108 protein-coding genes (2 of these 108 only partly in view) are annotated in these 114,276 nt (G+C 73.7%); 36 read left to right on the top strand and 72 right to left on the bottom strand.

Annotated features, from left to right (window positions below):
* The 5 genes from ABD993_RS03540 to ABD993_RS03520 all read left to right on the top strand — a co-directional run.
* Positions 1-126: the 3' end of a glycosyltransferase family 2 protein gene (locus ABD993_RS03540; protein WP_345412578.1), read on the top strand. It extends 777 nt beyond the left edge of the window; 126 of the gene's 903 nt are visible here — the last part of the coding sequence; its start codon lies beyond the left edge, outside the window; its stop codon occupies positions 124-126.
* A gap of 167 nt (positions 127-293) precedes the next feature.
* Positions 294-968, top strand: coding sequence for an energy-coupling factor ABC transporter permease (locus ABD993_RS03535; RefSeq protein ID WP_345412576.1), 675 nt, complete (start codon positions 294-296; stop codon positions 966-968).
* Complete coding sequence (locus ABD993_RS03530) at positions 965-1,309, top strand: PDGLE domain-containing protein (protein ID WP_345412574.1); 345 nt, start codon at positions 965-967, stop codon at positions 1,307-1,309. Before ABD993_RS03535 ends, ABD993_RS03530 begins: the two co-directional genes overlap by 4 nt.
* A complete protein-coding gene (gene cbiQ / locus ABD993_RS03525; protein ID WP_345412572.1) occupies positions 1,310-2,074 on the top strand; it encodes a cobalt ECF transporter T component CbiQ in 765 nt (254 codons plus the stop codon).
* Positions 2,071-2,841 (top strand): energy-coupling factor ABC transporter ATP-binding protein, encoded by a 771-nt coding sequence (locus ABD993_RS03520; RefSeq protein WP_425568884.1) that lies wholly within the window; start codon positions 2,071-2,073, stop codon positions 2,839-2,841. Before cbiQ ends, ABD993_RS03520 begins: the two co-directional genes overlap by 4 nt.
* A 6-nt stretch (positions 2,842-2,847) precedes the next feature.
* Here ABD993_RS03520 and ABD993_RS03515 read toward each other — a convergent pair whose 3' ends face one another.
* Genes ABD993_RS03515 through ABD993_RS03505 form a run of 3 tightly spaced genes read right to left on the bottom strand, consistent with a single transcriptional unit; the run spans position 2,848 to position 5,405 of the window.
* Positions 2,848-4,074: an SPFH domain-containing protein gene (locus ABD993_RS03515; RefSeq protein ID WP_345412567.1), complete on the bottom strand. Its 1,227-nt coding sequence runs from the start codon at positions 4,072-4,074 to the stop codon at positions 2,848-2,850.
* Positions 4,075-4,084: 10 nt separating this feature from the next.
* Positions 4,085-4,516 carry an NfeD family protein gene (locus tag ABD993_RS03510; RefSeq protein ID WP_345412565.1) on the bottom strand — a complete coding sequence of 144 codons (432 nt, stop codon included), beginning with the start codon at positions 4,514-4,516 and terminating at the stop codon, positions 4,085-4,087.
* 58 nt (positions 4,517-4,574) lie between these two features.
* A complete protein-coding gene (locus ABD993_RS03505) occupies positions 4,575-5,405 on the bottom strand; it encodes a DUF3097 domain-containing protein (RefSeq protein WP_345412563.1) in 831 nt (276 codons plus the stop codon).
* Between the two features lie 147 nt (positions 5,406-5,552).
* Between ABD993_RS03505 and ABD993_RS03500 the strand changes: the two genes are divergently transcribed.
* A complete protein-coding gene (locus ABD993_RS03500) occupies positions 5,553-6,338 on the top strand; it encodes a hypothetical protein (RefSeq protein WP_345412561.1) in 786 nt (261 codons plus the stop codon).
* A 97-nt stretch (positions 6,339-6,435) separates the two neighbouring features.
* On the opposite strand, the gene ABD993_RS03495 is transcribed toward ABD993_RS03500, so the two are convergent.
* On the bottom strand, positions 6,436-7,359 hold the full coding sequence (locus tag ABD993_RS03495) for a LysR family transcriptional regulator (RefSeq protein ID WP_345412559.1): 924 nt from the start codon (positions 7,357-7,359) through the stop codon (positions 6,436-6,438).
* A 70-nt stretch (positions 7,360-7,429) separates the two neighbouring features.
* Here ABD993_RS03495 and ABD993_RS03490 point away from each other — a divergent pair, with 70 nt between their 5' ends.
* Positions 7,430-8,560, top strand: coding sequence for an FAD-binding oxidoreductase (locus tag ABD993_RS03490; protein ID WP_345412558.1), 1,131 nt, complete (start codon positions 7,430-7,432; stop codon positions 8,558-8,560).
* Here the strand turns inward: ABD993_RS03490 and ABD993_RS03485 are convergent.
* From ABD993_RS03485 to ABD993_RS03450, 8 genes are all read right to left on the bottom strand, one after another.
* The gene (locus tag ABD993_RS03485; protein WP_345412556.1) at positions 8,548-9,573 is read right to left on the bottom strand and encodes a ferrochelatase; all 1,026 of its coding nucleotides are present in this window, start codon (positions 9,571-9,573) and stop codon (positions 8,548-8,550) included. The two genes, ABD993_RS03490 and ABD993_RS03485, sit on opposite strands and share 13 nt — an antisense overlap.
* A 35-nt stretch (positions 9,574-9,608) precedes the next feature.
* Positions 9,609-10,385: an enoyl-ACP reductase FabI gene (gene fabI / locus ABD993_RS03480; protein WP_345412554.1), complete on the bottom strand. Its 777-nt coding sequence runs from the start codon at positions 10,383-10,385 to the stop codon at positions 9,609-9,611.
* A 34-nt stretch (positions 10,386-10,419) separates the two neighbouring features.
* A complete protein-coding gene (gene fabG, locus ABD993_RS03475; protein WP_345412552.1) occupies positions 10,420-11,130 on the bottom strand; it encodes a 3-oxoacyl-ACP reductase FabG in 711 nt (236 codons plus the stop codon).
* A gap of 78 nt (positions 11,131-11,208) precedes the next feature.
* A complete protein-coding gene (locus tag ABD993_RS03470; protein ID WP_345412550.1) occupies positions 11,209-11,922 on the bottom strand; it encodes an SGNH/GDSL hydrolase family protein in 714 nt (237 codons plus the stop codon).
* Between the two features lie 211 nt (positions 11,923-12,133).
* A complete protein-coding gene (locus ABD993_RS03465) occupies positions 12,134-13,123 on the bottom strand; it encodes a VWA domain-containing protein (protein WP_345412549.1) in 990 nt (329 codons plus the stop codon).
* Positions 13,124-13,148: 25 nt separating this feature from the next.
* Positions 13,149-14,054 (bottom strand): DUF58 domain-containing protein, encoded by a 906-nt coding sequence (locus tag ABD993_RS03460; protein WP_345412547.1) that lies wholly within the window; start codon positions 14,052-14,054, stop codon positions 13,149-13,151.
* Complete coding sequence (locus ABD993_RS03455) at positions 14,051-15,082, bottom strand: AAA family ATPase (RefSeq protein WP_345412545.1); 1,032 nt, start codon at positions 15,080-15,082, stop codon at positions 14,051-14,053. The genes ABD993_RS03460 and ABD993_RS03455 overlap by 4 nt, the downstream gene beginning before the upstream one ends.
* A gap of 34 nt (positions 15,083-15,116) precedes the next feature.
* On the bottom strand, positions 15,117-16,427 hold the full coding sequence (locus ABD993_RS03450; RefSeq protein WP_345412544.1) for an NlpC/P60 family protein: 1,311 nt from the start codon (positions 16,425-16,427) through the stop codon (positions 15,117-15,119).
* A gap of 267 nt (positions 16,428-16,694) precedes the next feature.
* Between ABD993_RS03450 and ABD993_RS03445 the strand changes: the two genes are divergently transcribed.
* The 4 genes from ABD993_RS03445 (at position 16,695) to ABD993_RS03430 (ending at position 23,419) form a co-directional block, all read left to right on the top strand.
* Positions 16,695-18,212 carry a flagellar basal body protein FliL gene (locus ABD993_RS03445; protein ID WP_345412542.1) on the top strand — a complete coding sequence of 506 codons (1,518 nt, stop codon included), beginning with the start codon at positions 16,695-16,697 and terminating at the stop codon, positions 18,210-18,212.
* Positions 18,213-18,376: 164 nt separating this feature from the next.
* Positions 18,377-21,205 carry an aconitate hydratase AcnA gene (gene acnA / locus ABD993_RS03440; RefSeq protein WP_345412540.1) on the top strand — a complete coding sequence of 943 codons (2,829 nt, stop codon included), beginning with the start codon at positions 18,377-18,379 and terminating at the stop codon, positions 21,203-21,205.
* Between the two features lie 632 nt (positions 21,206-21,837).
* Positions 21,838-22,224: a VOC family protein gene (locus ABD993_RS03435; protein ID WP_345412538.1), complete on the top strand. Its 387-nt coding sequence runs from the start codon at positions 21,838-21,840 to the stop codon at positions 22,222-22,224.
* Between the two features lie 310 nt (positions 22,225-22,534).
* A complete protein-coding gene (locus ABD993_RS03430) occupies positions 22,535-23,419 on the top strand; it encodes a DUF559 domain-containing protein (RefSeq protein ID WP_345412536.1) in 885 nt (294 codons plus the stop codon).
* 377 nt (positions 23,420-23,796) lie between these two features.
* Here the strand turns inward: ABD993_RS03430 and ggh are convergent, their stop codons facing one another.
* The 10 genes from ggh to egtA all read right to left on the bottom strand — a co-directional run bounded on the left by ggh (position 23,797) and on the right by egtA (position 34,640).
* Complete coding sequence (gene ggh, locus ABD993_RS03425; RefSeq protein WP_345412535.1) at positions 23,797-25,176, bottom strand: glucosylglycerate hydrolase; 1,380 nt, start codon at positions 25,174-25,176, stop codon at positions 23,797-23,799.
* A gap of 300 nt (positions 25,177-25,476) precedes the next feature.
* Positions 25,477-26,529, bottom strand: a complete 1,053-nt coding sequence (locus ABD993_RS03420) for an ABC transporter ATP-binding protein (protein WP_345412533.1) — start codon at positions 26,527-26,529, stop codon at positions 25,477-25,479.
* A gap of 9 nt (positions 26,530-26,538) precedes the next feature.
* Positions 26,539-27,333: a carbohydrate ABC transporter permease gene (locus tag ABD993_RS03415; protein ID WP_345412530.1), complete on the bottom strand. Its 795-nt coding sequence runs from the start codon at positions 27,331-27,333 to the stop codon at positions 26,539-26,541.
* Entirely contained in the window at positions 27,330-28,187 is an 858-nt protein-coding gene (locus ABD993_RS03410) for a carbohydrate ABC transporter permease (RefSeq protein ID WP_345412527.1), read from the bottom strand. Before ABD993_RS03410 ends, ABD993_RS03415 begins: the two co-directional genes overlap by 4 nt.
* A 19-nt stretch (positions 28,188-28,206) precedes the next feature.
* The gene (locus ABD993_RS03405; protein WP_345412526.1) at positions 28,207-29,532 is read right to left on the bottom strand and encodes an ABC transporter substrate-binding protein; all 1,326 of its coding nucleotides are present in this window, start codon (positions 29,530-29,532) and stop codon (positions 28,207-28,209) included.
* Positions 29,533-29,581: 49 nt separating this feature from the next.
* Positions 29,582-30,148, bottom strand: a complete 567-nt coding sequence (locus ABD993_RS03400) for a class I SAM-dependent methyltransferase (RefSeq protein ID WP_345412524.1) — start codon at positions 30,146-30,148, stop codon at positions 29,582-29,584.
* Positions 30,149-30,212: 64 nt separating this feature from the next.
* Positions 30,213-31,187, bottom strand: a complete 975-nt coding sequence (gene egtD, locus ABD993_RS03395) for an L-histidine N(alpha)-methyltransferase (RefSeq protein ID WP_345412522.1) — start codon at positions 31,185-31,187, stop codon at positions 30,213-30,215.
* A 70-nt stretch (positions 31,188-31,257) separates the two neighbouring features.
* Positions 31,258-31,998 (bottom strand): ergothioneine biosynthesis protein EgtC, encoded by a 741-nt coding sequence (gene egtC, locus ABD993_RS03390; RefSeq protein ID WP_345412520.1) that lies wholly within the window; start codon positions 31,996-31,998, stop codon positions 31,258-31,260.
* Positions 31,999-33,312, bottom strand: coding sequence for an ergothioneine biosynthesis protein EgtB (gene egtB / locus ABD993_RS03385; RefSeq protein WP_345412518.1), 1,314 nt, complete (start codon positions 33,310-33,312; stop codon positions 31,999-32,001). It lies immediately after the preceding gene.
* Complete coding sequence (gene egtA / locus ABD993_RS03380; RefSeq protein ID WP_345412516.1) at positions 33,309-34,640, bottom strand: ergothioneine biosynthesis glutamate--cysteine ligase EgtA; 1,332 nt, start codon at positions 34,638-34,640, stop codon at positions 33,309-33,311. Before egtA ends, egtB begins: the two co-directional genes overlap by 4 nt.
* 140 nt (positions 34,641-34,780) lie before the next feature.
* On the opposite strand from egtA, the gene ABD993_RS03375 reads away from it, so the two are divergent.
* Positions 34,781-35,368, top strand: a complete 588-nt coding sequence (locus ABD993_RS03375; protein ID WP_345412514.1) for a TetR/AcrR family transcriptional regulator — start codon at positions 34,781-34,783, stop codon at positions 35,366-35,368.
* Positions 35,369-35,376: 8 nt separating this feature from the next.
* Here ABD993_RS03375 and ABD993_RS03370 read toward each other — a convergent pair whose 3' ends face one another.
* The 3 genes from ABD993_RS03370 to ABD993_RS03360 form a co-directional block, all read right to left on the bottom strand.
* On the bottom strand, positions 35,377-37,293 hold the full coding sequence (locus ABD993_RS03370; RefSeq protein ID WP_345412512.1) for an ABC transporter ATP-binding protein: 1,917 nt from the start codon (positions 37,291-37,293) through the stop codon (positions 35,377-35,379).
* An 88-nt stretch (positions 37,294-37,381) separates the two neighbouring features.
* The gene (locus ABD993_RS03365; RefSeq protein ID WP_028932228.1) at positions 37,382-37,591 is read right to left on the bottom strand and encodes a helix-turn-helix domain-containing protein; all 210 of its coding nucleotides are present in this window, start codon (positions 37,589-37,591) and stop codon (positions 37,382-37,384) included.
* Between the two features lie 198 nt (positions 37,592-37,789).
* Positions 37,790-39,412, bottom strand: coding sequence for an ABC-F family ATP-binding cassette domain-containing protein (locus ABD993_RS03360; RefSeq protein WP_345412510.1), 1,623 nt, complete (start codon positions 39,410-39,412; stop codon positions 37,790-37,792).
* Positions 39,413-39,616: 204 nt separating this feature from the next.
* Between ABD993_RS03360 and ABD993_RS03355 the strand changes: the two genes are divergently transcribed.
* From ABD993_RS03355 to ABD993_RS03340, 4 genes are all read left to right on the top strand, one after another.
* Positions 39,617-40,780: a lycopene cyclase family protein gene (locus ABD993_RS03355; RefSeq protein ID WP_345412507.1), complete on the top strand. Its 1,164-nt coding sequence runs from the start codon at positions 39,617-39,619 to the stop codon at positions 40,778-40,780.
* A gap of 69 nt (positions 40,781-40,849) precedes the next feature.
* The gene (locus ABD993_RS03350; RefSeq protein ID WP_345412504.1) at positions 40,850-41,299 is read left to right on the top strand and encodes a universal stress protein; all 450 of its coding nucleotides are present in this window, start codon (positions 40,850-40,852) and stop codon (positions 41,297-41,299) included.
* 1 nt (position 41,300) lies between these two features.
* Entirely contained in the window at positions 41,301-42,344 is a 1,044-nt protein-coding gene (locus tag ABD993_RS03345) for an adenylate/guanylate cyclase domain-containing protein (RefSeq protein ID WP_345412502.1), read from the top strand.
* Between the two features lie 39 nt (positions 42,345-42,383).
* Positions 42,384-43,460 carry an epoxide hydrolase family protein gene (locus ABD993_RS03340; RefSeq protein WP_345412500.1) on the top strand — a complete coding sequence of 359 codons (1,077 nt, stop codon included), beginning with the start codon at positions 42,384-42,386 and terminating at the stop codon, positions 43,458-43,460.
* A gap of 51 nt (positions 43,461-43,511) precedes the next feature.
* Here the strand turns inward: ABD993_RS03340 and ABD993_RS03335 are convergent, their stop codons facing one another.
* The 7 genes from ABD993_RS03335 to ABD993_RS03305 are packed head-to-tail and all read right to left on the bottom strand — an operon-like array spanning position 43,512 to position 49,844.
* Positions 43,512-43,859, bottom strand: coding sequence for a metal-sulfur cluster assembly factor (locus ABD993_RS03335; RefSeq protein ID WP_425568890.1), 348 nt, complete (start codon positions 43,857-43,859; stop codon positions 43,512-43,514).
* Positions 43,860-43,909: 50 nt separating this feature from the next.
* A complete protein-coding gene (sufU, locus tag ABD993_RS03330; protein WP_345412497.1) occupies positions 43,910-44,353 on the bottom strand; it encodes a Fe-S cluster assembly sulfur transfer protein SufU in 444 nt (147 codons plus the stop codon).
* Positions 44,350-45,636: a cysteine desulfurase gene (locus ABD993_RS03325; protein WP_345412495.1), complete on the bottom strand. Its 1,287-nt coding sequence runs from the start codon at positions 45,634-45,636 to the stop codon at positions 44,350-44,352. Before ABD993_RS03325 ends, sufU begins: the two co-directional genes overlap by 4 nt.
* Positions 45,633-46,388 (bottom strand): Fe-S cluster assembly ATPase SufC, encoded by a 756-nt coding sequence (gene sufC / locus ABD993_RS03320; RefSeq protein WP_345412494.1) that lies wholly within the window; start codon positions 46,386-46,388, stop codon positions 45,633-45,635. The genes ABD993_RS03325 and sufC overlap by 4 nt, the downstream gene beginning before the upstream one ends.
* Before the next feature lie 25 nt (positions 46,389-46,413).
* Positions 46,414-47,601 (bottom strand): Fe-S cluster assembly protein SufD, encoded by a 1,188-nt coding sequence (gene sufD, locus ABD993_RS03315; protein WP_345412493.1) that lies wholly within the window; start codon positions 47,599-47,601, stop codon positions 46,414-46,416.
* A 40-nt stretch (positions 47,602-47,641) separates the two neighbouring features.
* Entirely contained in the window at positions 47,642-49,078 is a 1,437-nt protein-coding gene (gene sufB / locus ABD993_RS03310; protein ID WP_345412491.1) for a Fe-S cluster assembly protein SufB, read from the bottom strand.
* Positions 49,062-49,844: a helix-turn-helix transcriptional regulator gene (locus ABD993_RS03305; RefSeq protein ID WP_425568889.1), complete on the bottom strand. Its 783-nt coding sequence runs from the start codon at positions 49,842-49,844 to the stop codon at positions 49,062-49,064. The genes sufB and ABD993_RS03305 overlap by 17 nt, the downstream gene beginning before the upstream one ends.
* A gap of 100 nt (positions 49,845-49,944) precedes the next feature.
* Here ABD993_RS03305 and mptB point away from each other — a divergent pair, with 100 nt between their 5' ends.
* The 4 genes from mptB to ABD993_RS03285 all read left to right on the top strand — a co-directional run bounded on the left by mptB (position 49,945) and on the right by ABD993_RS03285 (position 54,310).
* A complete protein-coding gene (gene mptB / locus ABD993_RS03300) occupies positions 49,945-51,519 on the top strand; it encodes a polyprenol phosphomannose-dependent alpha 1,6 mannosyltransferase MptB (RefSeq protein ID WP_345412487.1) in 1,575 nt (524 codons plus the stop codon).
* Positions 51,520-51,536: 17 nt separating this feature from the next.
* Positions 51,537-52,469: an ABC transporter ATP-binding protein gene (locus ABD993_RS03295; protein WP_425568888.1), complete on the top strand. Its 933-nt coding sequence runs from the start codon at positions 51,537-51,539 to the stop codon at positions 52,467-52,469.
* 89 nt (positions 52,470-52,558) lie between these two features.
* Positions 52,559-53,275, top strand: coding sequence for an ABC transporter permease (locus ABD993_RS03290; RefSeq protein ID WP_345412821.1), 717 nt, complete (start codon positions 52,559-52,561; stop codon positions 53,273-53,275).
* Between the two features lie 84 nt (positions 53,276-53,359).
* A complete protein-coding gene (locus ABD993_RS03285; RefSeq protein ID WP_345412484.1) occupies positions 53,360-54,310 on the top strand; it encodes a COX15/CtaA family protein in 951 nt (316 codons plus the stop codon).
* Positions 54,311-54,505: 195 nt separating this feature from the next.
* Here the strand turns inward: ABD993_RS03285 and ABD993_RS03280 are convergent, their stop codons facing one another.
* Positions 54,506-55,681 carry an MFS transporter gene (locus tag ABD993_RS03280; RefSeq protein ID WP_345412482.1) on the bottom strand — a complete coding sequence of 392 codons (1,176 nt, stop codon included), beginning with the start codon at positions 55,679-55,681 and terminating at the stop codon, positions 54,506-54,508.
* Positions 55,682-55,782: 101 nt separating this feature from the next.
* Here ABD993_RS03280 and ABD993_RS03275 point away from each other — a divergent pair, with 101 nt between their 5' ends.
* Complete coding sequence (locus ABD993_RS03275) at positions 55,783-57,786, top strand: S9 family peptidase (RefSeq protein WP_345412481.1); 2,004 nt, start codon at positions 55,783-55,785, stop codon at positions 57,784-57,786.
* Here ABD993_RS03275 and ABD993_RS03270 read toward each other — a convergent pair.
* Positions 57,779-58,702 (bottom strand): heme o synthase, encoded by a 924-nt coding sequence (locus tag ABD993_RS03270; RefSeq protein WP_345412819.1) that lies wholly within the window; start codon positions 58,700-58,702, stop codon positions 57,779-57,781. The genes ABD993_RS03275 and ABD993_RS03270 overlap by 8 nt on opposite strands.
* A 312-nt stretch (positions 58,703-59,014) precedes the next feature.
* On the opposite strand from ABD993_RS03270, the gene tkt reads away from it, so the two are divergent.
* The 7 genes from tkt to ABD993_RS03235 are packed head-to-tail and all read left to right on the top strand — an operon-like array spanning position 59,015 to position 67,682.
* Positions 59,015-61,108: a transketolase gene (gene tkt, locus ABD993_RS03265; protein ID WP_345412480.1), complete on the top strand. Its 2,094-nt coding sequence runs from the start codon at positions 59,015-59,017 to the stop codon at positions 61,106-61,108.
* Between the two features lie 9 nt (positions 61,109-61,117).
* A complete protein-coding gene (gene tal / locus ABD993_RS03260) occupies positions 61,118-62,233 on the top strand; it encodes a transaldolase (protein ID WP_345412479.1) in 1,116 nt (371 codons plus the stop codon).
* Positions 62,234-62,244: 11 nt separating this feature from the next.
* Positions 62,245-63,948, top strand: a complete 1,704-nt coding sequence (locus ABD993_RS03255; protein WP_345412478.1) for a hypothetical protein — start codon at positions 62,245-62,247, stop codon at positions 63,946-63,948.
* 33 nt (positions 63,949-63,981) lie between these two features.
* A complete protein-coding gene (gene zwf, locus ABD993_RS03250; RefSeq protein WP_345412476.1) occupies positions 63,982-65,544 on the top strand; it encodes a glucose-6-phosphate dehydrogenase in 1,563 nt (520 codons plus the stop codon).
* Between the two features lie 43 nt (positions 65,545-65,587).
* Positions 65,588-66,532 carry a glucose-6-phosphate dehydrogenase assembly protein OpcA gene (gene opcA, locus ABD993_RS03245; RefSeq protein ID WP_345412474.1) on the top strand — a complete coding sequence of 315 codons (945 nt, stop codon included), beginning with the start codon at positions 65,588-65,590 and terminating at the stop codon, positions 66,530-66,532.
* On the top strand, positions 66,529-67,302 hold the full coding sequence (gene pgl, locus ABD993_RS03240) for a 6-phosphogluconolactonase (RefSeq protein WP_345412472.1): 774 nt from the start codon (positions 66,529-66,531) through the stop codon (positions 67,300-67,302). The genes opcA and pgl overlap by 4 nt, the downstream gene beginning before the upstream one ends.
* The gene (locus tag ABD993_RS03235; RefSeq protein WP_345412470.1) at positions 67,302-67,682 is read left to right on the top strand and encodes a hypothetical protein; all 381 of its coding nucleotides are present in this window, start codon (positions 67,302-67,304) and stop codon (positions 67,680-67,682) included. Before pgl ends, ABD993_RS03235 begins: the two co-directional genes overlap by 1 nt.
* Before the next feature lie 32 nt (positions 67,683-67,714).
* Here the strand turns inward: ABD993_RS03235 and ABD993_RS03230 are convergent, their stop codons facing one another.
* Complete coding sequence (locus tag ABD993_RS03230; protein ID WP_425568883.1) at positions 67,715-68,209, bottom strand: Lrp/AsnC family transcriptional regulator; 495 nt, start codon at positions 68,207-68,209, stop codon at positions 67,715-67,717.
* 68 nt (positions 68,210-68,277) lie between these two features.
* On the opposite strand from ABD993_RS03230, the gene ABD993_RS03225 reads away from it, so the two are divergent.
* From ABD993_RS03225 to ABD993_RS03215, 3 genes are all read left to right on the top strand, one after another.
* On the top strand, positions 68,278-68,751 hold the full coding sequence (locus ABD993_RS03225) for a VOC family protein (protein ID WP_345412468.1): 474 nt from the start codon (positions 68,278-68,280) through the stop codon (positions 68,749-68,751).
* A gap of 18 nt (positions 68,752-68,769) precedes the next feature.
* A complete protein-coding gene (gene purT, locus ABD993_RS03220) occupies positions 68,770-69,951 on the top strand; it encodes a formate-dependent phosphoribosylglycinamide formyltransferase (RefSeq protein ID WP_345412467.1) in 1,182 nt (393 codons plus the stop codon).
* Between the two features lie 90 nt (positions 69,952-70,041).
* Positions 70,042-70,464 carry a rhodanese-like domain-containing protein gene (locus ABD993_RS03215; RefSeq protein WP_345412465.1) on the top strand — a complete coding sequence of 141 codons (423 nt, stop codon included), beginning with the start codon at positions 70,042-70,044 and terminating at the stop codon, positions 70,462-70,464.
* 73 nt (positions 70,465-70,537) lie between these two features.
* Here the strand turns inward: ABD993_RS03215 and ABD993_RS03210 are convergent, their stop codons facing one another.
* Positions 70,538-71,650, bottom strand: a complete 1,113-nt coding sequence (locus ABD993_RS03210; protein WP_345412463.1) for a lysylphosphatidylglycerol synthase transmembrane domain-containing protein — start codon at positions 71,648-71,650, stop codon at positions 70,538-70,540.
* 236 nt (positions 71,651-71,886) lie between these two features.
* On the opposite strand from ABD993_RS03210, the gene ABD993_RS03205 reads away from it, so the two are divergent.
* Both ABD993_RS03205 and ABD993_RS03200 read left to right on the top strand, forming a co-directional pair.
* Positions 71,887-72,570 (top strand): hypothetical protein, encoded by a 684-nt coding sequence (locus ABD993_RS03205; RefSeq protein ID WP_345412462.1) that lies wholly within the window; start codon positions 71,887-71,889, stop codon positions 72,568-72,570.
* Positions 72,567-75,707, top strand: a complete 3,141-nt coding sequence (locus ABD993_RS03200) for a bifunctional cytochrome P450/NADPH--P450 reductase (RefSeq protein ID WP_345412460.1) — start codon at positions 72,567-72,569, stop codon at positions 75,705-75,707. Before ABD993_RS03205 ends, ABD993_RS03200 begins: the two co-directional genes overlap by 4 nt.
* A 57-nt stretch (positions 75,708-75,764) precedes the next feature.
* On the opposite strand, the gene ABD993_RS03195 is transcribed toward ABD993_RS03200, so the two are convergent.
* From ABD993_RS03195 to uvrC, 9 genes are all read right to left on the bottom strand, one after another.
* Positions 75,765-76,106: an RNA polymerase-binding protein RbpA gene (locus ABD993_RS03195; RefSeq protein ID WP_345412459.1), complete on the bottom strand. Its 342-nt coding sequence runs from the start codon at positions 76,104-76,106 to the stop codon at positions 75,765-75,767.
* Between the two features lie 33 nt (positions 76,107-76,139).
* Complete coding sequence (gene secG, locus ABD993_RS03190) at positions 76,140-76,376, bottom strand: preprotein translocase subunit SecG (RefSeq protein ID WP_345412457.1); 237 nt, start codon at positions 76,374-76,376, stop codon at positions 76,140-76,142.
* A 236-nt stretch (positions 76,377-76,612) separates the two neighbouring features.
* Positions 76,613-77,398, bottom strand: coding sequence for a triose-phosphate isomerase (gene tpiA / locus ABD993_RS03185; protein ID WP_345412455.1), 786 nt, complete (start codon positions 77,396-77,398; stop codon positions 76,613-76,615).
* Positions 77,388-78,569, bottom strand: coding sequence for a phosphoglycerate kinase (locus ABD993_RS03180; RefSeq protein ID WP_345412453.1), 1,182 nt, complete (start codon positions 78,567-78,569; stop codon positions 77,388-77,390). The genes tpiA and ABD993_RS03180 overlap by 11 nt, the downstream gene beginning before the upstream one ends.
* Positions 78,566-79,585 carry a type I glyceraldehyde-3-phosphate dehydrogenase gene (gene gap / locus ABD993_RS03175; protein WP_345412451.1) on the bottom strand — a complete coding sequence of 340 codons (1,020 nt, stop codon included), beginning with the start codon at positions 79,583-79,585 and terminating at the stop codon, positions 78,566-78,568. Before gap ends, ABD993_RS03180 begins: the two co-directional genes overlap by 4 nt.
* A gap of 102 nt (positions 79,586-79,687) precedes the next feature.
* Positions 79,688-80,671, bottom strand: coding sequence for a DNA-binding protein WhiA (gene whiA, locus ABD993_RS03170; RefSeq protein ID WP_345412449.1), 984 nt, complete (start codon positions 80,669-80,671; stop codon positions 79,688-79,690).
* 46 nt (positions 80,672-80,717) lie between these two features.
* On the bottom strand, positions 80,718-81,674 hold the full coding sequence (locus ABD993_RS03165; RefSeq protein ID WP_345412447.1) for a gluconeogenesis factor YvcK family protein: 957 nt from the start codon (positions 81,672-81,674) through the stop codon (positions 80,718-80,720).
* 10 nt (positions 81,675-81,684) lie between these two features.
* Entirely contained in the window at positions 81,685-82,557 is an 873-nt protein-coding gene (rapZ, locus tag ABD993_RS03160) for an RNase adapter RapZ (RefSeq protein WP_345412446.1), read from the bottom strand.
* Positions 82,554-84,524, bottom strand: coding sequence for an excinuclease ABC subunit UvrC (uvrC, locus tag ABD993_RS03155; RefSeq protein ID WP_345412444.1), 1,971 nt, complete (start codon positions 84,522-84,524; stop codon positions 82,554-82,556). Before uvrC ends, rapZ begins: the two co-directional genes overlap by 4 nt.
* A 199-nt stretch (positions 84,525-84,723) precedes the next feature.
* Between uvrC and ABD993_RS03150 the strand changes: the two genes are divergently transcribed.
* Positions 84,724-85,497 (top strand): DUF2786 domain-containing protein, encoded by a 774-nt coding sequence (locus ABD993_RS03150; protein ID WP_345412442.1) that lies wholly within the window; start codon positions 84,724-84,726, stop codon positions 85,495-85,497.
* A gap of 13 nt (positions 85,498-85,510) precedes the next feature.
* On the opposite strand, the gene ABD993_RS03145 is transcribed toward ABD993_RS03150, so the two are convergent.
* The 14 genes from ABD993_RS03145 to metK form a co-directional block, all read right to left on the bottom strand.
* A complete protein-coding gene (locus ABD993_RS03145; RefSeq protein WP_345412441.1) occupies positions 85,511-86,311 on the bottom strand; it encodes an HAD family hydrolase in 801 nt (266 codons plus the stop codon).
* Positions 86,312-86,496: 185 nt separating this feature from the next.
* Positions 86,497-87,138: an MSMEG_1061 family FMN-dependent PPOX-type flavoprotein gene (locus tag ABD993_RS03140; protein WP_345412439.1), complete on the bottom strand. Its 642-nt coding sequence runs from the start codon at positions 87,136-87,138 to the stop codon at positions 86,497-86,499.
* A gap of 45 nt (positions 87,139-87,183) precedes the next feature.
* Positions 87,184-87,666: a PH domain-containing protein gene (locus tag ABD993_RS03135; RefSeq protein ID WP_345412437.1), complete on the bottom strand. Its 483-nt coding sequence runs from the start codon at positions 87,664-87,666 to the stop codon at positions 87,184-87,186.
* Entirely contained in the window at positions 87,663-88,145 is a 483-nt protein-coding gene (ribH, locus tag ABD993_RS03130; protein WP_345412436.1) for a 6,7-dimethyl-8-ribityllumazine synthase, read from the bottom strand. Before ribH ends, ABD993_RS03135 begins: the two co-directional genes overlap by 4 nt.
* Before the next feature lie 104 nt (positions 88,146-88,249).
* Complete coding sequence (locus ABD993_RS03125; protein WP_345412816.1) at positions 88,250-89,554, bottom strand: bifunctional 3,4-dihydroxy-2-butanone-4-phosphate synthase/GTP cyclohydrolase II; 1,305 nt, start codon at positions 89,552-89,554, stop codon at positions 88,250-88,252.
* Between the two features lie 5 nt (positions 89,555-89,559).
* On the bottom strand, positions 89,560-90,183 hold the full coding sequence (locus ABD993_RS03120) for a riboflavin synthase (RefSeq protein ID WP_345412434.1): 624 nt from the start codon (positions 90,181-90,183) through the stop codon (positions 89,560-89,562).
* A gap of 13 nt (positions 90,184-90,196) precedes the next feature.
* Entirely contained in the window at positions 90,197-91,192 is a 996-nt protein-coding gene (gene ribD, locus ABD993_RS03115) for a bifunctional diaminohydroxyphosphoribosylaminopyrimidine deaminase/5-amino-6-(5-phosphoribosylamino)uracil reductase RibD (protein WP_345412432.1), read from the bottom strand.
* A gap of 13 nt (positions 91,193-91,205) precedes the next feature.
* Positions 91,206-91,871: a ribulose-phosphate 3-epimerase gene (rpe, locus tag ABD993_RS03110; protein WP_345412814.1), complete on the bottom strand. Its 666-nt coding sequence runs from the start codon at positions 91,869-91,871 to the stop codon at positions 91,206-91,208.
* Between the two features lie 235 nt (positions 91,872-92,106).
* Positions 92,107-93,429, bottom strand: a complete 1,323-nt coding sequence (locus tag ABD993_RS03105; RefSeq protein ID WP_425568882.1) for an RsmB/NOP family class I SAM-dependent RNA methyltransferase — start codon at positions 93,427-93,429, stop codon at positions 92,107-92,109.
* On the bottom strand, positions 93,366-94,046 hold the full coding sequence (locus ABD993_RS03100; protein ID WP_345412838.1) for a hypothetical protein: 681 nt from the start codon (positions 94,044-94,046) through the stop codon (positions 93,366-93,368). Before ABD993_RS03100 ends, ABD993_RS03105 begins: the two co-directional genes overlap by 64 nt.
* 554 nt (positions 94,047-94,600) lie before the next feature.
* Positions 94,601-95,533, bottom strand: coding sequence for a methionyl-tRNA formyltransferase (gene fmt, locus ABD993_RS03095; protein WP_345412431.1), 933 nt, complete (start codon positions 95,531-95,533; stop codon positions 94,601-94,603).
* A complete protein-coding gene (def, locus tag ABD993_RS03090; protein ID WP_345412429.1) occupies positions 95,530-96,075 on the bottom strand; it encodes a peptide deformylase in 546 nt (181 codons plus the stop codon). Before def ends, fmt begins: the two co-directional genes overlap by 4 nt.
* A 58-nt stretch (positions 96,076-96,133) precedes the next feature.
* Positions 96,134-98,254 carry a primosomal protein N' gene (locus ABD993_RS03085; RefSeq protein ID WP_345412427.1) on the bottom strand — a complete coding sequence of 707 codons (2,121 nt, stop codon included), beginning with the start codon at positions 98,252-98,254 and terminating at the stop codon, positions 96,134-96,136.
* 123 nt (positions 98,255-98,377) lie between these two features.
* On the bottom strand, positions 98,378-99,580 hold the full coding sequence (metK, locus tag ABD993_RS03080) for a methionine adenosyltransferase (RefSeq protein WP_345412426.1): 1,203 nt from the start codon (positions 99,578-99,580) through the stop codon (positions 98,378-98,380).
* 328 nt (positions 99,581-99,908) lie between these two features.
* On the opposite strand from metK, the gene ABD993_RS03075 reads away from it, so the two are divergent.
* Entirely contained in the window at positions 99,909-100,448 is a 540-nt protein-coding gene (locus tag ABD993_RS03075) for an SH3 domain-containing protein (protein ID WP_345412424.1), read from the top strand.
* A gap of 102 nt (positions 100,449-100,550) precedes the next feature.
* Here the strand turns inward: ABD993_RS03075 and coaBC are convergent, their stop codons facing one another.
* From coaBC to pyrR, 11 genes are all read right to left on the bottom strand, one after another.
* A complete protein-coding gene (coaBC, locus tag ABD993_RS03070) occupies positions 100,551-101,762 on the bottom strand; it encodes a bifunctional phosphopantothenoylcysteine decarboxylase/phosphopantothenate--cysteine ligase CoaBC (protein ID WP_345412422.1) in 1,212 nt (403 codons plus the stop codon).
* Positions 101,759-102,031 (bottom strand): DNA-directed RNA polymerase subunit omega, encoded by a 273-nt coding sequence (rpoZ, locus tag ABD993_RS03065; RefSeq protein WP_344413367.1) that lies wholly within the window; start codon positions 102,029-102,031, stop codon positions 101,759-101,761. Before rpoZ ends, coaBC begins: the two co-directional genes overlap by 4 nt.
* A gap of 2 nt (positions 102,032-102,033) precedes the next feature.
* The gene (gene gmk, locus ABD993_RS03060; protein WP_345412810.1) at positions 102,034-102,615 is read right to left on the bottom strand and encodes a guanylate kinase; all 582 of its coding nucleotides are present in this window, start codon (positions 102,613-102,615) and stop codon (positions 102,034-102,036) included.
* Between the two features lie 28 nt (positions 102,616-102,643).
* Entirely contained in the window at positions 102,644-102,958 is a 315-nt protein-coding gene (gene mihF / locus ABD993_RS03055; RefSeq protein ID WP_345412421.1) for an integration host factor, actinobacterial type, read from the bottom strand.
* Positions 102,959-103,208: 250 nt separating this feature from the next.
* Positions 103,209-103,586 carry a response regulator gene (locus ABD993_RS03050; protein ID WP_345412419.1) on the bottom strand — a complete coding sequence of 126 codons (378 nt, stop codon included), beginning with the start codon at positions 103,584-103,586 and terminating at the stop codon, positions 103,209-103,211.
* 118 nt (positions 103,587-103,704) lie between these two features.
* Positions 103,705-104,529 (bottom strand): orotidine-5'-phosphate decarboxylase, encoded by an 825-nt coding sequence (gene pyrF / locus ABD993_RS03045; RefSeq protein WP_345412417.1) that lies wholly within the window; start codon positions 104,527-104,529, stop codon positions 103,705-103,707.
* On the bottom strand, positions 104,526-107,828 hold the full coding sequence (gene carB / locus ABD993_RS03040; protein WP_345412415.1) for a carbamoyl-phosphate synthase large subunit: 3,303 nt from the start codon (positions 107,826-107,828) through the stop codon (positions 104,526-104,528). Before carB ends, pyrF begins: the two co-directional genes overlap by 4 nt.
* Positions 107,828-108,988, bottom strand: a complete 1,161-nt coding sequence (gene carA / locus ABD993_RS03035) for a glutamine-hydrolyzing carbamoyl-phosphate synthase small subunit (RefSeq protein WP_345412413.1) — start codon at positions 108,986-108,988, stop codon at positions 107,828-107,830. Before carA ends, carB begins: the two co-directional genes overlap by 1 nt.
* On the bottom strand, positions 108,985-110,271 hold the full coding sequence (locus ABD993_RS03030) for a dihydroorotase (RefSeq protein ID WP_345412411.1): 1,287 nt from the start codon (positions 110,269-110,271) through the stop codon (positions 108,985-108,987). Before ABD993_RS03030 ends, carA begins: the two co-directional genes overlap by 4 nt.
* Positions 110,268-111,212 carry an aspartate carbamoyltransferase catalytic subunit gene (locus ABD993_RS03025; protein WP_345412409.1) on the bottom strand — a complete coding sequence of 315 codons (945 nt, stop codon included), beginning with the start codon at positions 111,210-111,212 and terminating at the stop codon, positions 110,268-110,270. Before ABD993_RS03025 ends, ABD993_RS03030 begins: the two co-directional genes overlap by 4 nt.
* Positions 111,209-111,787 carry a bifunctional pyr operon transcriptional regulator/uracil phosphoribosyltransferase PyrR gene (gene pyrR, locus ABD993_RS03020; protein ID WP_345412407.1) on the bottom strand — a complete coding sequence of 193 codons (579 nt, stop codon included), beginning with the start codon at positions 111,785-111,787 and terminating at the stop codon, positions 111,209-111,211. The genes ABD993_RS03025 and pyrR overlap by 4 nt, the downstream gene beginning before the upstream one ends.
* Positions 111,788-112,270: 483 nt before the next feature.
* Here pyrR and bldD point away from each other — a divergent pair, with 483 nt between their 5' ends.
* Positions 112,271-112,762 (top strand): transcriptional regulator BldD, encoded by a 492-nt coding sequence (gene bldD / locus ABD993_RS03015; RefSeq protein ID WP_093077966.1) that lies wholly within the window; start codon positions 112,271-112,273, stop codon positions 112,760-112,762.
* 206 nt (positions 112,763-112,968) lie between these two features.
* Here the strand turns inward: bldD and ABD993_RS03010 are convergent, their stop codons facing one another.
* Together ABD993_RS03010 and ABD993_RS03005 are read right to left on the bottom strand one after the other, a co-directional pair.
* Positions 112,969-113,607: an energy-coupling factor transporter transmembrane component T family protein gene (locus ABD993_RS03010; RefSeq protein ID WP_345412404.1), complete on the bottom strand. Its 639-nt coding sequence runs from the start codon at positions 113,605-113,607 to the stop codon at positions 112,969-112,971.
* 22 nt (positions 113,608-113,629) lie between these two features.
* A protein-coding gene (locus tag ABD993_RS03005; RefSeq protein ID WP_345412402.1) for an energy-coupling factor ABC transporter ATP-binding protein crosses the window boundary here: on the bottom strand, positions 113,630-114,276 show its 3' portion. Its footprint extends 28 nt past the window's final position; the window shows 647 of its 675 coding nt (coding positions 29-675); the start codon falls outside the window, past its right edge — the gene reads right to left on this strand; the stop codon is at positions 113,630-113,632.

Genomic DNA, 114,276 nt, shown 5'->3' with positions numbered 1-114,276 from the left:
GACCGGGCCCTCGGCACCCTCATCGCCCCGGTGGGAGCGCTGCGCCGGGCCGGGCTCGGCGTCGTCGCCTCCCGTTCGGCGCGGCGCGCCGAGAAGGAACGGGCCAGGGAGCTCGCGGACGCCTGACGGCGCGGCGCGCCGGGGTGCGCGCCCCCTCCGATCGGACAGTCGCACACACCCGGCTCTCGCCAGAACTTTGCATCAACGCCGCGGAGGTGTTGAGCTGTAGCGGTGCGCCGGTCCCGGCGCGCTGTCGACGGCTCCCGGGAGGCGCAGTGGTCACCGCCATGCACATGAGCGACGGGCTGGTCAACGCCCCGACCTCGCTCCTCTTCGGCGCCGTGGCGATCGTCGGCCTGGCGTTCTGCCTGTTCAGGGCCCGCGCGGACCTGGACGACCGCACCGCCCCGATGGCGGGGCTGGTCACCGCGTTCGTCTTCGCCGTGCAGATGATCAACTTCCCGATCCTGCCCGGGGCCAGCGGCCACCTGCTCGGCGGCGCGCTCGTCGCGATCCTGGTCGGGCCGTACGTGGGCGCGGTGTGTATCGCCATCGTGCTGCTGGTCCAGGCGCTGCTGTTCGCCGACGGCGGGCTGACCGCACTGGGCACCAACGTCACCAACATGGCCCTGATCGGCGTGTTCACCGGCTACGGGATCGCGCTGCTGCTGCGCGGGCTCGCCCGCCGCGGGCGGGGCGGGCTGGTCGCGACCGCATTCGTCGCGGCCTTCGTGAACACCGTCGTCGCGTCGCTCGGCTTCGTCCTGGAGTACGCGGTCGGCGGGTCGGGCGGCGCCGCCCTCGGCACCGTGTTCGGGCTGATGGTCGGCCTGCACGCGCTGATCGGCATCGGCGAGGGCGTGATCACCGCCGCGACGGTCGGGGCGGTCGCCGCGGTCCGGCCGGACCTGGTGTACCTGCTGCGCGGCAGCGCCCCGGCCCTCGTGCGGAAGGAGGCGGCGGCGTGAGGAAGGGCTTCCTGATCGGGTTCCTGGCCGTCGCGCTGCTCGTCGCGGGCGGTCTGTCGTACGTCGCCAGCTCGAGCCCGGACGGGCTGGACACCGTCGCCCTGCACGGCTGCACCGAGCAGGACGGGCGGCTCGCGGGCAGCTGCATCGCGCAGAACGCGGGCGAGCACCACACCGCGGGCTCGCCGCTCGCGGACTACTCGGTCTTCGGCGGGCACGGCACGGTGGGACTCGCCGGGATCATCGGCGTGCTGGTGACGCTCGTCCTCGCGGCAGGCCTGTTCCGGCTCCTCCGGCGCCGCACACCCACGACGGCCGTCGACTCCGAGAGCACGGGCTGAGTGGGCGCCGGTCACGCCCACCCCCTGCACCTGCCCGGCGAGTCGGTGGTCCACCGGCTCCCGCCGCAGGTCAAGATCGTCGCCGCGTTCCTCGGCGTGGTCTGCGTCGTCGCGACCCCGCGCGAGGCCTTCCCGGTCTTCGGCGGCTACGCCGTGGTCCTGCTCGCGGTCTGGGCGGCGGCGCGCATCCCCGTCAGCTGGATCCTGCGCCGGTCGGTGATCGAGCTGCCGTTCGTGGTGCTGGCGGTGCTGCTGCCGCTGACCGGCCCGGACCCGCGGATCGAGTGGCTGGGCCTGTCGCTGTCCGACCCGGGCCTGCTCGGCGCCTGGAACATCCTCGTCAAGGGCACCCTGGGCGTGCTGACGTCGCTCACCCTGGCGGCGACGACGCCGATGCGGGACCTGCTCGTCGGGCTCCAGCGGCTACGCGCCCCGGCCATGGTCACCACGATCGCCACGCTGATGCTGCGCTACCTCGACGTCATCTCCGGCGAGGCGCGGCGGATGCGCCTGGCCCGGATCGCCCGCGGCCACGACCCGCGGTTCCTCTGGCAGGCCGGCGCGACCGCGCGCGGGATCGGCGCCCTCTTCCTGCGCTCCTACGAGCGCGGTGAGCGGGTGCACCTCGCGATGCTCTCCCGCGGCTGGACGGGTGCCATGCCGGTCCTCACCCCGGACCTCACGACCCGCGCGGACTGGGTCCGCGGCCTGGCCCCGGTCGCCGTGGCCGCGGTCCTCGCGGCGACCGGGTGGGTGATCGCATGACCCTGCCGAGGGCACGCGTGCAGGATGTGCCCGTGAGCGCCCCGCCCTCCCTGCTCGTGCGCGACCTGCTCTTCGCCTACCCGGACGGCCACCAGGCCCTGCACGGCGTGGACCTGCGGATCGAGCCCGGCGAACGCGTCGCCCTGCTCGGCCCCAACGGCGCGGGGAAGACCACGCTCGTGCTGCACCTCAACGGGATCCTCGCGCCCGGGGCGGGCAGCGTGGAGATCGCCGGGCTGTCGGTGTCCCGCAAGACGGTCCAGGAGATCCGGCGCCGGGTCGGGATCGTCTTCCAGGACCCGGACGACCAGCTGTTCATGCCGACGGTCCGCGAGGACGTGGCGTTCGGCCCCGCCAACTTCGGGGTGACCGGGGACGCGCTGGCGGCCCGCGTGCACGAGGCGCTCGCCGCCGTCGGGATGCAGGAGCAGGCCGACCGGTCGCCGCTGCACCTGTCCGGCGGGCAGCGCCGCAGGGTCGCCCTGGCGACCGTGCTGGCCTGCGACCCCGAGATCCTCGTCCTGGACGAGCCGTCGTCCAACCTGGACCCGGTGGCCCGTCGCGAGCTCGCCGAGGTCCTGCTGGGCCTGGGCCGGACCATGCTGATGGTCACCCACGACCTGCCCTACGCCCTGCAGCTCTGCCCGCGCAGCGTGATCCTCGACGACGGGATCGTCGTCGCCGACGGCCCCACGCGCGAGCTCCTCGCCGACGGGGAGCTCCTGGCGAGGCACCGCCTGGAGCTCCCCTTCGGCTTCGCCCTGTAGGCGGGCCTAGCGGGGCGGGGCCTCCTCGGACCAGTCCCCCGTCGCCGGGAGGCCGTTGGGCGGGGTGAGGTCGTTCGCCTCCAGCTCGGGCCGCACCGAGGCGCGGACCTGCGGGGTGGGCTCGCCGAGCGCGGGCACCTCCTGGTTGGCGGCTGCGGTGGCCGCCGCGACCTGCGCCGCGATCTCCGGGTCGCCGGAGGTGTCGAACCAGCTGCGGACGGACTCCTCGTCGTCCTCGGGCCGGGACTGCGGGGCCTCGTAGGGCGACGGGGTGTACTGGAAGACCCCGTCCTCCCCCGGCGCGCCGAGCATCTTCGTGAAGCCCTCGAGGGCCTTGCCGAAGTCCGACGGCACCAGCCAGACCTTGTTCGCCTCGCCCTTCGCCATCTCGGGCAGGGTCTGCAGGTACTGGTAGGCCAGCAGCTCCGGCGTGGGACGGCCCGCCTTGATCGCGGCGAACCGCTTCTCGATCGCCTTCGCCTCACCCTGCGCCGTGAGGTACTGCGCCGCGCGCTCACCCTGGGCCCGCAGGATGCGGGACTGACGCTCGGCCTCGGCGTTGAGGATCGCCGCCTGCTTGGCGCCCTCCGCGGTGAGGATCTGGGCCTGCTTGTTGCCCTCCGCGCTGCGGATCGCGGACTCCCGCTGGCCCTCGGCGGTGAGGATGGTGGCCCGCTTCTCGCGGTCCGCCTTCATCTGCCGCTCCATGGACTCCTGGATGGACGGCGGCGGGTCGATCGCCTTGATCTCCACCCGCTCGACGCGGATCCCCCAGCGGCCGGTGGCGTCGTCCAGCTCGCCGCGCAGCACGCTGTTGATCTGGTCGCGGGAGGTCAGGGTCTCCTCCAGCGTCATCCCGCCGACGACGTTGCGCAGCGTCGTGGTGGTGATCTGCTCGACCCCGGTGATGTAGTTCGAGATCTCGTACACCGCGGACTTCGGGTCGTTGACCCGGAAGTAGACGACGGTGTCGATGTTGACCGTCAGGTTGTCCTGCGTGATCACCGGCTGCGGCGGGAAGGACACCACCTGCTCGCGCAGGTCGATCCGCTCCCGGATGCGGTCCACGAACGGCACCAGGAACGCCAGGCCCGGGTCCTGCGTGGTCTTGTACTTGCCCAGTCGCTCGATCACCGCGGCCGTGGCCTGCGGGACGATCTGCACCGACTTCACCACCGTGATGATCGCGAACAGCACGATCAGCACGACGACGACGAGCACCGCGACGTCCATGTCTCCCCCTCTACTCCGCCAGCACGACGGCGGTGGCCCCTTCGATGCGGACCACCGTGACCCGCGCGCCGGGCTCCATGACCTCGTCGTCGACCAGCGCGCGGGCGGACCACTCGTCCGGCCCGATGCGGACGCGTCCGCCGTGGCTGTCGACCCGCCGGGAGACCACCGCCGATCCCCCGACGATCCTGTCCGTGTGGTGCTGGTACCCCTCGATCGCCTGCTGCGCCCTGCGCCTGAGCGCGGGCCGCACGCCCAGCAGCAACAGCACCGACGCGACGGCGAACACCAGCGAGCTGCCCAGCCACTCCAGGCCGAAGACCACCGAGCCGCCCGCGGCCGCCAGCGCGGCGGCGCCGAGCATCGCCAGGACGAACTCCCCGGCCAGCATCTCGCCCGCGAGCAGCACGATCCCGGCGATCAGCCAGACCAGCGGAACCATGTCCCCAGGATGGCAGAGATCACGCGGCCACGCGGCGGATGATCATTTCGGCTCGGTCTCAACCCCCGTCGGGGTCGACGGTGACGAAGTCGATCAGCTGCTCGACCGCGCCGATCAGGCTCGAGTCCAGGTCGCGGAAGGACGTGACCGCGCCGAGCACGCGGCGGGCGCCGTCTGCGGGCTCGCCCCAGCGCAGGGCCTCGCAGACCCCGGTCTTCCAGTCCGTGCCGCGGGGGATCCGCGGCCACGCCCGGATGCCGACGGCGGCCGGCTTGACCGCCTCCCAGACGTCGACGAACGGGTGGCCGGTCACCATCACGTGCGGCCCGGCGACCGACGCCGCCTGCCGGGTCTCCATGCTCCCGGCGACCAGGTGGTCCACCAGGATCCCGAGCTTGCGGTGCGGTGCCGGACCGAACTCCCGGACGGCGGCGGCCAGGTCGTGGACGCCGTGCAGCGGCTCCACGACGATGCCCTCGACGCGCAGGTCGTGTCCCCAGACCGTCTCCAGCAGGGAGGCGTCGTGGATCCCCTCGACCCAGATGCGGGAGGCGCGGGCGGTGCGCGCCCTGACGGTGCCCAGCTTCACCGAGCCGGACGCGGACCGCACCGGACCCTGCGCCTTCGGGGCGGGCTTGACGAGCGTGGCCGGCTTCCCCTCGAACAGGAACGCGGCCGGGCGGAGCGGGAAGATCCGCCGCCTGCCGTTGCGGTCCTCGAGCGTGACCTCGCGGATGTCGACCGTCACGACCGCCCCGCAGAACCCGCTGGCCGGGTCCTCGACGACGAGGCCCCGCTCGGCGGGCACCTCGGGGACCGCCTTCCGGCGCTGCACCCGGGTGCCGTCGGACCCGAACAGGCCCTGGTAGTCGTGGGTTCGCGGAGACATGGCGCGGTTGTATCCCAGGGTGTGCGAGACGGCGGGGAGGACACGCCCGGGAGCACCGGATCACCCTCGACCACTCACCGAACGTCACAGACCGTCACCCGCACGGCAGCGGGCCGGGGAACCCGGACGGTGATTAACCTGGCTCCCGTGCCCCGCCCCTCCGCCACCTTCGCGGTGTGGTCCTCGGCCTGGCTGGCCGGGTCCGCCGCACCGGACGACGTGCTCGACGCCCTGGTCCCCTGGGCGGACGCGCACGACGTCGTCGCCGCCGACGAGCCCTCGGCCGCGGCCACGGACCTGCCGCTCCCCGGTGCCCCCGTGTCGTCGCTGACGTTCCTGTTCGCCGCCCTGCGCCGCGCCCCGCGCGGACCGGCCCGGCTGGTGCTCACCGCCCCCGGGGACGTCCGCGGCCTGCCCGGGCCCGGCCCGTTCGGCACCGCGGTGATCACCGCGGGTGAGGGCGTGCTGTTCGCCGAGGCCGGGGTCGGGGTGGTGCCCAGCACCGTCGCGGACGGGGTGCTGCGGTGGACCGTGTTCGCCGTCCCCGGCCCCGTCGCGCCCGCGGAGTACGTGCCGATCGGCGAGGCCGAGGCCGAGCTGCGGTCGCAGGTCCGGCAGTCGACGTCGCTGCTCACCGAGCTCGGCGTCGCCCGGCACCGGCCCGGGGTGCGCGAGGAGATCGCGGCCGCCCTGCGCGCCCGGCCGGCCTCCCACTGGCCCGGCGGCATGCCCGGGCGCGCGCTGCGGGTGCTGCAGCAGGCGGACGAGGTGGAGGCGATCCTCGCCGCCGCCCTGGTGGACGAACCCGGCGGCGCCCTCTCCGCGAGCGCGGCCACGGCGCGCCGCGAAGCCCTGCGCCCCCTGGACACCGCGGTCCGCATCGCCCGCCGTGCCGCGGTGGCGGAGGCGGTCCGCACCTACGCCCCCGCCTGACCCCGCCCCGGCACGTTTCGTGCTCACAGCGCTGCATGATCACCGGCTGCGTGTCGTCAGCGTGGTGCGCACCACGCTGAGGGCACGCAAGTTCCGATCATGAACGGCGGGCGAGCGCGATCACCGCACGCGCCGCCGGGCTGGTGGGGCCGCTCCCCCGCCACGCCAGCACGATTCGGCTGGTCGTCTCCGGGGTGATCCCCACGGGATCGAGCTCCACCCCGGCGGCCCGCACCGCCCCCTCCGGCAGCACCGCGACGCCGAGACCCCGTGCCGCGAGCCGGGCCAGCAGCAGCGGATCCCCCGCCTCGAACGCGATCCGCGGCTGCACTCCCGCCCGGACACAGGCGGCGTCGAAGGCCGCGCGCGGCCCGCTCCCCTCGGCCATGCACATCAGGGGCGCCCCGACGAGCTCGGCGACCGTCACCGACCCCGACCGCGGCCCCCCGACCCCGCCCGACCCGACCCCGCCCGACCCGACCCCGCCCAGCCCGGCCCCCACCGGTGGCCACCCCACCGCCACCAGCGCCTGCTCCGTCACCACCCGGTAGGCGACACCCTCCGGCGGCTCCTCCGCGATCCCCGCCCAGACCAGGTCGACCATCCCGTCGACCAGCCCCGCCAGCAGCTCCGCGGACGTCCCCTCCCGCAGCGAGACCTCCACCGCGGGGTGCGCTGCCCGGAACTCCGCCAGCAGCTCGGGGAGGTCGGTCGCCGCGAGCGAGGGCGCCATCCCGACCCTCACCTGCCCGCGCACCAGCCCCTTCAGCTCGTCGACGGCCAGCCGCGCCCCCTCGACCGCCGCCAACGCCGCCCGCGCGAACGGCAGCACCGCCGCCCCCGCCTCGGTCACCGCCATCCCCCGCGACGACCGTGCCAGCAGGGGTTCCCCGATCTCCCGCTCCAGCTGCCGCAGCTGCGCGCTCACTCCGGGCTGCGCGACGTGCAGCCGCTCGGCCGCCGCCGTCACCGTCCCCTCCTCGACGACCGCGACGAGATACCGCAGGTGACGCAGCTCCATAACCGACGATGCTAGCTCCTAGACAGTCCATCTCTTGGACTTCTGCTCGGTCCGCCGCCACGGTGGAGTCGTGAAGCTGATCCGACCCGGGGAGGCCGCGTTCGCGGCCGTCACCACCGGCTACCAGACCAACCGCCCGCACCGGCCCGACACCGTCGCCCTGCCCCGCACCGCGGCGGAGGTCCGCGAGGCGGTCGCGCTCGCCGGCGACGGCCCGCTCGCCGTCCAGTCCTCCGGCCACGGCCGCGTGAGCGCACTCGACGGCGGAGTACTGATCTCCACCACGGAGCTCACCGGCGTGACCGTCGACCCGCGGGCCCGCACCGCGCGGATCGCCGCGGGTGCGACCTGGGGAGATGTCGTCGCCGCCACCACACCGCACGGTCTCGCCCCCGTGAACGGCAGCTCACCGGGCGTCGGTGTCGTCGGGTACCTGCGGGGCGGCGGGTTCGGCATCCTCGGCCGCGCTTTCGGCTACGCAGCGGACCGGGTGCGGTCCGTCGACGGGGTGTCCCGTGCCGGGGACCCGGTGCGGACCGACCGACTGCCGGCCGACGACATGGTCGTCACCGCCGTGGAGATCGAGCTCGTCGAGGTCCCCCGGGTGTGGGGCGGGACCCTGACCTTCACGATCGACGAGTCCCTCCCGGCCGCCTTCGCCGCCGCCGTGGCCGACCTGCCGGACGAGGTCTCGGCGTCCCTGAGCCTGGTCCCGCTGCCGGACGTCCCGGCGCTCCCGCCCCACCTGCGAGGGGTGCACCTGGCCCAGGTCCGGGTCGTCGGCACCGACGAGCACCCGCTCGACGCCCTGCGCACCATCGGCAGGCTCACCGCGGCGGACCTCCGCTGGATGCCCTACGGCGACGCGCACACCATCCACTCCGACCCCACCGACCCGCACGCGTACGCGGGTGAGGCGCGGTTCCTGCGGGCGGCGGACCCGGCCGCGTTGAGCACCGTCGTGGCGGCGACCGGGCCCGACGCGACGGTGCCGAGCGTGGTCGAGATCCGGCAACTCGGCGGCGCGCTGGCCCGTCCGACGCGCACCGGCGCCCCCACCGACGCGGAGTTCCTGCTCCGCGCGGTGACCGCGCTGGACCCCGTCTCCGAGCCGGAGGCCCGCAGCGCCCACGAGAAGCTGGTCGCCCCGTTCGCCGCGGACGACCTCGGCCCGGCGCGGACCTTCTGCTACGGCCGCTGAGCCGGTCGCGTCGGGCGCGTCGCGGGCAGGCAGCAGTCCACCGCGCACGGCGCGCCGTTCACGGTGCAGCCCGCGCTCGGGACGGTGCCCAGGGCACGGGGCTCCACTCCGGACACGTGTTCGGCGATCAGCTCGACCACCATGTCCGCGAACCGCGGATCGGGTCCGGCCGTGGCCGCCCGCGCGAACCGCATGCCCAGCTCGGCCGCCTTGCCCGCGGCCTCGTTGTCCAGGTCCCAGACGACCTCGACGTGGTCGGACACGAACCCGATCGGCGCCACGACCACCGCCTCGACGCCTTTCTCGTGCACCGCCTCCACGTGGTCCACGATGTCCGGCTCCAGCCACGGGACCTGCGGCGGACCCGAGCGCGACTGCCACACGACGTCGTACTCCGCGAGGCCCACCTCGGCCGCGACCAGCCGGGCCGCCTCCGCGATCTGCCGGGAGTAGCGGTGGCCGCCCTCGGCGGGCACCCCGGCGGCGGCGTCGGCGGAGGTCGGGACGGAGTGCGCGGTGAAGACGGCCCGCGCCCCGTCGGTCAGGACCGCGCGGATCGCGTCCGCGTTCGCCTGCACGAACAGCGGGTGGTCGAAGAAGTGCCGCAGTTTGGTCAGCCGCGGCGCGTCCTCGACGCCCGCCCGGGCGCGGGCGATGTCGTCGTCGTACTGCCTGCAGGCGGAGAACCCGCCGTACGCGCTGGTGGCGAACACCAGGGCGTCCCGGACCCCGTCGCGGGCCATCTCCGCGACGGTGTCCTCGACCATCGGGTGCCAGTTGCGGTTGCCGAAGTAGACCGGCAGGTCCGTCCGGGACCGGATCGCGGCGATCAGCTCGCGGTTGCGCGCGTTGATGGGCGAGACGCCGTCGAAGTGGCGGTAGTGCTCCTCCACGGCGTCCAGCCGCTCCGGCGGGACGCCCCGACCGCGCACCACGTTCTCGAGGAACGGGCGCACCTCGTCGAGCCCCTCGGGGCCACCGAAGGAGAGCAGGAGCAGAGCATCGTAGGGCACGCCCCATTCAACCGCGGGCGGGCGGACCCGGCGCGTCAGACCCCGACCGCGTGGAACCCGCCGTCCGCCATGACCATCGAGCCGGTGGTGGTGGGCAGCCAGTCCGACAGCACCGCGCAGACGGTCTTCGCGACGGGCACCGGGTCGGTGACGTCCCAGCCCAGCGGCGCGCGCCCGTCCCAGTTGTCCTCGAACGCCGAGAAGCCCGGGATGGACTTGGCGGCCATGGTCTTGACCGGCCCCGCGGCGACCAGGTTCACCCGGATCCCCTTCGGGCCCAGGTCGCGCGCCAGGTACCGGGTGACCGACTCCAGCGTGGACTTCGCGACGCCCATCCAGTCGTAGGCGGGCCAGGCCTGCCGGTTGTCGAAGTCCATCCCGACGACCGACGCACCGGACCCGAGCAGCGGCAGCAGGGCCACGGCCAGTGACTTGAACGAGTACGCGCTCACCTGGATCGTCGTGGCCACGTCCTCCCACGGCGCGTTCAGGAAGGCACCCTCCCCCAGGCACGAGGCGGGCGCGAAGCCGATGGAGTGCAGCACCCCGTCCAGCCTCGGCTCGTCCCCGAGGTGCGGGGTGACCCGCTCGACGAGGGAGTCCAGCTGCCCCTGGTCCGACACGTCCAGCTCGACGACCGGCGCGGGCTTCGGCAGCCGCTGCGCGATCCGCTCCACCAGCCGCATCCGGCCGAACCCGGTGAGGACGACCTCCGCCCCCTGCTCCTGCGCGATCTTCGCGGCGTGAAACGCCAGCGACGCGTCGGTGATCACACCGGTGACCAGCAGCTTCTTACCCTCGAGCAGTCCCATGTCAGGACCCTTCCGTTCTTTCGGGGAGCACGATCTAGTGGCCCATGGACGCGCCACCGTCGACGGTGAGCACCGCTCCGGTGACGTACGCGGCGGGCTCGGAGGCCAGGTACGTGACCGCGCCCGCGATCTCCGAGGCGTGGCCGTACCGGCCGAGCGGGATCAGATCGTGGATCTCGTCCACCCGGCTCTGCGGGAGCTTCGCGGTCATCTCCGTCTCGACGAAGCCGGGCAGGACCAGGTTCGCGGTGACGCCGCGGGGCGCGAACTCGCGGGCCAGCGACCGGGACAGACCGATCAGCCCGGACTTCGAGGCCGCGTAGTTCACCTGCCCCGGGAGGCCGGTGTACGCGGTGATGGAGGAGATGAAGATCATCCGGCCTGCGCGGGCCTTCAGCATGTTGCGCGAGGCGCGCCGGGCGACCCGGAAGGCCGCGGTGAGGTTGGCGTCGAGCACGGAGGCCCAGGCCTCGTCGGACATCCTCATGACGAGGCCGTCCTCGGTGATGCCCGCGTTGGACACGAGCACCTCGACGGGCCCGTGCTTCTCCTCCACCGTGGTGAACAGCGCGTCGACGTCCTCGGTGCTGGTGACGTCGCACTGGACCGGGAGGATGCCCTCGGGGACGAGGTCCGCGTCCCGGCGATACGTCACCGCCACCTGATCCCCGAGCTCCGCGAACGCCTCGGCGATCGCCAACCCGATACCTCTGTTGCCTCCGGTGACCAGCACACTTCGTCCCACACCGGAGAACCTAGTACACCGACCGGGGCCCGCAGACCCTGCCGCGACCGGCACCACGTCGGCCGCGGGAGGGGGTGGTCACGCGACGGTGGCGGGCTCCGGCGCACGCTCGCCCGCGCGCTCCTCGACCCGCACGGTGGCGACGACGGCCCTCGCGAGCCGCGCGTGCCCCGCCACGTCCGGGTGCGCCAGATCGGCCTGCTGCTCCGTGCGGTACGGGACGAGGTCCCGCACCGAGATGTGCCGCACCCGGGCGCGGGTCGCCACGATCTCCCGCTGCGCCCGCTCGAACCGCGCCAGGTTGCGGTCCGAGTAGGGGAAGTAGTACGGGCTGACCTTCGACGGACCGAGCAGCACCACGGCGGCGCCGGTCCGCTCCAGCTCGTCCAGCAGGGTGGTGAGCTCGCGGACGTACTCGTCCAGCGCCATGCGCGTGTACCCGCCGAACGGCCTGACCAGCACGTTCTTCACGGCGACCTTGATCCGGGACTCCCGCAGCTGCTCGCGCGCCTTCTCCGGATCGGTCGAGAAGTACGGTCGGGGGTCCATCCCGACGTCACCCTTCCACGCGGTCGGCCCGAAGCGCCCGACCGCCTTCTCGACGACACGGTGCGGGTGCACGAACGCCTCGACGTTCCCGCTGCTGAGGATGACGAGGTCCGGCTCGAAGTCCGCGACCTTGGACAGTCCCTCCCGGACCTCGCTGACGAGCAGACGCGCCTTCGCCTTGGACAGGACCTTCTCGGCGTCGAGCATCTTGGCCGCGACACGGCCGACCGACTGCTCCCGCACCCCGAGTCCCGAGTTGATGCTGCACCCGAGGATGGCGACGCGCGGCTTCGGAGGAACGACGAGCTGACGTGACGGAGCTACAGAGTACTCCACTGCGAACCGGACCGATCTCCCCGACAGAGATGAACCTGGACGGTGCCGTGCTCGCTCATGTGGGTGGCGGCGTTAGGCCGAAGTGGTGGAGTTCACCCATCCGTAACGTCGATTTCCCTTACGGTAGCCGCCGTCCGAGCAGCAGGCCCGCACCCACACCGACCATCAGGAGCAACGCCCCGCCCACGAGCCACGGGCGGCTCGAGTCCACCCGCCGGATCTCGTAGCCGATCTGCTCGGAGAGGTCGGCGTAGACCTTCTTCAGCTCGTCCTCGGTGGCCGCGGTGAAGAACTGGCCGCCGGAGAGGTCGGCGATGGTCTGCATGGAGGCGTCGTCCACGGCGACCCGCGTGCGGCCGCCCTCGATGTCGATGGTCCCGTACTCGGTGCCGAAGGAGATCGTGCTCACCGGGACCTTGCCCTCGGCGGCCTGGCGCGCCGCCGTGAAGGCCCCGCGGGGCTCGTTCTCGCCGTCCGGGCCGGGGACCGTCTGCTTGCCGTCGGACATCAGCACGATGCGGGCGGGCGGGGGGCCCTCCTCGCCGTCCGCCGAGGCCGCGACGGACTGGGAGAACGACTCGATCGACTGCATGGCGGCGAAGATCGCCTCGCCCGTCGCCGTGGACTCCGACAGCCGCAGCGCGTCGACGGCCCGCTTCACCGAGGTGCGGTCCGTGGTCGGCGAGACGAGGACCGCGGCCGTGCCCGCGAACGCCACCAGGCCGAGGTTGACCCCGGGCGTGAGCTGGTCGGCGAAGGCCTTCGCCGCGGACTGCGCGGCCGCCAGCCGGGTCGGCTCGACGTCCGTGGCCTGCATCGACAGCGACACGTCGATCACCAGCACCACGGTGGCGCGGTTGCGCGGCACCCGCGCCTCGGCCTCGGGGCCCGCGAGCGCCACGCTCAGCACCGCGAGCGCGGCCAGCAGGGCGACCGCGGGCACGTGCCGGTACCACCCGGGCCGCTTCGGGGCGACCCGCTCCAGCAGCTCCAGGTTGGTGAACCGCACGACGTCCCGACGGCGGCGGCGCAGCAGCACGAGGTAGGCCACCACCAGTGCCGCCACGACGAGCAGCCCCAGCAGCCACCACGGCGAGGAGAAGGTCATGGTGTCCTCCCCGGCTCCCGCGTCCTCACCGGGACCCCACCCGCTTGCGCGCCAACGCGAACCGCACGATGTCGGACACCCAGTCCGAGTCCGTCCGCAGCCGCAGGTGCCCCGCCCCGCACCGGCGCAGGGCGTCCGCCACCCGATCGCGGTGCTCGGACGCCGCGGCCGCGTACTCCCGACGCAGCAGCGGCGTGGTCTCGATCTCGCGCTGCCGCCCGGTCTCGGGGTCGGCGAGCACGACCGTCCCGACGTCCGGCAGGTCGAGCTCCCGGGGGTCGAGGACCTCCACGGCGAGCAGGTCGTGCCGCGCCGAGAGCCCGCGCAGCGACCGCTCCCAGTCCTGCTCGCCGAGGAAGTCCGAGATCACCACGGCGAGCCCCCGGCGCCGCGGCGGGCGCCGCAGCTGCTCCAGTGCCGCGGTGAGGTCCCCGCGGGTGCCGTCCACGGCGCGCGGGGTCTCGGCGACCTTCCGCACGAGCTGCCGGACGTGCCCGATCCCGCCGCGCGCCGGGATCCGGACCGTCTGCGCGCCCGTCGAGACGATCGCGCCGATCCGGTTCCCGCCGCCCCGCGTCAGGTGCGCGACGGCCGCCAGCGCCGCGATCGCCAGGTCCCGCTTCTCGCAGTCCGCGGTGCCGAAGTCCAGGCTCGCCGAGAGGTCGACGACGGCCCAGGTCTCCAGCTCGCGGTCGGCGACCGTCTCGCGCACGTGCGGCTCGGTGGTGCGCGCGGTGACCGCCCAGTCCATCCGCCGGACGTCGTCCCCCGCCAGGTACGGCCGCGCCTCGGCGGGCTCGGACCCCGGACCCGGCAGGAGACCGAGGTGGTTGCCCTGCAACAGCCCGTCCAGCCTGCGCCGGACGGTGAGCTCCAGGGTGCGCAGGCCCGCCTCCAGCCCGCCTTCGCGCAGCGCCGGGGCCGGGCTCACGACGGCGGGGCCTGCGGTACCGGCGGGGCCTGCGGGGCGGCCTGGGGCCGGGCGCTGACCTGCGGCAACGGCACCGTACCGAGCACCCGCTGGAGGATGTGGTCGATCGGCACCTGGTCGGCGACGGCGTCGTAGGACAGCACGAGCCGGTGCCGCAGCACGTCCGGCGCCACGTCCAGCACGTCCTGCGGGAGTACGTAGTCCCGGCCGCGGACCAGCGCGATCGCCCGCGCGGCGGCGACGATGCCGAGCGTCGCGCGCGGCGAGGCGCCGTAGGCCACCCAGCCCGCGAGGTCGGCGAGCCCGTGCTCGGCCGGGGTGCGGGTGGCGACGACCAGCCGCACCACGTAGTCGACGAGGGCGTGGTGCACGAACACCTCGGACGCGACGTCCTGCAGCCGGACGAGCTCGGCCGGGTCCATCACCTGCTCGGCCACCGGGGGCCGGGCGCCCATCCGGTAGACGATCTCGCGCTCCTCCTCGACCCCCGGGTACTCCACGATGATCTTGAACAGGAAACGGTCCCGCTGCGCCTCGGGCAGTGGGTAGACGCCCTCGTTCTCGATGGGGTTCTGGGTGGCCAGCACGAGGAAGGGATCGGGCATGGGGAAGGTGCGGCCGCCGATCGACAGGTGTCGCTCGGCCATCACCTCCAGCATGGCCGACTGCACCTTCGCCGGGGCGCGGTTGATCTCGTCCGCCAGCACGAAGTTGGCCACCACCGGGCCCAGCTCGACGTCGAACTCCTCGCGCCCCTGGCGGTAGATCCGGGTGCCGAGGATGTCCGCGGGGACGAGGTCCGGGGTGAACTGCAGCCGGGAGAACGACCCCCCGACCACCTTCGCCACCGTCTCCACGGCGAGTGTCTTCGCGACCCCGGGCACGCCCTCCAGCAGCAGGTGACCCTTGGCGAGCAGGCCGACCAGCATCCGCTCGACGAGCGTGTCCTGGCCGACGATCACACGCTTGATCTCGAAGACCGCCCGCTCCAGGAGCTCGGCGTCGGACTTGGGAGTGGAGTCGGGCACCCCTCCATCAGACACCACGGGGGGTGAAGCGCCCTTAAAGCACCCGCGAGACCGTGGGCGACAACCCGCCCGAGTACCGCACCGGAGAGATCTTGACCGACGTCCCGGAGTACGGCGCCTCGATCATCTGTCCGTTCCCGATGTAGAGGGCGATGTGGTAGGTCCTGCCGTTGCGGGCCCAGGAGAGCATGTCGCCGGGCTGCATCTGGGACCGCGGGACCTGCCGCCCGAAGGTGGCCTGGTTGCCGCTCCACCGCGGCAGGTTCACCCCGACGCCCGCGAAGGCGTAGAGCATCAGCCCCGAGCAGTCGAATCCCACCTTGCGGAAGTCGCCGAACGAGTCCGCGACGCCGCCGTCCCGCACCCCGATCGTCGGTCCGCGGGAGTTGCCGCCGCCCCAGGAGTACCGCACGCCGAGCTGGGACATCGCGCGGTCGATCACGGTCTGCACGGCCCCGGAGCCGGACTTGCGGACCGTGGGCGGCGGCGCGGTCCCGACCCGTGCCGACGCCTCCTGCTGGGCGGCCCGCTGCCGCGCGGCCTCGGCCTCCTCCTGGGCGCGCTGCCAGTCCCGGAACCGCTGCCGCTGGGCGCGGAGCCCGGCGTCGGCGTTCTCGGCGGCGTCGAGCTGGGCCTGGACCTGCTGCTGCTCGGTGGCGACGGCGGCGAGCCGCTGGGCCTGCGCCTGCGCGTTCTGCTCCGCGCCCGCGACGGCCTGGTCGGCGGCGGTCTTGGCGGCCGCCGCGGCCTGCCTGCGCTGCTCGGCCTCCTCCTGCGCCGCCCGCGCAGTGGAGTCGGCGTTCGCCTTCTGCACGCGGGCGCGCTCGAGCCCGTCGAGCGCCGAGGCCTGCTGCTGGGCCAGCGCGTCGGTGAGCTGGGCGCGGTCGACCAGGTCGTCCGGGCCGGTCGCGGTGGTGAGCAGGCCGATCGGGCCGAGGTCGAGCCCCTGGGAGTAGGTGCCGGCGACGAAGTCGTCCAGCCGGGTGCGGGCGGCGTCGATGGCCCGGCCCGCCGCCGCGGTCTGGGCGAGGGCGCTCTCCGCGCGCCGCGCCGCCGCGTCCGCCTCGGCCTGGGCACCGCTGAGCACGTCGAGCGCCTGGTTGGCGGCCTCGTGCTGCTCCGCGACCTGAATCTGCAGGTCGTCCGCCTCGGCCTGCAGATCGCCGAGCCGCGCGGTCAGCTGCGCGACCGACGACGCCCGCTGGTCCACGGCGTCCCGGCTGCGCTGCAGCTCGTCGTTGCTCGGGTTGGGCGGCGGCGTCGGCTGGGCGCCCGCCACCGCCGTCGAAGTGCCGACGAGCAGCGCGGCGAGCAGCACCACCAGCAGGGCACGCAGGACCCGCACGACGTCACTCCCAAGATCGTTGACCGACGGCCGGAACCCTGGCACCCCGCGACGGTCACGCTGGGTCGCCACGCCGGGGACGCTGCGCTACTTCCACCACACGGAGGACGCCCGATCCGGCGTCGTCACCGATCCGTTGCTCCGGACGGCCCAGTCGGGGGGCGGGGCAGGCACCACCGCGTCTCCGTACTTCCACCCTGTTCCAGATCCGTGATCATCGGCGATAGTGCCTGCGAGCAGTTCACAGCGCCCACACGGGGGCGCCCGATGAGGGGGTACGACGTCGTGACCGAAGGCGGACAGTGGCCGCAGGGCCCGCAGCAGGGCGGGTGGGGTCCGCAGGGCGCACCCCAGGGCGACCGACAGTGGGCCCAGGGCCCGGGCGCGGGCGCGCCGCCCGCGCAGGGCTGGGGCCAGACCGCCCCGTACCCCCAGCAGGGCCCGCAGCCCACCCAGCAGTACCCACCCCAGCAGTACCCACCCCAGCAGTACGGCCCGCCGCAGGGCGGACCGGGCGGCCCGCCCCCGAACTGGACGCCCCCTGCTGGCTACGGCGGCGAGGGCGGCGGGGAGCCCCCGAAGAGGAGGCGTCGGTGGCCGCTGATCGCCGCCGTGGTCGCGATCGTCGCCGTCCTCGCGGGTGGCGGGTACACGGCCTGGGCCCTGCTGGGGAACTCCGGCGGGGCGAGCTCCCCCACCGAGGTCGTGACCGCGCTCGCCGGTGACCTCGAGGGCAAGGACTACCTGCGCGCGGCGAGCCGCATCGCGCCGAACGAGACGGTCCTGCTCACCGACCTCGGCGACGTCATGACCAAGGAGCTGGTCCGGCTCCAGATCCTCAAGCCGGACGCCGCGGCGAACCAGAGCCTCGACACGGTCACGTTCTCCGGCCTGCGGTTCGACGAGGCGGGCGCGGAGACCGTCCGCCCCAACGTGACCATCACCAAGCTCGTCGCCGGCACCATCACCACCACCGGCGACACGGCGAACCTGCCGTTCACGGACTCCTTCAAGCAGAAGGTGTTCCCGAACGGCCAGCCGCCCGCGGGCGCCCCGGAGACCATCGACATCGCCGAGGTCGTGCGGGACGAGGGTGGGCCGATCCGGATCGCCACCGTGCAGGTGGACGGCGAGTGGTACGTCAGCGGCCTCTACACCGCGGCGGACTACGCGCTGAAGTCGGAGAACGAGCCCTGGCCGACGACGTCGGTGCCCGCGAACGGCGCCGCCTCCGCCCAGGACGCGCTCAAGGACATGGTCACCGCGGCGCTCGACTCGGACGTCCAGCGCGTGATCGAGCTGACCGACCCGGAGGAGGCCGCCGCCCTGCACGACGCCGGGCCCGCACTCGTCCAGGCCGCCGCGGGCGCCCAGCCCTCCGGCGCGAAGCTGGTCGACCTGCAGACGACCGAGACGGACGTCCGCGGCCACACGGGGCTCTCGCTCGCGAGCGTCACCGTCCAGACACCCGACGGCGTGCTGATCGACGTCAAGCGTCAGGGCGACTGCCTGCTGATGTCGTCCCCGCAGGGCGGTGGCGAGCAGCGGCTGTGCACGGCGGACCTGGCGCAGGCGGGTCTGTCCGAGGTCGGGAACTCCCCCGCACTCGCCGAGTTCGCCCCGCGCCTGGTCACCGCGATGCTCGACGTCAAGGTCGTGGCCTCCGAGGTGGACGGCAAGTGGTACGTGTCCCCCGGCCAGACCGTCGTGCAGCTCTACGCCGACCTGCTCGGTGCGATGCAGCCCGGCGACCTGGACGCCCTGATCGCCGCGGGCGGCAACTGACAGCTGGGTCACCCCCGTCTCGACTCCCAAATAGGACAGGCGTACTGTTTGGGTCGGGACGGGGGTCACGCTGCCGTGGTGAACCAGGTGCGCGAGACTCCCGCACGAGCCGACGCGTCATTTCGAGCGCCCACCACAGCAGCGATGAAGAGGAGAGCCGGACAGTGGCCAGTACCGACAGCTTCGGAGCCAAGGGAACCCTCGAAGTCGGTGAGAACTCCTACGAGATCTTCCGGCTCTCCGCCGTCGAGGGCGCCGAGAAGCTCCCGTACAGCCTGAAGGTCCTCCTGGAGAACCTGCTCCGCACCGAGGACGGCGCCAACGTCACCGCGGACCACGTCCGCGCGCTGGCGAACTGGGACCCCGCCGCCGAGCCGGACACCGAGATCCAGTTCACCCCCGCCCGGGTGATCATGCAGGACTTCACCGGCGTCCCCTGCGTCGTCGACCTGGCCACCATGCGCGAGGCCGTGACCGAGATGGGCGGCGACCCCGCCAAGGTCAACCCGCTGGCCCCGGCCGAGCTGGTCATCGACCACTCGGTGATGATCGACTTCTTCGGCACCGCGGACGCGTTCGAGAAGAACATCGACTTCGAGTACGGCCGCAACAAGGAGCGCTACCAGTTCCTGCGCTGGGGCCAGGGCGCGTTCGACGAGTTCAAGGTCGTCCCCCCGGGCACCGGCATCGTGCACCAGGTCAACATCGAGCACCTGGCCCGCACCGTCATGGCGCGTCACGTGCCCGTCGGCACCGGGGACACGGTGCTGCAGGCCTACCCGGACACCCTCGTCGGCACCGACTCGCACACCACCATGGTCAACGGCCTCGGCGTGCTGGGGTGGGGCGTCGGCGGCATCGAGGCCGAGGCGGCCATGCTCGGCCAGCCCGTCTCGATGCTGATCCCGAAGGTGCTGGGCTTCAAGCTCACCGGCGAGATCCCCACCGGCGTCACCGCCACGGACGTGGTGCTCACGATCACCGAGATGCTGCGCCGCCAGGGCGTCGTCGGGAAGTTCGTGGAGTTCTACGGCGCGGGCGTCTCCGCCGTTCCGCTGGCCAACCGCGCCACCATCGGCAACATGAGCCCGGAGTTCGGCTCCACCGCGGCGATCTTCCCGATCGACGAGGAGACCGTCCGCTACCTCAAGCTCACCGGCCGCTCCGCCGAGCAGATCGCGCTCGTCGAGGCGTACGCCAAGGAGCAGGGCCTCTGGCACGACCCGTCGGCCGAGCCGGTCTTCTCCGAGACCATGGAGCTCGACCTGTCCACGGTCGTCCCGTCGATCGCCGGGCCGAAGCGCCCGCAGGACCGCATCGAGCTGACCTCCGCGAAGGCGGCCTTCCGCAAGTCGGTGCTGGACTACACGGACGACGCCGTCGCCGAGCAGCTCGAGGGCGTCGACGAGTCCTCGGACGAGTCCTTCCCCGCCAGCGACGCCCCCGCGACCTCCACCGACGGCCACGAGGCGGCCCCGGTCGTCTTCTCGGCCGCCGAGGGCTGCGAGGGCCGCCCGTCCAAGCCGACCACCGTCAAGGGCGAGCGCGGCGAGTTCGTGCTGGACCACGGCGCGGTCGTGATCGCCTCGATCACCTCCTGCACCAACACCTCGAACCCGAGCGTGATGCTGGGGGCGGCGCTGCTGGCGAAGAAGGCCGTCGAGAAGGGCCTCACGGTCAAGCCGTGGGTCAAGACGTCGATGGCCCCGGGCTCGCAGGTCGTCACCGACTACTACGAGAAGGCCGGCCTCTGGCCGTACCTGGACAAGCTGGGCTACAACCTCGTCGGCTACGGCTGCACCACCTGCATCGGCAACTCGGGCCCGCTGCCCGAGGAGATCTCCGCCGCGGTCAACGAGGCCGACCTGACCGTCGTCTCGGTGCTCTCGGGCAACCGGAACTTCGAGGGCCGGATCAACCCGGACGTCAAGATGAACTACCTGGCCTCGCCGCCGCTGGTCGTCGCGTACGCGCTGGCCGGGACCATGGACTTCGACTTCGAGACCCAGCCCCTGGGGCAGGACACGAACGGGGACGACGTCTTCCTCCGCGACATCTGGCCGTCCACCGAGGACGTCAACACCGTCATGGACGGCGCGATCGACGAGGACATGTTCACCAAGTCCTACTCGGACGTCTTCCGCGGGGACGACCGCTGGCGCTCGCTGCCCACCCCGGAGGGGCGGACCTTCGAGTGGGACGCGCAGTCCACCTACGTCCGCAAGCCCCCGTACTTCGAGGGCATGGCGTCGGAGCCGACCCCGGTCGAGGACATCACCGGCGCCCGCGTGATGGCACTGCTGGGTGACTCGGTCACCACCGACCACATCTCCCCGGCCGGTGCGATCAAGCCGGGCACCCCGGCCGCTCAGTACCTGGACGAGAACGGCGTGGACAGGAAGGACTACAACTCCTTCGGCTCCCGGCGCGGCAACCACGAGGTCATGATCCGTGGCACCTTCGCCAACATCCGGCTGAGGAACCAGCTGCTGGACGACGTGTCCGGCGGCTACACCCGCGACTTCACCGTCGAGGGCGGCCCCCAGGCCTTCATCTACGACGCCGCGCAGCACTACGCCGCGGCGGGCATCCCGCTGGTCGTCCTGGGCGGCAAGGAGTACGGCTCCGGCTCGTCGCGCGACTGGGCGGCCAAGGGCACCGCGCTGCTGGGGGTCAAGGCCGTGATCGTGGAGTCCTTCGAGCGCATCCACCGCTCCAACCTCATCGGCATGGGCGTCATCCCGCTGCAGTTCCCGCAGGGTGAGTCGGCCTCGTCGCTGGGCCTGGACGGCACGGAGACCTTCGACATCGCGGGCATCACCGAGCTGAACGACGGCTCCACCCCCCGCACGGTCCACGTGACGGCGACCAAGGAGTCCGGCGACACGGTGGAGTTCGACGCGGTCGTCCGCATCGACACCCCCGGCGAGGCGGACTACTACCGCAACGGCGGCATCCTGCAGTACGTCCTGCGGGGCATGCTCGCCTCCTGACCCACGCTCGACGCCGCGGGCCCCGCACCTCGTCCGAGGTGCGGGGCCCGTCGTCGTCTCAGATCTCGCGGGTTCCCTTGCAGGCGGGCAGGGCTACAGCCAGATGCACCCCTTCCGCGGCAGCCTGCCGTCTCGCCGTCCCTTGCAGTGCGGACACCGCCCGGTCGCGTTGCACGCCACACACTTCGCCCGCCGGGTGTCGACCGTCCCGCCGTCGGTGACGCACGGGCGGGAGCGTCCAGCAGGGCCGCTCACGGGTCCGGGCCAGGCCCACGGTGGGAGGGGTGGGCGGGTGCCTCGCCGATGGCCGGACCCTCCCCCGGTGACCACCGCGGCGTTGCCCGATCTCAGCGCGTCCCCGCCCGTGGAGCGCACTCTCGTCGCGACCGACGGGTGACCGGCCAGTCGTCGCGCCGCTGAGCGGGGCGTCGCGGACGACGCCGTGCGTCCGCTACCCTCGCCGACGCGCCCCCATGGGCCTACCGGGAAGGAGCGGCTGTACCAGCCGGCCCCGACACACGTCGGGCCGAGCACTCCCGCAGCAGGCCCGCGGCGCACTCCCGGTCCTCTCGCGTGGGCGCTCCTCGTCGGCCCCGGGCGCGCTCCCTCGCGGTACCACCGAGAGGAGAGACATGCCCGCGTCGTTCAACCACACCATCGTCGCCGCCCGCGACCGCACCGAGTCCGCCCGCTTCTTCCAGGAGATCTTCGAGGCCGCGGACGCCCCGTCCTGGGGCCCGTTCACCAACCTGCTGCTCGACGGGGGCGTGCTGATCCAGTTCGCCGACCTGCCGGTCGAGGCGTACCCCGAGATCCAGAACCAGCACTACGCCTTCCTGGTCGACGACGCCCACTTCGACCGCGCCTACCGGCGGCTCCAGGACCGGGCCGCCGAGCACTGGGCGGATCCGCAGATGCGCCGCCCCGGCGAGACCAACACCGAGCACGGCGGCCGCGGCGTCTACTTCCGCGACCCCGCGGGCCACTTCCTGGAGATGATCACCCGCCCCTACCTATGACCATGATCCACGCTTCGGGCGCGGAGGGGTCGCTGAGCGACCGTCCCGCGCCCGGGACGTGGATCAGCGGAGTCGAGTCGTAGGACCACCCGCCATGATCCACACCTCGGCAGCGGGGCGGTCGCTGAACGACCGGGGTCCGCCCCACGGGTGGATCACGCAGACCGGCCTCGTCGATCCCCACCTCGGGAGCGGAGGGGTCGCGATGCGACCGCACCGCTCCCCGCTCGTGGATCGTCCGCGCTTCACGATGGTGAACGCGGGCTCGGGAAACGCCTCGCCGATCGCCACGGATGGGGAGGCTGCGGCCATGGCCTCGACCCCGCTCGCCCGACTTCTCGCCCGCCAGGACGGGCTGATCACCCTCGCACAGGCCGCTGAGCACGGGATCTCGCGTCGATCCGTCGGGCGGCGGGTCGAGTCCGGGGTGTGGACCCGGGTCGCGCCGCGCGTCCATCTCGTGCACGGAGAACGGTTCGCACCGGCCGTGCGCGTGCGGGCCGCGTCCCTGTGGAGCGAGGGAGTCGTCTGCGGGATGGCGGCGGCGTGGTGCCACGACCTGGTCGACCGGCCCGGCCCGATCGTCGAGGTGACGGTGTCACGGAGCCGTCACCCCGGGCGCGTCGAGGGCGTGCGGGTGCGCCGCCGCGATCTCGATCCGCGGGATGTCACGCGACGGCGGGGCATGGCTGTGCTCGCCGCCCCGCTCGCGGTCCTGGAGGTCGCGATCGCGGTCCCGGACGGCGCCACACTGGTGGACAGCGCCCTCCGACGCCGGATCGGCTTCGACGACCTGCTCTCGGCCTACCGGCGCGCCATGGGTTCCACCGGCTCCGCGCGGATGCGGGAACTGGTCGTCGCCGCCGCGGACCGCGCGGACTCGCGGCTCGAGCGGATGCTGTTCCAGCTGCTGCGCGCGGCCGGGATCACCGGCTGGACCCGGAACGTGCCCTTCCGCGGCTGGTTCCTGGACATCGCGTTCGTCGAGGCGCGACTCGTGATCGAGACCGACGGCTGGGCCTGGCATGTCGAGCCCGACCGCTTCCAGACGGACCGCCGCAAGCAGAACGCGCTGGTGGAGGAGGGTTGGACGGTCCTGCGCTTCACCTGGAAGGACATCACCACGGAACCGGGCGCGGTCGTGGCCCGCATCCGCCGGGTCCTCGCCGCGCCCCCACGCGGCGCCACCGCCTGACCCCGTCGAGCGACCCGTCATATGATCCACACCGTGGGCGCCGAGAGGTCGGAGAGCGACCTCCCCGCGACCGTCGAGTGGATCATGTGGACAGGGCCCGGACGACAGACCGTGCTCGTGCAACGTCACCATGATCCACGCCTCGGGTGCGGAGGGGTCGGTTTCCGACCGCCGACCGCCCGAGTAGAGGATCATGGTCGGTCCGCTTCTCCATGATCCACACTCCGGGACGCGACGGGTCGAACTCCGACCGCCCCGCTCCCCACGAGTGGATCATCGCCGGCGGGCCCGGGCCCACACCACGATCCACCACACGGGAGCGGGGCGGTCGGAATCCGACCGCCCCACTCCCGGGACAGGGATCTTCGCGAGGGGAGCTAGGCCGCCAGCCAGTCCAGGGCGACGGCGGCGGTCCAGGACTGCATGGCCGAGCCCAGGGCCTCGCCGGTCATGGGGTGGAAGTACTCCGCGAACCCGACGTGGCGCAGCGAGTCCAGCGCGGCCTCCCGGAGCTGCGCGGCGCGCTCGACCTCCCCGCCCTCCTGCAGGCCCTTCCAGTACAGCCAGTTCACGATCGGCCAGACCGGGCCGCGCCAGTAGTTGCGCGGATCGAAGCAGGCCTCGGTCGGGCTGGTGCTGGGGAGCATCGCCCAGCGCAGGGCCGGGTGGCCCGCGAACTCCGCGGAGTCGAACAGCTGCAGGGCGCGGGCCCGCTGTGCGGCCGGGGCCTCGGCGTCCAGCAGGGTGCACATGCCCGCGAACGTGGCGATCTCGATGGGACGGCCGGTGCCCATGTCGACGTCGTACGTCATGCCGGTCGCGGGGTCCACTGTGGCGGCGATCCCCGCGCGGCCACGGTCGATCCACCGGCGGACGGTGTCCCGCGCCTCGGAGGTGGCGCCGACGGCGTCCGCCACCGCGAGCAGCGCGCGGTTGGCCATGACCAGGACGGAGGTCAGGAAGACGTCCTTGACCAGGAACGGGTACGACTCGTGGATGGCGGCGTCGTCGTAGCGGTGGCGCTTGAGCAGCTCCAGCAGCCAGAGGAACCGGTCGTACGCGAGGTTCGACGGGCGCTGGCCCGCGTCCGCGACGTGCGAGAGGTCGCGCCGGACGTACGGCGGCAGGTCGCCGACCTCGAGCCGCTCCAGGACCGCGTCCCACCGGGGGGAGTTGTCGATGCCCTCCCACGGGTGGTAAGTGGTGACCAGGCCGCTGCCGGACGGGTCCCGGTCCTCGGCGAGGTAGCGGTGCCAGGCCATCAGCTTCGGGAAGAGTGCGCGCAGCTCGCGGCGCACGTCCTCCTCGGCCTCCGTGCCCCGGGCGACCTCCCAGATCCGCGCGACGGCGATCGCGTGCACGGGCGGCTGGCAGATCCCACTGGTCTCCGCGACGCCGACCGGCGCGTCCGGCGACACCTCGACGGCCCAGCGCGCGGGGTCCGGGAAGTACGACTCCGGGCCTGCGAGCGGGTTGAACACGATCTGCGGGACCATCCCGTTGGCCCACTGGGCCTCGAACAGGCGCTGCTGCTCGGTCATCGCACGGCGCACGTCCACCTGCGCCCACCCGATCGCCACGAACGCGCTGTCCCAGCTCCACTGGTGCGGGTAGAGCAGCGGCGCGGCCTTCGTCCACCCGCCCATGTCGTTCATGCGGAGCACGTCCGCGGCCTGGACACCGAGACGGACGTCGGTGAGGGCGGAACCGTAGGTGGAGGGCGTCAGGGGGGAGCGATGGTCGGAGTCCGTGCTCACGGGGGATGCGCATCCTTCCGGCGTTTGTCGACGCCATTTCGGTCCGTCTCGTACTTAACTCCACAGTAACAACGGGTGTGGACGATCTCAAGACCCGGTGCCGGCTACATCGGAGCCACCGGCACGGCGTTACGCCGTCCGGCTCACGCGTTCGAGTGGAGAACGACCTCGGCGCGCTCACGATGCGTCGGAGACGCCGGCGCGGATGCCCGCAGATATTGCCGACTCATTCCGGATCAACGTCCAGGATGTTTCGCGTGCGACCCGGAAATCCACACCGGACGGACACGGAGCGCCTGCTCACCGACCGAGTGCGCGCTCCGTGGCGGGATCGAACCAGCGCACCCGCTCGGGGGCGGCGTGCAGCCAGAGCTCGGCACCGTCGGCGGCCGGGAAGTCCGTGGGAGTGAGGATCTTCACGTCCTCCTCCCCCACCGCGGCGGTGACGAGCAGCTGCGACCCCAGCGGCTCGACGAGCCGGACCCGGCCGGGCAGCGCTCCCGGGCGTGCGGTGGTGGAGGCCTCGATGTTCTCGGCGCGGATCCCGGCGAGCAGGTGGTCCCCGTCGTGCGGGACGGCGAACGGGTGGCCCGCGACGGTCCAGCCGTCCGCACCCCGCCGCGCGGGCAGCATGTTCATCGGCGGGGTGCCGAGGAAGCCCCCGACGAACCGGTTCACCGGCTTGTCGTAGACCTCCATCGGGGTGCCGGACTGCACGATCCGCCCCGCCTGCATGACGGCGACCCGGTCCCCGAGCGAGAGCGCCTCGACCTGGTCGTGGGTCACGTAGACGATGGTGGTGTTCAGCTCCTTGGCCAGCGCCTTGAGCTCGGAGCGGAAGGACAGCCGCAGCAGCGCGTCCAGGTTGGACAGAGGCTCGTCCATCAGCAGCACCGACGGTCGGACGGCCACCGCGCGCGCCACCGCGACCCGCTGTCGTTGTCCGCCGGAGAGGGCACTCGGGTAGCGGTCCAGGTAGTCGTCGAGCTGCACGAGGCCCGCGGCGTGGCGCACGGCCTCCTCGATCCCCGGCTCCTTGCGCATCCGCAGCCCGAAGCCGATGTTCTCGGCCACCGTGAGGTGCGGGAACACCGCGTACCCCTGGAAGACCATCGCGAGGTCGCGCCTACGGGGCGGCAGCGCGGTGACGTCCCGGTCCCCGAGGTGCACGGTGCCGATGTCGGCGTGCTCGAGCCCCGCGATCGTGCGCAGCAGCGTGGTCTTGCCGCAGCCGGAGGGTCCGAGCAGGACCATGAACTCGCCGTCCGCCACGGTGAGGGACACGTCGTCGACGGCGGGTGCGGAGCCGCGCGTGTACCGCTTGGTGATGCCGGTGAGCCGGATGTCGGACAACGGGTCCCCTTACCGGAGGGTCGGTCCGCCGACACCGATCAGGCGCTTGCGGATCAGCAGGATGAACAGGAAGGCCGGGGCGAGCAGGAACAGGGCCCCGGCGTAGCGGAACGGCAGCGGCGCCTGGGTCAGTCCGGTGAGGACGAACACCGGCAGCGTGGGGTCCTGCAGCGTGAGGATCGAGGCGGCGAAGACCTCGTTGTAGCTCAGCAGCACGGCGAAGGTGCCCGCGGCGGCCAGGCCGGGGGCCGCGTTGGGGACCACCGCGCGGCGGAAGGCCCCGACCCGGGAGCAGCCGAAGATCTGGGCGGCCTCCTCGATGTCCACGGGCACCCCGGCGAACACCCCCGCGACCATCAGCACCACGAAGGGCAGCGCGAGCGCGGTGTGCATGAACGCGACGCCCCACACGGTGTCGTAGATCCCCCACTGCAGGAAGAACACCGCGAGCGGGATCGACAGCACGACCACCGGGAACGCGCGGGTGGCCAGCACGGTCAGCCGGTAGGCCGACGCGCCCGGGAACACGAAACGTGCCAACGCGTAGCCCGCCGGGGCGGCCAGCAGCAGTGTGAGCGCCCCGGTGATCAGCGCGACGACGACACTGGACAGCAGCGCCTGCGGGACGCCCGCGGACGTCACGAAGAAGCGCATGGACTCCAGCGACCAGTCCGGCCACACGGCCAGCGGGTAGGTGTACGCCGAGTCCGCGGTGGAGAAGGCGCCGACGACCACGAACCAGATCGGCACCAGGATCCAGCCCGCCAGCAGCACCGCGCCGCCGTAGGAGAGCACGCGCCTCACTCGCCGCGCTCCCTTCTCGTCGGCAGGGCCGCGAGCACGATCCCCACCGCCACGAGCGAGACGACGAGGATGACCAACCCGTACGCCGAGGCCAGGTGGGCGTCCTGGAACTCGGTGTACGCGCGGTTGGCCTGGGTGGCGAGGGTGTCCGTGGCGGTGCCGCCGAGGGCGATCACGGTGGCGAACACCTCGAATGCCAGGACCACCCGCACGATCAGCGCGGTGCGGATGGTGGGCCGCAGCATCGGCAGCACCACGTGCCGCATCCGCTGCCAGGGCCCGGCGTGGAAGACGTCCGCGGCCTCCAGGTAGTCCTTCGGGATCGCCCGCAGGCCGCCGACGAGGATGATCACCAGCAGCGACGTCGAGCGCCACGCCTCGGCGACCACGATCGTCCCGATCACCCGCCACGGCTCGCGGTAGTCCAGCCACAGCACCGGCCGGTCGATGATCCCGACGGACTGCAGCGCGGTGTTCAGCCAGCCCTGCTCCACGAAGATCGAGTACCACAGGATGCCTGCGCCGAGCTCGGACACGCCGAGCGGGAGCAGGAAGACGTAGAGCCAGAACCCCTTGCCGCGCAGGCGACCCGTGATGATCATCGACATCGCCAGGGCGAGGGCGAGCTGGATCGGCAGCAGCACCACGAGCAGGATCAGGGTGGTCCATACGGCAGGCCGGAACCGGTCGTCGGACACCATGGCGGACAGCGAGGACAGACCCCACTCCCCCGTCGTGCTGGTGAAGGCGAGACCGAACGCCTGGACCATCGGTGAGGCGAAGAAGACCAGCAGGTAGGCGACGGACGGGACGAGGAGCAGGTACGGCAGCAGCGTCGATGGTCGGCTACGCACGCTCCGCCGCCGCGGGCCCTCAACCGACACGGCACACCCCCTCGCCCAGCGGATCGGGTGTCCAGCACCGGGCCTGCGCGGTGTCGAGCACGCCCTGCAACGCCGCGGCCTGGGTCGCGAGCGTGCCGCGCACCTCCCCCGCGTCCAGCACGATCCGCCGGAAGGTGTCGGTGAAGACCTTGTCGTACGCCCCGCTCTGCCCGCCGAGTCCCACCGCGAGCGACGACGCGAGCGCACCGGGCGTGCCGACCATGCGCTGCAACGTCTCCGCCTCCTGCCCGACGCCCGGGGGCAGCCCGCCGGGGATCGCCCCCAGGTCCTGCGGCGGGAACCACGCGACGGTCCGCAGGGTGGTCGAGGCGCGCGCCGGGTCCGTCAGGTGCCGGATCAGCTCGATCGACGGCTGCGGGTCGGCCACCGCCCTCGGGATCGACAGTCCACCGAGGACCGGGAGGTAGCCGAGCCCGCGCGGGCCGGTGGGCGCGGGGAAGGAGACGATGTCCTCCGGCCGGGTCTGCAGGGCGTCGACCAGCCGGACGGCGTGGTCCCACGCGACCCACACCTCGCCGGTGAGCAGCGGCTCCTGCATGAATCCATAGGTGACCGACTGCGGGTTCGCGGTGGCCCAGACCTGCTGCAGCCACTCCCACATGGTCACCGCGCCGGGGCTCGCGAAGGTGGTGTTCACCCCGCCCGTGAAGCTCGGGTAGGCGTAGCCCTGCAGGAACCGTTTGAGCAGGCCGTTCTCCCCCGCGGGCAGGCCGAACCGGGCCGATCCGGTGGCCTGCTGGATCGCCCGGGTCCAGTCCAGGAGCTGGGCGTAGGTCAGGTTCTGCAGGTCGGCGCCCGCGGGCAGGAAGTCCAGCGCCTCGCGGCGGGCGGCCATGATGTAGCTCGCGGAGATCCACGGGACGAAGGCGTAGCGGCCGTCGAACCGGGCGAGGTCGAGGTAGCGGGAGGTGAAGGCGCGGTCGCCGAGTGACTCCACGACGTCGGTCATGTCGCGGAGCAGACCCTCCTTCCACAGGGTGGCGAACTCGCCCTGCAGCGCGCCGACCAGCCCGAGGTTCGAGGTCCCGGCCTGCGCCTCGGCCCGTACCCGGTCGAGGAGCTTGGTGGTCGACGGGTCGGCGGTGAACTGCACCTCCTCGCCGAACCCGGCCAGGATCTGCCGCCGGACGGACTCGGCCTCGGCCGTGGTCGACAGCTGGGTCGAGTAGAAGACCAGCCCGCCCGAGCCGACGCCGCCGGGTGCCCCGGACGTGTCCAGCGCGCAGGCGGAGAGCATCCCCAGTGCCGCTGTCCCGAGCCCGAGGCGGAGCGCGTCGCGGCGCGAGACCCCCATGCGAAAACGCTATCCGGAGTGGACGGATCGCGCAGAGTGGGACCGGGTCTCAGCCCGCCGTGGCGCGGAAGCGGAACGATCTCCCGCCGAGCGCGGTCTCGGCGTCGGTGAAACCGGCCGCGCGGAGACGGGCGGGCAGCCCGGCCGGGTCGACGACGACCATGGTGTCCCGCACGTGCAGGACCCGGAACCGCAGGCTCAGCCTGCTGTCCGAGCCCGCGAACGTGCCCCCGGGGCGCAGGACGCGAGCGGCCTCGGCGAACAGCCGGTCCTGCTCGGCCGCGGACGGGACGTGGTGCAGCATCGTGAAGCAGACGACGGCGTCGAACGTCTCCGCGGCGAACGGCAGGTCGGCCCCGTCCCCGGCGCGGACGTCCACCCGACCCGCGAACTCCCGGCCCAGGTCCGCGGCCAGGTCCGGGTCGACCTCCACGGCGGTGACCCGGCCCGCCCGCCCGAGCAGCCAGCGGGTGGTGACGCCGTACCCGGGGCCGATCTCCAGGACCCGCCCGCCGAGGTCCACGCCGTCCAGCGCCCACGGGAGCACCTGCTCGTGCATCCGTTGCGCCCACGAGTCCGAGCGGCACAGCCTGCGGTGGAGGGCGTTCATCGGCATGGCCGGACCGTAGGCCCGCGGGCATGGGGTGCGGAACCGCCTGTCGGCGCCCGCCCGGCGACGCTCAGACCGCGGTGGCCAGGCTCAGGGCGAACCTCCGGTCGGCATCGGCCCACCAGCGGACCAGGTCGAACCCGGCCTCGCGCAACATCGACCGCACGCTCACCGGCTGGAACTTCGCGGAGATCTCGGTGCGCAGCTCCTCCCCCGCCGCGAAGTCGATCTCCAGGTCCAGCTCCGGGATCCGGACGCGCATCGCGCGCTCGGCCCGCAACCGCATCTCGATCCACTCGTTCTCGGCGTCCCACAGAGCGACGTGCGCGAAGTCCTCCGGCACGAAGTCCGCGCCCAGCTCCCGGTTGAGGACGTGCAGCACGTTGCGGTTGAACTCCGCGGTGACGCCCTGCGCGTCGTCGTACGCGGCGACGAGGGTGGGCTCGTCGATCACGAGTCCGGTGCCGAGCAACAGCTGCTCGCCGGGCTCGAGCACCTCGCGGACGTGCGCGAGGAACGCCGCGCGCTCAGCGGGGCGCAGGTTGCCGATCGTGCCGCCGAGGAAGGCGATCATGCGGCGGCCCCGCTTGGGCAGGAACCGGAGGTCCTTCGTGAAGTCCCCGACGACCCCGTGCAGCTCCAGGTCCGGGTACTCGGCGCCGAGGGCCTCCAGCGCCCCGCGCAACGCGGCCTCGGACACGTCCTGCGGGACGTAGCGGCGCAGGGTGCTGTGGGCGCGGAAGGCGTCCAGCAGCAGGCGGGTCTTGGCGCTCGACCCCGATCCCAGTTCGACGACGGTGTCCGCCCCCGACGCCTCGGCGATCGCCCCGACCGACTCCGCCAACAGGGCCCGCTCGGTGCGGGTGGGGTAGTACTCCGGCAGCGCGGTGATCTCCTCGAACAGCTCGCTGCCCCGGGCGTCGTAGAAGTACTTCGGCGGTAGCTCCTTGGGCGTGGCGGTGAGCCCCGCCCGGGCGTCCTCCCGCAGCGCCCGCTCGGCGTCCGCCGGGGTGAGGTGGACGTCCAGCGCGGTGAGGCGGTTCATGACGTGCTCCTTGCATCGAGGTCCCGCAGCGGCGCGGGCGGGTGGAACGCGGCGGTGCCGTGCCGGGGTATCAGGGGTGGAGGGGGGTGAGGGTCGACGCGCCGGGGGCGGCGGTGACGAGGTGGGCCTCCGGGACGGGTCTCCAGGCCTCGTCGGTGTCCGTGGGTTCGGAGGCCACGGTGACCTCGGTGTCCGAGACGCGGACCGACAGGGCGTGGTCCCAGGCGGTGGCCCAGATCGCGGTGCCGTCCGTCAGCAGCAGGTTCAGCCGGGAGCCCGGCGCGGCCGCGGCCACCTCCACCACGGTCTCCGCCAGTACCGCGCCCGGCTCCTCCCCCGCCCGCAGGCGGTGTCGGACCAGGGCCCAGAGCAGGGCGGCGTCCGTGGGGGCGTCCAGGGTCAGCAGGTCCCTCACCGGGAGGCGGGCCGCGATGTCCGCGACCGACTCCGGCCACCCGCGGACCACCCCGTTGTGGCTGAACAGCCATCGACCGGCCGCGAACGGGGCCGCGGCGGTCTCGGTCACCGGCATCCCGGTCGTCGCCGAGCGGACGGCCGCCAGCAGCGCGGTGCAGGACGCCCCCTCGGCGACCGACGCGAACCCCGCGTCCGACCAGATCGGCCGGGCCGAGCGGTACCGGACCGGGGCACCTCCGCCGTACCAGCCGGCACCGAACCCGTCCGCGTTCACCGTGCCGCCGCCGCGCATGTCCGCGGGGGCGTACGACTGGTGCAGCAGGGAGTGCGGCGGGTCGAGGACCAGGTCCGAGACCCGCCGCGACACCCCGATCCACGCCAGGTGACGGCACACTCAGGCGTCCCGGGCGCAGCGGAAGCCGGCGAAGATCTGCCGTCGGACCGGGTGGTCCCAGTTGCGGAAGGTGCCGCGGATCGCCGCCGCGTCCGTGCCGAACGACCCGCCGCGCAGCACCTTGTAGTCCCCGCCGAAGAACACCTCGCTGTACTCCCGGTACGGGAACGCCTCGAAGCCCGGGTAGGGGTCCCACCCGGAGTCGCACCATTCCCAGACGTCTCCGATCAGCTGCTCCACCCCGAGCGGGGAGGCCCCGGCCGGGTACGCCCCGACCGGCGCCGGCTGCAGGTGACGCTGCCCGAGGTTGGCGTGCTCGGGGCCGGGGTCGGCGTCCCCCCACGGGAACCGGCGGCTGCGTTCGGCCTCCGGGTCCCAGCGCGCGGCCTTCTCCCACTCGGCCTCGGTGGGCAGCCGCCGACCCGCCCACGCGGCGTAGGCCGCGGCCTCGTGGAAGCTGACGTGCACCACGGGCTCGGCCGCGGGCACCGGCTCGACCACGCCGAACCGCCGCCGCCACCAGGTCCCCGACGAGTCCCGCGACCAGAACCGCGGCGCGACCAGCCCCTCCTCCTGCACGTGCCGCCAGGCGACCGGGCTCCACCAGCGCGGGTCGGTGTACCCGCCCGCCTCGACGAACGCCGTGTACTCGGCGTTGGTGACCGGGTGGGCGTCGATCCAGTACGCGGGCAGCGTGACGGTGTGCGCCGGGCGCTCGTTGTCCAGCGCCCACGGCTCGGTCGACGTGCCCTGCACGAACGGCCCCGCGGGCACGAGCACCTCCCGCGCCGGGAGCACCCGACCGGGCGGCGGCTCGGCGGCCGCGAGCACCGGCCCGCCCGCGCGCAGCTGGTGGGTGGCCAGCATCGTCTCGTCGTGCTGTTGTTCGTGCTGGGCGATCATGCCGAACACGAACCCGGCCTGTTCCAGCCTGCGGCCGGACAGCGGGTGGCGGTCCAGCACGTGCAGCGCCTTGTCCCGCACCTCGGCGACGTAGGCGCGGGCCTCGGTCGGGGTGAGCAGCGGCAGCTCGACGCGCTCGGCACGGGAGTGCTGGAACGCGTCGTACAGGCCGTCGATCTCGGGACGCAGCGCCTCGCGGCCGCCGACCTCCCGCACTAGCCACAGCTCCTCCATGCTGCCGATGTGCGCGAGATCCCAGACCAGCGGGGACATCAGCGGGGAGTGCTGGGCGACGAGGTCGCCGTCGTCCACCGAGGTGAGCACGGTGCTGCGGCGGCGAGCGGTCTCGAGCTGGTCGACGACCCGCGCGCGCAGGTCCTCCGTGGTCGGGTGGTCCGGGGTGAGTGTCACGGGAGGAGTCCCTCCGTCGGGAGCGAGACGATGTCGATCGGGTCGAGGACGGTCGGTTCGCCGGGCAGCGGATCGTCCGCCGGGCTGCGGCCCGCGGCGATCCGGCCCTCGGTGACGGCGACCAGCCGCTGCGCCAGCGCGGGCGGCGGATCGAGGTCGGGCAGCGCCGCACAGGCCAGCCCGAACACCGCACGCGCGGCGCGGGCGAGGTCCGGATCGGCCAGGCCCAGCCTGCACGCCGCCAGCCAGTGCTCCCGGACCGGCTCGCACAGCTCGCGGACCCGGTCGAGGGTCTCCGGGCGGGCGGTCAGCGCGGCGAGCACCGCGACCGGCAGCCCCCAGTCGGCGCCCTGCTGCTGGTCGACGTAGCGGACCTCGAGGAAACCGCGCGGGCGGACCGGCGGGAACAGCGTGGAGATGTGGTAGTCGAGGTCCGCTGTGGTGGGGGTGCCGGGCAGCGCTCCCCCGATCCAGTCCGCGAACGTGACGCCCACGGGCACGACCCACTCCCCCGGCCCCCGCACGCACAGCAGCGGGGTGCCGACGACGCGCTCCGCCCACGCCTGCGCGGGATCGGGCCGGGCCAGCTCGGTCGGGGTGGGTGGACCGGTCCGCGCGGGGTCGGAGGCGAGCCAGGCGGCGAACCGGCTGGACCGCCAGCCGGTACCTCGCCCGTGCAGGGCGGGCGAGTTGGCGAACGCGGCCAGCAGCACCGGGCCCAGCTCGTGCAGCGCCGCCCAGCGGGCGGCCACCTCGTGCTCCTCGCCTGCGTCCAGCGCGACCTGCACGGCGGACGTGGAGCACATGCCCGTCCGGCCGAAGGCCCCGTTCCGGTCGAAGGCCTGCTCCATGGCCCGGTACCGCGGGAGCTGGACGAGGCGCCGGGCGGGCCTGCAGGGGTCCGCGGCGCGGGGTTCGGGGGTGAGCTCACGATCGGCGAGCAGCCGGTGCAGGTGCGCCGAGTCGGCCTCGACCGTGGCGGTCAGGGTGCGGAGGTCTGGGAGCGGCGGGCTGGCCAGTTCGACCTGGCCACCGGGCTCGATGGTGACGAGCGACCCCCCGGGGAGCGGCGCGGCGGGCGACCCGGGGAGCAGGGAGACGGGGGCGTGCGGTCCGAGCGCGGCGAGCAGCTCCCCCAGATCGGGAGGACCGCCCGCGCGCAGGACCCATTCGAGCTCGACGCCGACGAGCCGGGGCGGCCCGTGCTTGAAGCAGACGGAGGCCACGTACGCCTCGGCCTCCGCCCGGGAGCGGAGCACCATCGGAGCCGCGGCGGGGGAGGCCGCGGGCTCGGCGCTCACGGGGGCGAACCCCGTCTCGGGAACCACGGGGAAAACGCTACCCGCGGGGTCCGACAAAAACATGCCCGAACCGGGGCCGCCCGCGCAGATCACCGGAGGTTCCGGACGAACCTCCTGGTACCGGGGTTCTCCTGGGCCACAAGACGTACGTACGGGATACTGGTCCCGTGCCCCGCGTGAGTACCGACCAGCTCGCCGCCCGGCGCCAGCACATCCTCGACGGTGCCCGGCGCTGCTTCGCGGCGTACGGCTACGAGGGCGCGACCGTCCGGCGGCTCGAGCAGAGCACCGGGCTGTCCCGCGGCGCGATCTTCCACTACTTCCGGGACAAGGACGCGCTGTTCCTCGCCCTCGCCGAGCAGGACGCGCGGCGGATGGCGGACGTCGTCGCCGAGCAGGGCCTGGTCCAGGTCATGCGGGACCTGCTCGATACCGCCCGCAAGGACGGGGACGGGTCCGGGGACGAGAGCAGCTGGCTGGGCACCCGGCTGGAGGTCTCCCGCAGGCTGCGGACGGACCCGGAGTTCCGCGGGCGGTGGCAGCAGCACTCCGCCGAGCTCACCGCCGCCACCCGGGAGCGCCTGGACCGGCTGGCCGCCACCGGCGCGCTGCGGGACGACGTGCCCGCCGCGGTCCTCGCCCAGTACCTCGAGCTGGTGCTGGAGGGCCTGGTCAGCCACCTCGCCATGGGGCTTCCCGCGGACGCGCTCGACGGGGTGCTGGACGTCGTCGAGCAGAGCGTGCGGCGCCGGTAGAACCGCCGTCAGAGGTGCGCCGGGTGCGGTTCGGTGCAGCCCGGGACCGGGCAGCTCAGCTCGCCCGCCTGCGCCGCGAACTGGGTGCGGTGCAGGGCCGCGTACCGGCCGCGCGCGGCCAGCAGCTCCGCGTGGGTGCCCTGCTCCACGATCCGCCCCGCCTCGACGACGGCGATCCGGTCCGCCGCGCGGATCGTGGACAGCCGGTGCGCGATCACGACGGCGGTGCGGCCCGCCAGGGCCTCGGCCAGCGCCTCCTGCACGGCGACCTCGGACTCGGAGTCCAGGTGGGCGGTCGCCTCGTCCAGCACGACGACCGGGGGCCGGGCCAGCAACAGCCGCGCGATGGTGAGCCGCTGGCGCTCGCCGCCGGAGAGCCGGTAGCCGCGCTCGCCGACCACGGTGTCCAGGCCGTCCGGCAGCTGGGCCATCACCTCGGCCAGGCGAGCGCGACGCAGGGCGTCCCACAGGTCGGTGTCCGAGGCCTCCGGCGCGGCGTAGCGCAGGTTCGCGGCGATGGTGTCGTGGAACAGGTGCCCGTCCTGGGTAACCACGCCGACGGTCCGGCGCAGCGCGGCGAAGGTCAGGTCGCGCACGTCCACCCCGGCCAGCTCGACGGCCCCGGAGTCGACGTCGTAGAGCCGCGGGAGCAGCGCGGCGATGGTCGACTTGCCCGCGCCCGAGGGCCCCACCAGCGCGAGCAGCGATCCGGCAGTCGCCTCCAGCGAGACCCCGTGCAGCACCTCGCCGGGCGCCCGGCGGTCCAGCACGGCCACGTCCTCCAGCGAGGCGAGCGAGACCTGCTCGGCGGTGGGATAGGAGAAGTGCACGTCCCGCAGCCGCACGGAGACCGGGCCGCGCGGCAGATCCCGGGCGCCGGGCCGCTCGTCGATCATCGGCGGCAGGTCCAGCACCTCGAAGACCCGCTCGAAGGCGACCAGCGCGGACATCACGTCCACCCGCGCGTTCGCCAGCGCGGTCATCGGCGTGTAGAGCCGGGTGAGCAGCAGCGCCAGCGTGACGACGGTGCCCGCCTCGATCCGGCCCGTCACCGCCAACCAGCCGCCCAGCCCGTAGACCAGGGCCTGCGCCAGCGCCGAGACCAGGGCGAGCGAGGCCACGAACACCCGGGACACCATCGCGGTGCGCACCCCGATGTCGCGCACCTGCTCGGCCCGGCCGGTGAACTCCGCCGCCTCCTCGCGCGGCCGCCCGAACAGCTTGACCAGGGTGGCGCCCGCCGCGGAGAACCGCTCGGTCATCTGGGTGCTCATGCCCGCGTTGAGGTCCGCGGCCTCCCGCCGCAGGTCCGCGATCCGGCGGCCCATCCGGCGGGCGGGCAGCACGAAGATCGGCAGCAGGACGAGCGCGAGCACGGTGACCTGCCACGCCAGCCCGATCATGACGGCGAGCGCGAGGGTCAGCTGGATGACGTTGGACAGCACGCTGGCCAACGTCGTCGTGATGGCGGACTGGGCCCCGATCACGTCGTTGTTGAGCCGCGAGACCAGCGCGCCGGTGCGGGTGCGGGTGAAGAACGCGACCGGCATCCGCTGCACGTGGGTGAACACCGCGGTGCGCAGGTCGACGATCAGCCCCTCACCGATGCGGGAGGAGAACCACCGGACACCGAGCCCGATCAGCGCCTCCGCGACCGCCAGCCCGGCGATCGCCAGGGCGAGGGTGACGACCCGCGAGGGTGCGTCCGCCGCGCCGCCCACGATGGCGTCCACCACACGACCCGCGAGGATCGGGGTGAGCACGCCGATCACGGCGGTACAGGTCGTGAGCAGCAGGAACGCCGTCAACCACCCGCGGTAGGGCCGGGCGAAGCCCCAGATCCTCGGTACGGTCCCCCTGGCGACCGAGTGCGGGGTGTCCCCGGCCCGGATCGCGCCGCGCATGATCGTGAGGGGCCTGTCCATACGCACATGGTGCGCCCGAACCGGTGGACCCTGCGCGCCGGCCCGCCGCCGTCCGCTGCTGACGTCGGCGGGCGCGCGCTCCGACGGGTTACTTCTTCTTGGTACGGGTGGCGCCGCCGCGACCGCGCAGCGTCACCCCGGTCTCGCTGAGCACCCTGTGCACGAAGCCGTACGAGCGGCCGGTCTGCTCGGCCAGGGCACGGATGCTCGCGCCCTTCTCGTACTTCTTCTTCAGGTCGGTGGCGAGCTTGTCCCGCTGGGTGCCCGTGATCCGGGCGCCCTTCTTCAGGTCGGCCACGACGGTTGACCTCCTCTGATCCCCGCGAGCCGGCCCTCGGCGCGTCGGTGGGGCCATGATGATCCACCGCCACGGATGTGGCCAGCGCAACATCACTCATGATCGGTGAACGGTTCCCCCGAACGGATCACGCGAATGGGTGATCGTCGTGGCGCACATCACAGCTTTCCGTATCCGGAGAGTGACGAACCGGACGAATCACGCCAGCTGAACGAGTTCCAGGTAGTCCGCGGACCAGTGATCCTCGGTACCGTCCGGCAACACGATCACCTTGTCGGGTTCGAGTGCCTCGACGGCACCGGGGTCGTGCGTCACCAGCACGACCGCGCCCTCGAAGCGGCGCAGCGCGTCCAGCACCTGCTCGCGGCTGGCGGGATCGAGGTTGTTCGTCGGCTCGTCCAGCAGCAGCACGTTGGCGGCACTGGACACCAGCCCCGCCATGGCCAGCCGGGTCCGCTCGCCGCCGGACAGGGTGCCCGCGGCCTGCTTGAGCTGCTCCCCCGAGAACATGAACGTGCCGAGCACCGTGCGGAGCTGCTGTTCGGGTGCGTCGGGCGAGGCGTGCCGGATGTTCTCCCAGACGCTCGCGGACATGTCGAGGGTGTCGTGCTCCTGGGCGAAGTACCCGGTACGCAGCCCGTGGCCGGGCACGACCTCCCCGGAGTCCGAGGACTCGGCCCCCGCCAGCATCCGCAGCAGGGTGGTCTTGCCCGCGCCGTTGAACCCCAGCACCACGACCTTCGTGCCGCGGTCGATCGCGAGGTCGACGCCGGTGAACACCTCCAGCGACCCGTAGGCCTTGGACAGGTTCTCGGCGGTCAGCGGGGTGCGGCCGCAGGGCGCGGGCGTGGGGAACCGGATCTTGGCGACCCGGTCCGCCTGGCGCTCCGGCTCCAGCCCGGCCAGCAGCTCGTCCGCGCGGCGGGCCATGTTCTTGGCGGCGACGGCCTTCGTGGCCTTGGCCCCCATCTTCAGGGCCTGGGTGTGCAGGACCGCCGCCTTCTTCTCGGCGTTCGCGCGCTCGCGGCGGCGGCGCTTCTCGTCCGTCGACCGCGCCTCGAGGTACCGCTTCCAGTCCATGTTGTACTGGTCGACCTCGCCGCGGGTGGCGTCGAGGAACCAGACCTTGTTGACCACGGCGGCGAGCAGCTCGGTGTCGTGGCTGATCACCACGAGCCCGCCCTCGTGCTGCTGGAGGAACCCACGCAGCCAGGTGATCGAGTCCGCGTCCAGGTGGTTCGTGGGCTCGTCGATGAGCAGCGTGGTGGCGCTCTGCGAGCCGCCGTCCGACGCCGCGAACAGGATCCGGGCCAGCTCGACGCGACGGCGCTGCCCACCGGAGAGCGTCTCGATCTGCTGGTTGAGCACCCGGTCCGGCAGGCCCAGGTTGGTGCAGATCCGGGCGGCCTCGGACTCCGCGGCGTACCCGCCGAGTGCGGAGAACCGCTCCTCGAGGCGCCCGTACTCGCGCACGGCCTTCTCGTTCTCGGGGCCGTCGATCAGCTCGGCCATCCGGGTCTGGACCTTCTCCAGCTTGCGCAGCAGCTCGTCCAGCCCGCGGGCGGACAGCACCCGGTCCTTCGCGGTGACCGTGAGGTCGCCCTCGCGGGGGTCCTGCGGCAGGTACCCGATGGGCGAGTTGCTGGTGACGGCGCCGCCGTAGGGCTCGCCCTCCCCCGCCAGCACACGCATCGAGGTGGTCTTGCCCGCACCGTTGCGGCCGACGAGGCCGATCCGGTCGCCGGGCTGGACGCGCAGGTTCGCGCCGGACAGCAGGATGCGGGACCCGGCGCGCAGCTCCAGGTCGGAGGCGGTGATCACGAGGAACTCCAGGGGAGGGTGACGAGAAGGGGGGCGACCTGCGGGCACCGCCACGAGGACGGGGGTGCACCGGGCGCGGCGCCTACTCGATCAGGATCACGTCACCAGGCTACCGGTCGGCGCGACCGGATTGCGCACGTAGGGTGCCCGCCATGACCGATCTCACCGGCCCGCCCGTCGCGGCGCGGGTCGACGGGTGACCCCATGACCACCCTGGACGTCCTGGTCGCGGGCGGCGGACCGGCCGGTCGCGCGCTCGCGGGCGCCTGTGCCGCGCTCGGGTTGCGCACCGCCCTCGCCGACCCCGCTCCCGACCGACCGTGGCGCTCGACCTTCGCGGCGTGGTCGGACGAGCTGCCCGCGCTGCCCGCCTCCGTCGTCGCCTCGCGGTCCCGCGGCCGCGCGGTCGCCGTGACCGAGCACGACCTGGGTTGGGAGTACGCGGTCCTGGACACCGCCTGCCTGCGCGCGCACCTCGACGAGGGGCTGGCAGGCGTCGAGGTGCACCGTGGCCGGCTGGTCGGGTCCGCGGACGGTGTGGCGCACCTGGACCGGCCCGGCGGGGTGCAGGCGCGGATCGTCGTCGACGCGACCGGGCACCCCGCCCCGCGCCGCGGCCGGGTGGCCGCCGAGCAGACGGCGCACGGGATCGTCGTGGACGAGGCCACGGCTGAACCGGTCGTCGGGTCCGGCCAGGCGGTGTTCATGGACTGGCGCCAGGACCACGGCCGCGACGGCTGGCCGAGCTTCCTCTACGCCGTCCCCCTCGGCGGCGGGGCCGTGCTGCTGGAGGAGACCTCGCTGGCCCGCAGGCCCGGCCTGCCCCTGCCCGAGCTGCGGGAGCGGCTCCACGCGCGGCTCGCCCACCGCGGGATCGCGGTGCCCGCGGGCGCCCGCGCGGAACGGGTCCGCTTCCCGGTGGACGCACCCGTCGGGCTCGGCGCGCGCGACCGTCGCCCCGTCGTCGGCTTCGGCGCCGCCGCGCCGCTCGTGCATCCCGCGACGGGGTTCTCGGTCGCCACCGCGCTGACCCTCGCCCCCCGCCTGGCCGCGGCGCTGACCGGCACGGATCCGCTCACCGCGGCCCGTCGGGTCGTCTGGCCCGCCGCGGCGCTGGCCGTCCACGCGCTGCGCCGCCGCGGGCTGGAGGCACTGCTGCGGATGCCGGGCGCCGAGGTCCCGGCGTTCTTCGACGTGTTCCTCTCGCTACCCGCCCGCCACCGGTGGGCCTACCTCACCGGCCGCACGGACCTCGCCGCCACGGCCGCCGCCATGGGGGCGCTGTACGGCCGGGCGGGATGGCCGCTGCGGGCCCGGCTCGTCGGGCCCGCCCTGCTGCCCGCCGCGCGCCCCGCCACCACCGGGTGACGCCGCGCGGCGGCACGGCTACCAGCCGGTAATCTCCTTCCACAGTCACCGACTCCCCACGGAGGCCTCGTGTCCGCCTACACCACCGTCGTCGTCGGCACGGACGGATCGCCCACCTCGTACGTCGCCGTCGAGCGCGCCGCCGCGGTCGCCCGCGACTCGGACGCCCAGCTCGTGCTCGTCTCCGCCTACACCCCGGCCTCCCGCGAGGACACCGCCGAGGCGGAGGACGCCCTCGGCGCCGAGGCCTACCAGGTCCGCGGCTGGACGCCCGCCGAGGAGGCGCTGCGCACCGCCGAGGACAAGGCCGCCGCCGTCGGCGCGCGCACGATCACCAAGGTCGCGGAGGACGGCGCCCCGGTCGACGTGCTGCGCAAGGCCGTCGTCGACCACGGCGCCGACCTGCTCGTGGTGGGCAACAAGGGGCTCAACACGCTCAGCGGGCGGATCCTCGGGTCGGTCCCGTCGGACGTCGCGCGGCGGTCCGGAGTGGACGTCCTGATCGTGCACACCACCTGACGTGTCCTGGGAGGGCGATCTCGCCGATCTCCTCGACGCCGCCGCCCACGGCGAGCGCCGACGGCTCTCGGAGTCGTCGGCGCTGGTCACGGCCCTGGAGGAGCTCGTCCTGGACGGCCCCCGGCGGTACACCCGGGCCGAGGTCCTGGAGCGGGCGGGCGTGGCGGAGGAGGAGGGGCTGCGGCTGTGGCGGTCCCTCGGCTTCCCCGAGGTCGCGGACGACCAGCGCTTCTTCACCGACTCGGACGTCGACGCCGCGCAGCTGCTCGCCACCGACCCGGTCGCCGCGGGGCTGCCCGAGGACGTCCGGGAGACGGTCATCCGGGCCATCGCCCAGTCGATGTCCCGGCTCGCGGACTGGCAGGTCGGGATGCTGGCCCGGATGGTCGCGGACGGTGTCGCCGCGGGCGGTGCGTCGCGGTCCGCGGTGGTCGACGCGGCTGCGCTGCTCCCGCTGCTCGAGCGGGCGCAGACCTACATCTGGCGGCGGCACGTCGCGGCCGCGGTGTCCCGGTTCATCGTCGGCCCGCTCGACGAGAGCGAGTCCGCCCGCACCCACCCCCTCGCCGTCGGGTTCGCGGACATGGTCGGCTTCACCCGGACGACCCGCAGGCGCTCCCCCGCCGAGCTGGCCGAGATGATCGAGCGGTTCGAGGCCGCCACCACCGAGGCGATCACCGGGAACGGCGGGCGGATCGTCAAGACGGTCGGCGACGAGGTGCTGTTCGTGGCGGACGACGCGCGGACCGCCGCCCGCGTGGCCGTCGCGCTGCGGGCGGCGGTGCGGGCCGAACCCGCGCTCCCGGCCCTGCGCATCGGGCTGGCCGCGGGCGAGGTCCTGCAGCGCTTCGGGGACGTCTACGGCGAGACCGTGAACATCGCCGCCCGGCTCACCACGCACGCCCGCCCGGACACCGTGCTCGTCGACCGGACGGTGGCCGACGCGCTGCGCGACGATCCCGAGCTCCCGATCCGCCCGCTACGCCCGGTCCAGGTCCGCGGCTACCGCAACCTCCACCCCTATCTCCTGCGCACCGGGGATTGAGGACGGGAACCGACCGCAACGGTTCCTAGCGTGGTCCGCATGATCTCACCGTTTCGCATCGAGGTCCCCGAGCTCGCCCTCGACGACCTGCACGACCGCCTCTCGCGCACCCGATGGGGCGTGCAGCTGCCCGGCCCGCCGTGGGAGCGGGGCATTCCGGTCGACGAGCTCCGCGCGCTCGCCGACCACTGGCGCACCGAATACGACTGGCGCGCCCAGGAGTCCCTGCTCAACGACTTCCCCCAGTTCACCACCGAGATCGACGGGCAGCGGATCCACTTCCTGCACGTCCGCTCGCCGCGGCCCGAGGCGCTGCCGCTGCTGCTCCTGCACGGCTGGCCCGGCTCGGTCGTCGAGTTCCTCGACCTGCTGGACCCGCTCGCCGAGGACTTCGAGCTGGTGGTCCCGTCCCTGCCCGGGTTCGGCTTCTCCGGCCCGACGGCGGCGGGCTGGGACAGCCACCGCATCGCCACGGCGCTCGCCGAGCTCATGCGCAGGCTCGGCCACGACCGGTACGGCGCCCACGGGACGGACTGGGGCGCGTTCGTCGCGCCGGACCTCGGCCGCGTCGATCCGGAGCACGTGGTCGGGGTGCACGTCAGCGCGGCCACCCTGGGGTTCATCCCGCTCGGCGAGGTCGCCGACGAGGACCACGACGAGGTGGAGAAGCGCAGGCTCGCGATGCTGCGGGACTTCCGGGCCGACGGACACGGCTACTTCGAGATCCAGGCCACCCGCCCACAGACGCTCGCCCACGGGCTGACCGACTCCCCCGTCGGGCTGTTGGCCTGGATCGGCGAGAAGTTCCACGCATGGGCGCACGAACCGGTCGACCGGGACGTGCTGCTCACCACCGTGATGCTCTACTGGCTCACCGGCACAGCCGGGTCCGCGGCCAACCTGTACTGGGAGATGACGCACTCGGGCCGGTGGCCGCAGCGCTCCGCGACCCCGACCGGGGTGTCGGTGTTCGCGGGGGACGTGGCCATCCGCCGCTACGCCGAGCAGTCGAACACGATCACGTTCTGGGCCGACCACGACACGGGCGGGCACTTCGCGGCGCTGGAGGTCCCGGAGCTGCTCGCCGAGGACCTCCGGACCTTCTTCCGCGCCTGAACGCACGAACGCCCACCCTCACGCGAGGGTGGGCGTTCGAGGTGCTCGGGGTCAGACCCGGAAGCCGAGGGCGCGCAGCTGCTCGCGGCCGTCCTCGGTGATCTTCTCCGGGCCCCACGGCGGCATCCAGACCCAGTTGATCGCGATGTCCTCGACCAGGCTGCCGTTCGACGGGCCGGTGAGGGCGGAGCGCGCCTGCTCCTCGATGACGTCCGTCAGCGGGCAGGCCGCGGACGTCAGCGTCATGTCGATGATCGCCTTCCTGTCCTCGACCTTCAGCCCGTAGACCAGGCCCAGGTCGACGACGTTGATCCCCAGCTCGGGATCGACGACGTCCCGCATGGCCTCCTCGATGTCGTCGATCGAGGGCCCGTCCGTCGCGGCGGGCGGCTCCGGCATGCCGGCGGCACCCCGCACGACCTCGGCCTCTGCAGCGCTGTTCTCAGAGCTCATGACGCCTCCTCCTTCACCCGCACCACGGCGTCCTTGAACGCCATCCAACCCAGCAGAGCACACTTCACCCGCGCCGGGTACTTGGAGACGCCCGCGAACGCGATCCCGTCCCCGATGACGTCCTCGTCCCCCGCGACCGTGCCGCGGCTCTGCGCCATCTCCTGGAACGACTCCAGGATCCGGAACGCCTCGGCCACGCTCCTGCCGACCACGAGATCGGTCAGCACCGACGTCGAGGCCTGGCTGATCGAGCAGCCCAGCGACTCGTAGGAGACGTCCTTGATCTCATCGCCCTCGAGCTTGACCCGGAGCGTCACCTCGTCCCCGCACGTGGGGTTGACGTGGTGCGCCTCGGCGTCGAAGGGTTCCCGAAGGCCCGCGCCGTGCGGCTGTCGGTAGTGGTCCAGGATGATCTCCTGGTACATCTGTTCGAGCTTCATGCGACCCCGAAGAAGTCCTTGGCGGCCCGCACGCCCTCGGCGAGCTGAGCCACCTCCGCAGGTGTGTTGTACACGTGGAAGGACGCTCGGACGGTCGCCGCGATTCCGAAGTGGCGGTGCAGCGGCCACGCGCAGTGGTGGCCGACCCGCACGGCGATGCCGCGGTCGTCCAGCACCTGGCCCACGTCGTGCGCGTGCACGCCGTCGACCACGAAGGACACGGCGCCGCCGCGCTCCTTCAGGTCCGTGGGGCCCACGATCCGCACACCGGGGACCTCGGCGAGGGTGTCCAGGGCGACCTTCGCGAGCTCCTGCTCGTGCGCGAAGACCCGCTCCATGCCGATCGCCGACAGGTAGTCCACCGCCGCGCCGAGGCCCACGGCCTGCGAGGTCATGGGCACGCCCGCCTCGAAGCGCTGGGGCGGGGGTGCGTAGGTCGAACCCTCCATCCGGACCATCTCGATCATCGAGCCGCCGGTGAGGAAGGGCGGCATCGCGTCGAGCAGCTCGGAGCGCCCGTAGAGCACGCCGACGCCGGACGGGCCGAGCATCTTGTGCCCGGAGAACGCCGCGAAGTCCACGCCCAGCTCGGTCAGGTTCACCGGCATGTGCGGGACGGACTGGCAGGCGTCGAGCACCGTGAGGGCACCGACGGCGCGGGCCCGGCGGACCAGCTCGGCCACCGGCGCGATCGCGGCGGTGACGTTCGACTGGTGCGCGAAGGCGACGACCCTGGTGCGCTCGGTCAGCTCGAGCGAGTCCAGGTCGATGCGCCCGTCGTCGGTGATCCCGTACCAGCGCAGGGTCGCCCCGGTGCGCCGGCAGAGCTCCTGCCAGGGAACCAGGTTCGCGTGGTGCTCCAGCTCGGTCACGACGATCTCGTCCCCGGGCCCGAGCGCGAAGCGCTCGGACTCCGGGCCCAGCCCGGTCCGGATGGAGGAGTTCGAGAACGCGTAGGCGACCAGGTTGATGCCCTCGGTGGCGTTCTTGGTGAACACCAGCTCCTCGGGCTCGGCGCCCACGAGCACCGCGATCTTCGCCCGCGCGGCCTCGTAGTCGTCCGTGGCCTCCTCGGCCAGCTGGTGCGCCCCGCGGTGGACCGCGGCGTTGCGCGTCTCGAGGAAGGTCCGTTCGGCGTCGAGCACCTGGCGGGGCCGCTGCGACGTCGCGCCGGAGTCGAGGTAGACCAGCGGCTTTCCCTCGCGGACCGTGCGCGACAGGATCGGGAAGTCACCGCGCAGGGCGGCGAGGTCCAGACCCTGGGGGGCCTGGACCGCGGTCATGCCGTCGCCTTGACGAACCGCTCGTAGCCGTTCTTCTCGAGGTCGTCCGCCAGCTCGGGACCGCCGGACTCGACGACCCGGCCCGCGGAGAACACGTGCACGAAGTCCGGGGTGATGTGCTGCAGGATCCGCGTGTAGTGCGTGATCAGCAGGACGCCGTTCTCGGGCGAGCGGAACCGGTTCACGCCCTCGGAGACCACGCGCAGCGCGTCCACGTCCAGGCCGGAGTCGGTCTCGTCCAGGATCGCGATCTTCGGGTTCAGCAGCGCGAGCTGGAGCACCTCGTGGCGCTTCTTCTCCCCGCCGGAGAAGCCCTCGTTCACCGAGCGGTCCGCGAACTCGTCGGAGATGTCGAGGTCGGCCATGGCGCCCTTGACCTCCTTGACCCACGTCCGCAGCTTCGGCGCCTCGCCGCGGACGGCGGTGGCGGCGGAGCGCAGGAAGTTGGCCATGGACACGCCGGGCACCTCGACCGGGTACTGCATGGCGAGGAACAGGCCCGCGCGGGCGCGCTCGTCCACCGACATGTCCAGCACGGACTCGCCGTCCAGCAGCACCTCACCGGAGGTGATCTCGTACTTGGGGTGGCCCGCGATGGCGTAGGCCAGCGTGGACTTGCCGGAGCCGTTCGGCCCCATGATCGCGTGGGTCTCGCCCGCCTTCACGGTGAGGTCGACCCCTCGCAGGATCTCCTTCGGGCCGTCCTCGGTGCGGACCGAGGCGTGCAGGTCCTTGATCTCCAGGGTGGACATTCTTCAGCTACTCCGTGGTGGTGGGTCAGACGCCGACGACGGCGAGCTCGGCCTCGATGGCCGCCTCCAGCCGTTCGCGCAGCTCGGGGAGGGTGGCGGACGGGATGCGCTGCAGGATCTCGCCGAAGAACGCGCGGACCACGAGCCGGCGCGCGGCCGACTCCGGGATGCCGCGGCTCTGCAGGTAGAACAGCTGCTCGTCGTCGAACCGGCCGGTCGCCGAGGCGTGCCCGGCGGAGACGATCTCGCCGGTCTCGATCTCGAGGTTCGGCACCGAGTCGGCGCGCGCGTGCTCGGTGAGCACCAGGTTGCGGTTGAACTCGAAGGTCTCGGTGTTCACCGCGGCGGCCCGGATGAGCACGTCGCCGATCCAGACCGTGTGGGCGTCCGGCACGCCGGCCCGCCCCTGCAGGGCGTTCTTGTAGAGCACGTTGGACTTGCACTGCGGGACCGCGTGGTCCACCAGCAGCCGCTGCTCCAGGTGCTGCCCGGCGTCGGCGTAGCCCAGCCCGGCGAGGTCGACCTCGCCGCCGGGGCCGCGGTAGCTCACCGTCGGGCTGATCCGGACGAGGTCGCCGCCCAGCGAGACCGACACCAGCTTGAGCACGGCGTCCCGGCCGATGGACAGGTGCTGCGCGGAGACGTGCACCGCGTCGTCCGCCCACTCCTCGGTCACGATCACGGTCAGCCGGGAGCCGTCCCCGAGGACGAGCTCCAGGTTGTCCGCCAGCACGCCCGAGCCGCGGTGCTCGATCACGACCGTGGCCTCGGCGTGCGTGGCGGTGCGCAGCTGCAGGTGCCCCGCCGCCGCGGCGCCCGCGCCCGGACCCTCGACCGTGATCACGACCGGCTCGGGGGTGCCCTCGAGCGTGACGATCGTGGCCTCGTCGAACGCCGACCAGGCCTGTGCCGCCACGCGGTCGGCGGGGGTGCCGCCCTCGCCGATCCGCGCGTCGTCCCGGCCGACCTTCTCGACCTGCGCCGCCCCCGCCACGGTGACCGTGGCGGAGCCGGACAGGTCGGCGGAGCCGTCGTGCAGGCCCTTGAGCCGCTTGAGCGGGGTGAACCGCCAGTTCTCCTCGCGGCCGCCCGGGATCTCGAACGCCTCGACGTCGACCGACGTGAAGCGCTCGCCCGCGCTGGCGACCGGGATCTCGCCCTGGCCCTTCTTGGCGCCCTTCAGCTCGGGTGCCAGTCCAGCAACCTCGGTCATGATGCGTGAGCCCTTCTCCGCAGGCTCCGAAGACTCCCGGTCATCCGACCGAACCCTCCATCTGCAGCTCGATCAGGCGGTTGAGCTCGAGGGCGTACTCCATGGGGAGCTCGCGCGCGATGGGCTCGACGAACCCGCGCACGACCATCGCCATGGCCTCGTCCTCGGTCAGACCGCGGCTCATCAGGTAGAACAGCTGGTCGTCCGAGACCTTGGAGACCGTGGCCTCGTGGCCCATCGACACGTCATCCGTGCGGATGTCCACGTAGGGGTAGGTGTCGCTGCGGCTGATCGAGTCGACCAGCAGCGCGTCGCACTTCACGGTGCTCCGCGAGCCGGTGGCCCGCGGGTTGACCCGGATCAGGCCGCGGTACGAGGTCCGCCCGCCGCCGCGCGCCACCGACTTCGAGATGATCGTCGACGACGTGTTCGGCGCCAGGTGCGTGATCTTCGCGCCCGCGTCCTGGTGCTGGCCCTCGCCCGCGAAGGCGATCGACAGCACCTCGCCCTTGGCGTGCTCGCCCATCAGCAGCACCGCCGGGTACTTCATGGTCACCTTCGAGCCGAGGTTGCCGTCGACCCACTCCATGGTCGCGCCCGCCTCGGCCTTGGCGCGCTTGGTGACCAGGTTGTAGACGTTGTTCGACCAGTTCTGGATGGTCGTGTAGCGGCAGCGGCCGCCCTTCTTCACGACGATCTCGACGACCGCCGAGTGCAGCGAGTCCGACTTGTAGATCGGCGCGGTGCAGCCCTCGACGTAGTGCACGTAGGCACCCTCGTCGACGATGATCAGCGTGCGCTCGAACTGGCCCATGTTCTCGGTGTTGATCCGGAAGTAGGCCTGCAGCGGGATGTCGACGTGCACGCCCGGCGGCACGTAGATGAACGACCCGCCCGACCACACGGCCGAGTTCAGCGCGGAGAACTTGTTGTCACCGCTGGGGATGACCGAGCCGAAGTACTCCTTGAACAGCTCCGGGTGCTCGCGCAGCCCGGAGTCGGTGTCCAGGAAGATCACGCCCTGCTCCTCCAGGTCCTCGCGGATCTGGTGGTAGACGACCTCGGACTCGTACTGCGCCGCGACACCGGACACCAGGCGGGCCTTCTCGGCCTCCGGGATGCCCAGCTTGTCGTAGGTGTTCTTGATGTCCTCGGGGAGCTCCTCCCACGAGGTCGCCTGCTTCTCCGTGGAGCGCACGAAGTACTTGATGTTGTCGAAGTCGATGCCGGAGAGGTCCGAACCCCAGCGCGGCATCGGCTTGCGCTCGAACAGGTCGAGCGCCTTCAGCCGGAAGTCGAGCATCCACTGGGGCTCGCTCTTCAGGCGGGAGATGTCCGCCACCACGTCCGCGGAGAGCCCGCGGCGCGCAGTGGACCCGGCGACGTCCGAATCGGCCCAGCCGAAGTCGTAACGGCCGAGCGTCGCGAGCGTCTCCTCCTGCGTCAGCGACTGCTGGACCTCAGGAGTGGTCGTCATGCTGCCTCCCTCTCGGGGACGTGGTGGTCACTTGCGGACCGCCCGGGCGTTCGGGTGCCCGGGCGGGTACGTGTGTCGTGCACGCGGAGTCGCCGCGTGCGATGGTCGCCAACCGCTGGACGTGGGTGCCCAGGATCTCGGCGAACGCCTCGGTCTCCGCCTCGCAGAGCTCGGGGAACTCGGCGGCGACGTGGGCGACCGGGCAGTGGTGCTGGCAGAGCTGCACACCCTGCCCCGCCTCCCGGGCGGCCGCAGCGTAGCCGCGGTCGCTGAGCACGAGCGCGAGGGCCTCGGCCCGCTCGCCCGGCCCGCCCGCGGCGCGGATCCGCTCGGCCGAGGGGCCGATCAGGTCGTGCACCCGGGTCCGGGCGAAGTCGCCCAGTGCCTTCTCCCCCGCGTGTTGGGCGAGGAAGCGCAGGGCGGAGGTGGCCAGGTCGTCGTACCCGTGGCCGAAGCGGACGCGCCCGGCGTCGGTCAGCAGGAAGTGCTTGGCCGGGCGGCCGCGGGTCCGGCGCCCGCGACGCGGTGCGTCCCGGGTCTCGGCCTCCCCGTCCGCGATCAGCGCGTCCAGGTGCCTGCGCACCGCCGGGGCGGACAGCTCCAGCTCCGCCGCGACCTCGGCCGCGGTGATCGGGCCCTGCTCCAGGAGGAGCCGCGCGACGGCGATCCGCGTGCGCCCCTCCCCGGACGCGGGCAGGCCGACGGGCGGGGTGTGCACCCCGGTGTCGTGTCCCGCCGCTGTTTTCACAACACCAGTGTTGCTTATATCGCCTGCCACGGCAAAGGGACCCCCGTCTCCGGGTGAGCACGCCCACATCGGGTGCGGCCTGCGAACCCCCTCGACGGGCGTCGATACCCTCGTCCGCGTGGCCGCCCCCGTTCTCCGTCCCCGCACCGTCGGGGCGGGGCGTGATCCGGCGCGCCTCGCCCGGCGCCTGGGGCTGACCGGCGCGCTCCTCATGGCCATCGGGTCGCTGGGCGCCGGGGCGCTGCCCGTGCCCAACCCGCTGAACGGGCTGCGGCTGATCGGGCTGCCCGCGCGCAACGCCACGCTCGCCATCGCGCTGACCTACGCCGGGATGGGCATGGTCGTGCTGGCCTGGCTGTGGATCGGTCGGATGCTGTCGGCGCGCGGGGCGGTCGCGCCCGCCCCGGACCGGGTCTCGATCGGCCGCACCGCCGTGCTGTGGGCGATCCCACTGGCCATGGCACCGCCGATGTTCTCCAAGGACGTCTACAGCTACCTGGCGCAGTCCGCGATCACCGCCCGCGGCCTCGATCCCTACGTCCTCGGCCCGGCCGCGGCGCTGGGTGTCGACGATCCGCTGACCCGCACGATCCCCACGATCTGGCGGGACACCCCGGCCCCCTACGGCCCGCTGTTCCTCATGGTGGGCCGCGGGATCACCGCGCTGACCGGCAACGACGTCGTCTTCGGCGTGTTGGCCCACCGCGCGCTGGCGCTGAGCGGCGTCGCCCTGATCCTGTGGGCGCTGCCCAAGCTCGCGCGGCGCTGCGGGATGGAGCCCGGCCTCGCGCTGTGGCTCGGCGTGGCGAACCCACTGGTGCTGTTCCACCTGGTCAGCGGGATCCACAACGAGGCGCTGATGATCGGGCTGCTGCTCGCGGGCCTGCACCTCGCCCTCGGCGACCCGGACGAACCGGTGCCCTGGCCGCGCTGGGTCGCGGGCGCCGCGTTGATCACGCTCGGCGCGTCGGTGAAGCTGCCCGCGCTGCTCGCGCTCGGGTTCGTCGGGGTCGACCTGGCCAGGCGGAGCCCGTGGTCGGATCCGCAGGCTCCGCCTCCGCGGGGTGGCCGGGTCCGGGACGTCGCCGCGGCCGCCGGGGCCCTCGGCCTCGTCGCCGTCGGGGTCTACGTGGTCATCGGGTTCGGCACCGGGCTGGGCTTCGGGTGGATCGGCACGCAGGGCACGGCGAACTCGATCCGCAGCTGGATGTCGCTGTCCACCGACATCGGCCAGCTCTCGGGGCAGGTCGGCATCCTCGCCGGGCTCGGCGACCACACCGACACCACGCTGACGATCACGCGCGGGCTCGGTGGGCTGGCCGCCGCCGCCGCCGTCGCCTGGCTGCTCTGGAGCTGCCTGAAGGGCCGGGTGGACCCCGTGACGGGGGTGGGCGCGGGCCTCGGCGCGGTCGTGCTGCTCGGGCCCGTCGTGCACCCCTGGTACCTGCTCTGGGCGGCCATCCCGCTCGCGGCGACGCGCGGCATGCCGCGGTACCGCCGCGTCGCCCTCGCGGCGTCGGCCGTGATCGCGGTGATGGTCCCGCCGACCGGGGCGGACTTCAACTTCCGCGCCTACCAGCTGCCCTTCGCGATCGTGGCGGGCGTGGTGATGCTGCTGGTCGCCTTGGCCGCGGTCCGGGAGCTCGTGCGCCGGGAGGCAGGTCCCCGCGCCCCCGTCGGCCCCGCTTCGTAGACTCCCCGGTTGTGCAGATCCCTGTGGCCGGCGGACCCGCGGTCTCCGTGCGGGGGCTCGTGAAGCGGTTCGGCGCGCGGACGGCCGTCGCGGGCCTGGACCTGACCGTGGACCACGGCAGCGTGCTGGCCCTGCTCGGGCCGAACGGGGCGGGCAAGACCACGACCGTCGAGGTCTGCACGGGGTTCCAGCGCGCCGATGCCGGCGAGGTCCGCGTCCTGGGCGTCGACCCGGCGGGCGCCCCGGACGCGTTGCGCGCCCGGATCGGCGTCATGCCGCAGGGCGGCGGGGCCTATCCCGGGGTCAAGGCGGGCGAGATGCTCCGCGTGGTGGCCGCCTGCTCGGCCCACCCGCTGGACCCGGACTGGCTGATCTCGGTGCTGGGCCTGGAGTCCTCCGCCCACACCCCCTACAAGCGCCTCTCCGGCGGCCAGCAGCAGCGGCTCGCGCTCGCCTGCGCCCTGGTGGGGCGTCCCGAGCTGGTGTTCCTGGACGAGCCGACCGCGGGCATGGACCCGCAGGCCCGCAGGCTGGTCTGGGACCTCGTGGCGGCCCTGCGCCGGGACGGGGTCGCGGTACTGCTCACCACGCACCTGATGGAGGAGGCCGAGGCGCTGGCCGACCAGGTCGTGATCATCGACCACGGGGCCGTCGTCGCCGCGGGCACGCCCGCGGAGCTGACCTCCACCGGCGAGGAGCAGGAGCTGCGCTTCCGCGCCCGCACCGGGATGGACGTCTCGGCGTTGGCCGCGGCGCTGCCCGCGGGCTACCGGGCCGCCGAGACCGTCGCCGGGCGGTACGTCGTGCGCGGCCGGATCGACCCCCAGGTCCTCTCCGCGATCACCGGCTGGTGCGCGGGGCAGGGCGCCCTCGCGGACGACGTCCAGGTCGCCCGCCGCAGCCTCGAGGACGTCTTCCTCGACCTGACCGGACGGGAGCTCCGCTCGTGAGCGAGCCTCGGCGAGCGGACCCTCCGCACGGCACGGCCTTCCCCCCGGGCACCTTCACCCCGGCCCCCGGCCGCGGCTCGCTCGGCCGCATGCTGCTGGTCCAGGCAGGCACCGAGACCCGGCTGGCGCTGCGCCACGGCGAACAGGCGCTGCTCACCCTGCTGATCCCGATCGCGCTGCTCGTGGGCCTGACCGTGCTGCGGGTCGTGCCGCTGCCGGAGCCCCGGGTGGCCTCCGTCGTGCCGTCGATCCTCGCGCTGGCCGTCATGTCCACGGCCTTCACCAGCCAGGCGATCGCGCTCGGCTTCGATCGGCGGTACGGCGTGATCCGCAGGCTGGCGGCCACCGCGCTGCCCCGGTGGCTACTGGTGGCGGGCAGGCTGGCCGCGGTGCTCGCCGTCGTCGTGGTGCAGATGGTGCTGCTCGGCGCGATCGCGGCGGTCCTGGGCTGGCAGCCGAGCGTGGCGGGTCTCGGCTGGGCGCTGCTCACGATCCTGCTCGGCTGCGCCGCCTTCGGCGCGCTGGGCATCCTGCTCGGCGGCACCCTGCGCTCGGACATCGTGCTGGCCGTGGCCAACCTGGTCTGGTTCGTGCTGCTGCTCGCGGGCGGGATCGTGATCCCGGTCGACCAGCTGCCCGCGGGCCTCGGCGCGGTCGCCTCCCTGCTGCCGTCCGGCGCGCTGGCCGAGGGTCTGCGCGCCGCCCTGGTGGACGGGACCGGGCCCGGCGTGGGCCCGGTGCTGGTGCTGGCGGCGTGGGCGGTCGTGGCGGGCGGGGTGGCGGTCCGCACGGTGAAGCTCCGGTGAGAGGGGTTGCCGGAGCCGTCGCGACCGTCGTGCGGCGCGGGAGGTCGCGGCGCCTTCGACCGCCTCTGTTCTACGATGCGTAGTATGTGGAACCGGATCCCCGCGACCTCGCCCCTGTGGATGCGGCGCCTCGCGATCCTGTCCCTGGTCGGCCAGGCGGGGATCATGGTCACCGGCGCGGTCGTGCGAGTCACGGGCTCCGGCCTGGGCTGCCCGACCTGGCCCGACTGCTTCCCCGGCTCGCTCGTCCCCGAGCCGCACCCGGAGATCGCGGCGCTCACCCAGTGGGTCGAGTTCGGCAACCGACTGCTGGCGGTGTTCCTCACGATCGTCGCCGCGGCCACCTTCCTGGCCGCGCTGAACACCCGGCCCCGGCGGCCCCGGCTCACCCGGCTCGCGCTGGCGATGCCCCTCGGCGTGGTCGCCCAGGCCGTGATCGGCGGGTTCACCGTGCTCGCCGGGTTGGCCTGGTGGAGCGTGATGCCGCACTTCCTGGCGTCGACGATCCTGGTCTGGTTGGCCGTCGAGCTGGTCGACGAGGCGACGGCGGGCGGTCCGGTGACCCGGACGGTGCCGCGGGCGGTCCGCGGCCTCGCGGTGGTCTCCGCCGCCGTGCTGGCCGGGCTGCTGACCGCGGGCACGCTGGTCACGGCCGCCGGTCCGCACGCGGGAGACGCCGCGACCCCCCGGCTGGACGTCCCGGTCACCACGCTGGCGCAGGTCCACGCGGACCTGCTCTTCGCCTACCTCGGCCTGACCGCCGGACTGGGCTTCGCGCTGTGGGCGGTGGGCGCGCCGCGGCGGCTCAAGCGGCGCTTCGGGGTCCTGGTGATCGTCGTGCTGGCCCAGGGCGCACTGGGTGGGATCCAGTACTCGCTCGGCGTCCCGGAGGTCCTGGTGGCCCTCCACGTCCTCGGCGCCGCCCTGACCACCGCCGCCGCCGCCTCGGTCCGGGCGGGCACGACCCACCGCTCCCCCGCCCCTCTCCCGACCCCCACCCCGCAGACCGAGCAGCACCCCCCCGTCCGCGCCTGACCCGCGTCTCCGCCACGCCGGGGAGCACACACCCGCCCGCGAGTCCGACCCCACCGACCGCGAAACCGGGGCTCGGCTCCGCCCCACGGCGCGCTGTGGAGGAGGTCGCGTGGTCCGAGGCGTTCCCGGACGTCCGCACCCCGCACCGCGAACGGCTGACCGGGGCGGAGGCGGCGGTGTCCCGCGGCGGCGGGGTCAGACCCGCCGGGCCGCCCGGAGGGTGAGCACCGCGGCCACGGCCGCGAGCAGCGCCACCAGCCCGGCGAACACCACGCCCGCCTGCACCAGCCCGACGGCCTGCGCTGCGGCGCCGACGCCGACCACCGGCATCGAGATGGCCACGTAGAGGACCACGAAGAACGTCGCCACGACGGTGCCCCGCACGTCCGCCGGGGCCGCCGCGCCGACCGCGCCCAGACCGGCCCGGAAGCTCATCCCCTGCCCCGCCCCGGCCACCACCGCGCCGGTGACCAGCAGCCACAGCACGCCCGCGCCGACCGCGGCGCCGATCAGCACCGCGCCGACGGCCAGCACCGCGCAGCCGACGGGCAGCGCGATCCGCTCGGACACCCGGGCGGACAGCACCTGACCCACCGCGGAGCTGCCGAGCATCGAGAAGACCACCAGCCCGACGGCGAGGTGGTTCGTCACCCCCAGCTCCTGCCCGAGCAGGCTGGGCGACACCGCGGTGAACAGGCCGAGCACGGCGAACCCGGCGAAGCCGCCGATCGCCGCGCGGACGAACGTCCCCCGCACCTCGGCGGGCACCCCGCCGACCCGCAGCGGCTCGATCCGGAAGCCGCGGGAGGTGACCGTCTCCGGCACCCACCACAGCAGCGCGGCCACGACCACCACCGCCGCGGCGTGGACCAGGTAGGACAGGTCCAGCGGCCGGAGGGCGTACTCGGCGAGCGCACCGGCCACGACCGGGCCCAGCCCCAGGCCCAGGATGTTCACCGCCGCGGCCACGAGCCCGGCCCGCGGCTTCACGTCGCCGGGGGCGAGGTCGAGGATCGCGGCCGTCGCGGTGCCGGTGAAGATGCCCGCCGACAGCCCGGACAGGAACCGACCCACGAACAGCGCCCACTCCGCGGGGACCAGGAACACCAGCGAGCTGAGCAGCGCGAACGCGAGGCCCGCCGCGAGCACGGGCCGCCTGCCGATCCGGTCCGACAGGCCCCCGAACAGCACCAGCGCGGCGGCGACGCCGACTGCGTAGGTCGCGAACACCACGGTGACCACGAAGCCGCCGAACCCGAAGCGCTCCGCGTAGAGCGGGTAGAGCGGGGTCGGCAGGGTGGTGCCGATCATCGTCACCAGGAAGGCGGCCGCGACCGCCGCGGTCGGCCCCACTCGCGTCTCGGTCCGCACACCGCCCATGGTGGTGGCCAACGCCCCCGGGCGCCCGGTGCGTCCCCTCCCGACGGAGGGGTGGATCACGTTCCGCGCCCGGAGCGTGTAGGCATGGCGTCGTGGCCGACTTCACCGACCTCCAGTCCTACCTCGCGCTCCCCCGGCTCGCCGACCTCACGCTGTCGGCGGACGGCACCCGGCTGGTCACGACCGCCGCCGGCCTGGACCGCGACCGCACCGCCTGGCGCCCGGCGCTGTGGGAGATCGACCCGACCGGACAGGCGCCCGCCCAGCGGCTGACGTTCGGGGAGAAGGGCGAGTCGCAGCCCCGGTTCACCCCCTCGGGCGATCTGCTGTTCGTCACCGGTCGGCAGGACCCCGCGACGAAGGACGCCCCCGAGACGGCATCGCTGTGGCGGCTGCCGTCCCGCGGCGAGGCTCGAAGCGTCGCCACCCGCGCCGGGGGCGTGGCCGCGGTGGCGGTCGCCAGGGACGCGGGAACCGTGCTGGTCACCTCGCCGACGCTGCCCGGGTCCGGGGACGACGAGTCCGACACCACCCGACGAAGGGCGCGCAAGGACCGGAAGGTGTCCGCGATCCTGCACGCCGGCTACCCGGTCCGGAACTGGGACAGCGACGTGGGCCCGGACGAGCCGCGGCTGCTCGTGCACACCGGGGCGGGCTGGCGGGACCTCACCCCCACGCCCGGGCGCGCCCTCGACGACGCCTCGGCCACCCTCTCACCGGACGGCCGCACCGTCGTCAGCACCTGGGCGCGGCAGCTCCCGCACGGGGCGACCCGCTCGGTCCTGGTGGCGATCGACACCGCCACCGGGGACCGGCGCACGCTGCTCGACGACCCCGACCACGACTACGGCACCGCCCGCGTCAGCCCGGACGGCGCGGCCGTCGCGGTGCTGCGGACCCGCCGGTCCACACCGGACACCGCCCCGCGGACCGAGCTGGTCGTGCTCCCGCTCACCGGCGGGGACGCCCGACCGGTCGCGCCCGACTGGGACCGCTGGCCCGCCGCGCTCACCTGGTCGCCGGACTCGGCCGCGCTCGTCGTGTCCGCGGACGAGCAGGGCCGCAGCCCGCTGTTCCGGATCGACCTGCGCTCCGACGCGGTGACCCGGCTGACCGGTGACCACGGCGCGTACACCGACGCCGTCGTCTCCCCGGACGGGGGCACGGTCTACGCCCTGCGCTCGGCGGTGGACTGCCCGCCCCTCCCCGTCCGGCTGGACGCGCACAGCCCCGACCAGCAGCCCACGCCGCTCCCCGGGCCCGCGGAGCCGCCGGAGCTGCCGGGCACGCTCACCGAGGTCACCGCCACCGCGGCGGACGGCTCACCGCTGCGCGCCTGGCTGGTGCTGCCCGCCACCGAGGACGCGGCGGGCCCGGCCCCGCTGCTGCTCTGGGTCCACGGCGGCCCGCTGGGCAGCTGGAACGCCTGGCAGTGGCGCTGGAACCCGTGGCTGATGGCGGCGCGGGGCTACGCCGTCCTGCTGCCGGACCCCGCCCTCTCGACGGGCTACGGGCAGCGGTTCGTCCAGCGCGGCTGGGGTGCGTGGGGCGGCCCGCCCTACACGGACCTGCTCGCGCTCACCGACGCCGCCGTGGCCCTGCCGGAGATCGACGCCGCCCGCACGGCGGCGATGGGCGGCTCCTTCGGCGGCTACATGGCGAACTGGATCGCCGGGCACACCGACCGGTTCCGGGCGATCGTCACGCACGCGAGCCTGTGGGCGCTGGACCAGTTCGGCCCCACCACCGACTTCGCGGACTACTGGCTCATCGAGATGACGGCGGAGATGGCGGCGGCCAACAGCCCCCACCTGCACGCGGACGCGATCCGCACGCCGATGCTCGTCATCCACGGCGACAAGGACTACCGGGTGCCGATCGGCGAGGCGCTGCGGCTGTGGTGGGACCTGCAGTCCCGCGTCTGCGGCGATCCCACCGACCCCGCCGAGAACCCGCACCGGTTCCTGTACTTCCCGGACGAGAACCACTGGATCCTCAGCCCGCAGCACGCTGCGCTCTGGTATGAAACGGTGTTCGCCTTCCTGGCCCACCACGTGCTGGACCAGGACTGGGAGACCCCCGACCTGCTCAGATGACGGTGGGGAGGCCGACCGCGGCGTCCACGGCGACGGCCAGGAAGAGGCCGCAGAGGTAGAGGTTGGAGAGGTGGAACAGCCGCATCGGCGACACCTCCCGGCCCGCCTTCACGCCGGTGTGCAGGCGGTGCGCCATCACCACGAAGTACGCGCCCGCCACCAGCGCGAACCCCAGGTAGATCCAGGACGTGACCGGGGCCAGCAGCAGCGTCCAGGCGACCATCACCCAGGCGTAGGCCACGATCCGCACGGACACCTGCCGCGGGGTCGCGACGACCGGCAGCATCGGCACCTCGGCCGCGGCGTAGTCGTCCTTGTACTTCATGGCCAGCGCCCAGAAGTGCGGCGGCGTCCAGAAGAAGATGATCCCGAACATCACCAGCGCGGGCCACTCCACGGTCCCGGTGACCGCCGACCAGCCGATGACGACCGGCATGCAGCCCGCCGCCCCGCCCCACACGATGTTCTGCGAGGTCCGCCGCTTGAGCAGCAGCGTGTAGACGAGCACGTAGAACGCGATGGCGGCCAGCGAGAGCAGCGCGGAGAGCAGGTTCGTGGTGAGCCAGAGCCACACCGCCGACAGCGCCCCGAGCGCGAGGCCGAAGACCAGCGCGTTCCGCGGGGAGACCGAGCCCTGCGCGGTGGGGCGGCGGGCGGTGCGCTTCATCTTCGCGTCGATGTCCGCGTCCGCCACGCAGTTCAGCGCGTGTGCCGAGGCCGCGGCCATCGTGCCGCCGACCAGCGTGGCGAGGATCAGCCAGACCGACGGGATCCCCCGCTGGGCCAGCATCATCGCCGGGACGGTGACCACGAGCAGCTGCTCGATGATCCGCGCCTTGGTGAGCCCCACGTAGGCGCGCACGGTGTCCACGAGCCCGCGGCTCGGCGGAAGGGTCGCTGCTCCGCGGTGTGACACGGGTGCGCTCACCAGTTGCTACCTCGCTCGCCGGACGTGGACCGTGGTGGGACTGCGGACCCGGGTGGACCCGGGGACCACCCTACTTCTACAGCGCGTCGATGCTAGCTCCTGGAGTGACGGGCGGGGTCGCCGGGTAGTCCGGATGATGAGCAGTCCGTGTCCGATCGTCCCGGAGCGGGCGACGACGCCGCCGAGCGGACTAGAGTCCTGGCGAGCCGGACCGCCGATCGCTCGGTCCACGCAGACGTGGCGGCACGCGCCCACGGGCGTCGCCACACCCCCATCTTCTCGAGGACAGGAGTTTCAGCCGTGTCTGATACGGAGCCCGACTTCGCCGCGCTGACCCGCGCCGAGGTGCCACCGGACTGGACCGAGCTGGACCGCCGCGCCGTCGACACCGTCCGGGTGCTCGCCGCGGACGCCGTCCAGAAGTGCGGCAGCGGCCACCCCGGCACGGCGATGAGCCTCGCGCCGCTGGCGTACGCGCTCTACCAGCGCGTCATGCGGCACGACCCCGCCGACCCGGGCTGGGTCGGCCGGGACCGGTTCGTGCTGTCCGCGGGCCACTCCAGCCTCACCCTCTACATCCAGCTCTACCTCGCCGGCTACGGCATGGAGCTCGAGGACCTCGAGGCGCTGCGCACCTGGGGCTCCAAGACCCCCGGCCACCCGGAGCTCGAGGCCACCCCCAACGGCGTGGAGATGACGACCGGGCCGCTGGGCCAGGGCCTGTCCTCCGCCGTCGGCATGGCCATGGCGGCGCGGCGCGAGCGCGGGCTGTTCGACCCGGACGCCCCCGAGGGCTCCTCGCCGTTCGACCACTTCATCTACGTCATCGCCTCCGACGGCGACATCGAGGAGGGCGTGACCAGCGAGGCGTCCTCGCTCGCAGGCCGCCAGGCGCTCGGCAACCTCATCGTCTTCTACGACGACAACAAGATCTCCATCGAGGACGACACCGCGATCGCGCTGTCCGAGGACACCGCGGCCCGGTACGAGGCCTACGGCTGGCACGTCCAGGTCGTCGAGGGCGGCGAGAACGTCACCGGCATCCTGGAGGCGGTCGAGGCGGCCAAGGCCGAGACCTCGCGGCCGTCGTTCATCCTGCTGCGCACGATCATCGGCTTCCCGGCGCCCACCAAGATGAACACCGGCAAGGCGCACGGCGCCGCGCTGGGTGACGAGGAGGTCGCCGAGGTCAAGAAGGTCCTCGGCTTCGACCCGGACAAGAGCTTCCAGGTCGAGGCGGAGGTCCTCGAGCACACCCGGGACGTCGGCGCACGGCAGGGCGGCGCCGTCACGGCGTGGCGCACCGCGTTCGACGACTGGGCGATGCGCGAGCCCGAGCGCAAGCAGCTGTTCGACCGGCTGCTGGCCAACGCGCTGCCCGAGGGCTGGGCGGACGCGCTGCCCACCTGGGAGCCGGACCCCAAGGGCATCGCGACCCGCAAGGCCTCCGGCGAGACGCTGAAGGCCCTCGCGCCGGTCCTGCCGGAGCTGTGGGGCGGCTCGGCCGACCTCGCCGAGAGCAACAACACCACGATGGAGGGCGCCGACTCCTTCGGGCCCAAGGACGCGGCCACGAAGATGTGGAACGCGAACCCCTACGGCCGCACGCTGCACTTCGGCGTCCGCGAGCACGCGATGGGCGCGATCCTCAACGGCATCGCCCTGCACGGCCCGACCCGCCCGTACGGCGGCACGTTCCTGCAGTTCAGCGACTACATGCGGGGCGCGGTCCGGCTCGGCGCGCTGATGAAGACCGCCGCGATCTTCGTCTGGACGCACGACTCCATCGGCCTCGGCGAGGACGGCCCGACCCACCAGCCGATCGAGCACCTCACCGCGCTGCGGGCCATCCCGAACCTCTCGGTGCTGCGCCCGGCGGACGCGAACGAGACCGCCGCAGGATGGAAGGCCACCCTGGAGTGGCAGGACGGGCCCGTCGGCATGGCGCTCTCGCGGCAGAACCTGCCGGTGCTGGAGGGCACGTCGGTCGAGGGCGTGAAGAGGGGCGGCTACGTCCTGGCGGACGCCTCGGACGGCGAGCCCCGGGTCCTGCTCATCGCCACCGGCTCGGAGGTCCAGCTGGCCGTCGAGGCCCGGAGGACCCTGGAGGCCGAGGGTGTTCCCACCCGAGTGGTGTCCATGCCGTGCGTCGAGTGGTTCGACGCGCAGGACGCCGCCTACAGGGACTCCGTGCTGCCGCCGTCGGTGAAGGCGCGCGTCTCCGTCGAGGCCGGCATCGCGATGCCCTGGTACCGCTTCATCGGGGACGCGGGCCGTGCGGTCTCCATCGAGCACTACGGCGCCTCCGCGGACGCCGCGACCCTGTTCCGCGAGTTCGGGTTCACGCCGGAGGCGGTCGTCGACGCCGCCAAGGCGAGCCTGGGCAAGAGCTGAGGAGCTGTCATGAGTGTCAACGAGAGGCTCGCCGCGCTCTCCGCGGCGGGGGTGTCGATCTGGCTGGACGACCTGTCCCGCGAGCGCATCACGTCCGGGAACCTGAAGCAGCTGATCGACGAGTGGAGCGTCGTCGGCGTCACCACCAACCCCACGATCTTCGCGGGCGCGCTGTCGGACGGCGCCGCGTACGACGCGCAGGTCCGTGAGCTCGCCGCCCGCGGCGCGGACGTCGCGGCCACCATCCGCGAGGTCACCGTCGCGGACGTGCAGCAGGCCTGCGACGTGTTCTCCGGCGTCTGGGAGTCCTCCGGGGGTGTGGACGGGCGGGTCTCCCTGGAGGTCGACCCGACCCTGGCCCGGGACACCGAGGCCACCGTGGCGCAGGCGCTGGACCTGTGGAAGGCCGTCGACCGGCCGAACCTGCTGGTCAAGATCCCGGCCACCGAGGCGGGCCTGCCCGCGATCACCCGGGCGCTCGCCGAGGGCGTGTCGGTCAACGTCACGCTGATCTTCTCGGTCGAGCGGTACGAGGCCGTCATGGGCGCCTACCTGGACGGCGTCGAGCAGGCCGCGGCGAACGGCATCGCGGTCGGCTCGCTGACCTCGGTCGCGTCCTTCTTCGTGTCCCGCGTGGACAGCGAGATCGACAAGCGGCTGGACGCGATCGGCACGGACGAGGCGAAGGCGCTCAAGGGCAAGGCGGGCGTCGCGAACTCCCGGCTGGCCTACGACGCGTTCCAGAAGGTCTTCACCAGCGACCGCTGGAAGGCCCTGGAGGCCAAGGGCGCCAAGCCGCAGCGGCCGCTGTGGGCGTCGACCGGGGTGAAGAACCCGGAGTACTCGGACACGCTCTACGTGACCGAGCTGGTCGTCGCCGACACCGTCAACACGATGCCGGAGAAGACCATGGCCGCCTTCGCGGACCACGGCGAGGTCTCCGGCGACAGGGTCACCGGCACCGGCCCGGCCGCGCAGGAGGTGTTCGACGCGCTCGAGGGCGTCGGCATCGACCTGACGGACGTGTTCCTGACGCTGGAGAACGAGGGCGTCGAGAAGTTCGAGAAGTCCTGGTCGGAGCTGCAGGAGTCCGTCCAGGGCCAGCTCGACGCGGCCCAGAAGTAGGCGACCGGCCCGTGACGTCACGGCCCGCCGTCGGGCTCCCGGTCGTGGAGCTCGGCGGCGGTTCACTGTCCGCGGAGGCGCGGCGGATCGCGGCCGAGCTGGCCGCGGACACCGTCGCGTCCCGCATCACCGACGCCGACCCGTCGGCCTGGGGGCCCGAGACCTCGGGTGCCGCGGACGGCCTCGGCTGGGCCGCGCTCCCCCGCACCTCGCGCCCGCTGATCGGGCAGGTCGACGCCCTGCGGGAGGCCTTCCGCGTCGACGGCGCGGCCCGCGTGCTCCTCGTCGGGGACGCGCGGTGGACCCTGGGGGCGGAGGTGCTCGCGAGCGCGGGCACGGACTCGCTGCTGAAGGTGCTGGACTCCCCCGACCCCGGCGTCGTCGCGCACGCGCTGGCCGGGGACCTGTCCGGCACCGTGCTCGTCGTGGTGGACCCGATGGGGACCACCGAGTGGATCGCGGCGGTGCACCGGCTGCTCGCCGCCGCCGTCGCGGAGGAGATCGGGCCGCGCCGCGCCGCCGAGCGCACGGTCGTGCTCACCGACGCCGGGTCCCCGCTGGACGAGTGGGCGCGGGCGGCGGGCTCGACGGTGGTCACGACCGAACGGGACGTGCCCGCGGCCTTCTCCGTCCTCGGCGCGCCCGGGCTGGTCCCGGCCGGGCTGGCGGGTGCCCCCGTCGGCGAGGTGCTGGCGGAGGCCCGCGCCGTCGCCGAGCTGCTGACCGCGGACGACCCGCAGAACCCCGCGCTGGAGCTCGCCGGGGTGCTGGTGGCGTGCGGGAGCGGGCCGGTCCGGCTGGACCCCGAGTTCGGCCCGCCGGGGCTCGCGGAGTGGGTGGCGTCGCTGGTCGCCGTCGCGGGCGGCACGCCGGTGCTGCTCGATCCCGTGGACCCGGACGGCCTGCCCGCGGGCCCCACGCTCGCCCCGGCGACCGCCGCGGACCCCACCGCCGCGCCGGACGACCTGTCCGAGCTGCTCGGCCCCGCCCCGGCCCCGCGCCGGATGCCGGACGACGAGCTGTCCGGCTACACCGATCCCGTGCCGGACCCCGACGACCCGGACGAGGTCGTCGCGACCGGCGGGCCGCTGGGCGCCGAGCTGCTGCTGTGGCAGTACGCGGCCGCCGCCGCGGCCCGGCTGCTCGACGGGGACCCCTTCGCGGACGCCCCCGGCGGCCTGCCCGCGCCGCCCCCCGCCGCCCCGCAGGAGGAGCGCTCGTCGGACGGGATCGTCACGGTGTTCGCCGGGGACTGGCTCACCGGCTCGCCGACGGCGGCGGAGGCGCTGCAGGCGCTCGTCGACGCCGTGCCCCACGGGGGGCACCTGGCGGTCTCCGGGTGGCTCGACCCGTCGGACGACGCGTCGATCGCCGTGCTGCGCGGCGAGCTGGCCCGCCGCGCCGAGGTGCCCGTGACCTTCGGCTGGGCGCCTCGGGACCGCGCGCTCACCGCCCCGTTCCGGGCCGCCGAGCCCCGGCCGGGCGTGCTGTGCGTGCTGACCGGGGACGCACCGGAGGATCTCGTTCCCGACCCCGGGCCGCTGCCGGCTAGTCTGGCGCTCACCGAGGCGGGCATCGTCGCGGCCGAGGTCGCCGCGCGGGGCGTCCCCGTGCTGCGGCTGCACCTCACCGACCGCGTGGCCGGGCTCGTCCTGCTGGCCCGCGCGATCCAGGGACTGCGCCCCCGACCGGGTGCGGCGGGCGAGGACCAGTGACCACGATGGACCCGAGAGTGGGAGTCTGAGGAGATGACCAGCGGTACCAAGGGCATCCCGGCGCACACGGCGGCCTGGGTCAACCCGCTGCGGGACGCCCGGGACAAGCGCCTGCCCCGGATCGCGGGCCCGTGCGGCCTGGTGATCTTCGGTGTGACGGGCGACCTGTCCCGCAAGAAGCTGATGCCCGCGATCTACGACCTCGCGAACCGGGGGCTGCTGCCGCCGGGCTTCGCGCTCACCGGCTTCGCCCGCCGGGACTGGGACGAACAGGACTTCGGCGAGGTCGTCTACGAGGCGGTGAAGGCGCACGCGCGCACGCCGTTCCGCCAGGAGGTCTGGGACCGGCTCGCCGAGGGCTTCCGGTTCGTGCAGGGCACGTTCGACGACGACGACTCGTTCGACCGTCTCGAGCAGACCGTCCGCGACCTGGACCGGGTCCGCGGCACCGGCGGCAACCACGCGTTCTACCTGTCGATCCCGCCCAGCGCGTTCCCGGTCGTCTGCAAGCAGCTCGCGCGGTCCGGGCTGTCGGCCCAGGACGCCGACCAGTGGCGCCGGGTGGTGATCGAGAAGCCCTTCGGCCACGACCTGGCGTCGGCCAAGGAGCTCAACGCGATCGTCAACGAGGTCTTCCCCGAGGACTCGGTGTTCCGCATCGACCACTACCTCGGCAAGGAGACGGTGCAGAACGTCCTCGCGCTGCGCTTCGCCAACCAGCTGTTCGAGCCCATCTGGAACAGCCACTACGTCGACCACGTGCAGATCACCATGGCCGAGGACATCGGACTGGGCGGGCGCGCGGGGTACTACGACGGCATCGGCGCGGCCCGGGACGTCATCCAGAACCACCTGCTGCAGCTGCTGGCCTTCACGGCGATGGAGGAGCCGACGTCCTTCACCTCGGACGAGCTGCGCACCGAGAAGATCAAGGTGCTCAACGCGACCAAGCTCGCGTACCCGCTCGACGAGACCACGGCCCGCGGCCAGTACACCGGCGGCTGGCAGGGCGGGGAGCTCGTCCGCGGGCTCAAGGAGGAGGAGGGCTACGACCCGAACTCCACCACCGAGACCTACGCCGCGATCACCTGCGAGATCGACACCCGGCGCTGGTCCGGCGTGCCGTTCTACCTGCGCACCGGCAAGCGGCTGGGCCGCCGCGTCACGGAGATCGCGGTGATCTTCAAGCGGGCCCCGCACCTGCCGTTCGACTCCACGATGACCGAGGAGCTCGGGCAGAACGCACTGGTCATCCGGGTGCAGCCGGACGAGGGCGTCACCATGCGCTTCGGGTCCAAGGTGCCGGGCAGCCAGATGGAGGTCCGGGACGTCACGATGGACTTCGGCTACGGCACCGCGTTCACCGAGGCGTCCCCGGAGGCGTACGAGCGGCTCATCCTGGACGTGCTGCTGGGCGAGCCCTCGCTGTTCCCGGTCAACGAGGAGGTCGAGCGGTCCTGGGAGATCCTCGACCCGGTCATCGAGCACTGGCACGAGCTGCCCGAGGGCCCGCCGCCGTACCCCGCGGGGAGCTGGGGGCCCGACCAGGCGAACGCGATGCTGGCGCGCACCGGCCGCACGTGGCGCCGGCCGTGAGCGTGCGAACGGCCGCATCGGCCGAGTCCCGAAGGAGTACCACGTGATCGTCGATCTTCCGTCGAGCACCGTCTCGGCGGTCAACAAGAGGCTCGTCGAGCTCCGCGAGGCGGGCGGTGTCCTCGCCCTGGGGCGGGTGCTGACCCTCGTCGTCGTCACGGACGACGGCGCCGGGATCGAGAGCGCGATCGAGGCGGCCAACACGGCCAGCCGCGAGCACCCCTGCCGGGTGATCGTGCTGGCCCGGGGGCAGCGCAAGGCCGCGGCCCGGATGGACGCCCAGATCCGCGTCGGCGGGGACGCCGGCGCCAGCGACGTGATCGTGCTGCGCGGCTACGGGCCGCTGGCCGGCGGAGACGCGGGCGCGGGCATGGTCATGCCCCTGCTGCTGCCGGACGCACCGGTCGTCGCCTGGTGGCCCGGCGAGGCCCCCGCGGTGCCCGCCGAGGACCCGATCGGCGTCCTAGCCCAGCGCCGGATCACCGACGCGCTCTCCGCGAGGGACCCGGTGAAGGCCTTCGAGCAGCGCCGGGCGAACCACGTCGCCGGGGACACCGACCTGACGTGGACCCGGCTCACCCAGTGGCGCGCGCTGCTGGCGGCCGCACTGGACTTCCCCCCGCACGACGAGGTCACCGGCGCTGTGGTCGCGGGCGAGCGGGTGTCGCCGTCGACGGACCTGCTGGCGGGCTGGCTCGCCACGCGCTTGGGGGTCAAGGTCAAGCGCTCCCCCGCCTCGCGCGGCGAGGGCATGTCGCTGATCCGGCTGACCCGAGCGTCCGGGGCCGTCGAGCTGAACCGGCCGGACGGCAAGACGGCCACGCTGTCGCAGCCCGGCCAGCCGGACCGGCTGATCGCGCTCGCCCGGCGCGGGGTGCCGGACTGCCTGGCCGAGGAGCTGCGCAGGCTGGACCCGGACGAGACCTACGGCGAGGCCCTCGCGGGGGTCGAGCTGGTCTCGCGCGGCCGGACGGCGGTGAAGGTGTGACCGACCCCGAGATCGCCGTCCACGTCGACTCGGACGTGCTCGCCGCGGCCACCGCGGCCCGGCTGGTGACCCGGCTCGTGGACCTGCAGGCAGGCGGCTCGGTGCCGCGCATCGGGCTGACCGGCGGCGGGGTCGGGATCGCGCTGCTCGAGCACATCCGGGACTCCCCCGCCCGCGCGGCGGTGGACTGGTCGCGGATCGAGTTCTACTGGGGGGACGAGCGCTTCCTGCCCGCCGGGGACCCCGAGCGGAACGAGACCCAGGCCCGCGCGGCGCTGCTGGACCACGTGGACGTCGACCCGTCGCTGGTGTTCGCCATGGGTGCGGACGTCGGCACCGGGCCGACCGGCGCGGACGAGGCGGCGGCGGAGTACGCGGACCTGTTGGCGCGCAAGGCCCGCCCCGAGGACCACGGGGACGTGCCCGCGTTCGACGTGCTGATGCTCGGCATGGGCGGGGAGGGGCACTGCGCGTCGATCTTCCCGGAGTCGCCCGCGGTGTACGAGACCGAGCGCAGCGTGGTGCCGGTCTACAACTGCCCCAAGCCCCCGCCCACCCGGGTGTCGCTCACGCTGCCCGCCATCCGCGCGGCGCAGGAGGTGTGGGTCATCACCGGCGGCGAGGCCAAGGCGGCGGCGGTGTCGATGGCCCTCGGCGGAGCCGGCGAGGTCGCGATCCCGGTCGCGGGCGCGCGGGGCCGCACGCGGACCCGGTGGCTGCTGGACCGGGCGGCGGCGTCGAAGCTGCCTGCGTCGGTGCACCGAGGCTGATGCTGCTCGTCGTCGACGGGGCCAACGTGGTGGGTTCCCGTCCCGACGGCTGGTGGCGGGACCGGGCCGGGGCCGCGTCCCGGCTGGCCGCGCGGCTGGCCGAGGCTCAGCGGTCGGGGGCGTTGGCCGGGCTGGCCGACCGGGTCGTGCTGGTCCTGGAGGGTGCGGCTCGCGCCGCGACGGTGCCCTCCGACCTCGAGGTCCTGCTCGCCCCGCGAGACGGCGACTCCGCGATGGTGGAGCTGGCCCACGACTCCCCCGAGGAGGTCACCGTGGTGACGGCCGACCGTGAGCTCAGCAGGCTGCTGCAGGCCCTGGGCGCCCGCACCGTGCGACCGGGTGCCCTCCTCGCGCTGTTGCCCGGCGATCAAGGACACTAGCCGCACGTTTCGTGCTCACAGCGCGATCTCGGTCAGCGCCGCCTGCTCGTCGCGGCCGCCGCGGCGCTGGAGCGCACCGCGCTGCCCACCACCGACCGTCGGGGCAGCGGGCTGGAGTAGACGACGCTCGTCGTCACGCCGCCGAGGCCCGCGATCCGGCCGGTGACCTCCTCCAGGTGCCGCATGGACCGGGCCCGCACGGTGATCACGAAGCAGTCCTCGCCGGTGACGTGGTGCGCCTCGATGATCTCCGGCGTGGTGCCCAGCAGGTCGCGGAAGGGCGTGTAGTTGCCGCTGGGGTACCGCAGCCGCACCAGCGCCATGATCGGCAGGCCGAGCTTCTCGGCGTCGACCTCGCAGCCGTAGCCGGTGATCACCCCGGACTCCTCGAGCCTGCGCACCCGCTCGGTCACCGCGCTCGGCGAGAGGCCCACCAGCCTTCCGAGGTCCGCGTAGCTCGCCCGGCCGTCCCGCTGCAGGGCTTCCAGCAGACGCCAGTCCGTATCGCCCAACGATTCCACGGTCACTGCGGCAGACTAGCCGTGGAATCCGCCACGACCGATGAGAACCGCCGCAGCACGCCGTCTACCCGGGCATGAAGAGCATCCAGAGCTGCCTGTGGTTCGACGGCCAGGCCCAGGAGGCCGCCGAGTTCTACTGTTCGGTCTTCCCGAACTCCGAGATCACCTCCGTCCAGCACTATCCGGAGGGGACCCCGGGGCAGGCCGGGCAGGTCATGTACGTCGAGTTCACCCTCGACGGCCGCGAGTTCGCGGGCCTCAACGGCGGGCCCCAGTTCCCCCACACCGAAGCGGTCTCGTTCGTGGTGCCCGTGGAGTCGAGCGAGGAGAACGACCGGTACTACGCCGCGCTCGTCGAGGGCGGCTCCGAGCAGCCCTGCGGCTGGCTCAAGGACCGGTTCGGGGTGTCCTGGCAGGTCGTCCCGCTCGAGGCGGACGCCTGGATGCGGGACCCGGACCCCGAGAAGGCGGGCCGGACCATCGCCGCGATGCTGCAGCAGCACGGCAAGCTGGACATCGAGGCGCTGCGGAAGGCCTACGAGGGCTGATCTCCTACGCTGGGCGGCATGCGCATCGGCACGCCGCTCAGCCCGTCCGCCACCCGCGTGATGCTGCTCGGGGCGGGTGAGCTGGGCAAGGAGGTCGTGATCGCGTTCCAGCGGCTCGGCGTCGAGGTCGTCGCCGTGGACCGGTACCCGGACGCGCCGGGCCACCAGGTCGCCCACCGCGCGCACGCGATCGACATGACGGACCCCGTCGCGCTCACCGCGCTCATCGAGCAGGAGCAGCCGCAGTTCGTCATCCCGGAGATCGAGGCGATCGCCACGGCGGCGCTGCTGCAGGTGGAGCAGGAGGGCACCGCGACGGTGATCCCGACCGCCCGCGCCACCCGGCTCACGATGGACCGCGAGGGCATCCGCAGGCTCGCGGCCGAGGAGCTGGGCCTGCCCACCTCGCCGTACGCCTTCGCGGACAGCCTGGGCGAGGTACGGGCGGCGGTCGCCGGGATCGGGCTGCCGTGCGTGCTCAAGCCGGTGATGTCGTCCTCCGGCAAGGGGCAGTCGGTGATCCGCACGGAGGCGGACGTCGAGAAGGCCTGGGACTACGCGCTGGCGGGGGGCCGGGTCGCCGGGACCCGGGTCATCGTCGAGGGTTTCGTGGACTTCGACTACGAGATCACCCAGCTCACGGTGCGTGCGGCCGACGGGACGCACTTCTGCGCGCCGATCGGGCACGTGCAACAGGACGGGGACTACGTCGAGTCCTGGCAGCCGCAGCCCATGTCCGAGGCGGCCGCCGCGGCGGCGCGGGACGTCGCCGGGCGGGTCACCGAGGCCCTCGGCGGGCGCGGGATCTTCGGCGTGGAGCTGTTCGTCCGGGGCGACGAGGTGCTGTTCTCCGAGGTCAGCCCCCGCCCGCACGACACCGGCCTGGTCACCCTGGCCACCCAGCGGCTCTCGGAGTTCGAGCTGCACGCCCGCGCCGTGCTCGGCCTGCCGGTGGACGTCTCGCTGCGCTCCCCCGGCGCCTCCGCGGTGATCTACGGCGGGGTGGACGCCAAGGCCGTCGCGTTCGAGGGCGTCGCCGAGGCCCTCGCGGTGCCCGGCACCGACCTGCGTCTGTTCGGCAAGCCGGAGAGCTTCACGAAGCGCCGGATGGGGGTCGCGGTCGCCGTGGCGGACGATGTCGAGACGGCGCGAGCACGGGCGAAGCGGGCCGCGGCCGCCGTGCAAGTCGTCACCGATTGAGGGATCCCACCGTGGATTCCACGGCCCACTGCGCTGCGCGCCGTGGAAGGTCTCTTCCGCTCCGGGCGTCGCGTTCGTAGCGTCCCGGACATGACGATCACCCCGCCCGCACCCCCCGCCGAGGCCGCGGCCTACTTCGCCGCCCGGCTCGCCTTCCACACCGACGTCGCCGACGTGCACGCCGCGCTCGCCACCGGCGCGCCCGGCTTCGTCCTCGTCGACACCCGCAGCCGGGCGGCGTGGGACCAGGGACACGTCCCCGGCGCGGTCCACCTGCCGACGGCCGCGGTGCCCGGCGACCTCGACCCGGCGGTCCCCGTCGTGACGTACTGCTGGGGCCCGGGCTGCGACGGCGCCACCCGGGGGGCACTCGCGCTCGCCCGAGCCGGGTTCGGGGTCAAGGAGATGCTCGGTGGGATCGAGTACTGGGTCCGGGAGGGCTTCGCCGTCGCCACCGCGGACGGACTCCGCGAGCAGGAGCCGGACCCCCTGACGGCCCCCTGCGGCTGCTGAGCAGTGATCCACCCGCCGGGAGCGGAGGGGTCGACTCGCGACCGCGCCGCTCCCGGAGCGGGGATCGTCGGGATCAGCCCGCGCTCGGCACCGCGCCCGGGGGGATCTCCGACTCCTCCCGGCGGTGGCGGTGCAGGTGCGGCGGGGTGAGGTGGATGTGCGAGGCGTAGACGATCCACCCGATCACCGACAGCCCGAGCCAGGTGATCAGCCGGTAGACCAGCACCGTGGCCGCGGCGGGGGCGGGCGGCGCCCCCGCGGCGAGCAGTACCCCGAGCAGCCCGGTCTCCGCGAGCCCCGCGCCGCCCGGTAGCACCTGCAGCGCGATGGACAGCTGCACGGCGAGGAAGCCGAGCGCGAGCGTGGTCCAGGCCACCGGTAGGTCCATCGCGGCGGCGACGGCGTGCAGCGCGAGGTAGTCCGCCAGCCAGCTGAGCACGGCCGCCCCGACCAGCCCGGCCCACTGCCAGGTCGACGGGTGCAGGAGGCCGAGCCTGCCCGCCAGCCCGTCCGCGGTGCCGTCCGGGTCCTCCGCCCACCCGCCGCGGCAGGCCCGGCACAGGCCCGGGACCCGCCGCCAGAGGTGCACGGTGCCCAGCAGCAGCCTGTGCAGCACCGACCGGTGCGTGAGCACCGCCCAGAAGCCCATCGTGCCCACCGCGATCGCCGCGGCGGCGACGACGGCGAACCACATCGGCGTCCACCCGACGGCCCCGATCACGAGCACCCCGCCGATGAGCAGCACCACCGTGGACAGGGCCCCGGGCAGGAACACCGACCAGGAGGCCAGCGCCGCGTCCACCCCCCGGCTGCGCAGCCGCGCGATCGAGTAGGCGAGCGCCCCGGCCCCGCCGACGACGGGGACCGTGTTCGAGATCGCGTTCTCGGCGAAGGTGATCGCCTGCACGGTGGTTCCCCGCACGGGGGTGCCGCCGAGCACCAGGAGCACCCGGTGCATCTCGCCGTAGAGCACCAGGGCCGTGATCGCCAGCACGACCGCCGTCGCCACCCAGCCCAGGTCCATCCGGCTGAGCGGGTCCCCGGCCTTGCGGACCGCGGCGATCATGTCCGGCAGCTGCCACGAGATGTAGCCGAGGGCGGCGAGCACCAGGACCCAGTGCAGGATCGAGGACACGTGGCGCAGCGGCCACGACAGGGCGGAACGCGCCCTGGTCGAAGCGACCATGCCGACCCTCCCCTCGGTCCGTGTCCAGGTTAGCCGCGGTCACCGACGGTGAATCGCGATCCCCGTCTCACACGGGGCCGCCCGGAGCTACGTACGCAGGTCCGGGCGGCCCAAAAACCCGGGCGCACCGTTGACCGTCCACTGCGGCCGGGTCTACGAACGGCCGTCGGACGGGTCCGCGCAGGCCCGGGCACCGCCGCCCGTGCCGCATCTGCGGTTCCGTCGCGGGAGCGACCATGACGACATCCGTCCTGCCCGACCGCGCCACCGTGGGCCACGCGCGGGCGGCAGGCCTGTCCGGGATCGTGTTCGCGGCGCTGCTCGTCGTCGCGCTGGTGCTGGTCCGGAAGGGGCCCGGGCTGGCCGACCCGGACGCGGCCTACGCGGCGTTCTACGCGTCCGGGAACCAGGGTCTGCTGGTCACGGTCGGGCTCTACCTCGTGCCGTTCGCCGGGATCGCCTGCCTCTGGCACATGATCGCCACGCGGACGCTCGTGCAGACCCTGTCCCCCGAGGCCCCGAGCGCCCTGCCGCTGTGGCTGCAGCTCGCGTCCGGGGTGCTGTTCGTCGCGATGCTCTTCGGCGGCGCCGCGGCGGTCGGCGCCGTCGCGCTGCTGGGGAGGTTCTCCGACGCCCCGGCGCCCGGCCCGGACGTCGCCCGCGCGCTCGCCTCCCTCGGCTACTCGCTGGTGTTCGTGTTCGGCGTCCGCGCCGCGGGGATGTACATGATCGCGACGATCGGGCTCGCCCGACGGGCCCGGCTGATGAGCGGGCCGCTGGCCGCGCTCGGCTACCTGGCCGCGGCGTTCCTGCTGCTCAGCACCACCTTCCATCCGTCGATCCTGCTGGTGTTCCCGGCCTGGGTGCTCCTGGTGAGCCTCCTGCTGCTGGTCCGCCCGCCGTCAGGGGTGTCCCCATGAGTCTCGACCAGGTACCCGGGCCCCGCGGGCTCCCGCTGCTCGGCAACATCACCGACATCGACGCGCACGACCCCATCGGCGGGCTCATGCGGCTCGCCGAGCAGTACGGCCCCCTCTTCAGGCTCACGCTGCCCCAGGGCACCCGGCTCGTGGTGTCCAGCGCCGAGCTGGTCGCGCAGGTGTGCGACGACGATCTGTGGGACAAGCACGTGGGCGGCGGCCTGTCCAACGTGGGCGCGGGGGCGGGCCTGTTCACCGCGGAGACCACCGACCCGCTGTGGGCGCGGGCGCACCAGATCCTCCTGTCACCGTTCAGCCTGCCGTCCATGCGCGACTACCAGCCGAAGATGATCGACGTGGCGAACCAGCTCACCGACAAGTGGTCGCGGGTCAACCCCGGCGAGGAGGTCGACGTCCCCGCGGACATGACCCGGCTGACGCTCGACACGATCGCGCTCTGCGGTTTCGGCTACCGCTTCAACTCCTTCTACCGGGAGACCCCGCACCCGTTCGTCGACGCGATGGTGCGCGTGCTGAACGAGGCGCAGACCCGCGCGCGGCAGCCGCGGATCGCGACCCGGCTGCGGATCCGGGCGCAGCGGCAGGCCGAGGAGGACCTGGCGTTCATGAACGGGCTGGTCGACGGCCTGATCGCGGAACGCCGCGCCGCGCTGTCCGAGGGCGCCGACGCCGACACCACCGACCTGCTCGGCCGGATGCTCACCGGCACCGACCGCGAGGGCCGCAGCCTCCCCGACGACAACATCCGATCGCAGTGCATCACGTTCCTGATCGCGGGCCACGAGACGACCTCGGGCCTGCTCTCGTTCGCGATCTACTACCTGCTCAAGGACCCGGCCGCGATGGAGCGGGCGCGCGCGGAGGTCGACGCCGTGCTGGGCGACGACGCCGAACCGACCTTCGACCAGGTCCTGCGGCTGACCTACGTCCGGCAGGTCCTGGACGAGGCGCTGCGGCTCTGGCCCACCGCCCCCGCCTTCACCCGGCACGCCCTGGTGGACACCACCCTCGGCGGCTACGACGTCCCGGCGGGGACCCAGGCCAGCGTGCTCATCCCGGCGCTGCACCGCGATCCCGCCGCCTGGGGCCCGGACGCCGACCGCTTCGATCCCGAGCACATGAGCGCCGAGCGGGTGGCCGCGCTGCCGCCCCACGCCTACAAGCCCTTCGGCACCGGCGCGCGGGCCTGTATCGGGCGGCAGTTCGCCCTGCAGGAGGCCGTGATCGTGCTGGCCATGGTGCTGCAGCGGTTCGAGCTGGTCGACCACCGGGACTACCGGCTGCACACGACGATGACCCTGACCGTCAAGCCGGACGACTTCCACATCCGAGTGCGCCCGCGCGCGCGGACGCTGCGGCGCGCCGAGCCGACCGTCGACGCCGCCCGCCCACAGGCCGCCGCGGCCCCGACGGTCGCCCGGCACGGGACGCCCCTCGCCGTCCTGTTCGGCTCCAACCTGGGCACGGCGGAGGCGCTGGCCACCACCCTGGCCGCCGAGGCGACGGACCGCGGCTTCGCCGTGACCCTCGGTGCGCTCGACGACCACGTGCCCGACGACGGAAACGACCTCCCCGCCGCCACGATCGTCGTCAGCTCCTCCTACAACGGGACGCCGCCGGACAACGCCGCCGCGTTCTGCCGGTGGATCTCCGGGGACGTGCACACCGACACCGCGTTCACGGTCTTCGGCTGCGGCAGCACCGAGTGGGCGAGCACCTACCAGGCCGTCCCCCAGCTGCTCGACGCGCGGCTGGCGGCCTGCGGCGGCCGCCGGGTGCACCCGCGGGGCGAGGCCGACGCCCGCGGCGACGCCGACGCCGCCTACCGCGAATGGCACGCGCGCCTCTGGGCCGCCTTCGCCGAGGCGCTCGACCTGCCCGCCGAGGTGGGCGGCGAGCTCGACACCGGCCCACGCCTCGCGGTGACGCTCACCAACCGCCAGACCGCGAACCCGGTGATCCTGTCCTACCGCGCCCGGGCCGCCCGGGTCCGGGTGAACCGCGAGCTGCTGCCGGACGGGAACGGCAAGCCCGCCGAGCGGTCGACCCGGCACGTCGAGGTCGCGCTGCCCGAGGGCGTGGGCTACCGGGCCGGCGACCACCTGGGCGTGCTGCCGCGGAACGGGATCGACCGGATCCGACGGGTGATCGCCCGCTTCGGGCTGGACGCCGGGCAGTACCTGACCATCATCCCCACGGGCAGCGGGTTCACCCATCTCCCGATCGACGAGCCCGCACCGCTGCTCGGGGTGCTCGGCAGCTGTGTGGAGCTGCAGGACACCGCGACCCGGGCGGACGTCGAGGCGATGGCCCGACACCTGCCCGAGGACCGCCGGGCCGAGCTGGAGGCGCTGGACCACGCGTCGGACATCGTGGCGCCGAACCGCTCGCTGCTCGACCTGCTCGAGGAGTTCCCGGAGTGCACGCTGCCCTTCGCCGAGTTCCTCGACCGGCTGCCGCCGCTGCGCCCGCGGTACTACTCGATCTCGTCGTCCCCGCTGGTGGAGGCGGGGGTCGCCACCCTGACCGCGGGTGTCCTGCGGGGGCCTGCGCGGTCGGGGTCGGGGACCTTCACCGGCGTGTGCTCGGGGCACCTCGCCGGGCTGCCGGAGGAGGGCACCGCGTTCGTGTTCGTGCGGGAGCCGTCGATACCGTTCCGCCCGCCCGCGGACCCGCAGGTCCCGATGATCATGATCGGGGCGGGCACCGGCCTCGCCCCCTTCCGCGGGTTCCTCCAGGACCGCGCGGCCCAGCAGGGTCCGGTCGCGCGGTCGCTGCTGCTCGTCGGCTGCCGCGGGCCGGAGGACCTGCTCTACGGCGACGAGCTGGCGGCCTGGTCGGACATCGTGGACGTGGAGTACGCGTACTCCCGGGTGGGCGACCGCCGCTACGTGCAGGACGCGCTGCGGGACCGCGCCGACACCGTCTGGGAGCTGCTGCAGCGAGACGCCGTGGTCTTCGTGTGCGGCAACGCCGCGACCATGGCACCCGCGGTCCGGTCGGCGCTGCAGGAGGTCTTCCGCGCCAGGACCGGGACGGGCGAGGCGGACGCGCGGGCCTGGCTGAGCGGGCTGCGGAGCGCGGACCGGTTCCTGGAGGACATCTGGGGCGGCTGACCCGGAACGCACGACGGCGCCGCGACCGGTGGGTCGCGGCGCCGCCGGGGAGTGGGTCTAGAGCTCGCGGTTGGCGCGGAGCCGGGCCAGGGCCTCGTCGAGAATGGCGGCGCCGTCCTCGTCGCTGCGGCGCTCCTTCACGTACGCGAGGTGCGTCTTGTACGGCTCGTTGCGCGGCGCGGCGGGGGGTGCCGCCTGCTCGCGGCCCGCGGGCAGACCGCAGCGCGGGCAGTCCCAGAACTCCGGGATCTCGGCCTCGGCCGCGAAGGACGGCCGGGTCTCGTGGCCGTTCGCACAGAAGTACGGGATGCGCTCGCGCGGCGCGGTCTCGCCCCGCTCGGACTCGCCCATCGGGCCCGCCCCGACCCGGGTGCCCCGGATCGCGTTACCGCCGGACATCGCCATAGGTGGTCTCCTTGCTCAGGGGGTGGGTCAGACCCCGACCTTCACCAGCAGGCCGGTGCCGATGATCGCGACGACCCAGATGGCCGCCGTGAACAGCGTCAACCGGTCCAGGTTCTTCTCCGCGACGGACGACCCCGAGAGGCTGGACTGCACCCCGCCGCCGAACAGGCTCGACAGGCCACCACCGCGACCGCGGTGCAGCAGGATCAGCAGCACCAGCAGGACGCTGGAGACGATCAGCACGATCTGGAGTGCGAGGACCATTCCACCCTCTCAAGCCGCGTGGGCACGACGCTCAGCAGGAGAGACCAGACTAGCCGCTGCGCGCCGACGCCCTCCGCAGGGGTCGTACCGGTGGGTCGTCATGACACCGCACGCCGTTACGACCCGCCCGACCAACGTGCGACGCGGCCCGCCGGTTCCCCACCCCCGAAACGCACGAACGGCACTCTCGTGCGGTAGGTCCGCACAAGAGTGCCGTTCGTGCCGAAGAAAGGGGCCTACGGCAGCGGGCCGCCCGCGGCGATGGCGCAGAGCTGGGAGAACTCGTCCCCGTCCAGCGACGCACCGCCCACCAGGGCACCGTCCACGTCCGACTCCGCGACGATCTCGCCGACGTTCTTGGCCTTCACCGAGCCGCCGTAGAGGATCCGGAGGCCGTCCGCGACCGCGGAGCCGTAGAGCTCGCGGACCTGCTCGCGCAGGGCGTGGCAGACCTCCTGGGCGTCCGCGGGGCTGGCGACCTTGCCGGTCCCGATCGCCCACACGGGCTCGTAGGCGACGACCACGGACCCGATCTGCTCGGGCGTGACCTTCTCCAGCGCCGCGACCAGCTGCGCGGTGCAGTGCGAGACCTGGGCGCCCGACTCGCGGACGTCCAACCCCTCGCCGACGCACAGGATCGGTGCGATCCCGTGCCGGAGCGCGGCGTGCACCTTGGCGTTGACGGTCTGGTCGTCCTCGCCGTGGATCTCCCGACGCTCCGAGTGCCCGACCACCACGTAGGTGCAGCCGAGCTTCGCGAGCATCGACCCGGAGATGTCGCCGGTGTACGCGCCGGAGTCGTGCGGCGAGAGGTCCTGCGCGCCGTGGACGAGCTTGAGCTTGTCCCCGTCGATCAGGGTCTGGACGCTGCGGATGTCCGTGAACGGCGGGATCACCGCGACGTCCACGTGGTCGTAGTACTTGCCGGGCAGCGCGAAGGCGACCTTCTGCACCAGGCCGATGGCCTCGAGGTGGTTGAGGTTCATCTTCCAGTTGCCCGCGATCAGCGGCTTACGAGGCATCGAGCACCGCCACTCCGGGCAGCGACTTGCCCTCCAGGTACTCCAGGGAGGCCCCGCCGCCGGTGGAGATGTGCGAGAACCCGTCCTCGGGCAGGCCCAGGGCCCGCACGGCCGCGGCGGAGTCCCCGCCGCCGACCACCGAGAAGGCGCCCGAGGCCGTACCGTTCACGATCGCCTGGGCGACGCCCCGCGTCCCCTCCGCGAACGGCGCCAGCTCGAACACGCCCATCGGCCCGTTCCAGAACACCGTCCTGGCCTCGGAGAGCACCGCCGCGAACGCGGCGACGGAGTCGGGGCCGATGTCCAGGCCCATCCAGCCGTCCTCGATCGCGTCGACCGGCACGGTCTTCGTGTTCGCGTCCGCCGAGAAGGCGTCCGCGACGACGACGTCCGTGGGCAGCACGATCCTGCCGGACTCCAGGAGCGTGCGGGCGTTGTCGATCTGGTCGGACTCGAGCAGCGACGAGCCGACGCCGTAGCCCTGCGCGGCCAGGAAGGTGAAGCACATCCCGCCGCCGACCAGCAGCGAGTCCACCTTCGGCAGCAGCGCCTCGATCACGGCGAGCTTGTCCGAGACCTTCGAGCCGCCCAGCACGACGGCGTACGGCCGCTCCGGTGTCCCGGTGAGCTTCTTGAGCACCTCGACCTCGGACAGGACGAGCCCGCCCGCGTAGGCCGGGAGGTCCTCGGCCACGTCGTACACCGAGGCCTGCTTGCGGTGCACCACGCCGAAGCCGTCGCTCACGAACGCGTCCGCGCCCGTCAGCTGGATCAGGTGGTCCGCGAGCTCGGCCCGCTCGTCCGCGTTCTTGGAGGTCTCGCGGGGGTCGAACCGGATGTTCTCCAGCAGCACCACGTCCCCGTCGTGCAGGTTCGGCAGCGGCCCGTCCAGCGGCACCAGCTTCACCGGCGCGCCGAGCAGCTCACCGAGCCGCGCGGCGACCGGAGCCAGCGAGAACTGCGTGTCCGCGGGCGACTTCGGGCGGCCGAGGTGTGCCGTGACGACGACCTTCGCCATCGCCCCGGACAGCTCGGAGATCGTGGGGACCGACGCGCGGATGCGCCCGTCGTCGGTGATGGTCCCGCCGTCGAGGGGGACGTTGAGGTCCGAGCGCACCAGCACGACGCGCCCGGCCACCCCCTCGTCGACCAGGTCGGAGACCGTCCTCACAGCTTCGACGCCACCAGCGCGGTGATGTCCGCGAGGCGGTTGGAGTAGCCCCACTCGTTGTCGTACCAGCCGACGACCTTGACCTGGTTGCCGATGACCTTGGTCAGGCCGGCGTCGAAGATCGTGGAGTGCGGGTCGGTGACGATGTCCGAGCTCACGATCGGGTCCTCGGTGTACTTGAGGATGCCCTGGAGCGGGCCGCTCTCGGCGGCCGCCTTGTACGCGGCGTTGATCTCCGCGGCGGAGGCCTCCTTGCGCACCTCGACCGTGAGGTCGGTGGCCGAGCCCGTGGGGATCGGCACGCGCAGCGCGTACCCGTCCAGCTTGCCCTTGAGGTGCGGCAGCACCAGCGAGATGGCCTTCGCGGCCCCCGTCGAGGTGGGGACGATGTTCAGCGCGGCGGCGCGGGCGCGGCGCAGGTCCGAGTGCGGACCGTCCTGCAGGTTCTGGTCCTGCGTGTACGCGTGGATCGTGGTCATCAGACCCTTCTCGATCCCCAGCAGGTCGTCCAGCACCTTGGCCAGCGGCGCGAGGCAGTTGGTGGTGCAGGACGCGTTCGAGATGATCGACTGCGACCCGTCGTACTCGCCGTCGTTCACGCCCTTGACGATGGTGAGGTCCTCGCCGCTGGCAGGCGCCGAGATCACGACCTTCTTCGCGCCCGCCTCGAGGTGCTTCGAGGCGCCCTCGCGCTTGGTGAAGAAGCCGGTGGACTCGACCACGACGTCCACGCCGAGGTCCTTCCAGGGCAGCTCGGCGGGGTCGCGGAAGGACAGCGCCTTGATCGGCTTGCCGTCGACCAGGATCTCGTCGTCACCCTTGAGCTCCACCGAGTACGGGAGCCTGCCCAGGATCGAGTCGTACTTGAGCAGGTGCGCGAGGGTCGCGTTGTCGGTGAGGTCGTTGACCGCGACGATCTCGATGTCGGTGGTGCCTGCGGCGCGCTGGGCGTCCACCGCCCGCCAGAAGTTGCGGCCGATGCGGCCGAAGCCGTTGACGCCTACCCGGACGGTCACACGTACCTCCACTGGTCGTTGCTCTCGAACGGGCCCAACCCTATAGGCAGGGCACGGCCGGTGCGCGTGACCTGCGCTTCACGCCCGGCGCCGAGGGTCGGCCTACGCCTCCTCGAGCATCTCCGCGGTGACGGCGGACTCGGTGTCCGGGATCCCCAGGTCGGCGGCGCGCTTGTCCGCCATGTGCAGCAGCCTGCGGATGCGGCCCGCGACCGCGTCCTTCGTCATCGGCGGGTCGGCGAGCTGGCCGAGCTCCTCCAGCGACGCCTGGGTGTGCTCCGCGCGGAGCCTACCCGCGGCCAGCAGGTGGTCCGGGACGTCCTCGCCCAGGATCTCCAGGGCCCGCGCGACCCGGGCGGCCGCGGCGACCGCGGCCCGGGCCGAGCGGCGCAGGTTCGCGTCGTCGAAGTTGGCGAGCCGGTTCGCGGTGGCCCGGACCTCGCGGCGCATCCGCCGCTCCTCCCAGGCCAGCACGCACTCGTGCGCACCCATCCGGGTCAGCAGGACGCCGATCGCGTCCCCGTCCCGGACGACGACGCGGTCCGCCCCGCGCACCTCGCGCGCCTTGGCGGTGACCCCCAGCCGACGGGCGGAGCCGACGAGCGCCAACGCGGCCTCGGGCCCCGGGCAGGTCACCTCCAGGGCGGAGCTGCGGCCGGGCTCGGTGAGCGAGCCGTGCGCCAGGAACGCGCCGCGCCAGGCCGCCTCGGCGTCCTCCAGGTCCCCGGAGACGACCGCGGGCGGCAGCCCCCGCACCGGGCGGCCGCGCTGGTCCAGCAGGCCGGTCTGGCGGGCCAGGCCCTCGCCGTCTCGCACCACGCGCAGCACGTACCGGTTGCCCCGGCGCAGCCCGCCCGCGGTGATGACGTGCGCCTCGACCTGGTGGCCGTAGAGGTCGTGGATGTCCTTGCGCAGCCGTCGCGCGACCGAGCCGGTGTCCACCTCGGCCTCGATCACGACCCGGCCCGCCACGATGTGCAGGCCGCCCGCGAAGCGCAGCAGCGACGCGACCTCGGCCCGCCGACACGACGGCTTGGTCACGCTGAGCCTGCTCAGCTCGTCCTTCACCGCCGCGGTCATCGCCATGCCCTGCGCCTCCCCCTCGGTTCGCTCTCCGTGCCCGCCCGACCGCTCACCGGTCGCTCCCCGCCACCGCGAGAACCTCCCGCAACGCCACCGCCAGCGCCGCGGGCTCGTGCCTCGGCACGAGCGGGTCCGCCGCCGCGACCGGGGCCAGGTGCACCCGTCCGCCCGCCTCCATCATCGCCCGTGCCTCTCGGCGCAGCCGATGGGGTACCGGTACCGCGGCCCCGTCGGCGAGCACGACGTCGAAACGGAGATCGGGAGCGTGCGCCGCCAGCACCGCCAGATGCTGCTCAGGGGAGAAGTCCGGGGTCTCCCCCGGCTCGGGCGCCAGGTTCAGCACGACGACGCGGCGCGCCGCCGTCTCCTGCAGCGCCGTGCGCACCGCCGGGATCAGCAGGTGCGGCAGGACGCTGGTGAACCACGATCCCGGCCCGAGCAGCACCACGTCCGCCGCGCGGATGGCCTCCAGCGCCTGCTCGCACGCGGGCGGCTCCTCGGGCTGCAGCCACACCCGCTCGACCCGGCCGGGTGTCGAGGCGACCGCGACCTGGCCGCGGATGCGGTGCCTGCGGGCGGGCGCGGACTCGTCCAGACCGCTGACCTCCGCCTCGATGTCCAGCGGCACCCTGCTCATCGGCAGCACCCGGCCGCGGACGCCGAGCAGCCCGCTCATCACGTCCAGCGCGGCCACCGGGTCGGCGAGGGTCTCCATCAGCCCGGCGAGCATCAGGTTGCCCACGGCGTGCCCGGCCAGCGCCCCCGTCCCGCCGAAGCGGTGCTGGACGAGCTCGGCCCAGCGCCGCTCGTCCGCGAGGGCGGACAGCGCCATCCGCAGGTCCCCCGGCGGCAGGAGCCCGCCCAGCTCGCGCCGGATCCGGCCCGACGAGCCACCGTCGTCCGCCACCGTGACGACGGCGGTGACGTGGGCGATCTCGGGCATCAGCCGCAGCGCGGCGAGCGTCGCGGCGAGGCCGTGACCGCCTCCGAGCGCGACGGCCCTCACTCCCGGCCGCTCATTCTCGACCGAGGTCGCGGTGCGTGACGCTCACCGCGACCCCCTCCGCTCCGGCCAGCCGCCGCGCCAGCTCCTCGCTGACCGCGACGCTGCGGTGCTTGCCGCCGGTGCAGCCCACGGCCACCGTCAGGTACCGCTTGCCCTCGCGCCGGTACCCGGCGCCGACCAGCGACAACAGGTCCAGGTACTTCTCCACGAAGTCCTCCGCGCCCTCCTGCGAGAGCACGTAGTCGCGGACCGCGGGCTCGCGGCCGGTGTGCTCGCGCAGCTCCGGGATCCAGTGCGGGTTCGGCAGGAACCGCATGTCCACCACGAGGTCGGAGTCGAGCGGGAGGCCGTACTTGTAACCGAACGACAGGAAGTGCACCCGGGTGGGCTCCGGGACGCCGGTCTCGAAGCCCTGCTCGATCCGCGCCCGCAGCTGGTGCACCGACAACGTGGAGGTGTCCAGGACGAGGTCCGCGTTCTCGCGCAGTGGGCGCAGCAGCTCCCGCTCGGCGGTGATCCCGTCCGCGAGGCGCCCGTCCCCCTGCAGCGGGTGCGAGCGCCGGTTCTGCTCGAACCGGCGGACCAGCACGGCGTCGGACGCCTCCAGGAACAGCAGCCGGGGCTTGTAGCCGCGGGCGTCCAGATCCCGGATGACCGCGCCGAGGTCGCGGGTGAAGGCGCGGCTGCGCACGTCCATCACGACCGCGATGCGGGTGACCTCGCCGCTGGCGCGGGCGCCCAGGTCGACCATCGTGGCGATGAGCTCGGGCGGGAGGTTGTCCACCACGAACCAGCCCAGGTCCTCCAGGACCTTCGCCGCGGTGCTGCGCCCCGCCCCGGACAGCCCGCTGACCAGCGCGACCTCGATGCCGGCGTCGCTCATGCCGCGCCCTCGGGATGCAGCGCGGTCATGACCGCCTCGGCCGTCCGCCGCCCGAACCCGGGCAGCCCCGCGATCTCGTCCACGTCCGCCGCCTTGAGCTTCCGCATCGACCCGAAGTGCTTGAGCAGCGCCTGCCGCCGTGCCGGACCGAGACCCGGCACGCCGTCCAGCTCGGAGGCGACCATGCCCTTGGAACGACGCTGGCGGTGATAGGTGATGGCGAAGCGGTGCGCCTCGTCCCGCGCCCGCTGCAACAGGTAGAGCGCCTCGCTGGTGCGGGACAGGATGACCGGATCCGGATCGCCGGGCAGCCAGACCTCCTCCAGCCGCTTGGCCAGCCCGCACAGCGCGACGTCCTGGACGCCCAGCTCGGCCAGCACGTCCGCGGCCGCCTCGACCTGCGGCTGCCCGCCGTCCACCACGAGCAGGTTGGGCGCGTAGGCGAACTTCTTGGGACGGCCGGTGGTCGGGTCGATCCCCGTCCGCACCTTGCCCGGGAAGTCCGGCTCGGGGGCGATCTCGTCGCTCGGCGCCGGCTCGTTCTCGGCGATGTAGCGCCGGAACCGCCGCCGCACCACCTCGGCGATCGACGCGACGTCCCCGCCCTCGGCGCCGTCGCGCACCTCGAAGCGCCGGTAGTCCGACTTCTTCGCCACCCCGTCCTCGAACACCACCAGCGACGCGACGACGTTCGTGCCCTGCACGTGCGACACGTCGATGCACTCGATGCGCAGGGGCGCCTGGTCCAGCCCCAGCGCCTCCTGCAGCTCCTGCAGCGCCGCGCTGCGCGCGGTGAGGTCTCCCGCCCGGCGGAGCTTGTGCTGGGTGAACGCCTCCGCGGCGTTCCGCTCCACGGTCTCCGCGAGCGCCCGCTTGTCCCCGCGCTGGGGCACCCGCAGGCTCACCCGCGAGCCGCGCAGCGTGGTCAGCCACTGCTGCAGCGCCGCGGACTCCGGGGGCAGCTCGGGGACCAGGATCTCCTTCGGCACCGGCTGGGAGGCGTCGTCCGCCTGCTCGGCCAGCGCGGCCTGCTCGCCGTAGAACTGCACGACGAACCGCTCGACCAGCGCCGGGGTGTCCGGTGTCTCGTCCGTCTTGTCGATCACCCAGCCGCGCTGCCCGCGGACCCGGCCGCCGCGCACGTGGAAGACCTGGACCGCGGCCTCCAGCTCGTCCTGGGCGAACGCGACGACGTCCGCGTCGGTCCCGTCCCCCAACACCACGGCCTGGCGCTCCATGGCCCGCTTGAGGGCGCCGATGTCGTCCCGCAGCCGGGCGGCCTTCTCGAACTCCAGCTCCTCGGACGCCGTCTGCATCCGGCGCTCCATCTCGCGGACCATGCGGTCCGTGCGGCCGGAGAGGAACTCGGCGAAGTCCTCGACGATCCCGCGGTGCTCCTCGGCGCTCACCCGCCCGACGCACGGCGCCGAGCACTTGTCGATGTAGCCGAGCAGGCAGGGCCTGCCGATCTGGCCGTGCCGCTTGAACACCCCCGCGCTGCAGGTCCGCGCCGGGAACACGCGCAGCAGCAGGTCCAGCGTCTCGCGGATCGCCCAGGCGTGGGCGTACGGGCCGAAGTACCGGACCCCCCGGCGGCGCGGCCCCCGGTAGACGTGCAGCCGCGGGAACTCCTCGTTCATCGTGACGGCGAGCACGGGGTAGGTCTTGTCGTCCCGGTACCGGACGTTGAACCGCGGGTCGAACTCCTTGATCCAGTTGTACTCGAGCTGGAGCGCCTCGACCTCGGTGCCGACGACGGTCCACTGCACGTGCGCGGCCGTGGTCACCATCTGTCGGGTACGCGGGTGCAGGCCCGAGAGGTCGGCGAAGTAGGAGTTCAGCCGCTGCCGGAGGCTCTTGGCCTTGCCGACGTAGATCACCCGACCCTGTGGGTCGGAGAAGCGGTACACGCCAGGGGCCTCGGGGATGGTCCCCGGGGCCGGGCGGTAGGTGGCGGGGTCGGGCATGGCGGCTCCCAGCGTAGTTCCGGGCACCGACACTCCGCGTCGCCCCCGTCCCTCCCGGCCCGCGCGGCCGGGGTGTATCCCGGGGGCGTCGGTCGCCCTGCGTCGCGGGCTCGCTACGGTCTGTGGAGCGCACGGATTCTGTCGGTCCCGTCGGGTACAACCGGCGCGACCCACGAACAGGCGTTCGAAGGAGCTCCCCGTGACCTCGACGACGATCCCCGGCACCCCGACCCCGTCCCGCGCGGACCGGTCCGACCGGCTGGACCGGGTGCGCAAGCTGCTGGCCAAGGCCGAGCGGGCGGGCACCCCGGAGGAGGCGGAGACCTACAACGCCAAGGCCGTCGAGCTGATGGCCCGGCACGGGATCGACGAGGCGCTGCTCGCCGCCTCGCTGTCGGCGGACGATCCGCGGCGGGACGCGATCGGCGCGGTCCGGATCGCCATGGAGGACCCCTACTCGGCGGGCAAGTCGAGGCTTCTGGGCTGGACGGCGGCGGCCCTGCGCTGCCGGTGGATCCTGCACGGGGCCGCGGGCGGCAAGGTCGCCGCGGTCACGGTGTTCGGGTTCGCCAGCGACCGCGAGCGGGTCGAGCTGCTCTACACGTCGCTGTTGCTGCAGGCCACGGGCCAGCTGGTGCGGCTGCGGCCCGCCTCGCCGCTGGAGTCGGTGGCCGCCTACCGCCGGTCGTGGCTGCAGGGGTTCGCCGCCCAGGTCCACGCCCGGCTGGCCGCGGCCGAGCAGCGTGCGGCGGAGGACCCGGCCCGCGAGTCCGCGGGCACCGCACTGATCCTCGCCGACCGCGGCAGCCAGGTGGACCGGGCGTACGCCGAGGCGTTCCCCGGGCTCGGCCGGGCGCGGCGCCCGTCGCTGTCCGGCACCGGCTTCGCCGACGGCGCGGAGGCGGGCCTGCGCGCGGACCTCGGCGGGCGCGCGGTCGACCGCGCCGAGGTCCCGGGGCTCGGCGCGGGCTGAGCGGTGCGCCCGCTCAGGCGGGGAGCGCCAGCAGCGCCTCGACGGCCGTGACCAGGGTCGTGCCGCAGGCGTGCGGGGCCGGCAGGGTCGCGGGGCGGCGCGCGTCGCCGCGCAGCACCAGCGCGCCGACCAGTCCCGCCCGCATCGCGCCGTGCACGAGATAGGGCTGGCTGGACACGAAGGCCGTGGTGGAGGGCTCGATCCGGGCCGCGGCGCAGGCGAGCCGGTAGGCCTCCCGCTGCGGCGGCACGGCGGTCAGGTCGTCGGTCGCCACGGTGCCGCGCAGGAAGGAGCGCAGCCCGTTGCCGTCCAGCGCGCCGGTCGTGTGCGCTCCGCTGCCCTGGGCCATCGCCCACGCGGGGATGCGGGAACGGGCGAGCACGGCGAGTGCGGGCTCGGCGTCGGGATGGCGCGGGAGGTCGTGCATGCCGGACACCACGTGGTCCACGGCGTCGTCGGACACGGTGGGGCCCGCGACGGCGCGCACGGCCTCGCCCAGCACCTCGGCGAAGCTCGCCGGGGTGCCTGCCAGCGCGAGCCCGGTCGAGTCCCGCAGGGCGCGGGCGAGGACCAGGTCGTACTCGTGCTCCGGCCGTCCGACGTCGAGGAACCGGCGGCGCAGCGCCTCGACGTGCAGCAGGGTCCCGTAGACGTCCACCAGCACGGCACGGGGCCTGCGCGGGCGCTCCGCGGGGTCCGTGGGGTCCGCGGGGTCCGGCGGTTCCGGGCGGGTGCGCGCGCGGCCACGGGCCGGCGCGGAGGTGCGACTGCTCCCCCACGACCGGCGCGTGGCGCCGCCGAGCCCGATGGCCATCCGTCCACCTCACCGCCGCGCGCCGTTGCCCGGCTCCGCGCATCCGCGTGACCACGGTGCGCGGGAAGTGTGGCGGGCGCCACACCGTTGTGGCGAACCGATGTCCTGGATCCGCGCCCAGCGGTGCCGGCCGGTCGCTCACCGGAGTGGGGAACGGGTCCCCGTGGGCACCGAACGGGCGACGCTCAGTAGCGGTGGTGCTCCGCGTCGTGCGCCAGCATCGCGTCGATCTCCGGCACCGCGGAGGGCTCGAGATCCTTCATCGACCGGACCATCTCGCCGGGGCTGGGCACGGCGTCGGCGTCGGGCCAGCGCTCCGGCTCCCAGACCCCGCCGCGGAGGAAGGCCTTGCCGCAGTGCAGGAACAGCTCCTCGACGTGCACGACCAGCGCCAGGACCGGGCGTGCGCCCTCCACCACGAGGCGGTCGAAGAACGGGGCGTCGCTCACCACCCGCGCGGTGCCGTTCACCCGCAGCGTGTCCGAGCGGCCGGGCACCACGAACAGGAGGCCCACGTGCGGGTTCGCCAGGACGTTGCGCAGGGCGTCCACCCGGCGGTTGCCGCGCCGGTCGGCCAGCACGAGCGTGCGCTCGTCCAGCACCAGCACGCTGCCCGCGGGATCACCGCGCGGGGTCACGTCGCAGGTGCCGTCCGGGGCGGAGGTCGCGAGCATGACGAGGGGCGAGGTCTCGATGAAGGTGCGGGCGGTGGGGTCGATCCGCCCGATGTCCTTCTCCCACAGCGAGACGTGCGGCTCGGGCACGACCTCCCGCAGCTCCTCCAGGGTGCCCACGACCCGCATGTCCGGTCCCACCGCGCTCGACATGACGACCAAGGTAAGCCTTACCCCCGGCGGGCCGGGAGGGGACCGTCAGGAGTGGGCGGCCGCGTGCAGGGCGCGGACCCGGCGGATCGCCGCCACCGCGTGCTGCCGGTCCACCGCCTGGATCGCCAGGACCGGGAGGTACTCGTAGTCCGGCAGGTCCAGCCGGGCCCAGGAGGCGCCGTCCGGGAACGCGACCCGCTCGACCACGGACCAGGGCAGGGTCTTCGCCAGGCCGACGTTGCGGACCTCGATGCCCCGCTCGTCCGCCCGGACCCGGGGCCGGGCGAACAACGCCAGCCCGGCGCCGATGAACAGGCCCAGCAGCACCATGGCGACCTGGTCGGCCAGCCGGAAGAACACCCCGGTGGCCGAGTTGCGCAGGATGATCGCGATCACCACGAACACCACGACGGTCACCGCGGCGGAGCCCCAGCCCAGCCAGAACGCCAGCCGGGGGCGGATCGTGACCGCCCCGGGCCCGCGCCCGATCGGCGCCTCGACCGCGGTGTCGGACGACTCCGCACTCACGCCAGGTCCCGCAGCTCGGCCAGCACGATCGCGGTGCGCAGCGCTGCCTCGGTGGCCTCGGCGCCCTTGTCCTCGGCGCTGCCGGGCACGCCGCTGCGGTCGACGGCCTGCTCGAGGGTGTTCGTGGTGAGCACGCCGTTGCCCACGGGGGTGCGTTCGTCCAGGGAGACCCGGGTGAGCCCGGCGGTCACCGAGTCGCACACGTACTCGAAGTGCGGGGTGCCGCCGCGGACGACCACGCCCAGGGCCACCACCGCGTCGTGCGTGCGGGCCAGCTCCTGCGCCACGACGGGCAGCTCGATGGTGCCGGGCACCCGCACCACGGTGGGCACGGCGCCCGCCTTCTCGGCGGTCTCCAGGGCCCGGGCCAGCAGCGCGTCGACCACCTCGGCGTGCCAGGTCGCCGCCACCACACCCACGCGCAGCCCGGCCGCGCCCGACAGATCGCCCGCCTCGGCGGGCCGTCCCTCACCACTCACCCGGCCATCCTCCCATCCGGCGGACGTCCACCGGACACCCGCTCGCGCACCCGGCCCGGGGCCGACGCGCGGCGTCGGGCTGGTGCGCGAGCGGACGGGGTGGATCAGGCCAGGCCGTCGGACAGGTTGCCGGGGCCGCTCGACTCGCCGAGGTCCGGCAGGTCGTGGCCCATGCGGTCCCGCTTGGTGCGCAGGTAGCGCAGGTTCTCCGGGTTCGGGCGGATCGGCATCGCGATGCGCTCGAGGATCCGCAGGCCGTAGCCCTCCAGCCCGGCACGCTTCTCCGGGTTGTTGGTGAGCAGGCGCATGGACTTCACGCCGAGGTCGGAGAGGATCTGCGCGCCGATGCCGTAGTCCCGCGCGTCGGCGGGCAGGCCCATCGCCAGGTTGGCGTCGACGGTGTCCGCCCCCGCCTCCTGCAGCTGGTAGGCCTGCAGCTTGTGCAGCAGGCCGATCCCCCGGCCCTCGTGCCCGCGCATGTAGAGCACGACGCCGCGGCCCTCGTCCGACACGGCCTGCAGGGCGGCGTCCAGCTGCGGCCCGCAGTCGCAGCGCAGCGAGCCCATGACGTCCCCGGTCAGGCACTCGGAGTGCACCCGGACCAGCACGTCCTCCCCGGTGCCGTCCGGCGTGCCGACGTCCCCCTTGACCATGGCGATGTGTTCGATGCCGTCCAGCAGCGAGTCGTAGCCGTACGCGACGAACTCGCCGTGGTCGGTGGGGATGCGGGCCTGCGCGACGCGCTGGATGTGCTTCTCGAAGCGCCGCCGGTAGCCGATCAGGTCGGCGATGGTGACCAGGGTGAGCTCGTGGTCGTCCGCGAAGACCTGCAGCTCGTCCCCGCGGGCCATCTCGCCCTCGTCCTTCTGGGACACGATCTCGCAGAGCGCCCCGGCCGGGGAGAGCCCGGCCATCCGGGTCAGGTCCACGGCGGCCTCGGTGTGCCCGGGGCGGCGCAGCACGCCGCCCTCGCGGGCCCGCAGGGGCAGCACGTGCCCGGGCCGGACCAGGTCGGCGGGCTGCGTGGCGGGGTTGGCCAGCAGCCGGATCGTGTGCGCGCGGTCCGCGGCGGAGATGCCCGTGCTCACGCCCTCCTTCGCGTCCACGGTGACCGTGAACGCGGTGCGGTAGGCGTCCGCGTTCGAGTGGTGCATCGGCGGGAGGTCCAGCCGGTCGCACTCGGAGTCGGTGAGCGCCACGCACACGTACCCGGAGGTGTAGCGGACCACGAAGGACACCAGCTCCGGCGTCGCCTTCTCGGCGGCGAAGATCAGGTCGCCCTCGTTCTCGCGGTCCTCGTCGTCGACCACGACCACGGCCTTGCCCTCGGCGAGGTCCCGCAGCGCGCGCTCGATCCTCTCGAAGCCGCCCGTCAGCCCGGCGGCCGCGGCGGCCCCCTGGTGAGCGATCTCGGTCACTGCGCACCGTCCTTCCGGGGCCCGCCGACGTACCCGGCGGTGAGTTTCTCCACGTACTTGGCGAGCACGTCCACCTCGAGGTTGACGGGATCGCCGGGCTTGCGCAGGCCGAGGGTCGTGTCGGCCAGGGTGGTCGGGATGAGTGCCACCGTGAAGGTGTCCCCGTCCGTGGCGGCGACGGTGAGCGAGACGCCGTCGACGGTGATGGAGCCCTTCTCCACCACGTACTTCGCGAGCTCGGCGGGCAGGCTGAACCGCACCTCGTCGCTGCGCTCGCCGGGGCTGCGCTCCAGCAGCGTGGCCACGCCGTCCACGTGGCCCTGCACGATGTGCCCGCCGAAGCGGCCGCCCGCCTGCAGCGCCCGCTCCAGGTTCACCCGGCCGCCCGTCGCCGCGCCGCTGAGCGAGGTCCGCTTCAGGGTCTCGGGGACCAGTTCCAGCCGGAAGGTCTCGCCGCCGTCCGGTTCCACCACGGTGAGGCAACAGCCGTTCACCGCGATCGAGTCGCCGTGCCGCGCGTCGGAGGAGACCACCGGCCCCCGTACCGTCAGCACGACCACCTCGCCGGAGGCTCGGACGTCGACGATCTCGCCGACCTCCTCCACGATCCCCGTGAACATCCGCCGTTCCTCCCTAGGCCGGTCGAGCGTCGACCAGCACGTCCGCGCCCACGACGCGCACCGTGTCCACCTGCAACCGCCGGATGTCGGCGATCGTTCCCACCCCCGCCGCGCCGAGCGCGGCCGGACCGGCCCCGAGCAGCGCGGGTGCGAGGTAGGCCAGCACCCGGTCGACCCGACCGGCCTGCACGAACGCGCCCGCGAGGCGCGGACCGCCCTCCAGCAGGACGTCGACCACGCCACGGTCGGCGAGCGCCTTCAGCACGTCGTCGGGTGACTGTGTCCGCAGGTGTAGCACGTCCGGTGCGGTGAGTCGCGACCCCGGGGCGAGGTCACTGTGGCCGACCACGACGCGCAGGGGCTGGTGCGGGCGGTCCGTGCCGTCGGGGTTCCGGGCGGTCAGCGCCGGGTCGTCCGCCCGGGCCGTCCCCGTCCCGACGACGATCGCGTCCACGTGGGAGCGGAACTCGTGCACCTCGGCGCGGGCCTCGGGGCCGGTGATCCACCGGCTGGTGCCGTCCGCGGCGGCGCTGCGGCCGTCCAGGGTGGCGGCCAGCTTCCACGTGACGTGGGGCCTGCCGGTGCGCACGCTGTGCAGCCAGGCGCGCAGCGGCCCGCCCGCGACGTCCAGCTCGCTCCACGTGACGGTCACGCCCGCGGCGCGCAGCAGCTCCGCTCCCCCGGCCGCGACCGGGTTCGGGTCGGCGGCACCGATGTGGACCGCCTGTACACCGGCTGCACGGAGGGCGTCCGTGCACGGCGGCGTCCGGCCGTGGTGCGCACAGGGCTCCAGCGTGACGACGGCGGTGCCCCCGCGGGCACGCTCCCCCGCCTCGCGCAGCGCCACGACCTCCGCGTGCGCCCCGCCCGCGGGCTCGGTGGCGCCGACCCCGACGACCTCGCCCGCCGCGTCGAGCACCACGGCACCGACGGGTGGGTTCGGGCTGGTCCGGCCGTGCACCGCGACGGACGCCGCCAGCGCCCGTCGCATCGCCTGCTCGGCCGTCATCCCGCCCACCCGGTCATCCGCCCCACCGCGGGTGTGCGGCGGTCGCCTTGTCCCGCAGCGCCGCCACCGCGCGGGCGGGGTCCTCGGCGCCGTAGACGGCCGAGCCCGCCACGAAGCAGTCCACCCCGGCCTCGGCTGCGGCCTCGATGGTGGCGTCGGCGATCCCGCCGTCGATCTCGATCATGAGGGTCAGGTGTCCGGTGTCGACGAGCCTGCGCGCCTCGCGCACCTTGTCCAGCACCTCGGGCATGAACGACTGCCCGCCGAACCCCGGCTCGACGCTCATCACCAGGAGCGTGTCGTAGTGCTTGAGCACCTCGACGTACCCGTCGAGCGGGGTGCCCGGCTTGAGCGACAGCCCGGCCTTCGCCCCGGCGGCCCGCAGGTCCTTCGCCAGCATCACCGGATCGTGGGCGGCCTCGACGTGCACGGTCACGTTGTACGCCCCGGCCTCGGCGTAGGCGGGTGCCCAGCGGTCCGGGTCGTCGATCATCAGGTGGCAGTCCAGCGGCGTCCCGGTCGCCTTCAGCAGCGACTCGACGACGGGCAGGCCCAGCGTGAGGTTCGGGACGAAGTGCGCGTCCATGACGTCCACGTGCAGCCAGTCGGCACCCTGCACCCGCTCCGCCTCGTCGGCGAGGCGGGCGAAGTCGGCGGAGAGGATGCTCGGGGCGATCAGCGGACGCACCTACGCAGGCTACTGCGCCACCGCCGCCGTCTCCCGACCACAGGGAGGGGAGACCCCTGTCACAACTCCCCGCGAGTCGGCACTCCGGCGCCGCGAGTCCGACACTTCGGACACCGAGTCCCCCGCCACCGCCCGCCGGTCCGACACCCCCGCACGCCGGTCGGACACCGGCGCGCGAGGCGTGCGGTCCGGACGGGTTGACGGGACGTGCGGGACCGCGCCGACGTCAGGACGTGCGGCGCAGCAGGGTCAGGAACATCGCGTCCGTGCCCTGGCGATGTGGCCAGAGCTGGATGTGCGGGCCCTCTCCCAGGTCCGGGACGCCCGGCAGGAACTCCCGCGCGTCCACCCGCTCGACGCCGACCCCGAGATCCCTGCGCCGGATGATCCCGCCGACCACGCCGACCGTCTCGGCCAGGTGCGGCGAGCAGGTGACATAGGCCACCACACCGCCGACCCGCACGTGTCGCAGTGCCGCGAGCAACAGCTCGCGCTGCAGCTTGGCGAGGTTCGACACGTCCTCGGGCTTGCGCCGCCAGCGGGCCTCCGGGCGGCGGCGCAGCGCGCCCAGCCCGGTGCACGGGGCGTCGACCAGGACGCGGTCGAAGGCGGCGTCCGGCAGCGGGGCCTCGCGGCCGTCGGCGACGTGCACCGTGACCGGCAGGCCGTCGACGGCGCGGCGGACCAGGTCGGCGCGGTGCTCCGCGGGCTCGACGGCGTCCAGCGTGCCGCCCTCCATCGCCACGATCCCGCCGAGCAGCGCCGCCTTGCCGCCGGGGCCCGCGCACAGGTCGAGCCAGCGACCGGCGTCGTCCTCGACGGGGACCCTCGTGAGGGCGAGAGCGACCAGCTGGCTGCCCTCGTCCTGCACGGCAGCCACGCCCTCGCGGATGACGTCCAGCTCGCCGATGTCCCCGCTGCCGGCGTCGAGGTGGACTCCGTAGGGCGAGTACGGCGCCTCGGTCCCGCCCGTGACCAGGGCGAGCTCCTCGGCGGTGATCTCCCCGGGCTTGGCGAGCAGGTGGACCCCCGGGCGGGCGTCGTCCGCCTCCAGGGCCGCGGGCAGCTCCTCGACCGAGCCCAGGGCGTCGGCGAAGGCCTGCCCGATCCACTTCGGGTGGGCGTGGAGGAAGGACGCGTTGCCGACGGGGTCCTCGTCCTCGGGGGGCGCCAGCTCGGCGATCCACTCGTCGACGCCCTTCGCCCCGGCCGTCTCGGCGATCTTGCGCAGGATCGCGTTGACGAAACCGGAGGACGCCGAGCCCGCGATCCCCCGGACGATGTCCACCGTGGTCGCGACGGCCGCGTGCTGCGGCACCCGCATCCGCAGGATCTGGTAGGTCCCCAGCCGGAGGGCGTCGACGAGCGGACCCTCGATGCGGTGCAGCGGCCGGTCCGCGCAGGCCTCGATCACGACGTCCAGCTGGCCCGCGGCGCGCAGCGTCCCGTAGCCGAGCTCGGTCGCCAGCGCCGCGTCGCGGTCCCTCAGCCGGTACCGGCGCAGGATCGACGGGAGGACCAGGTTGGCGTAGGCGTCCCGCTCCCGCACGGCCGTGAGCAGGTCGAACGCCGCCGAGCGGGCCGGATCCCCGGACGGCGGAGCGCTGGGCCCGGCGTTCCGACGCGGCGGTCCCGCGTTGCGGGGCCCGGGGGTGCGGTCGCGCCGCCCACCCCGGTCGTCCCGCCCGTAGCCGCCGCGCCGGTCGGCGGCGAAGGGCCGGTCGCCGCGGTCACCCCGAGACCGGTCCCGGTCGTCTCGACGCGGGCGGTCGTCCCGCGGCCGGTCGTCCCGGCGGGGCCTGTCGTCCCGCGCACGGTCGTCGCGGCGGGGCCGATCCTCGCGGGCCCGGTCCTCGCGGGGCCGGTCGTCCCGGCGCGGACGGTCGTCGCGGGGACGATCATCGCGGCGCTGACGGTCGTCGCGAGGACGGTCGTCCCGGCGCGGACGGTCGTCGCGCGGGCGGTACCCACCGCGGTCCGGGCGGTCCCCACCCCGCCCCGCCCCTCGCCGGTCGTCCCGAGAGCGGTCGTCCCGAGGACGGTCGTCGCGAGGACGATCGCCATGAGGACGATCGCCGCGAGGACGGTCGTCCCGAGAGCGGTCGTCGCGAGGACGATCGCCATGAGGACGATCGCCGCGAGGACGGTCGTCCCGAGAGCGGTCACCCGCAGGCCTCCCGCGGTCCCGCGCGGGGCGGCCGCCGTCCGACCAGCCCGATCCGCGCCGGTCGCCCGTGCGCCCGGAGTCCGACCCGGGTCGGCCGCCGCGGTCCCCGCGGCCTGCCTCGCCCCGGTCGTCCCGCTCGGGTCGTCCGCCGTCGGGCTCGCTCACACACACTCCTCGTCCGTACCTGCCGCACGGGAGAGCCCGTGCGGCCCCCATGGTCCCAGGTCGGTCGGGACGCACCACGGTCGGTCGGCCCCCGGGCAGGCTCAGCGGACCGGCGCGAAGAACCCGGTGAGCTCCGGCCACGAGGGTCCCCGGCTGCTCCCGGGCCTCGGACTGCCCGGCGCGCTCCGGCTCGCCCCACCAGCGCGGGTCCGGGAACCGCCGGGCCGCCCGATGGTGGGAGGGGCGGGTTCTCCCGTGGGAACGCCGTGGCCCCAGCACCTCGTCCGGGTCGCCGTCGCACCGGGCGGCGAACCTCCCGGCTCCCGCAGCCGCCTGCGCAGGTCCGCGAGCTCCGCCCCGGGCACGGCGATCGGGAAGGGCGCCACGCTCAGGCCAGGGTCTCGCCCTCGCCGATCCGGACCCCGCGGGCCCAGTCCGCGGCAGGCATCCCGCGCTTGCCGACGGGACGGACCTCGCCGAGCTGGACCGGGACCGTCGCCGTTCCCACCAGCACCCGCTTCTTCTCCGCCCGCAGCTCCCCCGGCTTCAGCTCGACCTCACCGGTCCGCACCGGCGTGACCGGGCCCAGCCCCAGCCGCGCCTCGCGGAAGGTGCACCAGGCTCCGGGCTCCGGGGTCACCGACCGCACCAGCCGGTCGATCGCCAGCGCCGGGAGGGCGAAGTCGACCCGGGCGTCCGCGACCGTGACCTTGGGCGCGAGCGACACCCCGTCGGCGGGCTGCGGAACGGCGCGCAGCGTGCCGTCCTCCAACCCGTCCATGGTCGCCAGCAGCAGCTGCGCCCCGGAGACGGCGAGCCGCCCCAGCAGGTCACCGGTGGTGTCCCGGTCCCCGATCGCGTCCGTGACGACGCCGAACGTGGGGCCGGTGTCCAGGCCCTCCTCCAACAGGAACGTGGTGGCGCCGGTGATCTCGTCCCCGTGCCGGATCGCGGCCTGCACGGGCGCCGCCCCGCGCCAGGCGGGCAGCAGCGAGAAGTGCAGGTTGACCCAGCCGAAGCGCGGTACGTCCAGGGCCGCCCGCGGGACCAGTGCCCCGTACGCGACGACCGGCGCGCAGTCCGGCGCCAGCTCCGCCAGCCGAGCGAGGAACTCCGGGTCCCGGGGCTTCGCGGGCGTGAACACCGCGATCCCGGCCGCGTCCGCCAGCGCGCCGATGGGCGACCGGACCAAAGACCTGCCACGCCCGGCGGGGGCGTCCGGCCTGGTCAGAACGCCCACGACCGAGTGGCGCGGCGACTCCAGCAGCGCCCGCAGGGCGGGCACCGCAGGCTCGGGGGTGCCGGCGAACAGCAGCCTCATCGGGCCTTTCCGAACATCGGGTGCGGGCTGACCTTCACCACCGGCTCGGCGCCGAACCACTGCGCCGCCCGGATCTCGGCCATCGCCCGCTTGCGGGTGTCCGCGTCCAGCCGGTCGACGAACACCACGCCGTCCAGGTGGTCGGTCTCGTGCTGGATCGCCCGGGCCAGCTTGGCCGTGCCCTCGACCCGGATCGGCTCGCCGTGCATGTCCCATCCGGTGGCGACGACGTTCAGCCAGCGCCTGCAGTCCCACAGCAGCCCCGGGATGGACAGGCAGCCCTCGGGCCCGAACTGCTCCTCGGCGTCCGACGCCGTCCACGTCGGGTTGATCAGGTGGCCCTCGGTGCCGTCCACGGAGAACGTGAAGACCCGCAGCCCCACCCCGATCTGCGGTGCGGCCAGGCCCGCCCCGCCCTCCGCGTGCATCGTCTCGGTGAGGTCGGCGACGAGCTTGCGCAGCTCGGCGTCGAACGTCTCGACGGGCGCGGCGGGCGTGCGCAACACCGGATCACCGAACAGACGGACGGGTTGGACGGACACGGAGCTCCCCACGGGTCGACGACGCCCTCGATTCTGCCAAACCCGGCCGGCCGCGAGCTCAGCCGACCTCCGCCGGGTCCAGCCGTACCCGCACCGGGTCCGGCGCCTTGCGACCGCTGCGCAGCGCCTGCACGGCGTGCAGGTGCCGGGCGAGCGTGCGGCCCTCGGAGCGCGGCACCCGCAGCAGGGCGCGCTCGCGCACCTCCGGCAGCTCGCCGGGGCCGTCCGGCGGGTCGATCTCGACGGGCCCGAGCACCTCGATCCGGGGTTCGGCCGCGAGCACCAGGTCGACGACGTCCGCCACCGCCCCCGGCGTCCCCTCCACCGCGGCCATCCGGACGGCGGGCGGGAACCCGACCTCGGCCCGCGCGGCCAGCTCCTCCGCGGCGAACCCGGCCGGGTCCCACCGCACCAGGGCCTGGACCACGGGGATCGCCGAGTCGGCGACGATCACCACCCGGCCGCCGTCCGCGTGCGGCCGGACCAGCGCGGCGGCGGCGAGCCACTTGCGCAACGCCTCCTCCTGGACGCGCAGGTCGGCGCGGGAGAGCATCGCCCAGCCGTCCAGCAGCAGCGCGGCGCCGTACCCGCCCTCGACCGCGGGCTCCGCCCCCGGCGTGGCGACGACGATGTCCGGCCGGGCCTTCACGCTGTCCAGCACCGGTGCGCCCCCGCCCGAGGTCCGCACCGCGACCTGTGGGAACGCCCGCCCCAGCTCCTCGGCGGTGCGCCGCGAGCCGACCACACCCGCCCGGAGCCTGCGCCCGCCGCAGCCCCCGCAGCGGTAGGCCGTCTCGACCCGGCCGCACCACCGGCACATCGGCAGCCCGGGGTCGGCGTCCGACCCGCCGCGCGGCAGCCCGAGCGGCCCCGCGCAGTGCCGGCAGCGTGCGGGCTCGCGGCAGCCCGCGCAGGACAGCCACGGCAGATAGCCGGCGCGCGGGACCTGCACCAGTACCGGATGCCCCGCGGCGAGCGCCTGCCTCGCCGCCTCGAAGGCGACCGCGGGCACCCGCGCGGCGCGCGCGTCCGGGTCCCGGGCGAGCTGGGTGTCCGTCTCCCCGATCGCGGTCACGCGCGCCGCGGCGGCCCGGACGACCGCCCGGTCCGCGACGATCGCCGCCGCCCAGCCCGACTCGACCAGCAGCTGCGCCTCGGCCGTGCGCGAGTACCCGCCGACCAGCAGCGCCGCCCCCGCGGCGTGCGCCCGCGCGATCAGCACGTCCCGGACCTGCGGGTACGGGGCGCGGGGCTCGGAGTGGGAGTCGTCCCCGTCGTCCCAGACGGCGAGCAGCCCGATCCGCTCGACGGGGGCGAACGCCGCCGACCGGGTCCCCACCACGACCCGCACGGCCCCCCGCCGCACCGCCAGCCACCGGCGGTACCGCTCGGCGGGCCCGAGGTCGGCGGTCAGCGCGACGACCGCGTCCGCCCCGAGGACCGCCACCAACGCCGCGTGCGCCACCTCGACGTCCCGCTGGTCCGGGACCACCACGACCGCCCCACGGTCCGCCGTCAGCGCCGCCGCGGCCGCCTCCGCGAACCGCTGCGCCCACGCCTCCCCCGGCAGTGCCTGCCAGACGGCGTGCGCCGCCCGCCCGCCGGCCAGAGCCTCGATGAAGGCGGGGCCGCGCTGGTAGCGGCCCCACCCGGCCGGATCGGGCCGCTCCGCGGTGGCAGGCTCCCGCTCCCGCGGCACCTCCGCCTCGACGCGCGCGTGCCGCGGCGGCACCGCCATCCGCACGACGTCCGCGAACACCCCGGCGTAGCGGTCCGCGACGGTCCGACACAGCGTGGCGACCTCGGCCGCCAGCACCGGCTCCGGCGAGACGACCTTGTCGATCCAGGCCAGCCTCCCGGTGTGCTCGGACTCCGCCGCCCGCTCCAGCAGGAACCCGTCCATCAGCCGCCCTGCGAACCGGACACGCACCCGCACGCCGGGCTGCGCCTGCTCGTCCAGGTGGGTGGGGACGCGGTAGTCGAAGGTGCGGTCCAGGTGCGGCAGCGGCACGTCCACCGCGACGCGGGCGATGGGCGCCGTCTCGGCCGCCGACCACTCCCCGCGGGTCTGCGCGGTCGCCGACGCGCCCCGCCCCCGGCCGCCCGACCGGGCGCCGGGGCGGGCCGCCCGGCGCACGTCGACGGCCGGGGTGCCGCCCGGCTCCGCGTCGCTACTCACGCACCCGTCCTACCCGACCGCCCCGACAGTCCCGGCCCGCTCGTCCCCATCCGTCCACACCCGCCGAACGCACGAACGGCACCCCCGGGACGAGGACCCGGGAGTGCCGTTCGACGAGCGGGGTCAGGCGCCCGCGGCCGACTTCAGCGCCGCCGCGCGGGAGGTGTCCTCCCAGGGCAGGTCGAGGTCGGGGCGGCCGAAGTGGCCGTACGCCGCCGTGGGCGCGTAGATCGGGCGCAGCAGGTCCAGGTCCCGGACGATCGCGGCCGGGCGCAGGTCGAACACCTCGGAGATGGCCGCCTCGATCTTCGCCGGGTCCACGTGCGCGGTGCCGAAGGTCTCGACGAACAGCCCGACGGGGGCCGCCTTGCCGATGGCGTACGCGACCTGCACCTCGATGCGGTCGGCCAGGCCGGCGGCGACGACGTTCTTCGCCACCCAGCGCATGGCGTACGCGGCCGAGCGGTCCACCTTCGACGGGTCCTTGCCCGAGAAGGCGCCACCGCCGTGCCGGGCGAACCCGCCGTAGGTGTCGACGATGATCTTGCGGCCGGTGAGCCCCGCGTCCCCCATCGGGCCGCCGATCACGAACCGGCCCGTGGGGTTGACCAGCAGCCGCACGTTCGAGGTGTCCAGGCCCAGGTCGGCGATCTCGGGCTGGACGATCTTCTCCAGCACGTCCGGCGCGAGCATGCCGTCGAGGTCGACGTCCGCCGCGTGCTGGGTGGAGAGCACGACGGTGTCCAGCCGGACGGCCTTGTCGCCGTCGTACTCGATGGTCACCTGGGTCTTGCCGTCCGGCCGCAGGTAGGGCAGCTCGCCGCTCTTGCGGACGGCGGTCAGCCGCCGGGCCAGCCGGTGCGCGAGCGAGATCGGCAGCGGCATGAGCTCGGCGGTGTCGGTGTTGGCGTAGCCGAACATCAGACCCTGGTCACCGGCGCCCTGGCGGGCGATCTCGTCCTCGCTGGACTCGACGCGGCTCTCGTAGGCGGTGTCGACGCCCTGGGCGATGTCCGGGCTCTGCGCCCCGATCGCGACGTTGACGCCGCAGGAGTTGCCGTCGAAGCCCTTCGACGACGAGTCGTAGCCGATCTCGAGGATCGTGTCCCGCACGAGGCCGGGGATATCCGCGTACGCCGCGGTGGTCACCTCGCCCGCGACGTGCACCTGGCCGGTGGTCACCAGGGTCTCCACGGCGACCCGGCTCTTCGGGTCCTCCTTGAGCAGCGCGTCCAGGATCGTGTCGCTGATCGCGTCGCACATCTTGTCCGGGTGACCCTCGGTCACCGACTCGCTGGTGAACAGCCGACGACCCACGTTCGCCACGCCCCACTCCGTTCGTCCGGCACCCCTGTTCGCGGCTGCGAGGTGGGGGGCGCGCTCTAGCAGTTGTACCCGGCCGAGCCTAGTGGACGTCACCGATGGCGGCGCCGAGACCGGTCCGAGGCACCCCGCTCGCGTCCGGGAGTCCCGGACGATCACGCACCGTGGCGACGCGTCGCGATGCGCACTCCTTCGGGTGGTCCACCTCCGGGGTCGCGAATCGGTCACGGTTCCGGTCGTTGGGCCCCATGACATCGCGAACCGCCCCGCGACCGGCACCGATCGCCGGACCCCCCGCGGGCGGGCCATGATCCCCAGGAGAGTGCTCCCCATGAAGGCAAGCCTGCAGCGTCCCGGCCGCATCGCCGCGGCGGTGGGTGGCGCGGTCGCCGTCGGGGCCGCCGGACTGATGGCCGTCCTGGCCGGTACCGCGTCCGCCGCCACCCCCGGTGTCTGCACCGACAACGTCAACGTCCGCGCCGAGCCCGCGGCGAACGCCAAGATCGTCGCGGTCTGCGACCGCGGGACGAAGGTGGAGATCGGCCAGGAGCGCAACGGCTTCGTCGAGCTGGTGAACCTCGGCGGCTGGTCGGTCAAGGACTACGTCAAGGCCGACGCGGCCGCCCCGGCCGACCCGAACAAGCCCGCCGACGCCGGCCTGACCGCGCCGGAGCCCGCCCCGGCCACCACCCCGGCCCCCGGCGCCAAGCCCGCCCCCGGAGCCGTGCCCGCCCCGGGCGCCGAGCCCGCGACGGGCACGGCTCCGGCCGCGGGCACGGCGGCGGACCCGGCCGAGGCGCCCGCGAACGCTCCCGCCGAGGCCCCCGCGGAGGCGAAGCCGTCCGGCCTCGGCGGCCTGCTCGGCCGCTGAGCGAGCCCGTCCCCCCTTGACGCACGAACGGCACTTTTGTGCGGACCTACCGCACAAAAGTGCCGTTCGTGCGTCAACAGGGGGGTGCACAGCCGGCCGGGCTCAGAGCCGGGCCGCCACCGCGTCCCAGATGCGTGACGCCAGGAGGGCCTTCGACCCCACCGGGATCGCGGTCTCCGACCCGTCCGCGCCCAGCAGCCAACCCTGGTTGTCGCCGTTCTCGAAGGCCCCGCCCTCGCCGACCCAGTTGACCAGCAGCAGGTCGCAGCCCTTCTTCGCGAGCTTGCGACGGCCGTAGTCCAGGAACTCGGTGGTCTCGTCCCCGGTCTCGGCCGCGAACCCGACGACCACCTGCCCCGGCTCCCGGGCACCCACCAGCTCGGCGAGGATGTCCGGGTTGACCGCCAGGGACAGCGGTGGCGGCTCTGAGCCGTCCTTCTTGATCTTGTGCGCGGCGAGGCCCGCAGGCCGGAAGTCGGCGACGGCAGCGGACATCACCAGCGCGTCCGCCCCCTTGGCGGCCTCGTGCATGGCCTCGCGCATCTCCAGGGCGGAGCCGACGCGCACGACCTCCACGGCCGCGGGATCGGCCAGCTCGGCGGTGTGCCCGGCGACCAGCGTCACCTGCGCCCCGCGCTGGGCCGCGACCTTGGCCAGCGCGTACCCCTGCCTGCCCGACGAGCGGTTCCCCAGGAAGCGCACCGGGTCCAGCGGCTCCCGGGTCCCGCCCGCGGAGACCACGACCCGCCTGCCCTCGAGATCGCGGGGCAGCGCGTCCGGCCGCTCGAGCAGCAGCCGCGCGAGCTCGGCGATCTCCGCCGGATCGGCCAGCCGCCCCGGACCGGTGTCCTTGCCGGTCAGCCGCCCGGAGGCGGGCTCCAGCACGATCGACCCGCGGGCGCGCAGCGTGGCCACGTTCGCCCGCGTGGCGGGGTGCAGCCACATCTCGGTGTGCATCGCCGGGGCGAAGACCACGGGGCAGCGGGCCACCAGGAGCGAGCCGGTGAGCAGGTCGTCCGCCCGGCCCGCCGCCGCGCGGGCCAGCAGGTCCGCGGTGGCGGGGGCGACGACGACGAGATCGGCCTCCTGACCCAGCCGCACGTGCTGCACCGACGGGACGTCGGTGAACACGCCGGTGTGGACCGGCTGGCCGGACAGCGCCTCGAACGTGGCGGCGCCGACGAAGTTCAGCGCGGACTCGGTGGGGACGACCCGCACCGAGTGACCGGTCTCGGTCAGCCGCCGGAGCAGCTCCGCGCTCTTGTACGCCGCGATCCCGCCGGCGACTCCCAGCAGGACACGCGGCGGGCTCACTCGCCCTCGGTGTGCTCGAGCAGCCCGGCCTGGATCTCGCGCATGGCGATCGACAGCGGCTTCTCGCGCGGGCCCGGCTCGACGAGCGGGCCGACGTACTCCAGCAGGCCCTCGCCCAGCTGGGAGTAGTAGTCGTTGATCTGCCGGGCGCGCTTCGCCGAGTAGATCACCAGCGCGTACTTCGACGACACCTTGTCCAGCAGGTCGTCGATCGGCGGGTTGGTGATGCCCTCGGGAAGGGCTCCGGCCACGGGGCCGGTCAGCGGCATGCTCACTCAGGAACTCCAGAGACTGTGGGGCGCGGTGAATCCGCGGGTGCGACCAGCAACTCTACCAACCGGTCGACGACGGCCTGCACCTCGTCGTTGACGACGACCACGTCGAACTCCGAACGGGCCGCCATCTCCTCGACCGCGGTGCGCAGCCTGCGCTCCCGGACCTCGGCGGTCTCGGTGCCGCGGTCGGTCAGCCGCCGCGCCAGCTCCTCGAACGACGGCGGCTCGATGAACACCGTGACCGACTCCGGCACGGCCTTCTTCACCGAGCGGGCGCCCGCGAGGTCGACCTCGACGAGCACCGGGTGCCCGGCCGCGAGCTCCCGCTCGACGGGCTCGCGCGGGGTGCCCGAGCGCTGCAGGCCCCCGTGCACCTCGGCCCACTCCAGGAGCTCGTCCGCCTCGACCAGCCGGTCGAACTCCTCGGGCGAGACGAAGTGGTAGTGGATGCCCTCGACCTCACCCGCCCGCGGCGCCCGCGTGGTCGCGGACACCGAGAAGTGCAGGTCGGGGAGCTCCGAGCGGAGCCGGTCGACGATGCTGCTCTTGCCGACCCCCGAAGGGCCCGCGAGCACCATCAACCGGCCCCGGGAGGTGCCCACCGACTCAGGAGGGGAACTCGTTCAGCAGCGCCTTGCGCTGCCGCTCGCCCAGACCCCGCAGCCGACGGCTCGGCGCGATCTCCAGGCGCTCCATGATCTGGGCCGCCCGGACCTTGCCGACGCTCGGCATCGCCTCGAGCAGGGCCGACACCTTCATCTTGCCGAGCACCTCGTCGGTGTCCGACTGCTTCAGCACCTCGGCGAGCGTGATCCCGCCGCGCTTGAGGCGGTCCTTCAGCTCTGCCCGGATCTTGCGCGCGGCCGCGGCCTTCTCCAACGCGGCAGCACGCTGTTCCTCGGTCAGCTGGGGAAGGGCCACGGTCTCCTCCGTCTTTCGTCGTGCGCGAGGGCGATCGCCCGGCGTGCGATCACCGTCCCCGGAGCAGGTCTCCCCGGGGGCCGGGAGCGAACGTACCCACGCACCCGTCCGGGGCGCCATCGGGGGTGCCACCTGTGGGTTTGATCCCACACCGGCAGCCGTCCACACCCGTCCGGGTGATATCACGGGAGGCCACCCGGAGGCCAGGACGACCCGCCCGGACGGACCTACGCAGCCGTGGTCTCCGTCACTACCCGGCCTGCTCGACCGGGCGCAGCGCCCGCAGCCGGGCCGGGGTGAGGTCCTCCTTGTTGATGTACGCCACTGCGCCGCACTCCCCCGCGTCCCCGGGGAGGTCGTCGAGGTTGTAGGTGGAGAGCAGCACCACCACCGCGGCCGGGTCCACCTTCAGCAGCCGGCGCGTCGCCTCGATCCCGTTGATCCCGGGCAGGTTGATGTCCATCAGCACCACCGCGGGCTGCAGCCGGGCGGCCTCCTCGACGGCCTGCTCGCCGGTCTCGGCCTCCGCCGCGACCCGCCATCCCCCGACCATCCCGACGACCGTGCGCGCCACTGTCCGGAACGGGCGCTGGTCGTCCACGATCAGGACGTCCACCGGCTCGCCCACCCTGCACCCACCTTCGTGCTCCCCGACGGGCCGAAAGCCCCTGTTCGCCGCAAGCGTGGCGTGGCCGACGGCGGCGCACCAGGGTGCCACCACCCCCTCCGATCGGGTGAACGGAGTATCAGCCGGGCTTGAGCACCGCCGCGAGCTCGTCCCGCTGGGTCTCCGCGGCGGACCGCAGGGCCGAGACCGCCGGGCCCGCCCCGAGGATCGAGCGGCTGGCGGCGGGCAGGACGAGTCCCCGCAGGCCCGCGAAGCGCTCCGCGACGTCCCGTGCGGTGGCACCCTGGGCCCCGAGCCCCGGGGCCAGCACGGCACCGTTGAGGGCCCCGAGCTCCAGTCCGTGGTCGTGGGTCGCCCCGACGACCACGCCCACCGACCCGAGGGTCTCCCCCGCGTTCCGCCCCGCCGCGCCGTCCACGATCGACTGCGCGACGGTGGTCCCGTCGACGGACGCCAGCTGGACCGACGCACCCTCCGGGTTGGACGTGCGCGCCAGCACGAAGAGCCCGCGGTCCGCCTCCTCGGCGGCGCGCAGGGCGGGTTCCAGCGAGCCGAACCCGAGGTAGGGCGAGACCGTGATCGCGTCCGCGGCGACGGGTGCGCCGACGCCGAGGTAGGCGTCCGCGTAGCCGTCCATGGTGGAGCCGATGTCCCCGCGCTTGACGTCGAGCACCGACAGGGTCCCGGTGTCCCGCAGACCCGCGAGGGTCTCCTCCAGCACCGCGATCCCCCGGGACCCGTGCCGCTCGAAGAACGCCGACTGCGGCTTGACCGCCGCGACGTGCCCGGCCAACGCCTCGACGGCGGCCGCGCAGAACCGCGCGAGCCCGTCCGCGTCGTCCGTCAGTCCCCATTCGGCCAGCAGCGCGGGATGCGGGTCGATCCCCGCGCACAGCGGACCGAACCGCTGCACCGCCGCCGCCAGCCGCCGCCCGAAGCTCACGGCCGGGCCTTGCGCAGCGCCGCGTGCGCGTCCTGCAGGGACCGGACTCCGATGTCGCCGCGCTGCATCGCCTCGATGCCCTGCACGGCGGCGGAGGCCCCCTGGACCGTCGTGATGCACGGGACGCCTCGGGAGACGGCCGCCGCCCGGATCTCGTAGCCGTCCACGCGCGGGCCGGAGTTGCCGTACGGGGTGTTGACGATCAGCACGATGTCGCCCGCGAGGATCTGGTCGACGATCGTCTCGCCCTGGGCCCGCTCGGAGTGCTTGCGCACCACCGTCGCCTGGATCCCGTGCCGCCGCAGCACCTCCGCGGTGCCCTCGGTGGCCAGGATCTCGAACCCGAGGCCCGCGAGCCGGTGCACCGGGAACACCATCGCGCGCTTGTCCCGGTCCGCCATGGACACGAACACCCTGCCGCTCGACGGCAGCGAGCCGTAGGCCGCGGCCTGCGACTTGGCGAAGGCCGGACCGAACGAGGCGTCGATCCCCATGACCTCGCCGGTCGACTTCATCTCCGGGCCGAGCAGCGGGTCCACGCCCTGTCCGGACGGCGTGCGGAACCGGTTGAACGGCAGCACCGCCTCCTTGACCGCCACCGGCGCGTCCGCGGGCAGGTCGACGCCGTCCCCGGTCGCGGGCAGCATGCCCTCGGCACGCAGGTCCTCGATCGTGGCGCCCAGCATGATCCGCGCCGCGGCCTTGGCCAGCGACACCGCCGTCGCCTTGGAGACGAACGGCACCGTGCGCGACGCGCGGGGGTTGGCCTCCAGGACGTAGAGCGTCTCGCCGTGCAGGGCGTACTGGACGTTGAGCAGCCCGCGCACCCCGACGCCGTGCGCGATGGCCTCGGTCGAGGTCCGCACGGCCTCCATCACGCTGCGCCCCAACGTGATCGGCGGCAGCGTGCAGGAGGAGTCCCCGGAGTGGACCCCGGCTTCCTCGATGTGCTCCATGACGCCGCCGATGAACACGTCCTCGCCGTCGCACAGCGCGTCCACGTCGATCTCGATGGCGTCGTCGAGGAACTTGTCCACGAGCACCGGGCGGTCCTGGCTGATCGTGGTGGCGCGCGCGATGTAGCCGGCCAGGGTGGCGTCGTCGTAGACGATCTCCATGCCGCGCCCGCCGAGCACGTAGGAGGGCCGGACGAGCACCGGGTAGCCGATGCGCGCGGCGATCTCGCGGGCCTGCTCGAAGCTGGTCGCCATGCCGAAGGCGGGGGCGGGGAGCCCGGCGTGGCGGAGCACCTCGCCGAACGCGCCGCGGTCCTCGGCCAGGTCGATCGCCGCCGCGGAGGTGCCCACCACGGGTACGCCCGCCGCCGTCAGCCGCGCCGCGAGGCCCAGCGGGGTCTGCCCGCCGAGCTGCACGATCACCCCGACGACCTCGCCGGACTCCTGCTCGGCGTGCACGACCTCGAGGACGTCTTCGAAGGTCAGCGGCTCGAAGTAGAGCCGGTCCGCCGTGTCGTAGTCCGTGGAGACGGTCTCGGGGTTGCAGTTGACCATCACGGTCTCGAACCCGGCCGCCCGCAGCGCCTGGACCGCGTGCACGCAGGAGTAGTCGAACTCGATGCCCTGCCCGATGCGGTTCGGCCCCGAGCCGAGGATCAGCACCTTCTGCTTCTCCGTCTGCGGGGCGATCTCCGACTCGGCGGACGGGTCCGTCTCGTAGGCGCTGTAGTGGTACGGCGTCTTCGCGGCGAACTCCGCGGCGCACGTGTCCACCGTCTTGTAGACGGGCCGGATCCCCAGCCGGTGCCGCAGCGTCCGCACGCCGTCCTCGCCCGCGAACTCGGGGCGCAGCGCCGCGAGCTGGCGGTCGGAGAAGCCGGCCCGCTTGGCGCGGCGCAGCAGGGTGCCGTCCAGCACCGGCGCCGCCTCGACCTCCGCGCGCAGCTCGATCTGCAGCTGGATCTGGTCCAGGAACCACGGGTCGATGCCGGAGATCTCCGCGACCTCGTCCACCGTCCGCCCGGCCCGCAGCGCCCGCTCGACGGTGTAGATCCGCCCGTCCGTGGGCCGCCGGATCTCCTCGTCCGTCGGCGGCTCGGCCGGGTCCGGGGTGGTCCAGAACCCGGCGGCGGTGGTCTCCATCGAGCGCAACGCCTTGCCGAAGGCCTCCTGGAAGGACCGCCCCAGCGCCATCGCCTCGCCGACGGACTTCATGGTCGTGGTCAGCTCGGTGTCCGCGCCGGGGAACTTCTCGAACGCGAACCGCGGGATCTTCACGACGACGTAGTCCAACGTGGGCTCGAAGGCCGCCGGGGTCTCGCCGGTGATGTCGTTGGTGATCTCGTCCAGGGTGTACCCGACGGCCAGCTTCGCGGCGATCTTCGCGATCGGGAAGCCGGTGGCCTTCGAGGCCAGCGCGGACGAGCGCGAGACGCGCGGGTTCATCTCGATGACCACGAGCCGCCCGGTGTCCGGGTGGATCGCGAACTGGATGTTGCAGCCGCCGGTGTCCACGCCGACCTCGCGCAGCACGGCGATGCCGACGTCGCGCATGTGCTGGTACTCGCGGTCCGTCAGCGTCATGGCGGGGGCGACGGTGATCGAGTCGCCCGTGTGCACGCCCATGGGGTCGAGGTTCTCGATGGAGCAGACGACGACCACGTTGTCCGCGTGGTCCCGCATGAGCTCGAGCTCGAACTCCTTCCAGCCCAGCACCGACTCCTCGATGAGGACCTCGGTGACGGGGGAGGCGGCGAGCCCCCCGCCCGCGAGGCGCTCGAGGTCCTCCTCGGTGTGCGCCATGCCGGAGCCGAGCCCGCCCATGGTGAAGGAGGGCCGGATCACGACCGGCAGCCCCAGCTCGCCGACGGCGGCCCGGACCTCCTCCATGGAGTGGCAGACGGCCGAGCGCGGCACGTCCCCACCGATCTTCTGGACGATCTCCTTGAACTTCAGCCGGTCCTCGCCGCGCTCGATGGCGTCGACGTCCGCGCCGATCAGCTCCACGCCGTAGCGCTCCAGCACGCCGTTCTCGTGCAGCGCGATCGCGGTGTTGAGCGCCGTCTGCCCGCCCAGGGTGGCCAGGATGGCGTCCGGGCGCTCGGCGGCGATGACCTTCTCGACGAAGTCCGGGGTGATCGGCTCGACGTAGGTGGCGTCCGCGAACTCCGGGTCCGTCATGATCGTGGCGGGGTTGGAGTTGACCAGCGAGACCCGGATCCCCTCGGCGCGCAGCACGCGGCAGGCCTGGGTGCCGGAGTAGTCGAACTCGCAGGCCTGGCCGATGACGATCGGGCCGGACCCGATCACCATGACGTGCCGGATGTCCTCGCGGCGGGGCATCAGTGGTTCTCCTCGATCAGAGCGTGGCGGCCGGAGGGACGGCGGTGGGAGTCCATCAGCGCGCAGAAGCGGTCGAACAGGTCCGCGGCGTCGTGCGGGCCCGCGGCGGCCTCGGGGTGGTACTGCACCGAGAAGGCCGGGAAGTCCACTCCCGCAAGGCCTTCGACGCATCCGTCGTTGGGGCAGGTGTGGGTGATCTCGGCCTCGCCGTAGGGCGTGGCGAACCGCTCCCCCGCCGTGCCCTCGACGGCGAACCCGTGGTTCTGCGAGGTGATCGCCACCCGCCCGGTGGCGTGCTCGACGACCGGGATGTTGATCCCGCGGTGGCCGTACCGGAGCTTGTAGGTGCCCCGGCCCAGCGCGCGGCCGAGGATCTGGTTGCCGAAGCAGATGCCGAACAGCGGGATGCGCTGCTCCAGGACCGCCTTCGTCAGCGCGACCGGCCCGTCCGCGGTGGCCGGGTCGCCGGGGCCGTTGGAGAGGAAGAAGCCGTCCGGCTCCAGCGCCAGCACGTCCTCCAGCGTTGCCGACGCGGGCAGCACGTGCACCTCGATGCCCCGCTCGGCCATCATCCGCGGGGTGTTGAACTTGATCCCGACGTCCAGCGCGGCGACGGTGAACCGCTTGTCCCCCACCGCCTCCCGGACGTAGGTCCGCGCCGTGGTGACGGCGCCGTAGAGGTCCGCGCCGACCATCCCGGGGCTCTGCTGCACCCGCCGCACCAGCTCGGCGTCCGCGGCGATCGCCTCCCCGGAGAACACCCCGGCCCGCATCGCCCCGCGCTCGCGCAGGTGCCGCACGACCGCGCGGGTGTCGATCCCGGCGATCCCGACGATCCCCTGGGTCCGCAGCGCGTCCTCCAGGGTGCCGGTCGACCGCCAGTTCGACGGGCGTCGGCTGGGGTCCCGCACGGCGTACCCGGCCACCTGGATGCCGGTGGACTCGTCGTCCTCGCCGTTCCAGCCGGTGTTGCCGATCTGCGGCGCGGTCTGGACCACGATCTGGCGGTGGTAGGACGGGTCCGTCAGGGTCTCCTGGTAGCCCGTCATCCCGGTGGTGAAGACGGCCTCGCCGAAGGTCTCCCCCTCGGCCCCGAACGACTCACCGCGGAAGATCCGTCCGTCCTCGAGGACGAGCACAGCGGCGCTCATGCTGGTCATACCGCAACCTTCCCGTCTCGCGCCGTGATCCGGCCACGCAGAACCGTCGCGACCACCGCACCGGGCAGCCGCATTCCCTCGTACGGCGTGTTCGCCGCCCTGCTCGCCAACGCCGCGCCATGGACCGTCCACTGGGCGTCCGGGTCGACCAGACAGAACGTCCCCGGCTCACCGACGGCGATCGGGCGCCCCTGGTCCGGCAGCCGCCCGATCTCCGCGGGCCGCTCGGACATCGCCCTGGCCACGCCGCGCCAGTCCAGCAGCCCCGGCTCCACCATCGTGTGGATCACCACCGAGAGCGCGGTCTGCAGGCCCAGCATCCCGGGCCGGGCCGCGGCCCACTCGGCGTCCTTGTACTGCGCCGCGTGCGGCGCGTGGTCGGTGGCGACGACGTCGATCACGCCCTCGGCCAGCGCCTCGCGCATCGCCTGGGTGTCCGCCCCGGTGCGCAGCGGCGGGTTCACCTTGTTGACCGGGTCGTAGCCGGTCAGCCGCCCGTCGGTGAGCAGCAGGTGGTGCGGGGTGACCTCGGCGGAGACCCGCACGCCCTGCGCCTTGGCCTGGCGCAGCACCGCGATCGAGTGCAGCGAGGACACGTGGCACACGTGCAGGTCCGCCCCGGCCTCGCGGGCCAGCGCGCAGTCCCGCGCGATCACCGTCTCCTCGGCCGTGGCGGGCCAGCCCTGCAGACCCAGCCGGGAGGCGACCGCGCCCTCGTGGGCCTGGGCGCCGCCGGTCAGCCGGTGGTCCTCGGCGTGCTGGGCGATCACCACGTCCAGCGCGCTCGCGTACTCCAGGGCCCGCCGCATGATCAGCGGGTCGTTCACGCAGCGGCCGTCGTCGGAGAACATCCGGACCTGCGCCCCGGAGGCCGCCATGGTCCCGAGCTCGGCGAGCTTCTCGCCCTTGAGCCCGGTGGTGACGGCGCCGACCGGGTGGACGTCCACCAGGCCGACCTCCTCGCCGCGGCGGCGCACGTGCTCCACGACGACCGCGGTGTCCGCCACCGGGTCCGTGTTCGGCATGGCGAAGACGGCGGTGAAGCCGCCGAGCGCGGCCGCCTGCGACCCGGTCTCGACGGTCTCGGACTCCTCACCGCCCGGCTCGCGCAGGTGGACGTGCAGGTCGACCAGGCCCGGGAGCAGGACGTTCCCGCCCGCGTCGAGCACCTCGGCGTCCGCCGCGGCGAGGCCGGTGCCGATCTCGGTGACGACGCCGTCGGTCACGAGGACGTCCACGGCCTCCTCGCCGTACGGCCTGGCGTTGGTGATCAGCAGCTTCATTCGGGGGCTCCGGCGAGCAGGTGGTAGAGGACGGCCATCCGCACGTGCACGCCGTTGCGCACCTGGGCGAGGACCTTGGAGTTCGGGGCGTCGGCCACCGCGGGCGCGATCTCCATGCCGCGCACCATCGGGCCGGGGTGCAGCACGGGCGCGCCCTCAGGCAGCAGACCGAGGCGGTTCTCGTTGAGCCCGTAGGCGATCGCGTACTCGCGGGCGCTCGGGAAGAAGCCGCCGTGCATCCGCTCGGCCTGCACGCGCAGCATCATCACCGCGTCCAGCGCGGGCAGCTCGGCGTCCAGGTGGTGGCTGACCCGGCAGGGCCACTCGGCCACCCCGGTGGGCAGCAGGGTCGGCGGGGCGATCAGCACGACCTCGGCGCCCAGGGTGGAGAGCAGCAACACGTTCGACCGGGCGACCCGCGAGTGCAGGACGTCCCCGACGATCCCGATGCGGCGTCCGGCGATGGCACCGAGGGAGTCCCGCAGGGTCGCCGCGTCCAGCAGCGCCTGGGTGGGGTGCTCGTGGGTGCCGTCCCCGGCGTTGACCACGCTGGTGTGCGTGCCGGTGGTCGCGGCGTCCCGGTCCGCCCAGCCCGCGATCCGGTGCGCGGCGCCGGAGGCGGGGTGGCGCACGATCACGCAGTCCGCGCCCATGGCCGACACGGTGAGTGCGGTGTCCCGCAACGACTCGCCCTTCGAGACCGACGAGCCCTTCGCGCTGATGTTGATCGTGTCGGCGCTCATCCACTTGCCCGCGATCTCGAAGGAGACCCGGGTGCGGGTGGAGTCCTCGTAGAACAGCGTGACGACCGTGCGGCCGCGCAGCGTCGGCAGCTTGCGCACCTCGCGGCCGAGCAGGGTCTCCTTGAGCCGGGCCGAGGTGTCCAGCAGGCCCGTGGCGGTGGCCGCGTCCAGGTCCGCGACGGAGAGCAGGTGCTTCACGCCTCGGCACCCCGCTCGATCAGGACCCCGTCCGCACCGTCGTGCTCGGTGAACCGGACGAGGATCTTCTCCTCGCGGGAGGTCGGGACGTTCTTGCCCACGTAGTCCGCCCGGATCGGGAGCTCGCGGTGCCCGCGGTCGACCAGCACGGCCAGCTGCACGGCGCGGGGCCTGCCCTCGTCCCGCAGCGCGTCCAGCGCGGCGCGCGTGGTGCGCCCGGACATCAGCACGTCGTCCACCAGCACGACGAGCTTGCCGTCGATCCCGCCCTCGGGCACGGCCGTGTCCTCCAGCGCGCGGGCCGGGCCGCGGCGCAGGTCGTCCCGGTACAGGGTGGCGTCGACCGAGCCGACCGCGGGCGCGGCGCCCGCGAACTCGGTGATCGCCGTGGCGAGCCTGCGGGCCAGGGTGGCGCCGCGGGTCGGGATGCCCAGCAGCACGAGGTCCGCGGTGTTGCCGGGGCCGAAGGCCGTCTTCTCGATGATCTGGTGCGCGATGCGCGCGATGGTGCGGGTGACGTCGGCCGCGCTGAGGAGCTCCCGCGCACCGCCGTCCCCGCGGCGTGCTTCCGCCACGAGGTCCTCTCCTTTCCCGCCTCACGGGACGGGGTTAAAGGATGTGTCGCCGCGACCCTAGCAAGCGCCCGAACGGGCGCCGGACGGGTGTCCGACGGTCACGGCCGCATCACGATCTCGACCGGACGGGCGAGGAGGCGACACGTGACACCCGGCGCGTCGCGGACCGCTCCGGAGGGTCACCGCGGGTACGGTCACCCAGCGCCACACCCACACGGCCACCATGCGTACCAGCGGGTGCTGTGCGTGGATCATGAGAGCCGCTCGCGGTGGACTGGATACCGCCGTCGGGGGACCAACCGTCCTTCGTTCGAGTGGGAAACCCCTACCAGGCACCCGTCCGGGGCGACCCGGCTTGACCTGCGCCGCGCCCCCGGCGCATGATTACTCTGCGTATTGATCGACAGCGGCGAGGGTGGCCGCTGCGGTTCGAGGTCCACCGGCCGACCAGCCGGGATCGACCAGGAATGAGGAGATCGCCACATGGGCGACTACGCCAAGGCGCTCGGGGGCAAGCTCCGGGCCATTCGGCAGCAACAAGGGTTGTCGCTGCACGGCGTCGAGCAGAAGTCGGGGGGCCGCTGGAAGGCGGTCGTCGTCGGCTCGTACGAGCGCGGTGACCGCGCGGTGACCGTGCAGAAGCTGGCCGAGCTGGCCGACTTCTACGGCGTGCCCGTCGCCGAGCTGCTCCCCGAGGGCCGGGTCCCGTCCGGTTCGGAGCCCGCCACGAAGATCGTCATCAACCTCGAGCGGCTCCAGCAGCTGCCCGCGGACAAGGTGGGCCCGCTGGCCCGCTACGCCGCCGCGATCCAGTCCCAACGCGGTGACTACAACGGCAAGGTCCTGTCCATCCGGGCGGAGGACCTGCGGTCGTTGGCGATCATCTACGACATGACGCCGGGCGAGCTGACCGACCAGCTCATCGACTGGGGCGTGCTGCCCCCGGAGGCCCGGCCCTCCCACCGGGTCGACTAGACCCGGTACCGACCGGCACCGTGCACCGGGGAAGGGCGCACGGCACCGGTTCCGACGACGGCGGCGGTCCCCCACGGGCCGCCGCCGTCGTCGTCCCCACGGGTTCGGGCGGGCGGGGTGGGTACAGGAGCGGCGATCGTCATCCGGGTACCGGGCGGCGCGGAACCACTCGGGGGCGGGGTCGGCGGTGTGCGGCTGCGGCGAGGTCATCGGCGGGCTCCCGGGTCGCGGGGGTCGTCGGGCTCGTCGCCCACGCCGCGGGCGGCGAGGGCCTCCCCCAGCTCGTCGGCGTACCGCAGGGTCCGGACCACGAACGGCACGGCGAAGGCCGTGGGTGAGCGGCCCGCCCCGCGGGCGACGGCGGCCTCCCGCACCGACCCGGCGAGGGCGGCCAGGGTAGCGACGGCCTGCACGGTGAGCCCGACCAACAGGCCCAGCTGCTCCGGTCGCACGCCGACGCGGCGCAGCGGACCCAGGCCGCGCTCCACCGCGGCGACCACCGCGTCGACGCGGGTGGTGAAGGTGAACAGGTTCGCCGCGGCGAGCGCGGCGGCCAGGCGCAGCACGGTGACCGCCGCGGGCTCCGGGCCGACCAGCCAGAGCTGGAGCCCGCCCACCAGCACGGCCAGCACGAGCAACAGGCGCAGGACCTGCCACACCCGGAGCCACGGCAGCCGCGCCACGACGTACCCCGCGGCGGCCACGGCGCACGCGCCCGCCAGCCACGGCACCGTCCCGAGGATCACCACGACCGTCACGAACACCATGAGGCACAGCAGCTTCGGGCCCGCGGGAAGACGGTGCAGGGGGCTCGTGCCCGGCGAGTGGAGACCGAGCGGGTTCATCCGGGTCCCTCGTCGGGCGGGGTCACGCGACCAGCTCCCGATAATGGCGCAGCGCCGGGGCCGGGACGTCGTCGGCGACGACCTTGCCGCCGTCGAGCACGACGACGCGGTCGAAGTCCGTGAGCAGGTCCAGGTCGTGGGTGACGAGCAGGACCTGCTGGCGCAGCCCGCGCAGGATCTCGGCGAACCGCCGGGTGTTGCGCAGGTCGAGCAGCGTGGTGGGCTCGTCGCAGACCAGGACGTCCGGGTCGAGCGCGAGCATGCCGCACAGCGCGAGCAGCTGCTTCTGCCCGCCGGAGAGCTGGTGGGCGGGATGGTCCGCGTAGCCGTCGAGGCCGTGGGCGGCCAGCACCTCGGCCGCCCGCGCGGCCCGCTCGGTCCGGTCGCGGACGGTGCGGCGCAACGAGAACGCGACGTCCTCGCCCGCCGTCGGCATCACGATCTGGCTGTCCGGGTTGGTGAAGACGAACCCGACCCGACGGCGGACGGCCGCGCCCTGCCGGGCCGGGTCCAGGCCGTCGACGAGCACCCGGCCGGAGGTGGGCCGGACCAGGCCGTTGACCATCCGGGCCAGGGTGGACTTGCCGGACCCGTTGGCGCCCACGAACCCCACGCGGTGCTCGGGCAGGGCGAGGGTCACGTCGTCCAGCACGACGCGCTCGTCGAAGC

Source organism: Pseudonocardia xishanensis (assembly GCF_039541715.1).
GTDB lineage: Bacteria > Actinomycetota > Actinomycetes > Mycobacteriales > Pseudonocardiaceae > Pseudonocardia > Pseudonocardia xishanensis.
This window is presented reverse-complemented; position numbering and strand designations above follow the sequence as displayed.

Excerpts from the sequence above, each read along its gene's own strand:
- rapZ (WP_345412446.1), bottom strand. The coding sequence starts at position 82,557 with ATGAGCGACGCCGGCATCGAGGTCGCGCTGGTCAGCGGGCTGTCCGGG.
- ABD993_RS03210 (WP_345412463.1), bottom strand. The coding sequence starts at position 71,650 with ATGGTCGCTTCGACCAGGGCGCGTTCCGCCCTGTCGTGGCCGCTGCGC.
- ribD (WP_345412432.1), bottom strand. The coding sequence starts at position 91,192 with ATGACGGCCGAGCAGGCGATGCGACGGGCGCTGGCGGCGTCCGTCGCG.
- ABD993_RS03515 (WP_345412567.1), bottom strand. The coding sequence starts at position 4,074 with ATGGACGTCGCGGTGCTCGTCGTCGTCGTGCTGATCGTGCTGTTCGCG.
- ABD993_RS03030 (WP_345412411.1), bottom strand. The coding sequence starts at position 110,271 with ATGAAGCTGCTGATCACCAACGCCAGGCCGTACGGCGAGGAGGCCGTG.
- sufB (WP_345412491.1), bottom strand. The coding sequence starts at position 49,078 with ATGACGACCACTCCTGAGGTCCAGCAGTCGCTGACGCAGGAGGAGACG.
- ABD993_RS03355 (WP_345412507.1), top strand. The coding sequence starts at position 39,617 with ATGACCACCCTGGACGTCCTGGTCGCGGGCGGCGGACCGGCCGGTCGC.
- tpiA (WP_345412455.1), bottom strand. The coding sequence starts at position 77,398 with ATGCCTCGTAAGCCGCTGATCGCGGGCAACTGGAAGATGAACCTCAAC.
- bldD (WP_093077966.1), top strand. The coding sequence starts at position 112,271 with ATGGGCGACTACGCCAAGGCGCTCGGGGGCAAGCTCCGGGCCATTCGG.
- sufD (WP_345412493.1), bottom strand. The coding sequence starts at position 47,601 with ATGACCGAGGTTGCTGGACTGGCACCCGAGCTGAAGGGCGCCAAGAAG.
- zwf (WP_345412476.1), top strand. The coding sequence starts at position 63,982 with ATGACCAGCGGTACCAAGGGCATCCCGGCGCACACGGCGGCCTGGGTC.
- ABD993_RS03340 (WP_345412500.1), top strand. The coding sequence starts at position 42,384 with ATGATCTCACCGTTTCGCATCGAGGTCCCCGAGCTCGCCCTCGACGAC.
- ABD993_RS03520 (WP_425568884.1), top strand. The coding sequence starts at position 2,071 with ATGACCCTGCCGAGGGCACGCGTGCAGGATGTGCCCGTGAGCGCCCCG.
- ABD993_RS03010 (WP_345412404.1), bottom strand. The coding sequence starts at position 113,607 with ATGAACCCGCTCGGTCTCCACTCGCCGGGCACGAGCCCCCTGCACCGT.
- ABD993_RS03120 (WP_345412434.1), bottom strand. The coding sequence starts at position 90,183 with ATGTTCACGGGGATCGTGGAGGAGGTCGGCGAGATCGTCGACGTCCGA.
- ABD993_RS03235 (WP_345412470.1), top strand. The coding sequence starts at position 67,302 with ATGCTGCTCGTCGTCGACGGGGCCAACGTGGTGGGTTCCCGTCCCGAC.
- uvrC (WP_345412444.1), bottom strand. The coding sequence starts at position 84,524 with ATGCCCGACCCCGCCACCTACCGCCCGGCCCCGGGGACCATCCCCGAG.
- carA (WP_345412413.1), bottom strand. The coding sequence starts at position 108,988 with ATGACCAGCATGAGCGCCGCTGTGCTCGTCCTCGAGGACGGACGGATC.
- ABD993_RS03140 (WP_345412439.1), bottom strand. The coding sequence starts at position 87,138 with ATGTCGAGCGCGGTGGGACCGGACATGCGGGTCGTGGGCACCCTGGAG.
- ABD993_RS03325 (WP_345412495.1), bottom strand. The coding sequence starts at position 45,636 with ATGACCGCGGTCCAGGCCCCCCAGGGTCTGGACCTCGCCGCCCTGCGC.
- ABD993_RS03145 (WP_345412441.1), bottom strand. The coding sequence starts at position 86,311 with ATGGCCATCGGGCTCGGCGGCGCCACGCGCCGGTCGTGGGGGAGCAGT.
- egtD (WP_345412522.1), bottom strand. The coding sequence starts at position 31,187 with ATGAACCGCCTCACCGCGCTGGACGTCCACCTCACCCCGGCGGACGCC.
- ABD993_RS03205 (WP_345412462.1), top strand. The coding sequence starts at position 71,887 with ATGACGACATCCGTCCTGCCCGACCGCGCCACCGTGGGCCACGCGCGG.
- fabI (WP_345412554.1), bottom strand. The coding sequence starts at position 10,385 with ATGGGACTGCTCGAGGGTAAGAAGCTGCTGGTCACCGGTGTGATCACC.
- rpoZ (WP_344413367.1), bottom strand. The coding sequence starts at position 102,031 with ATGCCGCTGACCGGCCCCGTGGCCGGAGCCCTTCCCGAGGGCATCACC.
- ABD993_RS03505 (WP_345412563.1), bottom strand. The coding sequence starts at position 5,405 with ATGTCTCCGCGAACCCACGACTACCAGGGCCTGTTCGGGTCCGACGGC.
- ABD993_RS03370 (WP_345412512.1), bottom strand. The coding sequence starts at position 37,293 with ATGGACAGGCCCCTCACGATCATGCGCGGCGCGATCCGGGCCGGGGAC.
- whiA (WP_345412449.1), bottom strand. The coding sequence starts at position 80,671 with ATGGCGATGACCGCGGCGGTGAAGGACGAGCTGAGCAGGCTCAGCGTG.
- ABD993_RS03495 (WP_345412559.1), bottom strand. The coding sequence starts at position 7,359 with ATGGAGCTGCGTCACCTGCGGTATCTCGTCGCGGTCGTCGAGGAGGGG.
- ABD993_RS03430 (WP_345412536.1), top strand. The coding sequence starts at position 22,535 with ATGGCCTCGACCCCGCTCGCCCGACTTCTCGCCCGCCAGGACGGGCTG.
- ABD993_RS03290 (WP_345412821.1), top strand. The coding sequence starts at position 52,559 with ATGCTGCTGGTCCAGGCAGGCACCGAGACCCGGCTGGCGCTGCGCCAC.
- ABD993_RS03335 (WP_425568890.1), bottom strand. The coding sequence starts at position 43,859 with ATGCCGGAGCCGCCCGCCGCGACGGACGGGCCCTCGATCGACGACATC.
- sufC (WP_345412494.1), bottom strand. The coding sequence starts at position 46,388 with ATGTCCACCCTGGAGATCAAGGACCTGCACGCCTCGGTCCGCACCGAG.
- ABD993_RS03285 (WP_345412484.1), top strand. The coding sequence starts at position 53,360 with ATGTGGAACCGGATCCCCGCGACCTCGCCCCTGTGGATGCGGCGCCTC.
- ABD993_RS03465 (WP_345412549.1), bottom strand. The coding sequence starts at position 13,123 with ATGACCTTCTCCTCGCCGTGGTGGCTGCTGGGGCTGCTCGTCGTGGCG.
- ABD993_RS03215 (WP_345412465.1), top strand. The coding sequence starts at position 70,042 with ATGACGATCACCCCGCCCGCACCCCCCGCCGAGGCCGCGGCCTACTTC.
- tal (WP_345412479.1), top strand. The coding sequence starts at position 61,118 with ATGAGTGTCAACGAGAGGCTCGCCGCGCTCTCCGCGGCGGGGGTGTCG.
- ABD993_RS03535 (WP_345412576.1), top strand. The coding sequence starts at position 294 with ATGAGCGACGGGCTGGTCAACGCCCCGACCTCGCTCCTCTTCGGCGCC.
- ABD993_RS03075 (WP_345412424.1), top strand. The coding sequence starts at position 99,909 with ATGAAGGCAAGCCTGCAGCGTCCCGGCCGCATCGCCGCGGCGGTGGGT.
- ABD993_RS03200 (WP_345412460.1), top strand. The coding sequence starts at position 72,567 with ATGAGTCTCGACCAGGTACCCGGGCCCCGCGGGCTCCCGCTGCTCGGC.
- ABD993_RS03195 (WP_345412459.1), bottom strand. The coding sequence starts at position 76,106 with ATGTCCGGCGGTAACGCGATCCGGGGCACCCGGGTCGGGGCGGGCCCG.
- ABD993_RS03400 (WP_345412524.1), bottom strand. The coding sequence starts at position 30,148 with ATGCCGATGAACGCCCTCCACCGCAGGCTGTGCCGCTCGGACTCGTGG.
- gmk (WP_345412810.1), bottom strand. The coding sequence starts at position 102,615 with ATGGTGCTCGCGGGCCCTTCGGGGGTCGGCAAGAGCAGCATCGTCGAC.
- ABD993_RS03435 (WP_345412538.1), top strand. The coding sequence starts at position 21,838 with ATGCCCGCGTCGTTCAACCACACCATCGTCGCCGCCCGCGACCGCACC.
- fmt (WP_345412431.1), bottom strand. The coding sequence starts at position 95,533 with ATGAGGCTGCTGTTCGCCGGCACCCCCGAGCCTGCGGTGCCCGCCCTG.
- secG (WP_345412457.1), bottom strand. The coding sequence starts at position 76,376 with ATGGTCCTCGCACTCCAGATCGTGCTGATCGTCTCCAGCGTCCTGCTG.
- sufU (WP_345412497.1), bottom strand. The coding sequence starts at position 44,353 with ATGAAGCTCGAACAGATGTACCAGGAGATCATCCTGGACCACTACCGA.
- ABD993_RS03225 (WP_345412468.1), top strand. The coding sequence starts at position 68,278 with ATGAAGAGCATCCAGAGCTGCCTGTGGTTCGACGGCCAGGCCCAGGAG.
- ABD993_RS03510 (WP_345412565.1), bottom strand. The coding sequence starts at position 4,516 with ATGGTTCCGCTGGTCTGGCTGATCGCCGGGATCGTGCTGCTCGCGGGC.
- ABD993_RS03405 (WP_345412526.1), bottom strand. The coding sequence starts at position 29,532 with ATGGGGGTCTCGCGCCGCGACGCGCTCCGCCTCGGGCTCGGGACAGCG.
- ABD993_RS03445 (WP_345412542.1), top strand. The coding sequence starts at position 16,695 with ATGAGGGGGTACGACGTCGTGACCGAAGGCGGACAGTGGCCGCAGGGC.
- purT (WP_345412467.1), top strand. The coding sequence starts at position 68,770 with ATGCGCATCGGCACGCCGCTCAGCCCGTCCGCCACCCGCGTGATGCTG.
- carB (WP_345412415.1), bottom strand. The coding sequence starts at position 107,828 with ATGCCCCGCCGCGAGGACATCCGGCACGTCATGGTGATCGGGTCCGGC.